The organism is Bacillus sp. FSL R9-9492 (assembly GCF_038007365.1).
Taxonomy (GTDB): Bacteria; Bacillota; Bacilli; order Bacillales; family Bacillaceae_G; genus Bacillus_A; species Bacillus_A mycoides.
This window is the reverse complement of record NZ_JBBOXC010000001.1, coordinates 1059044-1174386: the sequence shown is the minus strand read 5'-3', so window position 1 is coordinate 1174386 and position 115343 is coordinate 1059044. Positions and strand designations below refer to the sequence as shown.

Annotated in this window: 107 protein-coding genes and 9 pseudogenes (1 of these 116 cut by a window edge); 28 read left to right on the top strand and 88 right to left on the bottom strand. The window is 35.6% G+C overall.

Annotation, left to right across the window (positions count from 1 at the left end; translation table 11 throughout):
- Positions 1-288: 288 nt before the first annotated feature.
- The 4 genes and pseudogenes from MKY70_RS05905 to MKY70_RS30775 form a co-directional block, all read right to left on the bottom strand.
- Positions 289-771 carry a hypothetical protein gene (locus MKY70_RS05905; RefSeq protein ID WP_341023659.1) on the bottom strand — a complete coding sequence of 161 codons (483 nt, stop codon included), beginning with the start codon at positions 769-771 and terminating at the stop codon, positions 289-291.
- A 5-nt stretch (positions 772-776) separates the two neighbouring features.
- Positions 777-2398: pseudogene (locus MKY70_RS05900) on the bottom strand (RHS repeat domain-containing protein); the annotation flags it as partial.
- A gap of 125 nt (positions 2399-2523) precedes the next feature.
- On the bottom strand, positions 2524-3159 hold the full coding sequence (locus MKY70_RS05895; RefSeq protein ID WP_341023658.1) for a hypothetical protein: 636 nt from the start codon (positions 3157-3159) through the stop codon (positions 2524-2526).
- A gap of 462 nt (positions 3160-3621) precedes the next feature.
- A pseudogene (locus tag MKY70_RS30775) lies at positions 3622-3834 on the bottom strand (RHS repeat-associated core domain-containing protein); the annotation flags it as partial.
- A 105-nt stretch (positions 3835-3939) separates the two neighbouring features.
- Here MKY70_RS30775 and MKY70_RS05885 point away from each other — a divergent pair.
- Positions 3940-4071 (top strand): annotated as a pseudogene (locus MKY70_RS05885) (IS6 family transposase); the annotation flags it as partial.
- Positions 4072-4088: 17 nt separating this feature from the next.
- On the opposite strand, the gene MKY70_RS05880 reads toward MKY70_RS05885, so the two are convergent.
- The 11 genes from MKY70_RS05880 to MKY70_RS05830 all read right to left on the bottom strand — a co-directional run bounded on the left by MKY70_RS05880 (position 4089) and on the right by MKY70_RS05830 (position 20151).
- Positions 4089-4334 (bottom strand): hypothetical protein, encoded by a 246-nt coding sequence (locus MKY70_RS05880; RefSeq protein WP_098167239.1) that lies wholly within the window; start codon positions 4332-4334, stop codon positions 4089-4091.
- A gap of 23 nt (positions 4335-4357) precedes the next feature.
- Entirely contained in the window at positions 4358-10972 is a 6615-nt protein-coding gene (locus tag MKY70_RS05875; RefSeq protein WP_341023654.1) for a DNRLRE domain-containing protein, read from the bottom strand.
- 547 nt (positions 10973-11519) lie between these two features.
- Positions 11520-12593, bottom strand: a complete 1074-nt coding sequence (locus MKY70_RS05870) for a sulfate/molybdate ABC transporter ATP-binding protein (RefSeq protein ID WP_341023652.1) — start codon at positions 12591-12593, stop codon at positions 11520-11522.
- 12 nt (positions 12594-12605) lie between these two features.
- Positions 12606-13463, bottom strand: coding sequence for a sulfate ABC transporter permease subunit CysW (cysW, locus tag MKY70_RS05865; protein ID WP_341023650.1), 858 nt, complete (start codon positions 13461-13463; stop codon positions 12606-12608).
- Positions 13464-13474: 11 nt separating this feature from the next.
- Positions 13475-14302 carry a sulfate ABC transporter permease subunit CysT gene (cysT, locus tag MKY70_RS05860; RefSeq protein ID WP_002168928.1) on the bottom strand — a complete coding sequence of 276 codons (828 nt, stop codon included), beginning with the start codon at positions 14300-14302 and terminating at the stop codon, positions 13475-13477.
- A 21-nt stretch (positions 14303-14323) separates the two neighbouring features.
- Positions 14324-15379 (bottom strand): sulfate ABC transporter substrate-binding protein, encoded by a 1056-nt coding sequence (locus tag MKY70_RS05855; RefSeq protein WP_002011197.1) that lies wholly within the window; start codon positions 15377-15379, stop codon positions 14324-14326.
- Positions 15380-15699: 320 nt separating this feature from the next.
- The gene (locus MKY70_RS05850) at positions 15700-15951 is read right to left on the bottom strand and encodes a hypothetical protein (RefSeq protein WP_341023649.1); all 252 of its coding nucleotides are present in this window, start codon (positions 15949-15951) and stop codon (positions 15700-15702) included.
- Positions 15952-16135: 184 nt separating this feature from the next.
- Positions 16136-17668 (bottom strand): fatty acid--CoA ligase family protein, encoded by a 1533-nt coding sequence (locus MKY70_RS05845; protein ID WP_341023648.1) that lies wholly within the window; start codon positions 17666-17668, stop codon positions 16136-16138.
- Between the two features lie 177 nt (positions 17669-17845).
- Positions 17846-18271 (bottom strand): hypothetical protein, encoded by a 426-nt coding sequence (locus tag MKY70_RS05840; RefSeq protein ID WP_341023646.1) that lies wholly within the window; start codon positions 18269-18271, stop codon positions 17846-17848.
- A gap of 146 nt (positions 18272-18417) precedes the next feature.
- Positions 18418-19407: a lipoate--protein ligase gene (locus tag MKY70_RS05835; RefSeq protein WP_002030357.1), complete on the bottom strand. Its 990-nt coding sequence runs from the start codon at positions 19405-19407 to the stop codon at positions 18418-18420.
- Positions 19408-19416: 9 nt separating this feature from the next.
- The gene (locus MKY70_RS05830) at positions 19417-20151 is read right to left on the bottom strand and encodes an MBL fold metallo-hydrolase (RefSeq protein WP_078176969.1); all 735 of its coding nucleotides are present in this window, start codon (positions 20149-20151) and stop codon (positions 19417-19419) included.
- A gap of 203 nt (positions 20152-20354) precedes the next feature.
- Here MKY70_RS05830 and yhfH point away from each other — a divergent pair, with 203 nt between their 5' ends.
- A complete protein-coding gene (yhfH, locus tag MKY70_RS05825; protein ID WP_000567010.1) occupies positions 20355-20483 on the top strand; it encodes a protein YhfH in 129 nt (42 codons plus the stop codon).
- Positions 20484-20522: 39 nt separating this feature from the next.
- Here yhfH and MKY70_RS05820 read toward each other — a convergent pair whose 3' ends face one another.
- Both MKY70_RS05820 and MKY70_RS05815 read right to left on the bottom strand, forming a co-directional pair.
- Complete coding sequence (locus MKY70_RS05820) at positions 20523-21536, bottom strand: LacI family DNA-binding transcriptional regulator (protein WP_002087115.1); 1014 nt, start codon at positions 21534-21536, stop codon at positions 20523-20525.
- A 224-nt stretch (positions 21537-21760) separates the two neighbouring features.
- Positions 21761-22270, bottom strand: a complete 510-nt coding sequence (locus MKY70_RS05815; protein ID WP_341023643.1) for a GNAT family N-acetyltransferase — start codon at positions 22268-22270, stop codon at positions 21761-21763.
- Positions 22271-22410: 140 nt separating this feature from the next.
- On the opposite strand from MKY70_RS05815, the gene MKY70_RS05810 reads away from it, so the two are divergent.
- On the top strand, positions 22411-22761 hold the full coding sequence (locus MKY70_RS05810) for a PH domain-containing protein (protein ID WP_445662075.1): 351 nt from the start codon (positions 22411-22413) through the stop codon (positions 22759-22761).
- A gap of 175 nt (positions 22762-22936) precedes the next feature.
- On the opposite strand, the gene MKY70_RS05805 is transcribed toward MKY70_RS05810, so the two are convergent.
- From MKY70_RS05805 to MKY70_RS05795, 3 genes and pseudogenes are all read right to left on the bottom strand, one after another.
- Complete coding sequence (locus MKY70_RS05805) at positions 22937-23614, bottom strand: Yip1 family protein (RefSeq protein ID WP_341023640.1); 678 nt, start codon at positions 23612-23614, stop codon at positions 22937-22939.
- Between the two features lie 24 nt (positions 23615-23638).
- A complete protein-coding gene (locus tag MKY70_RS05800; protein ID WP_140152299.1) occupies positions 23639-23941 on the bottom strand; it encodes a DUF2087 domain-containing protein in 303 nt (100 codons plus the stop codon).
- A 36-nt stretch (positions 23942-23977) separates the two neighbouring features.
- Positions 23978-24190: pseudogene (locus tag MKY70_RS05795) on the bottom strand (hypothetical protein).
- A 185-nt stretch (positions 24191-24375) separates the two neighbouring features.
- Between MKY70_RS05795 and MKY70_RS05790 the strand changes: the two are divergent.
- Positions 24376-25098 (top strand): hypothetical protein, encoded by a 723-nt coding sequence (locus MKY70_RS05790; protein ID WP_341023638.1) that lies wholly within the window; start codon positions 24376-24378, stop codon positions 25096-25098.
- 38 nt (positions 25099-25136) lie between these two features.
- On the opposite strand, the gene MKY70_RS05785 is transcribed toward MKY70_RS05790, so the two are convergent.
- On the bottom strand, positions 25137-27761 hold the full coding sequence (locus MKY70_RS05785) for a YhgE/Pip domain-containing protein (protein WP_341074477.1): 2625 nt from the start codon (positions 27759-27761) through the stop codon (positions 25137-25139).
- Between the two features lie 206 nt (positions 27762-27967).
- The gene (locus MKY70_RS05780; protein WP_000963368.1) at positions 27968-28540 is read right to left on the bottom strand and encodes a TetR/AcrR family transcriptional regulator; all 573 of its coding nucleotides are present in this window, start codon (positions 28538-28540) and stop codon (positions 27968-27970) included.
- Between the two features lie 326 nt (positions 28541-28866).
- Between MKY70_RS05780 and MKY70_RS05775 the strand changes: the two genes are divergently transcribed.
- A complete protein-coding gene (locus tag MKY70_RS05775; protein ID WP_016119777.1) occupies positions 28867-29721 on the top strand; it encodes a hypothetical protein in 855 nt (284 codons plus the stop codon).
- A 113-nt stretch (positions 29722-29834) separates the two neighbouring features.
- On the opposite strand, the gene MKY70_RS05770 is transcribed toward MKY70_RS05775, so the two are convergent.
- Both MKY70_RS05770 and MKY70_RS05765 read right to left on the bottom strand, forming a co-directional pair.
- On the bottom strand, positions 29835-30134 hold the full coding sequence (locus tag MKY70_RS05770; protein ID WP_002140745.1) for a hypothetical protein: 300 nt from the start codon (positions 30132-30134) through the stop codon (positions 29835-29837).
- A 112-nt stretch (positions 30135-30246) separates the two neighbouring features.
- Positions 30247-32613, bottom strand: coding sequence for a DUF6359 domain-containing protein (locus MKY70_RS05765; protein WP_341023634.1), 2367 nt, complete (start codon positions 32611-32613; stop codon positions 30247-30249).
- Between the two features lie 241 nt (positions 32614-32854).
- On the opposite strand from MKY70_RS05765, the gene MKY70_RS05760 reads away from it, so the two are divergent.
- Complete coding sequence (locus tag MKY70_RS05760) at positions 32855-34207, top strand: DUF4026 domain-containing protein (protein WP_341023632.1); 1353 nt, start codon at positions 32855-32857, stop codon at positions 34205-34207.
- 56 nt (positions 34208-34263) lie between these two features.
- Here MKY70_RS05760 and hemY read toward each other — a convergent pair whose 3' ends face one another.
- The 4 genes from hemY to MKY70_RS05740 all read right to left on the bottom strand — a co-directional run bounded on the left by hemY (position 34264) and on the right by MKY70_RS05740 (position 40008).
- On the bottom strand, positions 34264-35685 hold the full coding sequence (gene hemY, locus MKY70_RS05755) for a protoporphyrinogen oxidase (RefSeq protein ID WP_341023630.1): 1422 nt from the start codon (positions 35683-35685) through the stop codon (positions 34264-34266).
- A 19-nt stretch (positions 35686-35704) separates the two neighbouring features.
- Positions 35705-36640, bottom strand: coding sequence for a ferrochelatase (hemH, locus tag MKY70_RS05750; RefSeq protein WP_002011157.1), 936 nt, complete (start codon positions 36638-36640; stop codon positions 35705-35707).
- Positions 36641-36654: 14 nt separating this feature from the next.
- Positions 36655-37701, bottom strand: coding sequence for a uroporphyrinogen decarboxylase (gene hemE, locus MKY70_RS05745; RefSeq protein WP_002011155.1), 1047 nt, complete (start codon positions 37699-37701; stop codon positions 36655-36657).
- Between the two features lie 189 nt (positions 37702-37890).
- The gene (locus MKY70_RS05740; protein WP_341023628.1) at positions 37891-40008 is read right to left on the bottom strand and encodes a transglycosylase domain-containing protein; all 2118 of its coding nucleotides are present in this window, start codon (positions 40006-40008) and stop codon (positions 37891-37893) included.
- A 127-nt stretch (positions 40009-40135) separates the two neighbouring features.
- Here MKY70_RS05740 and hmoB point away from each other — a divergent pair, with 127 nt between their 5' ends.
- On the top strand, positions 40136-40645 hold the full coding sequence (gene hmoB, locus MKY70_RS05735; protein ID WP_341023627.1) for a heme-degrading monooxygenase HmoB: 510 nt from the start codon (positions 40136-40138) through the stop codon (positions 40643-40645).
- Between the two features lie 120 nt (positions 40646-40765).
- On the opposite strand, the gene MKY70_RS05730 is transcribed toward hmoB, so the two are convergent.
- The 14 genes from MKY70_RS05730 to MKY70_RS05665 form a co-directional block, all read right to left on the bottom strand.
- The gene (locus tag MKY70_RS05730; RefSeq protein WP_088031240.1) at positions 40766-42184 is read right to left on the bottom strand and encodes a PH domain-containing protein; all 1419 of its coding nucleotides are present in this window, start codon (positions 42182-42184) and stop codon (positions 40766-40768) included.
- Positions 42177-42653, bottom strand: coding sequence for a PH domain-containing protein (locus MKY70_RS05725; RefSeq protein WP_088031239.1), 477 nt, complete (start codon positions 42651-42653; stop codon positions 42177-42179). Before MKY70_RS05725 ends, MKY70_RS05730 begins: the two co-directional genes overlap by 8 nt.
- 192 nt (positions 42654-42845) lie before the next feature.
- A complete protein-coding gene (locus MKY70_RS05720; protein WP_002188660.1) occupies positions 42846-43520 on the bottom strand; it encodes a hypothetical protein in 675 nt (224 codons plus the stop codon).
- Between the two features lie 672 nt (positions 43521-44192).
- Entirely contained in the window at positions 44193-50276 is a 6084-nt protein-coding gene (locus tag MKY70_RS05715; protein ID WP_341074476.1) for a Cna B-type domain-containing protein, read from the bottom strand.
- Positions 50277-50650: 374 nt separating this feature from the next.
- Positions 50651-51187, bottom strand: a complete 537-nt coding sequence (locus tag MKY70_RS05710; protein ID WP_341023624.1) for a TetR/AcrR family transcriptional regulator — start codon at positions 51185-51187, stop codon at positions 50651-50653.
- A gap of 401 nt (positions 51188-51588) precedes the next feature.
- Positions 51589-51855 (bottom strand): CPCC family cysteine-rich protein, encoded by a 267-nt coding sequence (locus MKY70_RS05705; protein ID WP_088030919.1) that lies wholly within the window; start codon positions 51853-51855, stop codon positions 51589-51591.
- A 20-nt stretch (positions 51856-51875) separates the two neighbouring features.
- Positions 51876-52316 (bottom strand): hypothetical protein, encoded by a 441-nt coding sequence (locus MKY70_RS05700; RefSeq protein ID WP_176280892.1) that lies wholly within the window; start codon positions 52314-52316, stop codon positions 51876-51878.
- A 174-nt stretch (positions 52317-52490) separates the two neighbouring features.
- Complete coding sequence (locus tag MKY70_RS05695) at positions 52491-53144, bottom strand: DUF975 family protein (RefSeq protein ID WP_088030921.1); 654 nt, start codon at positions 53142-53144, stop codon at positions 52491-52493.
- Between the two features lie 202 nt (positions 53145-53346).
- Positions 53347-54777 (bottom strand): PH domain-containing protein, encoded by a 1431-nt coding sequence (locus MKY70_RS05690; RefSeq protein WP_341023622.1) that lies wholly within the window; start codon positions 54775-54777, stop codon positions 53347-53349.
- Positions 54770-55246 carry a PH domain-containing protein gene (locus MKY70_RS05685; protein ID WP_002064124.1) on the bottom strand — a complete coding sequence of 159 codons (477 nt, stop codon included), beginning with the start codon at positions 55244-55246 and terminating at the stop codon, positions 54770-54772. The genes MKY70_RS05690 and MKY70_RS05685 overlap by 8 nt, the downstream gene beginning before the upstream one ends.
- A gap of 83 nt (positions 55247-55329) precedes the next feature.
- Positions 55330-55500 (bottom strand): hypothetical protein, encoded by a 171-nt coding sequence (locus MKY70_RS05680; protein WP_000783821.1) that lies wholly within the window; start codon positions 55498-55500, stop codon positions 55330-55332.
- Between the two features lie 2 nt (positions 55501-55502).
- Positions 55503-56087 (bottom strand): TetR/AcrR family transcriptional regulator, encoded by a 585-nt coding sequence (locus MKY70_RS05675; protein ID WP_341023618.1) that lies wholly within the window; start codon positions 56085-56087, stop codon positions 55503-55505.
- 206 nt (positions 56088-56293) lie between these two features.
- The gene (locus tag MKY70_RS05670) at positions 56294-56590 is read right to left on the bottom strand and encodes a hypothetical protein (RefSeq protein ID WP_002030222.1); all 297 of its coding nucleotides are present in this window, start codon (positions 56588-56590) and stop codon (positions 56294-56296) included.
- 14 nt (positions 56591-56604) lie between these two features.
- Positions 56605-57852, bottom strand: coding sequence for a lipase family protein (locus MKY70_RS05665; RefSeq protein ID WP_341023617.1), 1248 nt, complete (start codon positions 57850-57852; stop codon positions 56605-56607).
- Positions 57853-57918: 66 nt separating this feature from the next.
- Between MKY70_RS05665 and MKY70_RS05660 the strand changes: the two genes are divergently transcribed.
- The 3 genes from MKY70_RS05660 (at position 57919) to MKY70_RS05650 (ending at position 59210) form a co-directional block, all read left to right on the top strand.
- Positions 57919-58257 (top strand): hypothetical protein, encoded by a 339-nt coding sequence (locus MKY70_RS05660; protein WP_017561285.1) that lies wholly within the window; start codon positions 57919-57921, stop codon positions 58255-58257.
- Between the two features lie 181 nt (positions 58258-58438).
- Positions 58439-58768: a hypothetical protein gene (locus tag MKY70_RS05655; RefSeq protein ID WP_044741096.1), complete on the top strand. Its 330-nt coding sequence runs from the start codon at positions 58439-58441 to the stop codon at positions 58766-58768.
- 178 nt (positions 58769-58946) lie between these two features.
- Positions 58947-59210 carry a hypothetical protein gene (locus MKY70_RS05650; protein ID WP_044741144.1) on the top strand — a complete coding sequence of 88 codons (264 nt, stop codon included), beginning with the start codon at positions 58947-58949 and terminating at the stop codon, positions 59208-59210.
- 55 nt (positions 59211-59265) lie between these two features.
- Here MKY70_RS05650 and MKY70_RS05645 read toward each other — a convergent pair.
- Positions 59266-59561: pseudogene (locus MKY70_RS05645) on the bottom strand (lipase family protein); the annotation flags it as partial.
- A 113-nt stretch (positions 59562-59674) separates the two neighbouring features.
- Here MKY70_RS05645 and MKY70_RS05640 point away from each other — a divergent pair.
- The 4 genes from MKY70_RS05640 to MKY70_RS05625 all read left to right on the top strand — a co-directional run bounded on the left by MKY70_RS05640 (position 59675) and on the right by MKY70_RS05625 (position 61896).
- Complete coding sequence (locus MKY70_RS05640; RefSeq protein WP_341023614.1) at positions 59675-59998, top strand: DUF1433 domain-containing protein; 324 nt, start codon at positions 59675-59677, stop codon at positions 59996-59998.
- Between the two features lie 538 nt (positions 59999-60536).
- Positions 60537-60857: a DUF1433 domain-containing protein gene (locus MKY70_RS05635; RefSeq protein ID WP_113769078.1), complete on the top strand. Its 321-nt coding sequence runs from the start codon at positions 60537-60539 to the stop codon at positions 60855-60857.
- Between the two features lie 173 nt (positions 60858-61030).
- Positions 61031-61288 carry a hypothetical protein gene (locus MKY70_RS05630; RefSeq protein WP_044741092.1) on the top strand — a complete coding sequence of 86 codons (258 nt, stop codon included), beginning with the start codon at positions 61031-61033 and terminating at the stop codon, positions 61286-61288.
- A 293-nt stretch (positions 61289-61581) separates the two neighbouring features.
- A complete protein-coding gene (locus tag MKY70_RS05625; RefSeq protein WP_341023611.1) occupies positions 61582-61896 on the top strand; it encodes a DUF1433 domain-containing protein in 315 nt (104 codons plus the stop codon).
- A 178-nt stretch (positions 61897-62074) separates the two neighbouring features.
- Here the strand turns inward: MKY70_RS05625 and MKY70_RS05620 are convergent, their stop codons facing one another.
- The 8 genes and pseudogenes from MKY70_RS05620 to ecsA form a co-directional block, all read right to left on the bottom strand.
- Positions 62075-62776: a LutC/YkgG family protein gene (locus MKY70_RS05620; RefSeq protein WP_088292333.1), complete on the bottom strand. Its 702-nt coding sequence runs from the start codon at positions 62774-62776 to the stop codon at positions 62075-62077.
- Positions 62757-64187: a LutB/LldF family L-lactate oxidation iron-sulfur protein gene (locus MKY70_RS05615; RefSeq protein WP_016119766.1), complete on the bottom strand. Its 1431-nt coding sequence runs from the start codon at positions 64185-64187 to the stop codon at positions 62757-62759. The genes MKY70_RS05620 and MKY70_RS05615 overlap by 20 nt, the downstream gene beginning before the upstream one ends.
- Positions 64188-64189: 2 nt before the next feature.
- The gene (locus MKY70_RS05610; RefSeq protein ID WP_341023609.1) at positions 64190-64927 is read right to left on the bottom strand and encodes a (Fe-S)-binding protein; all 738 of its coding nucleotides are present in this window, start codon (positions 64925-64927) and stop codon (positions 64190-64192) included.
- Between the two features lie 438 nt (positions 64928-65365).
- Positions 65366-67036 (bottom strand): ribonuclease J, encoded by a 1671-nt coding sequence (locus MKY70_RS05605; protein WP_341023608.1) that lies wholly within the window; start codon positions 67034-67036, stop codon positions 65366-65368.
- Between the two features lie 140 nt (positions 67037-67176).
- Positions 67177-68180, bottom strand: a pseudogene (locus tag MKY70_RS05600) (IS3 family transposase); the annotation flags it as partial.
- A gap of 342 nt (positions 68181-68522) precedes the next feature.
- Positions 68523-69230: an ecs operon protein EcsC gene (gene ecsC, locus MKY70_RS05595; RefSeq protein WP_002011122.1), complete on the bottom strand. Its 708-nt coding sequence runs from the start codon at positions 69228-69230 to the stop codon at positions 68523-68525.
- Between the two features lie 13 nt (positions 69231-69243).
- Positions 69244-70455 carry an ABC transporter permease gene (locus tag MKY70_RS05590; protein WP_341023606.1) on the bottom strand — a complete coding sequence of 404 codons (1212 nt, stop codon included), beginning with the start codon at positions 70453-70455 and terminating at the stop codon, positions 69244-69246.
- On the bottom strand, positions 70448-71191 hold the full coding sequence (gene ecsA / locus MKY70_RS05585) for an ABC transporter ATP-binding protein EcsA (protein ID WP_001292616.1): 744 nt from the start codon (positions 71189-71191) through the stop codon (positions 70448-70450). Before ecsA ends, MKY70_RS05590 begins: the two co-directional genes overlap by 8 nt.
- 562 nt (positions 71192-71753) lie before the next feature.
- Between ecsA and MKY70_RS05580 the strand changes: the two genes are divergently transcribed.
- From MKY70_RS05580 to MKY70_RS05570, 3 genes are all read left to right on the top strand, one after another.
- A complete protein-coding gene (locus MKY70_RS05580; RefSeq protein WP_001016832.1) occupies positions 71754-72188 on the top strand; it encodes an HIT family protein in 435 nt (144 codons plus the stop codon).
- Between the two features lie 208 nt (positions 72189-72396).
- Positions 72397-72759 (top strand): YtxH domain-containing protein, encoded by a 363-nt coding sequence (locus MKY70_RS05575; RefSeq protein WP_002011120.1) that lies wholly within the window; start codon positions 72397-72399, stop codon positions 72757-72759.
- Positions 72760-73058: 299 nt separating this feature from the next.
- On the top strand, positions 73059-73616 hold the full coding sequence (locus MKY70_RS05570) for an HTH-type transcriptional regulator Hpr (RefSeq protein ID WP_002134805.1): 558 nt from the start codon (positions 73059-73061) through the stop codon (positions 73614-73616).
- 5 nt (positions 73617-73621) lie between these two features.
- Here the strand turns inward: MKY70_RS05570 and MKY70_RS05565 are convergent, their stop codons facing one another.
- Positions 73622-73957, bottom strand: a complete 336-nt coding sequence (locus MKY70_RS05565) for a YhaI family protein (protein ID WP_002030209.1) — start codon at positions 73955-73957, stop codon at positions 73622-73624.
- 118 nt (positions 73958-74075) lie between these two features.
- On the opposite strand from MKY70_RS05565, the gene MKY70_RS05560 reads away from it, so the two are divergent.
- The 3 genes from MKY70_RS05560 (at position 74076) to helD (ending at position 78207) form a co-directional block, all read left to right on the top strand.
- Complete coding sequence (locus MKY70_RS05560) at positions 74076-74270, top strand: hypothetical protein (RefSeq protein ID WP_000172693.1); 195 nt, start codon at positions 74076-74078, stop codon at positions 74268-74270.
- 447 nt (positions 74271-74717) lie between these two features.
- On the top strand, positions 74718-75578 hold the full coding sequence (prsA, locus tag MKY70_RS05555) for a peptidylprolyl isomerase PrsA (protein ID WP_341023602.1): 861 nt from the start codon (positions 74718-74720) through the stop codon (positions 75576-75578).
- 292 nt (positions 75579-75870) lie between these two features.
- On the top strand, positions 75871-78207 hold the full coding sequence (helD, locus tag MKY70_RS05550; RefSeq protein WP_341023601.1) for an RNA polymerase recycling motor HelD: 2337 nt from the start codon (positions 75871-75873) through the stop codon (positions 78205-78207).
- A gap of 6 nt (positions 78208-78213) precedes the next feature.
- Here helD and MKY70_RS05545 read toward each other — a convergent pair whose 3' ends face one another.
- The 21 genes and pseudogenes from MKY70_RS05545 to MKY70_RS05445 form a co-directional block, all read right to left on the bottom strand.
- Positions 78214-79467 (bottom strand): FtsW/RodA/SpoVE family cell cycle protein, encoded by a 1254-nt coding sequence (locus MKY70_RS05545; RefSeq protein ID WP_341023598.1) that lies wholly within the window; start codon positions 79465-79467, stop codon positions 78214-78216.
- A 7-nt stretch (positions 79468-79474) separates the two neighbouring features.
- Positions 79475-79882: a PadR family transcriptional regulator gene (locus MKY70_RS05540; RefSeq protein WP_328068927.1), complete on the bottom strand. Its 408-nt coding sequence runs from the start codon at positions 79880-79882 to the stop codon at positions 79475-79477.
- Between the two features lie 4 nt (positions 79883-79886).
- Positions 79887-80420: a sigma-70 family RNA polymerase sigma factor gene (locus tag MKY70_RS05535; RefSeq protein WP_341023595.1), complete on the bottom strand. Its 534-nt coding sequence runs from the start codon at positions 80418-80420 to the stop codon at positions 79887-79889.
- A 506-nt stretch (positions 80421-80926) separates the two neighbouring features.
- Positions 80927-81700, bottom strand: coding sequence for a VanZ family protein (locus MKY70_RS05530; protein WP_341023593.1), 774 nt, complete (start codon positions 81698-81700; stop codon positions 80927-80929).
- On the bottom strand, positions 81693-82025 hold the full coding sequence (locus MKY70_RS05525; protein ID WP_061674045.1) for a PadR family transcriptional regulator: 333 nt from the start codon (positions 82023-82025) through the stop codon (positions 81693-81695). Before MKY70_RS05525 ends, MKY70_RS05530 begins: the two co-directional genes overlap by 8 nt.
- A 115-nt stretch (positions 82026-82140) precedes the next feature.
- Positions 82141-83823, bottom strand: a complete 1683-nt coding sequence (gene glpD, locus MKY70_RS05520) for an aerobic glycerol-3-phosphate dehydrogenase (protein ID WP_088030940.1) — start codon at positions 83821-83823, stop codon at positions 82141-82143.
- A gap of 133 nt (positions 83824-83956) precedes the next feature.
- Positions 83957-85447, bottom strand: a complete 1491-nt coding sequence (gene glpK, locus MKY70_RS05515) for a glycerol kinase GlpK (RefSeq protein WP_002011107.1) — start codon at positions 85445-85447, stop codon at positions 83957-83959.
- Positions 85448-85459: 12 nt separating this feature from the next.
- Complete coding sequence (gene glpF, locus MKY70_RS05510) at positions 85460-86281, bottom strand: glycerol uptake facilitator protein GlpF (RefSeq protein ID WP_002134791.1); 822 nt, start codon at positions 86279-86281, stop codon at positions 85460-85462.
- Between the two features lie 228 nt (positions 86282-86509).
- Positions 86510-87070 carry a glycerol uptake operon antiterminator GlpP gene (glpP, locus tag MKY70_RS05505; protein WP_000394293.1) on the bottom strand — a complete coding sequence of 187 codons (561 nt, stop codon included), beginning with the start codon at positions 87068-87070 and terminating at the stop codon, positions 86510-86512.
- 90 nt (positions 87071-87160) lie between these two features.
- Positions 87161-87610, bottom strand: coding sequence for a helix-turn-helix domain-containing protein (locus MKY70_RS05500; protein WP_002087188.1), 450 nt, complete (start codon positions 87608-87610; stop codon positions 87161-87163).
- Between the two features lie 341 nt (positions 87611-87951).
- Entirely contained in the window at positions 87952-88803 is an 852-nt protein-coding gene (locus MKY70_RS05495; protein WP_000554485.1) for a DUF2935 domain-containing protein, read from the bottom strand.
- Between the two features lie 193 nt (positions 88804-88996).
- Positions 88997-89197: a sporulation YhaL family protein gene (locus MKY70_RS05490; protein ID WP_002087191.1), complete on the bottom strand. Its 201-nt coding sequence runs from the start codon at positions 89195-89197 to the stop codon at positions 88997-88999.
- 77 nt (positions 89198-89274) lie between these two features.
- A complete protein-coding gene (locus tag MKY70_RS05485) occupies positions 89275-90147 on the bottom strand; it encodes an alpha/beta fold hydrolase (RefSeq protein ID WP_113769064.1) in 873 nt (290 codons plus the stop codon).
- Positions 90148-90386: 239 nt separating this feature from the next.
- Entirely contained in the window at positions 90387-90635 is a 249-nt protein-coding gene (locus MKY70_RS05480) for a Phr family secreted Rap phosphatase inhibitor (RefSeq protein ID WP_098636568.1), read from the bottom strand.
- On the bottom strand, positions 90635-91729 hold the full coding sequence (locus MKY70_RS05475) for a response regulator aspartate phosphatase (RefSeq protein ID WP_002087201.1): 1095 nt from the start codon (positions 91727-91729) through the stop codon (positions 90635-90637). The genes MKY70_RS05480 and MKY70_RS05475 overlap by 1 nt, the downstream gene beginning before the upstream one ends.
- A gap of 256 nt (positions 91730-91985) precedes the next feature.
- Positions 91986-92963, bottom strand: a complete 978-nt coding sequence (locus tag MKY70_RS05470) for a ring-cleaving dioxygenase (RefSeq protein WP_341023587.1) — start codon at positions 92961-92963, stop codon at positions 91986-91988.
- A gap of 43 nt (positions 92964-93006) precedes the next feature.
- The gene (locus MKY70_RS05465) at positions 93007-93951 is read right to left on the bottom strand and encodes a ring-cleaving dioxygenase (protein ID WP_088030945.1); all 945 of its coding nucleotides are present in this window, start codon (positions 93949-93951) and stop codon (positions 93007-93009) included.
- 544 nt (positions 93952-94495) lie between these two features.
- On the bottom strand, positions 94496-94750 hold the full coding sequence (locus MKY70_RS05460; protein WP_088030969.1) for a hypothetical protein: 255 nt from the start codon (positions 94748-94750) through the stop codon (positions 94496-94498).
- A 34-nt stretch (positions 94751-94784) separates the two neighbouring features.
- Positions 94785-95042: a hypothetical protein gene (locus MKY70_RS05455; protein WP_071737263.1), complete on the bottom strand. Its 258-nt coding sequence runs from the start codon at positions 95040-95042 to the stop codon at positions 94785-94787.
- An 18-nt stretch (positions 95043-95060) separates the two neighbouring features.
- A complete protein-coding gene (locus MKY70_RS05450; RefSeq protein ID WP_236805537.1) occupies positions 95061-95204 on the bottom strand; it encodes a hypothetical protein in 144 nt (47 codons plus the stop codon).
- A gap of 14 nt (positions 95205-95218) precedes the next feature.
- A pseudogene (locus MKY70_RS05445) lies at positions 95219-95314 on the bottom strand (restriction endonuclease); the annotation flags it as partial.
- Positions 95315-95428: 114 nt separating this feature from the next.
- Here MKY70_RS05445 and MKY70_RS05440 point away from each other — a divergent pair.
- Positions 95429-95542, top strand: a pseudogene (locus tag MKY70_RS05440) (N-acetylmuramoyl-L-alanine amidase); the annotation flags it as partial.
- Between the two features lie 36 nt (positions 95543-95578).
- On the opposite strand, the gene MKY70_RS05435 reads toward MKY70_RS05440, so the two are convergent.
- The 6 genes and pseudogenes from MKY70_RS05435 to MKY70_RS05405 form a co-directional block, all read right to left on the bottom strand.
- Positions 95579-95836 carry a hypothetical protein gene (locus MKY70_RS05435; protein WP_078417632.1) on the bottom strand — a complete coding sequence of 86 codons (258 nt, stop codon included), beginning with the start codon at positions 95834-95836 and terminating at the stop codon, positions 95579-95581.
- Positions 95837-95869: 33 nt separating this feature from the next.
- Positions 95870-96877 (bottom strand): annotated as a pseudogene (locus MKY70_RS30770) (WXG100 family type VII secretion target).
- A gap of 412 nt (positions 96878-97289) precedes the next feature.
- The gene (locus MKY70_RS05420; RefSeq protein ID WP_088030947.1) at positions 97290-97622 is read right to left on the bottom strand and encodes a DUF2185 domain-containing protein; all 333 of its coding nucleotides are present in this window, start codon (positions 97620-97622) and stop codon (positions 97290-97292) included.
- Positions 97623-97786: 164 nt separating this feature from the next.
- Positions 97787-98731 (bottom strand): 3'-5' exoribonuclease YhaM, encoded by a 945-nt coding sequence (gene yhaM / locus MKY70_RS05415; RefSeq protein ID WP_002150118.1) that lies wholly within the window; start codon positions 98729-98731, stop codon positions 97787-97789.
- A gap of 41 nt (positions 98732-98772) precedes the next feature.
- On the bottom strand, positions 98773-101697 hold the full coding sequence (locus MKY70_RS05410; protein WP_341023584.1) for an ATP-binding protein: 2925 nt from the start codon (positions 101695-101697) through the stop codon (positions 98773-98775).
- On the bottom strand, positions 101694-102935 hold the full coding sequence (locus MKY70_RS05405; RefSeq protein WP_341026358.1) for a metallophosphoesterase family protein: 1242 nt from the start codon (positions 102933-102935) through the stop codon (positions 101694-101696). Before MKY70_RS05405 ends, MKY70_RS05410 begins: the two co-directional genes overlap by 4 nt.
- Before the next feature lie 168 nt (positions 102936-103103).
- On the opposite strand from MKY70_RS05405, the gene MKY70_RS05400 reads away from it, so the two are divergent.
- The gene (locus MKY70_RS05400; protein ID WP_000539551.1) at positions 103104-103289 is read left to right on the top strand and encodes a YhzD family protein; all 186 of its coding nucleotides are present in this window, start codon (positions 103104-103106) and stop codon (positions 103287-103289) included.
- A gap of 26 nt (positions 103290-103315) precedes the next feature.
- On the opposite strand, the gene MKY70_RS05395 is transcribed toward MKY70_RS05400, so the two are convergent.
- A complete protein-coding gene (locus MKY70_RS05395) occupies positions 103316-103678 on the bottom strand; it encodes a hypothetical protein (protein ID WP_002064091.1) in 363 nt (120 codons plus the stop codon).
- A 152-nt stretch (positions 103679-103830) separates the two neighbouring features.
- Between MKY70_RS05395 and MKY70_RS05390 the strand changes: the two genes are divergently transcribed.
- The gene (locus MKY70_RS05390; protein WP_000273535.1) at positions 103831-103971 is read left to right on the top strand and encodes a YflJ family protein; all 141 of its coding nucleotides are present in this window, start codon (positions 103831-103833) and stop codon (positions 103969-103971) included.
- Between the two features lie 40 nt (positions 103972-104011).
- On the opposite strand, the gene MKY70_RS05385 is transcribed toward MKY70_RS05390, so the two are convergent.
- The 4 genes from MKY70_RS05385 to MKY70_RS05370 all read right to left on the bottom strand — a co-directional run bounded on the left by MKY70_RS05385 (position 104012) and on the right by MKY70_RS05370 (position 107000).
- Complete coding sequence (locus tag MKY70_RS05385; protein WP_002140696.1) at positions 104012-104428, bottom strand: hypothetical protein; 417 nt, start codon at positions 104426-104428, stop codon at positions 104012-104014.
- 122 nt (positions 104429-104550) lie between these two features.
- Positions 104551-104985: a hypothetical protein gene (locus MKY70_RS05380; protein WP_016101665.1), complete on the bottom strand. Its 435-nt coding sequence runs from the start codon at positions 104983-104985 to the stop codon at positions 104551-104553.
- A 163-nt stretch (positions 104986-105148) separates the two neighbouring features.
- The gene (locus MKY70_RS05375; RefSeq protein WP_341023583.1) at positions 105149-105793 is read right to left on the bottom strand and encodes a response regulator transcription factor; all 645 of its coding nucleotides are present in this window, start codon (positions 105791-105793) and stop codon (positions 105149-105151) included.
- Positions 105783-107000, bottom strand: a complete 1218-nt coding sequence (locus MKY70_RS05370) for a sensor histidine kinase (protein ID WP_002087213.1) — start codon at positions 106998-107000, stop codon at positions 105783-105785. Before MKY70_RS05370 ends, MKY70_RS05375 begins: the two co-directional genes overlap by 11 nt.
- A 361-nt stretch (positions 107001-107361) precedes the next feature.
- Between MKY70_RS05370 and MKY70_RS05365 the strand changes: the two genes are divergently transcribed.
- The 3 genes from MKY70_RS05365 to MKY70_RS05355 all read left to right on the top strand — a co-directional run bounded on the left by MKY70_RS05365 (position 107362) and on the right by MKY70_RS05355 (position 110454).
- On the top strand, positions 107362-108351 hold the full coding sequence (locus tag MKY70_RS05365) for a zinc-dependent alcohol dehydrogenase family protein (RefSeq protein WP_341023582.1): 990 nt from the start codon (positions 107362-107364) through the stop codon (positions 108349-108351).
- A 164-nt stretch (positions 108352-108515) separates the two neighbouring features.
- Positions 108516-109196, top strand: coding sequence for a FadR/GntR family transcriptional regulator (locus MKY70_RS05360; RefSeq protein ID WP_016093163.1), 681 nt, complete (start codon positions 108516-108518; stop codon positions 109194-109196).
- 70 nt (positions 109197-109266) lie between these two features.
- Positions 109267-110454 carry an MFS transporter gene (locus MKY70_RS05355; protein ID WP_341026357.1) on the top strand — a complete coding sequence of 396 codons (1188 nt, stop codon included), beginning with the start codon at positions 109267-109269 and terminating at the stop codon, positions 110452-110454.
- A 119-nt stretch (positions 110455-110573) separates the two neighbouring features.
- Here MKY70_RS05355 and MKY70_RS05350 read toward each other — a convergent pair whose 3' ends face one another.
- From MKY70_RS05350 to MKY70_RS05335, 4 genes are all read right to left on the bottom strand, one after another.
- Positions 110574-110885, bottom strand: coding sequence for a YbjQ family protein (locus tag MKY70_RS05350; RefSeq protein ID WP_000637510.1), 312 nt, complete (start codon positions 110883-110885; stop codon positions 110574-110576).
- Positions 110886-110978: 93 nt separating this feature from the next.
- A complete protein-coding gene (locus MKY70_RS05345; protein WP_241875472.1) occupies positions 110979-111206 on the bottom strand; it encodes a DUF4028 family protein in 228 nt (75 codons plus the stop codon).
- 320 nt (positions 111207-111526) lie between these two features.
- Positions 111527-112057, bottom strand: a complete 531-nt coding sequence (locus MKY70_RS05340; protein ID WP_341023581.1) for a general stress protein — start codon at positions 112055-112057, stop codon at positions 111527-111529.
- Between the two features lie 36 nt (positions 112058-112093).
- Complete coding sequence (locus MKY70_RS05335; protein WP_201025615.1) at positions 112094-112234, bottom strand: hypothetical protein; 141 nt, start codon at positions 112232-112234, stop codon at positions 112094-112096.
- 222 nt (positions 112235-112456) lie between these two features.
- On the opposite strand from MKY70_RS05335, the gene MKY70_RS05330 reads away from it, so the two are divergent.
- Both MKY70_RS05330 and MKY70_RS05325 read left to right on the top strand, forming a co-directional pair.
- Positions 112457-112708 (top strand): hypothetical protein, encoded by a 252-nt coding sequence (locus MKY70_RS05330; RefSeq protein WP_002168986.1) that lies wholly within the window; start codon positions 112457-112459, stop codon positions 112706-112708.
- 206 nt (positions 112709-112914) lie between these two features.
- Positions 112915-115343: the 5' portion of a response regulator gene (locus tag MKY70_RS05325; RefSeq protein ID WP_341023579.1), read on the top strand. It continues 262 nt past the right edge of the window; the window shows 2429 of its 2691 coding nt (coding positions 1-2429); the start codon lies at positions 112915-112917; its stop codon lies off the right edge, out of view.

The window sequence follows — 115343 nt, the reverse complement described above, 5'->3', positions numbered from 1 at the left end:
AGCTAAATCATTTATATACTATTATGGGGGTTGTTATTAGGTATTATGGAGTGCTCTGGTCAAGCACTCCTCATATCTAATTAGTTACACGTATACTGTAAATAACCTGTTATATTTTGATTTCATTTTAATTAGGACAACAGACTCCTTCGTTTGTTGTCTTTTTACTCTGCATCAATTCACTAACAAATATTCAGTCGTTGATAAGAAACGAGCTCGCTCTCATCAAATAATAATAAACTCAAACTCTAACTAAGAAAAATTTTATAATAATGGAGTCCTACAGTTTTAGCCTTCTTTCCATAGTACTATTTCAAGATTATATTCATTCTTTAGAAAAGTAAAAGCACTTCTCATAGACTCATCTACTACAATAAGGCTAGAGTAAATTAATCCTCTTTGAGCATCATCATACCCAATGAAATCTAATACTTCTTTTGTATATAACATGAAATCTTCTAATTCTATATGCACACCAAAGTCCCAGTTTTCATGTGCATACCATAGAATAATCTTCTTAGACAATAAATTAGTTAATTCACATTCAAATTCTTTTATTTCATTGATAACATGTTCAGTGTCTGATACATTAGTAATTTTGACAGGAGTAGGTGTCTCATGAATTAAGAACTCTACTACTGAAGATATTTTGTCTCCACTAACAACTTCAAAATTTTTTATGGACGGACATAACATTAAAAACTTTTGTCTAGTAGCCTTTCCTTCTACCTTTTCTCTTAATATTTTAATTCTCTCTAAACGCTCATTCAACTTTATCACCTTCTTCTTTTTTTCTTATAGCCTTTTTTATCTTCTGGGTAATGACCACTTAATTGATTATACTTTCCTTTTGTACTTAATGGATTACCTGATCTTCCTTTTGTTTTAGGTCCTGTAGCATGGAAATGAGGTCCTCTTCCACTCTTATCATGCTTATGTTGCACAACAAATTTCTTATGGCCGCCTCTCCCAACTGCTCCAAAAGAATAAACAGTCCTATGCTCAGTTTTTCCATCATAAACAAATTTATGATTTTTAAATTGTGCAGAAGTAGGTATACCAGCCGCACGTTTAGCAGCCCTAAACGCTTGTCTTTGAGTCATAACTCCAAGAGCTTTTTTCGCAATCTTTAAAGGCTTAACATAATTAGATGCAACTGCCCATCCAACTTCTTTCCAGTTTCCACCTGCTTTATATGCTTTATATCCATCATACGCTGCAAATCCAGCGTTAATTGCAATCCATACCCAATGTCCATCCGGATCCACATTCATCACCGGATTATTATCACCATACGTATATCCATTCATTGTAACCGGATCATCTTCATCACCCGGATCAGGATCCACCGATAAGAACACACCATGATCTGGATTATAATAACGCGCAATCAAGTAATACATGCCAATTTCTTTATCATACATATAACCCGCATATCCAAATGGATTGTCTACTGCGATACCTTTTGCGTCACTCTTTAATACGTTACACCACGGGGATTATAGTGATAGTATAACGTTTGTCCTTTTGATTTCATTGCTAGGCGCACGCCACTTGTAGAGTATACATATTGACGAAGTACAGTTCCACTTCCATCTGTCTCGTACAACGGATTAATACTATCTCCATCATAGAAGTAACGTGTTACTTGACCATTTACATTCTTTTCAATACGGCGATTATCCTCATCATACTTATAAGTTGCGAATGCATTGCTCTCACCTTGTTTTGTGATAGCTACAATCTGATCGTCTTCATTCCATGTATACTTGTACTTTCCATCCGATGTACGATTTCCATTCGCATCATACGTTAACGATTCGTTTCCGAATTTTACAAGTTGATTTCCTTCATTAAATGTTGCCGCTATAGACTTTGTTTCTTTTCCATTCTCTACAACTTTCACACTTGTACGGTTTCCAAATCCATCGTATGTGTAAGATTTACTTGTTCCGTTTGGTAATGCCTCGTTTAATAGTTGATTAATCGGGTCATATACAAAGTTTGTTTCTGTTACTTTCCCGCCCGCACCTTCATGTTTAATCTTCGTACGGTTACCCGCTTGATCATATTCATATCGTTCAGAAAGTAGAATACTGTTTGATGTACCTACTACTAAATCTTTAATTTTGTTCGCATGGTCATAGTTGAAGGTAGAACCCGAACCATTTCCAGCTGTATACGTACGAACATTTCCTTGATCATCATAATCAAATCGATACGTTTGAGAACCGTCTGTCATACGTATATTTTGGTCTAACGTATTGTAGTCATACGATACTTTATTTGTGTATCCACCTTGCGTTACTGTTTGTTCTTTTAATTTTTCTGTCTTACTGTTTGCTTTGTCATGATATGCCCAGTCAATTTTTCCGCCTCGGCTATCTGCACTCGTACTGTCATTAAATATACAAAGAAAGAAGAGCTTATGTCAGCCCTTCTTCCTTCAAAGCATTCTTCCACTTCTTTTAAATCTATAATACATTTCTGTTCACAAACAAATACCCTATTAATTCCTTATATCTATCCAATCTCTCTAAGCATATTCTTGATTTTATTTTTCACATAAATACCTTGTAATAAACTTTTAAATTTCAAATCTTTCTTATTAGAATAACTATTCTTTATGTCTAATAGAAGTTTTTTATATTTATTTATAGGCAGAATCCGTCCTAATGCTTCGATTGCCAATCCTTTTATTTGATTTGAATACCCATCTTTCACAATTATTTCTACCAATCTTTCCTCAATTAGCACATCTCCCTTAACAGCTTTAGCAACAGATTTTGTATACATTATAGCTGTTAAGGCATGTTCCAGCCCTGTTCCCTTTAAGAATAAATCAGCAATTATACATTCAATTGCTTCTTTTTGATTTATAGAACAGTGTATGGCTTGATTTAAAGCTTCTATACTATATAAAGTATTAGGATTATGATATTCTCTAACAACATCCTTGATTCCTGAAGAGGATTGTAAAATAGCTACGTGAATTTGTTCGATCAACTTCTTATCTTGTACTTCTATACTCTTAAGGAAACTTATATTGTCAAGATTCTCCATAGCTCCTAGCATAGATATATACGTGATTGCTTCAGGATAATATTTTTCAGCTATACACTCCACTAATGCTTTCTTCATCCTTTTTTCTCTATCCATCGGTCACCTCACTACTTAATAACGCACAACCCAAACCCACTTCGCTCCGGCATTTTTATACTTTTGAACTTGTTTATTAACTCTACTTCTATTATTCTTATACTCTCGTGAAGTCTTCAACTCTACTACGAATCTACCCTTAAAAAATTGCAAGTCTGCTTTTGTACTTCTATCCCCTCTAATTTGCTTTTCGTATTTTCCGCCCGGAACTACATTCTTCATTGCTTTCCACCATGCCTTATGAGCAGCCTGTCCCTTTTTAAAAGGTAGAAGACCTGGCATTTTGTTATATGCTTTTCTTGCTACATTAAGGGCTCTATAAGAACCACCGCCTACACCACCGATAGCACCAAGTGCTGCTCCACCAGCTACTGCCCCAGCCAGTTTCCAACCTCTAGCTCCGCTTTTTTTAGCAGAATAATAACTTGATACACCACCAAAAGCAGCACCAGCTGCCATCCATGCCCAATGTCCGTCCGGATCCACCATCATCACTGGATTATTATCCGCATAAGTATACCCATTCATCGTAATCGGATCATCTTCATCACCCGGATCAGGATCCACCGATAAGAACACACCATGCTCTGGATTATAGTATCTCGCAATCAAGTAATACATCCCAATTTCTTTATCGTACATGTATCCCGCATATCCAAATGGATTGTCTGCTGCTTGATTCGTTTCAGATACTTCTGTGTTAGCTGCTTTATACGCAATAGTCGATTCACGACCTTCATTATCTATTTCTTTAATAATCCCATTATCCTTATTATATACAAACCCACGGGATTTCAAAGTATTCGTCATGCTTCACGTACCTTGAAAGGCATTGAAACGATTCATGCTATATACAAACAAAAGAGAAGTCACATTCCAGACTTCTCTTTTTCAACGTACAAGGAATTATAAGATTTATTCAGAACCAATTATTCTCTATCTTCCTTTGCTAACTCATACGTATATGCTAATACAAATCCCAAACCTAAACTAATAGCTACTATTAATTGAAAGAAAAATGAAATATCATTTAGAATACTTGTAGTTATTGCCAAAATCCCGCTAACAAATAACATGCCAGCAATCAAAGCTGAAAGGTAATGCCTTTCTCTCAGCAATGTATACATTAAATATATGGAAATTCCTATTCCCAAAACCATCTTAAAAATATACATACATTCGACCCCATACTTATATTTTACCTTCTTTTTTTATTACTTTTTTTATTGTGTTTCTTATCATATTCTTTATATCCCGATTTGAACCCTTGATAAAATGTGTAACCGTCAGGAATAAAGCCTATAAACCCTAAAGTTTTTAATCCTAATTTCGTTCCAGCTTTTCGCATTCCCTGTTTTAACTGTTTTTTATTGAATGAAGGTGTATTTGCAAGCTTATAGTTTCTTGCCCCTAAACGATACCCAGCGCCAAATGAAGTAACATGTGGGATAAATGTAGCTGGATTTCCAACATAAGATTTCCAAACAGCCTTCCCCCCAGATTTTGTTGCATACCAAATCTGTTTCCCTTTACTTTTCCATGCTTTATGCCCATCCGGATCCACATTCATCACCGGATTATTATCACCATACGTATACCCATTCATTGTAACCGGATCATCTTCATCACCCGGATCAGGATCCACCGATAAAAACACACCATGATCTGGATTATAGTATCTCGCAATCAAGTAATACATGCCAATTTCTTTATCATACATGTATCCCGCATATCCAAATGGATTATCCGCTGCAATACCTTTCGTATCACTCTTTAATACGTTACCCCATGAATCATATTCATACGTTGCTACAACTTCTTTATCCTGGTTTGTCATCGCAACGACATCACCACGAGGGTTGTAGTGGTAGTATAACGTTTGTCCTTGTGATTTCATAGCCAAGCGTAAACCATTTACGGAATACACATATTGACGAAGTACCTTTCCACTACCATCTGTCTCATATAACGGATTAATACTATCTCCATCATAGAAATAACGTGTTACTGTTCCACCAACATTCTTTTCAATACGTCGATTATTTTCATCGTATTTATAGTTTGCAAATGCATTGCTTTCACCTTGTTTCGTAATAGATACAAGCTGGTCATTCTCGTTCCATGTATACTTGTACTTTCCATCCGATGTACGATTGCCATTCGCATCATATGTTAACGATTCGTTTCCGAATTTTACAAGTTGATTTCCTTCATTAAACGTTGCCGCTATAGATTTTGTTTCTTTTCCATTCTCTACAACTTTAACACTCGTACGGTTTCCAAATCCATCATATGTGTAAGATTTACTTGTTCCGTTTGGTAATGCTTCGTTTAGTAGCTGGTTAATCGGGTCATATACAAAGTTTGTTTCTGTTACTTTTCCGCCCGCACCTTCATGTTTAATTTTCGTACGGTTACCCGCTTGATCATATTCATATCGTTCAGAAAGTAGAATACTGTTTGATGTACCTACTACTAAATCTTTAATTTTGTTCGCATGGTCATAGTTAAAGGTAGAGCCTGAACCATTTCCAGCTGTATACGTACGAACATTTCCTTGATCGTCATAGTCAAATCGATACGTTTGAGAGCCATCTGTCACACGTATATTTTGATCTAACGTGTTGTAATCATACGATACTTTATTTGTGTATCCACCTTGCGTTACTGTTTGTTCTTTTAGTTTTTCTGTCTTACTGTTTGCTTTGTCATGATACGCCCAATCAATTTTTCCGCCTCGGCTATCCGTTGCACTTGTGACGCGGTCTGCCTTATCATATGTTTTTGTACGTTCTACACCATTAACAAGGTCTTTTGCTTTCGTAACTTGTCCATTCTGATCACGTTCGAATGTGAACGAATCTTTTCCGTTTCGTTTTTCACCAATCACGCGATCTGCCGAATCATAAACTGATTCTAAAATCGAGCCATTTGGCATTTTTGTCTTAATCTTGTTCGCATTTTCATCATATGTGTGTTCAATACGACGGTTTAACGCATCGACATAGACTGTATTTTTATTATCTGCATCATATTCATATTTGTGTGTTTGTGTTTTTCCACCAAACATGACAGATTTCTCTGTTGTATTTCCATTATGATCAAAACGATAATTTACAGAGGTACCATTTTTTAATGTAACCTTTGTTAATAGATTATCTTTGTTGTAATCATATAATTTTGTATTTCCTTTTTCATCTGTCTCGCTTTTTTTATTTCCTGATGCATCGTATGCGAAGGTATTTTTTTGCCCCTCTTCATCATACGCTGTGATGACATTTCCATCGTTGTCGTACTCATTTTTTATAAGAGCATTTCCTTCTAGTAAACGAATATCATCAAACCATACTTTTCCTTTATTATTGTTTCTAAATAACAGATATACTTGAATCTGCTTAATTGGTTTCTTAGCTGGAATGACAACCGCACTACGGTTCCAATCATTTGTCCCACTTGGAAATTTCGCTTGATAATTCTCTCCACTACCATCTTGATAGTAAACATCTGCCCAAATTGAATAATCTCGTGATAGTTTATCTGGCGCATCATTTTCTACATTTTCAGATTTAGACATTCCTGTTAACGTGATTGGTTCTGCTTTTTTCTGATTTAAGTTTATATGATGACCATACCCTACATTTGAACCGCCATATTGGCTACGCTCTAATACAATAGACGAATGTCCTGTAAAACTTTCCTGATGAGAAACATCTTTCGGATCACAACTTGTTCCGTCTCCTCGAATCCATCCAGGAATACATCCTTGTTCGGTTACATTCTCTACACTACTATTTGTAATAGAATTGAAACTAGAAGAAACTTCTCCTTTTTCAAGCTGTAATTTATCAAACCATACGGAACCACTTGTAGAAGAACCACCGTTTTCTACTTGTAAATAGATTTTCACCTTTTTTGTTTGTTCTGTCGTTTTAAAAGTAACTTGACGATTGACCCAGTCACGCGTCCCTTGCACTTTATTATGACGAGTATCGTGCCAACCACCATCTATACCGGCACCATTTTCATTTAATGACTGTACATTGAAGAAGGCTGCACCATTGGATAAATCCGTTTTCACCATACCACTTAATGTATACGTTGTATTTGGTTCTAATGTCACTTCTTGCGTTGCTGCAATGAAACCCCAATCATTATTCGTTGCTTTTGTTGTAATCTTTAATGACGAATCTCCACCAAGACCACCTGGTGCTGGATTTGTATCTTTTACAATCTCTCCAGTATTATTGTCTGTTGCTGTTTTCGTCCATTGTTTCGTTATGTCAGTCTCAAAGCTTGGATTTTGAATCAAATTTTCGCCTGTACCCAGCTCTTTACTTGTTTCAATTGGATTTCCATATTTATCATAATGTGTAACAGAAGAAGTATGTGCGGATTGATCTGTTTCAGATACTTCTGTATTTGCTGCTTTATAAGCAACAGTCGTTTCACGATTTTCGTTATCTGTCGCCTTTATAATCCCATTGTCTTTATTGTACTCAAACTTTTCTGTCCCCATTTCATCGGTAACAGACGTAACATTCCCATTACCGTCATAGGTCGCAGTTTCTGTTTGATTTTTAGGAGTCGTAGTTTTCACTAAATTATTTGCATTATATTCATACGCCGTTGTTAAATTCAGACGCCCAGAATCTTCGACTGTTTTCACTGGATTTCCAGCATCGTTATACGTATAAACAGTCTTACGCCCTTTTGGATTCGTTAACGTAACTTCTTTCGCATCCGTATTATATGCTAATGTTGTAGCTTTTCCTAATGGATCCGTCACTTTTACTAATCTATTATTTTCGTATGCATACGATGTTTTATATGGTTTTGCATCTGTATGTTGCGGATCATAAATAGATGTTAGTAATCCATTATCATATCCGTATTTATATACTTTTCCTTCTGGTGTTGTAGAAGAAACTAGTAAATCACCATCATACTTAAATGTAATCGTCTTGTTATCTGGACCGATTACTCTTGCGGCTTTTTTATTATTTCCATCATATTGTACTAATAACTCTTTACCAGAAGCGTTCTTTACTTTTGATAAACGGAATTCGCCATCATACTCATATGTCGTCGTATTTCCGTATTTATCTTTTGTATACTCAATACGCCCCTGTGCATCGCCAGATTTATAGAAAGTAACAGTTTGATCTTTATCTTTTATTTCATATCCACCTGATACTTGCTTAATTTCTAAATATATACCAGTAGGAGCTTGATACGTATTATCTCCTGTTCTAGTAAAGGTAATATTTGCACCGTCGGCAGAAATTAAAAGTAAGTTTCCATTTCCATCGGCCCAAATTCTTTCCTCTAATCCACTAGACCAACCTGTCCCAAATAAACCTATCTTTTTACTTTGGCTATTATAAGTTCTTTCTACTGATACATCCGGCCCGCGCCCTGATAATGTAATATCTTTCTCACTCATGATAAAGTTACCATTTGTAGCATTTACTTTACCATTTAACACCGGAACTGATGCCCAGTAATCAAACATCCCTATAAATCCAAAATCTTGGGAGAATCTAGGTACGAACTCATGCGAAATTTCACTTTCAGCATGCCCAGCTTTACTATACGCTGTTACACGGAACCAGTAGTTTTTCGAACCTGCATAGATTCCACCAGAATTCTTATACACAGGTGATGGATCAACTGCTAATTCTGCACCTTTTTTATCGTGATGAAGTAAATATTGGCCTTTCGTTATTTCATCTTTTGTTGGCCAAATCTTCTCATTTTGCGTTGTCCAATTTGTTTTATTTCCTACATCGAACGCTTCGTAATCTTTTCCGTTATAAACCCAAACTTTATACCCTGCTGCTTCTGGAACTGAGTCCCACTTCAGCGTTACATAACCAGTTTGCTGATCTGTCGCATTGATATATGCTGAGCCATCTGGCTTTTTCACTTGTTCTAATGGAATATAAACAATTGCTTCATCAGAAAGTGGACTATCCTCACCAGTTGGGTAAGTAGCTATAACACGAACCCAATATCCACGTGCACTACTATAATCTCCATACGGACTCTTATCTAGAAATGCGTTTTTATAAATTGGGCCAGGACTGACTGGTACCTCTCCGCCTTGCCCTTCTTCAAGCAATTCATATTGCCCATGTGCAATTTGCTCTGGCGTTGGGAATATCTTTTTATCCTTTGTTGTCCAGTTCGTTACATTCCCAACTTCAATTTCATTATATCCATGTCCATTAAATATTGCTATTTTATAACCATCCGCTCCTGGAACTGCGTCCCATTGTACGTTTAAGTGACCTGTACCACTACCACTACCGTTTGAATAAGTTTGTACTCTTGGTTTATTCGGTTTCGCGTATGAATATTTCACTTCCAAGTACGGTGCATTTGTTCCGTTTTCAGCTGCAATAAACTTCTTCCAATGGTTTTGACCATTACCATTTGCATGTAGCTTAAAGCCGTTGTTTGTTCTTGCACCTTCTACCCATGCTTTTACTGTGTTAGTTACATTAAACTTCGCCAATTGTCCTCTTGTTACATCAGCATGTGCAATATTATTTGAACCAGGTTTATTATTCCAATTTAAACTGCCTTCATTCCAGGCACCCGTTACTTCATCTAACCAAACACCATTTGGTTGATTCGCATAATAATGCCAAATGGTATGTACATTGAATGTTGCACTTTCAATATTTGCACCTTTAAAACTCGAAACGTCTGGTTTAATAAATGAAAAGTTTGTCCCAGATGCCCCATCATAATATCCTACTTTTAACGTATAAGCATTTTGACCGGCATCCCAAAGTTTTCCTCCTGAATAATTTACAGTTGGATATGCACTTGAAGCATATGCATTATCAAAATCCTTCAACTGAACCGAAGGATCCACATATACCGGATATTTTCGCTCTGGTGCTTGTAACCACTTTGGATCCGCTGTAACAGTTAACGTATATGTTTTTTCATCTGTCTTCTCAATATTGTAACGAACCGCATCTGACGTTACAGCCTCACCTGATTGTTGATCCACATTGGAATCATTCATATAAGGTTTCGGCAATGTGAATACTTTTTCTTTTTTCTCATCTTGGAAGTCGATTGAACCGTCTTCCTGTATATTTGGTGTTAAATCTGTTTGTAATGCAAATGTAAAAATATGATGTCCTGTATATTCACGTAATACAAAATCTTCTTTTACATTTTCGTTAAACGTCGTGCTCTTTAAATCAATATTTGGGAAGATCCCTTTATACCACACTGTATTATTTTCATGTGTTGCAGTGACTGGCGATGGCTTCACTTCACCTTTTTCACCATTTGCACTCATTAATTTGTACTGAATATTATGATCTTTTACTTTAAATTGAACGTACTTTCCATCTTGTGCTGTTTTCTCGAACACTGGTTCTAACTTTGTATTTTCCGTTACAATTTTTTCATTTGGTGCTGCTACTAATTTGGGTGAAACTTCTTCTAACTTTCCATCTTTCTCAACATGAATTGGTTCCGTATATACCTTTTTCGTATATGTACCATCATTATTATCGAAGACTTTTTCTGTTTCCGTTCTTTCTTCTACAATCTCAGTTGGATTTGCTTGTGCTTTAGCCTTATCCTTCTTTAACTGATCTGGATGTGGAGCTGGTAACTCCTTTTCCTCTTTCTTTTCCACTTCTGGACTTTGTTCTGAATTTGGAGATGGGGTAAACGGTGGTGCTGTTTCCGCCAATCCATTCAGTGGTATAGAGGTAACAATTAATGCAACTACCATAAGTTGGATTAAGTACCTATACCAATTCTTTTGTTTCTTTTCTTTCATAAACTCACCTCGCTGAAATATTTTTAACATATATAATGTTACATATCACAATGTAAACAAAGGAAAGAGTAAAGTAAATATAGTTTTAAAGTTTTGAAGATTTCGTGCACAAAATCCGACAATTTAACAACAATTTTATAAATTTCATTACAGATAACTGTTTTTGTTATATATTTAAATATTTACGATAATTGTATCTATTATTGTTTGCTAGCGACATGATATGAACATCATTCAACTAACCTTTTTATTTTCACTTTCCATTTTGTTCTAGCATTCAATGAATCTAGTACACTGAGCTTCATATTCCTGGGGTAAATATGGTTCCCTAACTGTAATACCTTTATTTATAGAAGGTATTCAGAATATATTCCTTAATAACTGTTTGAACACGGCCCCTCTCCTTGTTATATCTATAGCTTTTCCTACTACATTTCATATGAGAAAAGGTTATCACGATAAACAAAGAGAAGGCCTCCCAAAAGATATTTTAGGCGACCTCCTCTTATTAATAGATTGCTGTTAATTCAAGTGAATTTTAGCTCTCTTAAATAACAAAATCCTCCGGAATAAACACTTTCACTTCTCTCGGATGTACGTATACAAACTCACCTGTTTGAATGCCTAGCTGTCTAAACTGTTCTTTACTAATTTCTGCTTCTAGATACTCATCTGTTCCGTCGCGCTTCAATTCTACATATACGACAGGTCCAACTGCATGAGAATATGTTACTTTCGCCGGAATGGCGTCTATACTTTGTTTCGTACGATCAATTGAAAGATGATGTGGTCTTACATATCCCACTCCGTCTACATTTGAAACGTGCTTATGCTCTGGTGCTTCTAGTTCCACCGACCCTACATTTAGTTTACCTTTATGAACGCGGCCGTGAAATAAATTCACGTTTCCTAAAAAGTCATATACGAACGGACTTGCTGGTTTTTCATATACTTCTTCCGGCGTTCCCATTTGTTCAATGCGTCCTTCATTCATTACAACGATGCGGTCCGCAACGTCTAGCGCTTCTTCTTGGTCATGCGTTACGAATACACTTGTAATTTGAAATTCGTCATGTAGTTTCCGGAGCCATCTTCGTAATTCTTTCCGCACTTTCGCATCAAGTGCACCAAATGGTTCGTCTAGCAATAAAATTTTCGGTTCTACCGCAAGTGCCCGGGCTAGTGCGATACGCTGTCGTTGTCCGCCAGATAATTGCGCTGGATATCGTTTTGCAAAACCATCCATTTTTACTAGTTTCAATAGTTCTGTTACTTTTTCTTTTATTACTTCAGCTGACGGTCTTACATTTTTCTTTCTTACTTTTAAACCGAAAGCGACATTTTCAAATACATTCATATGTTTAAAAAGTGCATAGTGCTGAAAGACGAAACCAACTTGCCGGTTTTTCACGTGAATATTAGTTAAATCTTCTCCATCAAATGAAACGGAGCCTCTATCCGCTTCTTCTAGTCCTGCAATAATTCGTAATAACGTTGTTTTTCCAGAGCCTGATGGACCTAATAAAGCGACCAGTTCACCTTTTGGAATATCCAAATGAATGTCTGTCAGCGCTTGAAATGTACCATATTGTTTTGATACATTTTGAATTTGAATACTCACCGCACTTCCCCCTTATTGCCTTTTTTCCATTCTCCATTCAATCCAGTTTTTTATAACGAGCGTAACAACTGCGATGAGTGACATTAAAGTCGCCACAGCGAACGCTGCTGAAAATTGATATTCATTGTACAAAATTTCAATATGAAGCGGCATCGTATTTGTCACGCCGCGTACGTGACCAGACACAACGGAAACGGCGCCGAACTCACCAATGGCGCGGGCGTTACATAAAATCATGCCGTATAAAAGGCCCCATTTTATATTTGGAAGCGTAACGCGCCAAAACATTTTCCATCCGCTTGCGCCAAGTGATAGAGCTGCTTCTTCTTCACTTTTCCCTTGCGCCTGCATAACCGGGATTAATTCACGGGCAACGAACGGAAACGTTACGAATATCGTTGCAATGATAATACCAGGAACAGAGAAGATGAGTTTTATCCCATGTTCCATTAACCATCCGCCAAGATTCGCACGAGGTGTGAAAAGTAAAACGAATACTAATCCTGCGATAACTGGTGATACAGCAAACGGCAGTTCAATAAGAGATAATAATACTTGCTTTCCTTTAAACTGAAACTTCGTAATAAGCCAAGCTGCTGCTATTCCGAATATCGTATTCAGCGGCACAACAATTACTGCAACGAAAAGCGTTAACCTGATTGCTGAAAATGCTTCTTGATCTGTTACGGCGGCAATATATACATCAATTCCTCGTTCGAATGCTTTCATAAAAATTGTCACGAGCGGCAGTAATAGAAAGAGAGATAAAAATAAAATTGTTATCGTAATGAATAAAATTGGTACAAACTTAGATTCTTTTTTAACTGATACGCTTTTTACTATTTTCTTTTCTAATAATGTTGGTTCCATTTTCTCCCCTCCTATTCGCTTTTCAATTCATGCCTTCTGCTCCAAGTTTGAATCATATTAATAAATAGTAGGAAAAGGAGAGAAATAATAAGCATCACAGCCGCTACAGCTGTTGCTCCTGCATAATCATATTGTTCGAGTTTTGTCATAATCATAAGCGGTGCAATTTCTGTTTTCATTGGCATATTACCTGCAATGAACACGACAGATCCATATTCCCCTAACGCCCGAGCAAAGGCGAGTGAAAAACCAGCAAGTAGAGCCGGGAATATTTCTGGCAAAATGATTTTCACAAATATTTGAAAGCGTGATGCCCCTAAACTAGAAGCTGCTTCTTCTACTTCTTTATCAATACTTTGCAGCACTGGTTGCACCATTCGAACGACAAATGGTAAGCCAATAAACGTAAGTGCAACAATAATGCCGAGCTGGGTAAAAGCTACTTTTATATGAAACACACTAAATATTTTTCCAATAAAGCCATTTTCCGCATAAAGCGTCGTAAGTGTAATACCAGCTACAGCAGTCGGAAGAGCGAATGGTAAATCGATTAGTCCGTCTAATAACCGCTTCCCTGGAAATGTGTAGCGAACGAGTACCCAAGCAATTAATAAACCGAAAATGGCATTTACGATTGCCGCTGCAAGTGAAGTTGTGAAACTTACTTGATAGGAATGCAACACGCGCTCACTCGTTATAACTTGTGCGAATTTCTTCCAGCCTAGCTGCGAAGTTTGAATAAATACGATAGAAAGTGGTATAAGTACGAATAAGCTCATATATAGCATTGTAAATCCAAGAGATAATCCAAACCCTGGTAAGACACGCTTCTTCCTCATATAACGTCACCTCATCCCCCCTTATTTTTTATACATTTGATCGAATACGCCGCCATCATTAAAATGCTTTTCTTGTGCTTTTTTCCAGCCTCCAAATAGTTCATCTACTGTAAATAATTGAACTTTCGGAAATTGTGATGCATACTTCTCTGCTACTTTTTCATTACGAGGGCGGTAAAAGTTTTTCGCCGCAATTTCTTGCCCCTTTTCTGAATACAAATATTCAAGATATCCTTCTGCTACTTTTTTCGTTCCTTTTTTATCAACGACTTTGTCTACAACTGCTACTGGCGGCTCGGCAAGTATACTAATCGAAGGTGTTACAATTTCGAATTTATCTTTTCCAAGTTCTTTTTGTGATAATAACGCTTCATTTTCCCAAGCGATTAACACGTCACCAATTCCTTTTTCAACGAAAGTCGTCGTTGCCCCGCGTGCTCCTGAATCTAGTACTTCTACGTTTTTATAAATTTGGCCAACAAATTCTTTCGCCTTATCTTCACTATTGTTATATTTCTTTAGTGCGTATCCCCACGCCCCTAAATAGTTCCACCGTGCTCCCCCAGATGTTTTCGGGTTTGGTGTAATGACAGACACACCTTTTTTCGTTAAATCATCCCAATCTTTAATTCCTTTCGGGTTTCCTTTTCTAACAAGAAATACAATCGTTGATGTATACGGAGTAGAATTATCCGCAAGTCGCTTCTGCCAATCTTCTGCTAGTTGTTTCTTCTTACTAATCGCGTCAATATCATAAGCGAGCGCTAGTGTTACAACGTCTGCTTCTAAACCGTCAATAACGGAGCGTGCCTGACTTCCAGATCCCCCGTGTGATTGCTTTACATTTACTGTTTGACCATGCTTCTCTTTCCAATACTTCGCAAAGTCTTTATTGAAATCTTGATATAACTCACGCGTTGGATCATATGAAACATTTAAAAGTTCGACTGTCTTCTTATCTGCACTTCCTTCAGAATTGTTAGTGGATGTTGCCGAACCACAACCTGACAAAAGAACAAATGCTGATAATAAAACACCTGTACTTTTCATTAATGCTGTCTTACTCCACTGTTTCATATATATAGCCCCCTTAGTTTGTACAATAGAAAAAGGCACACAATCTATTCACAAAAGTGAACGTTGTGCGCCTTCAGTTTCTCTGATGAGCTTCTATTGTATTCTGTTTGATTTCTTTTCATTTTAATTCCGTAATTCATATGTGTCAACTTGGAATTTCTAATTATCACTTCGGGGGCTTATACAAATATACGAATAAATCTTTTTTAATCATTATCAATATGACATTTCCTTTTATATTCATTTATCCATCATAATTATCATATTGATAATGATTATCAATATGATAATTATGATGGATAAATAAAAGCCAATCTTTTTTATTTTCTACATAAATACGCTTTCCGGTCATTTTTAAACAATAAATAATGAGCCGTATGCACTTTTCTCTCTAAATAGTCCAACGAATACGTACTCGATGGATCTACTAAATCCCCAATCGCCCCTGAAAGGTGATCAATTACCTTTTGCAATGTTTCTAAGTTCTTCTTTTCCCTCTCCATATTCATTTCATCCATAATGTCACAAATAAGATATTGCACTTTCCGTAAGCGTAATTCCTTCCGCTCCACGTATATCTCCTCCTTATTGTTCATATTACGGTTTAAATATATGGGCTTATAGCTTAACCAATTCTAAAAAATAACGTGAAACTTTAATGAGTAAGAATTTTGTCCATCCAAACTAATCCAGCTTTTTGGGACAAAAAGATATCCATCTCTAAACATGTAGTCATAGAGATGGATATCTTTATTTTTATACTTGCAATGCCTTCTCTCTCAAAGCTCTTCGTAACAACTTACCAGTTGTATTCTTCGGCAATTCTGTTAAAAACTCAATGCTCATTGGCACTTTATATTTCGCTAAATGTAACGTGCAGTAATGCATAAGCTCTTCTTCTGTTACGCTCGTTTGTTTCAGAACGACGTAAGCTCGCACTGCTTCTCCTAAGTTTTCATCAGGAACACCGATTACGACAACTTCAGCTACCGAATCATGAGTATATAATACTTCCTCTACTTCACGAGGATATACGTTATAACCGCCAACTAAAACAATATCTTTTTTGCGATCGACGATATAGAAGTAACCTTCTTCATCCATTTTCGCTAAGTCTCCTGTATATAGCCAGCCATCTTTAATTGTCGCCGTAGTATCTTCTGGTGCATTATAGTAACCCTTCATAACGTTAGGTCCGCGAACAATTAATTCCCCAACTGCACCAACAGGTACTTCTTCCCCAAGTTCGTTCACAATTTTATTTTCTACGTGCCAAATATTTGTACCAATCGAACCTGGTTTACGAGGACGATCTAATGGATTAAAACAAGTAACTGGTGATGCTTCTGATAAACCGTATCCTTCTGAAACGATAACGTCAAAACGGTTTTCAAAGTTTTGGAGAAGGGCAACAGGCATTGACGCACCACCTGAAATACAAAGGCGAAGCGTCTTCACATCTTCTGCGCTTGCTTCTTCGAATAAATATAAATAATTGTACATTGTCGGTACACCCGCAAAAATCGTTGGTTCGTACGTGCGACAAATACGGAATACTTCTTTCGGACTAAACTTCGGTAACATTAAAATTGTCGCACCATTAACAATCGGCGCATTTACTGCGACTGTTAAACAGAACACATGGAACATCGGCAGTGCCGCAACGACGCGATCGTCCGCAGTATATTGTAAATACGATGCCACATCGCTAGCATTACTATATAAATTTTTATGTGTTAACATAGCGCCTTTTGGCTTTCCAGTTGTACCTGAAGTGTATAAAATAACAGCTACATCTTCTTCATCTAGTTCAGGACCTTCGTAAGTTACATCTCCAGTTCCTATACAACTAGTAAACGTTTTCATTTTTTCAGTTTCTGTATGAGTAAAATCTGATGAGGTTTCGCATATGATGATATTTTCAAGTGAAGGAAGTCTTGTTGTAAGAGATTGTATAACAGGTAGAAGGACGTCGAGTACGATAATTGTTTTTACATCTCCATTTTGTAATATGTAATGTATTTCGTCTGCTGTATAAATTGGATTAATCGGAATGACAGTTGCTCCGGCTTTCATCGTTCCGTATAAACCTACTAAAAAATGTGGTGAATTGCCTACAGCTAATGCGACATTGTCCCCTTTTCCAATGCCCATTTTTGCTAAATTACTAGAAAACCTAGTGACCACTTTGTTTAATTGGTCATAAGAGACCGACTGATCCATAAATATGTACGCCGGTTTATCCCCCTTCTTTTTTGCCGTTTCAGCCAAAGATTGAACGAGATTCACACAAACCCCACCTTTATAAAATTTAGAATATTTAAAAATTCTAAATTAATTATATTAAAAGAAAATTAAAGTAGCAAGTGATATTCTATTAATCGAATATACATAAACCACTTTCTTCCAGAATACTTTAGTAAGATACGAGAATTATATGTAAAAAAAACAGGTACAAACATATAGTTAAACTGTAGCTAAAATCATTTTAGGATAATATGCACTCATCTTCTCTCTAAGTTTTTCAACTTCCTCTTTATTTAAAGCCGTATACTCTCCATACAAATTGAGAGCGTCCGCTCCATTTTCATGCAAGTAGACTGTAACATATAGTGTCGGTAATCCTTTATTGTCTTCATCTATCGAAAAGACAACATCTGGCGTTTTATTAACGCTACTAAACGTTTCATTTCTTTTCCATTTCTTATTTTGAAACATAGTTTGTATATCATTTATTTTTTGTTTGTTATTTGTATGCGTATAATATATGACATTATCCTTCGCTGGCTTTCCAATAGACAAAGTCGTACGGTTTGAAGAAGTTTCATCGTTACAAGCTGTCATTCCAATAACGAAGCTGATCAATAATATAAAGTGTATTATCCTTTTCATTTCGATCATCCTCCTTTAATTATATATACTTCCTTTATAATAAAAGAATGTCCTGCTAGTAGATGTTTTTACCGACGCTTTTAACGGTAAATGAATTCATAATAAAAAAAGCCATCCCAAAAGATATTTCGGGATGGCTTCTTCTTTTAGAAGAATAAATGCAAGAAATCTTCTGTTGTAATATTACCGAAATAGCGTACGATATCTACGCCTTCTAAAGCTACAGTGAATGCATCTTTATCAAATTGTACACCTGTTAGACGCTCTTCAATGTCATGCACATCTAGTGAGCCGAAGAAGTCACCGTAAATTTTACATTCTGTTACTGTTCCTTTTTTCACTTCAAGACGAACGTCAACTTGTCCAACTGGGAAGCGGTGTGAATGTTGTAAGTTGAACTTCGGAGATTTTCCGTAGTTCCAGTCCCAATTTTGGTAGCGCTCTTCAGAAAGTTTATGGATCTCTTTCCAATCATTTTCTGTTAATTCGTACGTTGGAATTTCTGTTTCCCCTTCGAAAATTGTTTCTAGAAGAAGTTGTCTAAACTCTTCTGTCGTCATTTTTTCGTTTAAGAACTCTGTAATATTCGCAACGCGGCTACGGATTGATTTAATGCCTTTTGATTGAATCTTATCCATTTTCACTTTAAGTGCCGACACAACGTGATCGATTTCAGAGTCAAATAGTAACGTACCGTGACTGAACATACGACCTTTCGTTGAGAACTGCGCGTTACCTGAAATTTTTCTACCTTCAGCTAAAATATCATTACGACCACTTAGTTCTGCATTTACGCCTAATTTACCAAGCGCTTTCGTTACAGGCTCTGTGAACTTTTTGAAGTTGCTGAAACTATCTCCATCATCTTTCGTAATAAAGCTGAAGTTTAAGTTTCCTAAATCATGATATACTGCGCCTCCGCCTGATAGACGACGAACGACATGAATACCTTGTTCTTTTACGTAATCTGCATTAATTTCTTCTACTGTGTTTTGGTTTTTACCAATGATAATGGAAGGTTTGTTAATGTAGAACAGTAAATATGTTTCGTTAATATCTAAATTCTTCACACAATATTCTTCAATTGCTAAGTTTATTCTAGGATCTGTAATCCCTTTATTATCAATAAATAACATCGTATCACCTCATGAATTCCATACGTAGCCACTATGCGCTAGCGTAATATGGCCACTGAAAATTTGTTTTGCTTCTGTTACTAAATCAGATGGGTTGCCTGTATGCGGTAAGTGCGTTAATAAAAGTTCTTTTACATTTGCATCTTTCGCAATACTTGCTACTTCTGTACTATTCATATGCCCTGCTTTTGCAGCCTCTTGATGTGCATACATATTACACTCACAAATGAAAAGATCAGCATCTTTTGTGAATGGAATAAATTCAGGAATATAACTGGAATCTGCGCTATATACTACAGCGTCACTACCAGCTGTAATGCGCATCGCAAAACATGTAACAGGATGAACAGTTTTTAAGAATGAAATCGAAAACGGTCCAATTTGAAGTGTTTCTTCTGGATTGTAGGCGATTCCTTTCGTATGCGGTTCATGCGTTAAAGAACGGAATCCATTCTCGTCAAACGTATGACCGTATATTGGTAATTCCGGTAGTTGTCCCTTCGCCCCGCTCATAATTAATCTCGCATATTGCAATACCCCAATGTCTGCAACATGATCGTGATGATAGTGCGACAGTACAACTGCATCTATATGAGATGGTGTTATATATTTTTGAAGCTGTGCTAGTACACCACTGCCACAGTCTACAAGTAAACGAAAACCATCGTGTTCAAACAAATACCCCGACGTTGCTTCTCCCGCTTCTGGAAAGCCGCCCCAAAAGCCGACAACAGTCATCTTCATATGTATCCATCCTTTCTAAAACCGCGTAGGAATGCCGTTTTTTTCCGTACTTGAGAAAGTTTTTTACTTACATCCTACATTGTTAACTATAATCCATTTCCTAAACTTTTTCATTAATTTTCACTTTTGTTATAAAACAGTTGTTGACTTTTGTCTTTTGTACTAATACAATGATAGTAAGAAATGGAAATGGAGGGATTGACATGATCGATCAACCAATGGAGTTTTTCCGAAATTTACCGACGAAAACTTGTGCTCATTGCGGGAAGGAAATTGATGAGCAGCACGAAGCATACCATAACAAATGTGACGATTGCGTTCACGAAGAATAGTAGTTTGTAAACATAAAAAAACCTAGCAGACATAGTCTACTAGGCTAATAACATCGTATCCTTCATCGTTGAACCTTTCACCAAGAGCTCCAGTTCAAACTCATACAATTCTTTTTGTCGATAATTTTTCGTATGGATTTTATCCATCATTAAGTCGACAACTTTTCGGGCCATCTCGTCGATTGGTTGTTCAATTGTCGTAATACCTGGCTCTGTAATCTGCGCCAAAATTTGATTATCAAAACCGATCACAGCGAGATCTTCTGGAATACTCCAACCATGGCGTTTCGCCTCTGAGATAATTCCAGCTGCAACCTCGTCGCCTCCTGCCAAAATCGCGGTAGGATTTTTTTTGTCCTTTAATACTTCATTGAATATTCGTTTTCCATCATCCCAAGAGAAAGCGTTTTCAAGAAAATCGATCGCTTCCACTTCTCTACTCTTTTCAGTAATAGCGCGTAAAAAGCCCATTTTTCGCTGTTGGCTCACTACTTTCGTTTCGTTGCCACGGCAAAAAATCAGATTACGATATCCTTGTTCTAATACATGATTGGCAGCTATGTATGCACCCTGTGCATGATCGAACTTCACTGTTGGAACATTTGCTTCCTCAATATATTCATTACATAACACGATTGGACCGTGTTGCAAGTATGGCTCCACATTCTCCCATGGATTTTCTAGTGAACATAGAATAATCCCATCTACTTGTTTCGTAGATAATAATTGTAAATACTCCATCTCTTTTTCCGGTAAATATCTTGTTTGACAAATAATCAGTTTATATTTATGTTCAGAAGCAGCAATCTCGATTGCTTCAATAAATCTACTAAAAAAAGGATTTGTAATCCTTGGAACAAGCACCGCAATTGTTTCTGTTTTTTGTTTACGAAGCCTTCTCGCCGCAGAATTAGGAACGAAGCCTAAATGCTTCATTGCTAATTGAACCCTTTTCTTCTTCTCATCTGAAACATATGGATGATTATTGATCACCCTAGAAACCGTTGTCCTTGATAACCCCGCTAATTTCGCCACGTCCTCGATAGTCGACACGAAATTTCCCCCTTTGCATGAAAACGTTTTCTTATCCTGATTATATAGTATATTATTGGAAACTGCAATATAGGTTCTTATGATTTTACTATATTAATATTATACATAGGGAAAAGTCTGTTAATGGCAGGGAATTACACACTACTTTTAGAATTTCACAATATGTATATGAAAAAAGATGTACATACCATAACGCATATACACCTTCTTAATTAATAAGGATTCTATTCAATATAAAAACCCATCAATACGTCGTCTCCATATGATCCATCTTCATATTTAATTTGCTTTCTTTGCCTTCCTTCTTCTACAAAGCCAGTTCGTTTATACACTTTAATTGCCCTATCATTAATAGAAACTACACCTAAGCAAATTTTCTCGAAACCTTTCTGCCCTTTAGCCCAGCTAATAAGAAATTCAATTAGCTTCGTACCAATGCCTTGATTACAATACGCCTCTCTAATCCCCATTCCCATTGTACCTGCATGTCGTAAGCGTTCTAGTTCATATCGTTTGAAAACCAGAAAGCCAACCACCTTACTATCTACCTCGTAAACTATATAAAGGTTGCCTTTTTCACTACTTGTCTGTATCTTTTCTCTTTCTAAATCAATATCATTTGGTACTTTATTTGGAGATACTATAAAAAACTTTGTAGTAGTTTCCGATAATATAATTTCTTTTCTAATAGCCATAATTGATTCCGCATCAACCTCTTTTGCTAATCGTATCACTGAATCACCTCGTACCTTTTTCTTAAAAGACTCATACTGAATCTATCAAACTAAGAACATCTAAAACGCTCAATATGCAACATTACATATTGAGAATCTTTTCACTTTTGATACAATATCCTTACATCTATATAAAAGGAATGTATGCAATGAATCCAATTTTAACAGCTGCAAAACAACTACTACATAAAGAAGAAAAGATTTTATCTACTTTAAAATGTTCACTTACTGACTATGTAAATACGCATAAAGTCCCATATCCAGGCATGCTACTTGCTACTAATAGAAGAATTCTCTTTTTTAGCCAATATAAAAATACATTAATTTCCGAATTTGAGTATGAAAAAATTGTATCTATAGAAACGAAGAGAAGAATTTTTGACAAAAAAATAATATTTTATTATGAAGATGAATATATAACGGTGGGATACATTACAAGTTCAAATATTGAAGAATTCATAGACTTACTACAAAGAAAAATGCAAGACTAGCGCGGGCTACTAATCGGGCATTTACGGGCTGTTGATCTCCCACCTAGCTTCTTTGCTCCAGCCGCATTTTGAGGCGGAAGTTTTGCTGCCCGGCAAATAGCGGGATAAAAGGTGGTTTGTCCATATCCAAACCACCTTTTTCATACAAGCTTATAATTATACTTCCCACCTATCCTTACGCTTTAGATATTTCCTGCATAAACCCAGCCATGCTCGCTAATAAACTAGTGAAAACGAAAAGTACAATAATAAGAGGGATAAGTTTGTCTTTATTTAAATTCGTTATCGTTTTTAAACCTATTCCTAATAAAACGTAATACCAAATGTTAAATATATCTATTCTTTGAGCGATTGTATGCAAGATCATATTATCTGTCGCTATTGCACCTAAACCTGTATAAGATATCTCATACCCACTTAGAGAAAATGCAATTAATCCGTTTAAAATCATCCCTATCCTTAATACAAACGAAGCATAAATGATTATCGGGAATGTTTCTTTATAGTTAATATCAACTCCAAAGAAAATCATAATGTTCTTATAGAATATAGGTGCAAAAAGTATAGCTACGATTCCACTGACTGCTGAAAATCCAAATGTAGTAAAGAAAGTTATGTATTTCGGAACAGTAAATCCCGTTTTATCATGAAACATACTGAGTGCAGGATTATTTAAAGAATTCCAAGACATTAAGGCACTTGAAATTATAATAAGCACAATTAAAAAGGCTAGTGGAAAGAATATATTTCTTTGATTTTTCATCCTTTTGAATTGTAATGTTGGCGAAGTGAATATCCCAAAAATCGATGGTTTTCCAGAAATCTCTTCATGCATAAGACTACTAGCTTGCAAGAAAATCCCCCTTCCTCATTACATTTATAACTCTTCCCACTTCCTCCATACTTCTCTCTCATTTATACGGTACACATTATCCTCCCGATCCATAAATCCGTGCACAATAAACTCTCTTCTAATCGTACAAAAATCATCATGATATTGTTTTATGAATGCATTAATTTCTTTTTCTGTATATTGATTTTCAGCGTTTAACTTGCTAATTAAATGCTCTAACAATACTAGTTTTTTCTTCTTTTGACCTGGAATCGATTTTAAACGGTCCTCTTTATCAAAAAAGTTATGAATGGTCGTATCCCTGAATTTCATTTCACTTTCGGTCATTTTGTTGTCCTCCATCGGTTTTTATATAATAAAACTTTATTGTTTGTCCTTACCATTTTTCTTCATGCTTTCACTTACAACATCCATAAGGTAATACCCGCTAATTAGCACATAGTAAACTAAAAGTATTCCTAGTGCATCTTTCATATTTATATATTTTTCTTTATGAAACAAGATAGGTGAAAGGGCTTAAACAAGAAAGATGATTAGCGGATTTAAGATAAAATAATAAGTAAGATTTCCTTTCATCGTATCAACTCCTCTATTCTATGTTTCTCTGCAAATTGTTGTAATTCCTTTTCACTTTTACTCCTCTCATCCACACTTTTTTAATTTATTTATCACCCTTATATTTGCAACTTATTATTCAAATTAACAATTACATATGGTAAATTATGTTATAATTCATTTATACATACTTTGGAGGGTACATAGTGAAAAAAGCTATTATATTATTAAGCATCCTATATCTTATTTTAACTGTACATACAGGAGCTGTTCTTTTAGGAAAAGAAGATTATAGAGGTGCTATCAATACATTAAAAGAAACGAAGGAAGTCTCTTCATTTCAATCTGCAAAAGACGGTGTGATTTTATTAAAAGGAACATTAACTACTACACAACCTATTACAGAGGAAAAACTTCAAAATAAAGAATTTGCACTTCTTGAAATTAATACATATAAACGACGAAAGGCAAATTGGAAAAACATTGATACCGAGCAGCATATTGCAAAGCAGCTCTTACTAAACAATGAGGCTCTTCCTACATTAAAAGAAATCCGCTTCTCAATGGAACCAATTACACTGTCAGGAAAAGATATTTCCGCCGAAGACTACACACTAAAAAAAGATGATACTCAATTAACAATTAAAGGTAAAGGATACCGATACACAGGAATAGAAAACAAATCAGACACTCTTATTTTTGGTATAAAAAACGGAGATACACTTGAAGGTTATAGTGGCTCTGAAATTCTAATAGGGAAAACAAAAGAGGACATTTCCAGCAACATGAAACTATATACTTTTGCTGAAAGATATGGTCCATTTGTTTGGATTGTAGCAACAATTATTCTTATAAGTATTGTTATATACTTGTTCCGTAAAAATAGAAAAACAAATGAACTTTCTCAACCAATAAAACAAGACCAATAAAAAAGGCACCATTTCGGTGCCTTTTTTATTGGTCTTGTTTAAGCTTCAACCGATTGATTCTCAGCAATATTTTTAAACTGTCGCTTATGCATCCAAGTTAATGAAGCAATTGTTCCAAGTGATAATAAAACGATAAAGATCATGAGTATCCCAATATTTTGCCACATGAAGTTAAAGTCTCCGCTTGATACGACTGCTTTCAATCCTGATACAGAATATGTCATCGGTAACCAAGCATTAAATGGTTGTAAATACTTCGGAATCAACTCTAGCGGGAATGTTCCAGCACTTGTTGTAAGCTGAATAATTAATGTGATGATGGCGATGAAACGCCCTGCATCACCGAATGCTGTTACTAAACATTGAATTAATGAAATAAACGCTAAGCTCGTAACAATACTAAAGAGTATAAAGTATGGAATACTTTGTACTTCTACACCTAACCAGAACAGTAATATGACATCTGCTACTATTGCTTGAATAATACCGACTGATAGTAAAACACCAAACTTACTAATAAACCAGCTGAATCCTGATTTCGGAACGCCGACTGTATCGCGTAATGGGTATACGATAGATAATAGTAATGCCCCAACGAATAAACCGAGTGATAAGAAATACGGTGTGAATCCTGTTCCGTAGTTTGGAACTTCCGCCATTTTCTCCGTCTTCACTTTTACAGGGCTTGCAAACATATCATACGTTTTATCCGTTCCTTTTACTTCTCCTGTTTTTTCTGCACCTTCACCAAGTTTCTCAGCCAGTGTACCTGATCCATCATTTACCTTTACGAGCCCATCTGTCACTTTTCCAGAGCCGTCTGCTAGTTTATTTACTCCGTCGATTAGCTGGGTTGAGCCAGTTGACAATGTACTTAATCCTGTTGTTACTTGGCCAGAGCCATTTGCTAATTGCGTTATTCCGCCTGACATTTGGCCCGCTCCTGCAGATAATGTACCTAAGCCTCCTGTTACTTGGTTTGACCCGTCTGCTAATTGATTTACTCCTACAGATAATGTACCTAAACCGCCTGTTACTTGGTTTGAGCCATCTGCTAATTGATTTACTCCTACAGATAATTGACCTAATCCTGCTGTCAATTTTCCAGATCCGCTTTGTAATTGCGTTACTCCATCAATTAATTGAACTGATCCATCTTTTAATTTATCGGCACCTATTTTTGCATTATCTAATCCCTCACCAAATCCATGAAATTTACTAACAAATTCATTTTGTGCATTCGTTAGTTTCTCAATACCACCTGCTAGCGTTTTCACTCCTTCTGAATTTGGTAATTTGTTTTGCAGTCCATTTGTTGTTTGATGTATTTCGCCTTTTAATTGTTTTACTTCTTCATTTAATTTATTCGTTCCACCTGCTACTCCGACAGCTTTTTGCTGAACTGTCGCTGTACTTTTTACAGCACTTGTTATGAATGGTTGTAATTGCTCTTGATATTCTTTCGGTAAACTTTCAATTTGCTTTTGTAAATTCGTTACCTCTTGCGCTGCATTTTTTGCATCTCCTGCTGTTGATTGCGTAAGTTCATTTAACCGATTTACATTCGCCCCAGCTCCATCTATTTTCTCATCTACTGTATTCAATATAGAAGGAACTTTCGACTGCATTTCCTCTAAGCCTGCAGCAGAATTTTGTACGTTACTATTTAAATCTTGCAATCCCTTTTGAATCGCTTGAGAACCTTTCTCTAATTGACTTTGCCCTTCAACAAGTTTCCCCATACCATTTGATAGGTCAGTTGTTCCTGTTTGTAATCCACCGGATTTACTTACTAGTTTGTTCAAGCCACCGGTCACTTTCTCAGATCCATCACGCAATTCACCCGTTTTGCTATTTAACGTATTTAAACCGTTCGTTACTTTTCCGGATCCATCTACTAATTTTCCGATACCTATTTGCATCTCACCTGTTTTACTATTTAACGTATTTAAACCTGCTGTTACTTTCCCAGATCCATCAAATAGTTTCCCTACACCTGTCTGTATCTCCCCAGACTTCCCTTGAAGTGTATGAAGGCCATCCGTCACTTTACTTGAACCATCATGCAACTCACTTGATCCATCGTGTAGTTTATTTGCTCCTTCCGCTCCATCTGCTAATCCTTTTGAGACGTCTTTAATGGAATCAAACATTTTCTCTGCATATGTTTTCGTTAACGTGCTTGATACTTCACCTTTAATTTTTTCAATTGCTGTTCCGCCAATTTGTGAAGATAAGAAGTTTAAACTTTCATTTGGAATGTATTCTAAGTTTAATGGTTTCGGATCGTCTTTTAATAACGTTGTAGCGTTACTTGAGAAGTCATCTGGAATACGTACTAACATGTAATACTTTCTGCCTTCCATTCCCTCTTTCGCTTCTTTTTCACTTACAAATTCCCATTTAAAACTTTTATTATCTTTTAAGTTATCAACGAGCCCTTTCCCGACCTCAATTGGTTTCCCATCAAGTTCTGCACCTTTATCTAAATTGACTACCGCAACTGGCAAGTCATCTAGCTGTTCATACGGATCCCAAAAGGCCCATAAAAACATACCCGCATATAAAATCGGTACAAATAAAACCGCAATGATTGGGATTAATATTTTTTTACTTTTTATGATCTCTGCAAATTCTTTACTAAGCAACTTATGCCATTTCATAATTTATCCCCCTTTTTAAAAATGACCAAAATTCATTTATGGTCATTTTTACCCAAATAAAAAGGCTATATCTGTTCATACATATGCCTTATCCCCGAATTTATACTATGCACATTTTCATCTACATGATTATATTTAACCATCCTCCTTATACGATTGACCAATTTGTTCAATTAGTCATTTTTTATAATATTAAAAGGATTATCTTAATTTGACAATCCTTTTAGTAAATAAAGTTCGAATAATTCCGATATTTTTTCTTTTTCTAACGGTTCATGATTTTTTTCCCAATCAAAAATAAGTGATACGTATAGGCGAAGCATAATAAACGCTGTAATTTCTGGATCACATTTGCTAATTTCACCCTTTTCAATCGCAATTTCTAAATACGATTGAATGACAGAAACGATTTCCACATCTACTTGTTGCATCACTTCTTGTACTTCTTTCGTTCCCATATCGCGCTCTTCTTGAATTAATTTAATCATGAGCTGATGTTCTTTTCTAAATTCTAATATGCTATATAATGCTCTATGTACATTTTCAAAAAATGAAATATCTGAACGAATTGCATTTTCTGCAACTTGCTTCATTTCTGTAATTAAATTAGAAATAATTTCACCAAATAGCTCTTCTTTATTTTTGAAAAAAGTATAAATTGTTCCTTTTCCTACATTCGCTAACTTCGCTACTTGATCCATCGTTGTTGCTTTATAACCGAACGCTGAAAAAGACTTTGTTGCAGCTTCAATAATAGAACGTTTTCGATCTATCGCCACATCGTCACCTCCAAAAATGACCAATTGGATAATATAGTCAATCAGTACATCTTTGATATTACCACACGCTTACATTCTAGACAAGTTCTCTTTTTTATTATTTCCAGTATTAAAAAATTCCAGTCAAGTTATATAATACTGTCATAGTGTATCAGAAGAAAAGAGAAAAAGAAAAGGTGTTCTTAAGATATATGATTAAACCTTACTTAACGACAACGAAATTCCCTTTTTTCAAATAATCAAATAAAAAAACAAGAAAATCTTTACATTTAATAGTAATATAGAAAATAGACAAGTTTATCAAAATAGTGGAGGCTTTTTCAGTCATGATGCGTGCGCTTCGTTTAAATATAAAGCAAGCTTTTTGTAGTCGTATTTCTTTAATTATTATGTTTAGTGGATTCGTTCTTATTTGTATTTATCACTATTACTATGTAATTCGTTATTTAGGAGACGCAGCGAGTGGACCTATTTCAACAGATTTAAAATGGATTGGATTTCGCGACAATGAAATGGATGTTTATTTATTATTAATGCCAGTTATTGCGAGTTTCCCCTTTAGTACAAGTTACAATTCGGATAAGTCAGATGGTTTTAAACCGTTTGTGAGTAAGGGAATTTCTATATTTCCTTATTCAGTAACGAAATATATCGTTACGTTTTTTTGCGGAGGATTTCTTTATACGCTTCCATTCATCTTATCGTTATTATTTTGCAAATTAACCATTCCAGACGGAACACCTACGATTGGTTCAGGCATCATAAATGCTGATGGAATGTTCGCAAACCTATATTTCGATGCGCCTCTCACTTACATTACTGTATATATCGGAATTAATTTTTTATTTGCAGGTTTAATGGCTCTTTTAGGACTTGCTGCATCTGTATGGTCACAAAAGGACTATATGGCAATTCTCTTTCCATTTGCAGTTGCCTCCATTCCTTACGTCCTGCTAAATACAATATTTCCTTCAATAGGCGGAGCACCTATTCATTTATATGATCCGAAACAACCATTGCAAGGCATGTCACCGTACATTTTAACGATGCAATGTGCTTTCTTCCTTCTCGTTAGCTTATTTATGTATATACAAGGAGTAAAGCGGGATAGAAAAAAATATAGAAGAAGACTGCAAAAAAGAGATCGGTGTAGAAAAGCGTTTCAAGCAATTTCGGACTAAATAATTGAACGAATAAGAGCGTAATTCCCTAAGTTAGCTTAGAGAATTACGCTCTTATTATCATTTACATTTATCAATCTTATATTTTCAATACTCATATAATCCTCTCCCCTTTACGGCGTACCAGCCAATCCCCATAAAATAACAACAGTCGCAAAATAAATTGCTTTAATACCTACAACTGAACATAATAAAATAATTGCATATTTACTTAATTCTCTTCTTGCACCGATTAAAGTAAAAATAACCGCCAAACTAAACGTTATATAGGAAGTTGCGGTATTTATTAAGTAATACATACTATCTAGATTCTGTGTAAGCCCTGTTATATCGGCTACAAACTGAAGCATGACGATCATGCTAAAAAAAATTGCAAGCTGATTCATTAATTTCCCGTTTATTCGGGCTACCATATGTCTACACCTCCCTGTATTAAAGAATGAATATTCAATCTATTTTATCGTGAGAATTCCTAATAATGTAAAAGAACGCTTAGTATATTTCTAAGCGTTCTTTCTCGACTATTTAAGAAGCCTTCTTCAAATCAATTTGAACAAGTACTGGATCGTGGTCACTTACACGTCCATGTTCTTTCATAATGTTTGAGTTTAAGTGTACAGGGTCTACAATTGTGTGCGGTGCGATGTTGTTTGTTACTAAAATATGATCTAGCACTTGTGCGTTACCTTCATGAATGTACGTGTAGCGGTTCTCTTTCGGCACTGTGTTTAACATATCTTTTAATATCGTTCCCTCTAGTGCTTCTAAAGGTTTAGAGAATTCAAAGTCATTCATATCACCTAATACAACAACTGGTGCATTTGTATTCTTTTCTTGAATACCTTGTACGAAATGATTCACTTCTTGTGCTAATTGAACTCGTTTTTCTTCACTCTTTAATACGAGCGGCTGCACTTTTCCAAATGGCGTTGCATCTCCTAGTTTTGAGTTTAAGTGATTTGAAATGACAACAACGTTTTGTCCTTGGAATGTAAATTCTGCCGCTAACGGTTTACGTGTACTTTCAAATAAAGGATTTTCGTCTCCAATACGAACTACATTTTTATCTAGTAACTTCGGTACTGTCGCTAATTTCACACGAGATGGGTTATAGAAGAAACCGACGCGAATATTCGCTCCAGGTGCCCCGCCGTCTTGATTGTTGTTCGGCGCAATTTCTACATACTCATACTTCGGTCCACGAATTTCTAATACAGCATCAATGATACGTTTTGCGCTTAAAGATGCATCAGTCGTACCGTCATTGATTGCTCCATTATTATCTTGCATCTCTTGTACACCGATAATATCAGGCATTTTTAAATTATATTTAATAGAATAAGCTAACGCTTTCACTTTTTCATCTGTTGTTTCTTTTTTGTTCGCTGAGAAGTTTTCAATGTTATATGTAGCAACTGTTAACTTATCAAGACGCGGCTGAATATTTGCCCCTACTTGCTTAAATCCGCCGTCCACTACAGATGGTAATTCCGTTACTGGCGAAATGCGGAACGAACCGTAGTCATATCCTACTACGCCTGTTATATCTCCAGTGAACGTATCGCCTACTTTCGCGACATAATCACGAGGTACTTTTACAGAAAGGCGCTCTGGATTTAATTGCTCTTTATCTAATAAAGGTGTACCATACTTCGTTACTACTTTATCTCCGCCATTTTTTACTGTTACATATAAATTACCGTTTTTCTGCGGAGCGATAATTTTTGGTGTTGGCATCGTAACGCGCATACCTTCTACACTTTCATAAAAGTCGATTGCATCTTCATTTGGATCAAATAGACCGAATGCATCATTATCAATAATTTGATCAGGGATTTTTACACCGTTTTCTCCTAATACAATCGGCGCTGGTAAAGGTTGCTCTTTTGCGATTACAGCAATGCGACTCGCCTTAATTTCCGTCGTCGTTAAGTCTGTTTCAAATCGCTCTGCATATCCAGGTCCAACATATTCTTCTACTTCTCCATCAACTTGGACAAGATCTCCTACTGCTACATTCGCATCTTTTTTGTATACGTAAATACCTTCAGAAGTAGCTGGATCATTATCCGGCTGATTATCTTCTACATAAAAACCATTTTTATCAAGTGCTGTGACAACGCCTTCCACATTGTTTAATTTCTTCCCATTGTAAGGAGAAATATGTGATTTCCCTTGAATATCATGAATACGAACTGGTTCATTTGTTACGATTATAAATGAAAATGTCGAAACTGCTGAAGAAGTAAGCCCTTCTTTTTCAGCGATTGCTTTCACTACACTATTTTCATTCACTACAATTTGTCCGTTATAACGAACACTTTTATTTGTAGGATTAGAGCCATCTAACGTATAGTAGATTGTTGCTCCTTCTGTATTCGTTGTTAATGTTACTGCTGTTCCTTTTGCAACTTCCCCACCATTTGGTGATGCCACTACATCGCTAACGCGGTTTTGTTCTTCTCCTTGAAACTTATGAGCTGTTACTGATTTTAAACCTGGGCTACCGAAATATAACTCAAGCGTCCCTGTCAACCTAACTTTCTTCCCGATATTTTCAGGATGATCTTTCACGTTTACAGCCGTCCTCACATCACCTTTTGGTAATTGAACAGGCATGATCTTGTCTGGATTTGTTTCGTTTGGCGAATCGGCAATTGCCACGTTTGTGTCGTCAAACTTAGCCGGATCTTTCGTGTATTTAGAAGGACTTTGCGTATACCCAACGATATATCCTTCCACTATCCCCTTCGTTTTCCCTTGCTGCTTAAATACTTGAATTGCTTTTTCTACTGACATAGAAGTAGTTTCTTCCGCCTGCGCTAAAGTTCCAGTAAATGAAAGCAATAACATTAATGATAAAAAGACACTTAACAATTTCTTCACAGCCATCTCCCTCTCCCTATTTCATATTTTCTCAACATTTCTATCATATCAAATGATTCGTTATATAGAACTATATTTCGACAAGTTTTACACAAAATTTATTTAATTTACAAGTTTTCAAACTATAATACAAAATAATAATTTTACACCTTCTACGAATGCGCTCTATAATGTTAGAGAGAGAAAACAGAAAATATAGAAATTTAATTGGCATGTAAAATAGATTCATTTGAATAGGAGTGATTGGATGGAAGTGCAAATAGAAACATACCGCGCAGCTATGAATGGAACATTAGAACGTCATTTTTCAGATATGATTGCTGTTATACCAACTAAAATTACAATTGAACAGTTAAAACAGCGGCTAGAAACTATCTCTACTAAAGTTGATGAGTTGAAAATTGTTTATAGTGATGAGATAAGCCTTATTGTCGAGTTACATATGGATGAAAAAATCATACCGTATGAACTGCATATTGATGAGGCGAATGACCCAGAAGAATATAAAATGTACAATAGACAAGATTCTACAATCGTAGATCGTAATTTTGAAGATGCTGCTTATGGCACTGAAATTTTCACTCGTACGCTATTTGTAGGCGATGTGCTGGGCTGCTTTTTCCAGCAGTTACAGTTTCTATGGAACCTCGCCCCAGACTTGTTATTTGTAATCGATTCAAGTGCCGCAATGAAAGTGATATCTAGAAGCTATATTGAATATCACGTTGAAAATGAATTATTACCTGACATTCCTGACTTGTATGTTATTCATTCCGTTTATGAAGACGATAAAGAAGGTGAGCCTACGCAATATTGGTTTCATACACACGGCCTTTTAAGAGCAGGCGTAACAGAAATAGAATTAATTATTCCAAATCGTATTTCTTCCTATTACGGCATTGGTGATCTCTTTCAAACATTTGCTAATAATGCCGTTGAGAATGGACAAGTCCCTATGAATGAGCCTATCGTTATCGCGCATAGTCAGCAAGGTTCTATACATACAGTAGCTGTTCCATGGGAAAAAGGATTATCTTATATTGGGCATAAAACGAGTATGGATCAATTATCTTCAATCGAGGATGAAGAAGTGAAACTACAACCAATAGATGCACAAAACGTATTTCTTGGCGGGATGGATGACCGAGATGAATACCATCAATCTCCATCCGTTCTCTTATTCAAGTTTAATACTTCAGAAGAATATATTGAAAGTTTTTTCAAAGAACACGATGAAGCTACAGGGCTCATGTTCTATAAAACAAATAGTGAAACTGATCGTATGGCTTACAATGCGAAGAATACTTTCGGGTATTTCAGCAACATTTTTCACATTGAACAATCAAATGAAGATTTTCGTTTCCTCGCTAAGTTTGGTGTCTCCTACGAAGAAGGAAAAAGTGAACATATGTGGTTTGAAATGCAAAACATTACCGAAGATTTCATTCAAGGAATACTCATTAATGAACCATATTTTATAGAAGATATGAGTGAAGGAAATAGTTATCATTTAGATTTTGATAACTTAACAGAGTGGGTTATTTATGCAGGAGATGCCGTTATAAAGCCAAATAACTTATATATGTTTATTGGCGAATAAGTATTTTATATAACAAACGAAACGCCTTCAATATGATTGAAGGCGTTTCTTATATTTTATTGTGCGACTAATTCAGTCTCCATTACTTTCTCTAAATGAGTTAGCACACACTTTGCAGCTCTCTCACCTTGTTCAATACAGTCCGGAAGACCAGCACCAGCATAGGAGCTACCTGCCAAATACACACCTGGCAACTCACTTTCCATAAATGTTGTGAGCTTCTTCATTCGCTCTTTATGGCCTACTGTATATTGAGGCATCGCTTCTTTCCAGCGGCTTACAATTGTAAACTCTGGATCCTCTGTAATATCCATTGTCTTTTGTAAGTCTTCGAGTACGAGCTGCACAATTTCTTCGTCAGTTTGTTCGACAATCGCTTCATCACCTGGGCGTCCGACGTAACAGCGAAGAAGCGTTTTTCCTTCTGGCGTTGTATGTGGCCATTTTTTGTGTGTCCACGTACACGCTGTAATTGTATAATCACTATTTCTTGATACGACAAATCCGGTACCATCAATATCACGCTGAATTGCAGACTTTGGGAAAGCAAGTGCCACGTTTGCAACTGATGTAGACGGAATGTTACGGAAGAAACGAAACTGCTTATACTGCGCAAACATAGATGGCAATACTTTATGCGGCGTCGCAACTACAATCGCGTCTGCTTCCATTTCTTTTCCGTTACTAAGCGTAATCGTATAACTATCACCAAGTTTTGCAACCTTTTCGATACGAGCTCCCTTCATTACCATATCATTAGGAATCTTCGTTTCAAGAGATTCTACTATAGATTCTAAACCGGTTTTCACAGTTTTAAATATTCCTTTTTTCAATTCAGCCTTCTCTTGCTTTGGAGCGAGCGTACGCATACCGAGTGAAATACTACGGTGCTCCTGTTCAATTTGATAAATTTGAGGGAATGTTGACATTAAACTCATTTCATCAATATCCCCTGCATAAATACCAGATAATAATGGCTCAATTAAATTTTCAACGACTTCATTTCCAAGACGATGCCTGAAAAACTGCCCGAGTGATTGATCAGAAACTGGTTTTGATCTAGGCATTAATAAGTCAAAACCAGCTCTTAGTTTACCAATTGGGGAGAACAATCCGGAAAATAGAAACGGCGTAATTTGCGTTGGAATTCCCATCATTGAACCGCTCGGCATTTTATGTAACCGATTGTTTACGAGAACGAACGATTGACCGGCCTTATTATTTACAAGTTCATCGCCAAGTCCTAATTCTTTCACTAATTTAGCTGCACTCTCTTTTCTTGCTAAGAAAGAATCAGGACCGCGTTCAATTGTAAATCCATCTTTTTGAACGGTTTGAATTTTCCCGCCAAGTTTACCAGACGCTTCTATAAGCAATGCATCTATCGGCAAGTTTTTTTCACGAATTTCTTTTTGTAAGTTATACATTGTTGTTAATCCTGTGATGCCACCGCCGATGATCACAACTTTTTTCCTCAAGTAAGCTCCCCCTTTCTACTTACATTATAGATTCTTTTTTCTTTAATACTACATCTGCTAAACAGTCGATAAATGCGTCCGACGCATTAGGCATTTCGGGACGATAATATTTCGCGCCAATTTCATCCGTTACAACTTTACACTCAAAGTCATTGTCATATAAAACTTCTAAATGTTCCGCAACAAATCCAACTGGTGCATATACGAATGAACTGTAGCCGTATTTTTCATTTAGTTCTCTCGTTAAATCTTGTACATCTGGACCAATCCAAGGGTCTGGTGTATTTCCGGCACTTTGCCAACCTACTGCATAGTTTGCTACTTCAGCACCACGTGCAATATAGTCAGCTGTTTCGTTTAATTGATCCGGGTATGGATCGCCGAGTGCGATAATTTTTTCTGGTAAGCTATGTGCAGATACGATTAACACTGCTTTTTCACGTTCTGCTTCTGACATACCGTTATATATACCTTTCACTGCATCGACCCAATACTGAATAAATTTTGGTTCTTTATACCAGCTATCGATGCCGTGAATTGTTAAGTTTCCAAGTTTTCCTGCTTCTTCTTGCGCTCGTCCTACATACGACTTCACGCTAAAAGTAGAATAGTGAGGGGCAAGAACGAGTGCAATTGCATCTTCTATTCCATCTTTATGCATAGCTTGTACTGCATCTTCAATGAACGGTTCAATATGTTTTAAACCAAGATACATGTGGTACTCTACTTCATCTTGTATTTCATTTAAACGTGTCTCTAACTTTTTAGCTTGCTCTAATGTAATAGTAGCTAAAGGAGAAATACCACCAATTGCACGGTAACGCTCTGTTAAATCTTCTAGCATTTCAGGACTTGGCTTTCTTCCTCTGCGAATATGTGTATAGTAACGTTCAATATCTTCTTCTTTATATGGCGTTCCGTATGCCATTACAAGCAAACCAATTTTCTTTTTCATACAGACAATCTCCTTTACTTCGCTAACTGTTCTTTAGAGTACTCATGAATAAATGTAGTTAAGCGTTTTAATGTATCTGGATTTACTTCTGGGAATACGCCGTGACCTAAGTTAAAGATATAACCTGGCTGCTTCATCCCTTGATCTAAAATACCTTTTACATGTTCTTCAATAACAGGCCAAGGTGCTAATAAGAATGAAGGATCCATATTTCCTTGTACCGCCTTGTGAACACCACGTGCGCGTGCTTCTTCAATCGGTAAGCGCCAATCTAAACCTACTACATCAAGCGGTAAGTCGTGCCATTCATTCACTAAATGTGCAGCACCTACGCCGTGCATAATCATTGGAACACCCATCGGGCGAACTTCTGCAAAAATACGCTCCATCGCTGGTTTAATAAATATACGGTAATCCGCTACATTTACTGCTCCAACCCAAGAATCGAAAATTTGAACCGCTTTTACTCCTGCGTTAATTTGCGCTTTTAAATATGTAATAACCATATCTGCAAGCTTATCCATTAAAGCGAACCAAGCTTTCGGCTCTGCATACATAAACGCTTTCGTATTATGATAGTTACGAGAAGGACCGCCTTCAATCATATAGCTCGCTAACGTAAATGGAGCTCCTGAAAAACCGATTAACGGTACATCTAACATTTCTGTCGTTAATAAACGAATTGTATCTAGTATGTAAGGTACGTCATCTTCTGGATTGATTTCCCCTAATTTTTCTACGTCTTGTAAAGAACGGATTGGACTATCGATAACTGGACCAATGCCAGATTTAATTTCCACATCAACACCAATTGCAGGTAGTGGTGACATAATATCTTTATAAAGAATTGCTGCGTCTACGTTATATTGATCAACTGGCAACTTTGTAACGTAAGCGCACAACTCTGGATTATGTGTAATTTCAAATAAAGAATATTTCTCTTTTATCTTTCTATATTCCGGCTGTGAACGACCTGCTTGACGCATATACCATGCTGGTACATACTCTGTACGTTCCCCCCTACATGCTTTTAAAAATGTCTCATTTATAGTTCTTACCAAGACCCTAGCTCCCTTCCTTACCAATGCTTTTTCTTTAAATATGCTCTATTCCGATATTTATCTTTTTTTACTATACAGCTTGTAAAAACAAAATGCATAACATTATGTACGTTGTTCATTAAATTGACACAAACGTTCGTAAAAACGTTTGCTATTTTCACAACATTCTTATTATAGCACAGAGAAAAACTACGGTTTAGCTACTTTTGACTTTTCTCCTTCACGGTTCGTTTGTGTGTTATATGGCACAACGTAAAAACTTGGTTTTGAGAATATATTAATAAACTTCTCCTCATATTTCCCTGTTCCTTTTGCCGTTCCAACGTGAGTATGAATTCCTTTTTCAACTTTATAAATCCGATACATAATTCGCTCATCAGGAAGCGGCGTCCAGCTTAGTTTCATTGCAAATAAACCGAAAGGACTAAATGCTAGTTTTGCTTCCACGTTTTGAATCTTATCTAAACGAATTGGCAGTCCAATTGTTTCAACACCTTTTGGCCTATGAAAACTCGCTTTATCTTGTATATTTGCTTTCGTTAAAATCTTTTTAAATAACATCGTTGCAGATGCATTTCCATCTTGTAATTGATGCTCCTTATCAGTCCGGTCATAGCCAATCCAAACTGCACCTACTAAATTCGGTGTATATCCAACGAACCACATATCACGCGCACCATTTTCATCATTCGGCAGTGAAGTTGTGCCTGTTTTTCCAGCTAAAGCTCCATTATATACGCCAGCTTTCGCCGTACCTTCTTTCACAACTCCTTCAAGCATCTTTGTCATATACCATGCCGTTTGCTTCGAAAAGACTTTCGTTTCAGCTTTTGATGATTCTCCAATGACTGCTCCGTGTCTATTTAATACTTTATCAATAACGTGCGGTTCGATAATATTTCCGTTTGCTAAAAAAGATCGGTACATTTTGACAAGATCAAATGGAGACACACCATTTTTTAGCCCGCCAAGTGCGGTGCTTAAACCTGATTCTGCAATATGAACATTCCCTTTCTCTAAATATTGCTTTCCCTCATCTACCCCTAATTCATTTAATAAAGATACAGCTGGCACATTTGCTGATTCTAATACCGCATCGTACATCGTCATCTCTTTCGTATACTCATGATTATAATTTCGAGGTTCATAACCTTCAAACGAACTTTTTTCATTCGTTAATAAAGAATATGGATTATATTTCTTCGTCTCAAGTGCAGGTCCATATACGATAAGCGGCTTTAAAACAGAACCAGGCTGCCGCTTTGCAAAAACGCGATTAAGCCCTCTCGGAACATACTCTCTTCCGCCAATCGCGGCTTTAATTCCGCCAGTCTGATTATCCATTAATAAAAATGCACCTTGCGCCCCGTTTTCTTTACCAGGGAAATTTCTCGCATCTTGAAACTGGTTATATGCTACCTTTTGAACTTTTTCATCCATCGGTACGACAAACGTATATCCTCCGCGCAGTACTTCTTGATGCGATAAACCATATAAACGTGCCGCTTCATCTATAACCATATCGATATACGGCATATATGCGAGTTCACGTTCATCTGAATTTTTATAAAGAGCTATTGTTTTCCCTTGGTAACGAACACTATCTTCCGCTGTTAAATAGCCTTGTTTATGCATAAGTGACAAAACAAGATCACGGCGCCCTTTACTCTTTTCTAGGGATAAGTACGGTGAATAGCCATTTGGCGCTTTCGGAAGCCCTGCAAGCATAGCTCCCTCTTCCACTGTTAAATCTTCTACATTTTTATTAAAATACAACTTTGCTGCCGCTTGAATACCATATGCCCCATGACCGAAATAAATATGGTTCATATACATTTCAAGAATTTGCTGCTTCGTATATTTTTGCTCTAATTGAAGAGAAATTGCGACCTCTTTCAATTTACGCGTAAATGTTTTTTCGCGAGTTAAAAAGACATTTTTAGCTAGTTGCTGCGTAATCGTACTACCGCCTTCTACCTTCTCTCCAGCTAACGCGTCTTTATAAAGCGCCCGAAATATAGAGGGGTAATCAATTCCTTGATGCTCATAAAAACGAGAATCTTCCACAGCAATAAATGCTTGCTGCACGTACTTTGGAATTTCTTCAATCGGCACGAGCTCTCTATTTTCTACATATAACTTCGTAATTTCTTTTCCTTTCTGGTCAACGATACGTGATGAAGAGTGGAAAACAAGCTGCTTTTCATCCATCATATAGCCACCAGTTAACACAATAAGTTTATAGAGTACAATCGCTACTACGAACGTTGCTACCCCGCCTAATAAAGTCCACTTTGCTTTCTTCATACATCGGCCTTCTTTCCAAATGATGGTACATTTATTATTTGAAAAAGAAGTATCTTTATGTATATAATCTTCGAAGTTTTTTAAGAGAATTGATATAATAGAGACAAACCATAAAGGGGGCATTAAAATGAAGGCTATTATTTCATACGAAACACCTCTAGAACAAGCACATTTCACTGCAAAAAATAACGAAAAAGATATGTTTTATAAAGAAAATACTGAAGAATCTGTGGAATCCACACTTCAGTATGACGTATTAGACGCTGTTGGAGAATTTAAAGGACAACCTGGCTACATCGTTTGTAACAACATTTCTGTAACAGACGAAGGTCGCCCTGTATTTGAAAACCGTTTTAAAAACCGTGCTGGTCTAATCGAAAATGAGCCTGGCTTCCAAGCAATCCGTGTTCTTCGCCCATTAAGTAATGATACATATGTCATCTTAACGATGTGGGAAACTGAGCAAAACTTTAAAGACTGGACAGAATCACGTTCATTCGAAAATGCTCACAAAAAACGTCCTGCACAAGCAGAAGGACATGCACAGGCACAGGCTCAGGCGCATCCACATGCAGAACAGCAAAAAAGTATTTTCTCTCGCCCATCGTTCGTGACTACTTTTGATGTGTTAGTTTAATTTTCGGAGTTCGGAGTCGGCGGTATGTGAAATTATATCGGCGATTTTTTGAATATATCGGCGCAACTCGAAATATATCGACTTATCGACAAATGACGACACACAAAAAAGGAAACACCATTACACACCGGTGTTTCCTTTTTCTTTATACCAATTATATATGCGAAGTGCGTCTTGTTTACGCATATGCTTCACTTTATACCTCTGCCCCGCTACTGATACGGCAGCTGTACATAACTCGTCTTTCTTTTGAAAATACGATTGATTGTATCCTACCGCTTGAACATGCCTTCTTCGCATGATCCCCGTATATTTCGCAAGGCCTCGGTATACCATGACTAATTGATTGTCTCGTATCATATAACCACCACTTTTATATCTAGCGTATGCAAGTATTGTAAATACAATAAATAGCGGTATAAGAACGAACAACGCAGTATGTTGTTTAAAATATATACTCGCACCAGCGATTGGCACAGCGAGCACAGCACTTGTAATCCAGCCCATTACGACGTAACGACGTAATGCAGCCTTCGGTAAATGAACGATTTCCTCTTCTATTTCATATGGCAACTGTAAATAGGCAAGTAGCTGCTGTACATCTTTTTTCTTCATAAAAGGATGTAACATCACTTCATTCCCTGCCGCTTCTATACTTTGAATGACTTCCACTTCGACAGAGCAATAACCGAAAGGCTGGCGGAGAATTCCTTCTTTCACAGTAATTGCTTGAATGCGGTGGAGCTTTAAGACAAACTCTTTCTTATCAAATAACCCTTGCACAATACGAATTTCATTTCCGTTTCGCTCTATTTTAAAGTTCGCATATTTTAGCGCATAACCAGCTGTCGAAACGACCCACGAAACCGCCATTAAAATCGCGGCCATAACGATTAATTCATATACACCGTTATCCATCACATACGCTTCCACTTTATTTATGAGCCATTCTGGAAGAAATTGATTAAACTCTGTGTAAATAAGAAGTAATCCAGAAAACACTAATCCGAATCTACCAGACGTAATGGAAGCTACTAAAATCTCTTTCATCGTTAACTGATAAATCGTCTTACTTTCTTCTGCCATGGGTACTTCTTCACTCGCAGCGCTTCTTTTTTTATTTAATAAGGCAATCAGTTCCTTCGCTTCATCTTCTTTAATACCAGCTAACATCACTTCCGGCTCACTACCGCCGCCCGCTACTTCTATATTTAATTTCGTAAGCCCAAGCATTTGATAAATGACATTAGAAGATGTACTAATGTTTTGCACACGGTCTTTATTTAAATAACTTTCCTTCTTCACAAAAACACCGTGTTTAATATGTACAATATTATTTTCAACCCAGTACACTTTGAAATACCATTTTATAGCTGAGAAAATTGCCATAATGAATAAAACAAACAGAAGGAAAAGATAAAATAAATACCAAGGCTTCACTTGTTCTTCAGGTTTAAACATAACAAGAATAATAAGTGGTAACAAACTCGCAATTCGAATACCTAACAAAATCGTGATCGGATGTTGCCTCTTATACACCCTCATCACTCACTTTCGCAAGCTCTCCAATTTGTCTTTTCAGCTGCTCTGCTTCTTCTTTCGTTAAGCCTGGAATACTATGAGAAGTTGCCGCTGTTGAAATATGTAATTCTGCTAAATTATACTTTCTCATAATCGGTCCTTGCTCAATCGTTACGTGCTGCACGCGGATCATCGGAATAAGTACGCGTTTTACAACGAACATTCCCTTTTGAATCTCAATCTCTTCTTCATTTAATCTGTAACTATAATAACGTTGACGTAAATTTGGAAATACAAAATAGTCGAGTGGTATGTATATAACTGCTCCTGTCACTAACAATCCAAACAACCAGCCCCACCAATTAAAATTAATCATAAAAAAGAAATACGCTATTACGACTGCTAGTATAACTGCCGCCCCAATTAAAGCATGAATTCTCCACACTTTTAGCATATTAGAATGAATCTCCTTTTCTAACGGCTGCATCTCATCACTCCAATTATATGAATTTATTAATTATATATTAGTTGTTATATACAGTTTTGTAAAATTATAGTTTCTTACATTGTGTCGAGCATTTCTTTAAAATTCCCTTCATTAATCGAATACACATAAAGAAAGAAGAAGCAATAGCATCTCTTCTTTCTACAAATCATTTCTTCTATAATAGCTTTATTATTAAATATAAATTTCTTCTTTCCAACTACTAGATTTTGATTTGACCACAATTAAATTTTCACTTTCCCATTTTAATGTGCCTAAAAATCTTGAATACACCATTTCGTTACCTACCTCTTCCACCAATAATTGATCGCGAATCTTTAAACCCTTTTCATCGTACACCTCACATCGTAGTTGGAAACCTTTAACACGATGAATTCCTTTTAATATCGCTATCTTCTTACGGCTTGGGCTTTTTTTAGGTGTCTTCCCTACTAAAAATATCCCTTCATAGTTTTGTTTCACAATTTCTCCCAAAGACTCTTCGACATACTCTCTAACAATAGATGGTGAGAGAGTAGAGTTTTCTTCAAGTCCGGGGATAACATATTGATGTACTAATTTACAAAACTCATTGTATTTCTCTTCAACTGAATCACGTGTTAAAAATTCCATAAAATCGTAAGGAACATATACACAAATTTCACCTAAAGCTCTATTCACTTTATATGAAATATCAGTATTTTCATTAGCTAAACAATAGACAGTAACTTGCTCAATCTCTCCTAATCCCATTTCAAACTCGTTAATTTTCTTTGAGAAAATTAACTCAAAAATCCTAATTTCATGCACACGCAAATAATGTTTTTTAGGACGTTGTTTTTTCCAATCATAAAATTTTACTTTGAGCACTATAATTCACTCCTTTTAATAAAAAACACTATGAAAACAATGTAATTCTACAACATCATAGCCTCACACATTCATTATATTAAAAATAAAGCTAGTTTTTTATAATTTTTTTGATATAATTACTTACGGGAAACGGGAAGAATTTTGTCTTCCCTTGTGTTTTTATTTGCATCTAGTACTTTTGTTAGATGCTTTTTTTTATGCCAAACAAACTTAAAAAGGTATCCTCAAATACTTTGAGGATACCTTTTTATCGATTTAGTGTATTTCAACAATTGTACCATCTTCGAATACTTTGAATACGCCAGTAAATCCTGGTCCATTTGCACCAGAATCAAAATGAGACCAAATTTAAATCCGCCATACAAATGACCATGCAGTCATCCAAAACTTAACGGAACAATGAATAATAGGCTTCTTAAAAACAGTTTTATTATCGCTTTAGAGCCGCTTATCTCTCTATGAAAGCTGACCATATTATTGGGTTGCAGATTGATTCCACCTTGAAACTGTTCTCTTTTTTCTATAAAAAGACCCTTCAGGTTGCATTCTTCCCTTCACTTTATCGTGAAGTGTTTTTGAATACTTACCTAAAGGGCGTAATATCAATAGTAAATTTTTAATTTGTCTGCTACTCAGATTGCAGTGTAATCAATAATCTAAATCTTTTTATTATTTTATGCGCTGACGAGCGAGTAGAATTCCGCCTAAAAGGAATAATACAATACCTCCAAGAATTGAACTCATTTCTGCTGATGTTCCTCCTGTGTTAGGAAGTAATGTTGGCTTATCATTTTCTGTAGTAGGTGGAGCTTTTGAATCGCTATTTTTGTCTGGATCTGTACTTGGATCTTTCGGATTTGTGCTTGGATCTTTTGGATCTGTGCTTGGATCTTTCGGATTTGTACTTGGATCTTTTGGATCTGTGCTTGGATCTTTTGGATCTGTACTTGGATCTTTTGGATCTACATTTGGTTCGTCCTTGATTTTTGTATTTGTGATGTCATAACCATTTACTTCGGATTTGTATCCAGCTACTGGCTGTTCTTTCACTTCATACTTGTACGCTACTCCGTTTGCATCGTATACTTGCAGGTTTTCAAACGTGTACTTCCAGTTTGTTGCCACACTTACTTCTTTCGTGTCAATTACTTGACCGTTTTGTAGTAAGTCTACTTTGATTGTGCTTGGACGATCTATTGAGTTGTTATCATCCCAGACTTTCTTACCACTGATTTCTGTTGTTTCCGTATTCTTGTAAATGTTTGTAATCGTTGTTCCTTCTACTTTTGTTTCATAGCCATCAACTTTTACTTCATTTACTGTGTACGTGTACGCATTTCCTTGTTCATCGTACTTTGGTAGATCTTTAAAGCTGAAAGTCCAGTTGCCTTCTTTATCAGCTGTATCAACTTTCACTTCTTTTGTTTGGAACTCTGTTCCATTTTGAAGCAATTGAACCGTAATACTTTCTGGGCGTGTGTTGAACTTGTTGTTGTAGTCTTCCCAAACTTTCTTACCACTCAGTTCTGTTGTTTCCGTATTCTTGTAAATGTTTGTAATCGTTGTTCCTTCTACTTTTGTTTCGTAGCCATCAACTTTTACTTCATTTACTGTGTACGTGTACACATTTCCTTGTTCATCGTACTTTGGTAGATCTTTGAAGTCGAAACTCCAGTTACCATCCTTATCAGTCTTCACTTCTTTTGTTTGGAACTCTGTTCCATTTTGAAGCAATTGAACTGTGATGCTTTCTGGGCGTGTGTTGAACTTGTTGTTGTAGTCTTCCCAGACTTTCTTACCACTTACTTCTGTTGTTTCTGTATTTTTGTAAGTGTTCGTGATTGTTGTTCCATCCACTTTTGTTTCATAGTCTTTCACTTTTACTTCACTTACTGTGTACTTGAACTCATTTCCTTGTCCATCGTACTTTGGTAGATCTTTAAAGCTGAAGTTCCAGTTGCCTTCTTTATCAACTTTCACTATTTCTGTTTTAAATTCTGTTCCATTTTGAAGCAATTGAACCGTAATGCTTTCTGGGCGTGTGTTGAACTTGTTGTTGTAGTCTTCCCAGACTTTCTTACCACTTACTTCTGTTGTTTCTGTATTTTTGTAAGTGTTCGTAATCGTTGTTCCTTCTACTTTTGTTTCGTAGCCATCAACTTTTACTTCATTTACTGTGTACGTGTACGCATTTCCTTGTCCATCGTACTTTGGTAGATCTTTGAAGCTGAAGTTCCAGTTACCTTCTTTATCAGCTTTCACTATTTCTGTTTTAAATTCTGTTCCATTTTGAAGCAATTGAACCGTGATGCTTTCTGGGCGTGTGTTGAACTTGTTGTTGTAGTCTTCCCAGACTTTCTTACCACTTACTTCTGTTGTTTCTGTATTTTTGTAAGTGTTCGTAATCGTTGTTCCTTCTACTTTTGTTTCGTAGCCATCAACTTTTACTTCATTTACTGTGTACGTGTACGCATTTCCTTGTCCATCGTACTTTGGTAGATCTTTGAAGCTGAAGTTCCAGTTACCTTCTTTATCAGCTTTCACTATTTCTGTTTTAAATTCTGTTCCATTTTGAAGCAATTGAACCGTGATGCTTTCTGGGCGTGTGTTGAACTTGTTGTTGTAGTCTTCCCAGACTTTCTTACCACTTACTTCTGTTGTTTCTGTATTTTTGTAAGTGTTCGTGATTGTTGTTCCTTCTACTTTTGTTTCATAGTCTTTCACTTTCACTTCACTTACTGTGTACTTGAACTCAGTTCCTTGTCCATCGTACTTTGGTAAATCTTTAAAGCTGAAAGTCCAGTTACCATCTTTATCAGTCTTCACTTCTTTTGTTTGGAACTCTGTTCCATTTTGAAGCAATTGTACTGTGATGCTTTCCGGACGTGTCTTGAATTGGTTGTTATAGTCTTCCCAAACTTTCTTACCACTTAATTCTGTTTTGTCCGTATTCTTGTAAGTGTTCGTAATCGTTGTTCCTTCTACTTTTGTTTCATAGTCTTTCACTTTTACTTCACTTACTGTGTACTGGAACTCAGTTCCTTGTCCATCGTACTTTGGTAGATCTTTGAAGCTGAAGTTCCAGTTGCCTTCTTTATCAACTTTCACTATTTCTGTTTTAAATTCTGTTCCATTTTGAAGCAATTGTACTGTGATGCTTTCTGGGCGTGTGTTGAACTTGTTGTTGTAGTCTTCCCAGACTTTCTTACCACTTACTTCTGTTGTTTCTGTATTTTTGTAAGTGTTCGTGATTGTTGTTCCTTCTACTTTTGTTTCATAGTCTTTCACTTTTACTTCACTTACTGTGTACTTGAACTCTTTTCCTTGTTCATCGTACTTTGGTAAATCTGTGAAACTGAAAGTCCAGTTTCCTTTTTCATCAGCTTTCACTTCTTTTGTTTGGAACTCTGTTGTTCCATTTTGAAGTAGTTGAACCGTGATGCTTTCCGGACGTGTCTTGAATTGGTTGTTATAGTCTTCCCAGACTTTCTTACCACTCAGTTCTGTTGTTTCTGTATTTTTGTAAGTGTTCGTAATCGTTGTTCCTTCTACTTTTGTTTCATAGTCTTTCACTTTTACTTCACTTACTGTGTACTTGAACTCTTTTCCTTGTTCATCGTACTTTGGTAAATCTGTGAAACTGAAAGTCCAGTTTCCTTTTTCATCAGCTTTCACTTCTTTTGTTTGGAACTCTGTTGTTCCATTTTGAAGTAGTTGAACCGTGATGCTTTCCGGACGTGTCTTGAATTGGTTGTTATAGTCTTCCCAGACTTTCTTACCACTTACTTCTGTTGTTTCTGTATTTTTGTAAGTGTTCGTGATTGTTGTTCCTTCTACTTTTGTTTCATAGTCTTTCACTTTCACTTCACTTACTGTGTACTTGAACTCAGTTCCTTGTCCATCGTACTTTGGTAAATCTTTAAAGCTGAAAGTCCAGTTACCATCTTTATCAGTCTTCACTTCTTTTGTTTGGAACTCTGTTCCATTTTGAAGCAATTGTACTGTGATGCTTTCTGGGCGTGTGTTGAACTTGTTGTTGTAGTCTTCCCAGACTTTCTTACCACTTACTTCTGTTGTTTCTGTATTTTTGTAAGTGTTCGTGATTGTTGTTCCTTCTACTTTTGTTTCATAGTCTTTCACTTTTACTTCACTTACTGTGTACTTGAACTCTTTTCCTTGTTCATCGTACTTTGGTAAATCTGTGAAACTGAAAGTCCAGTTTCCTTTTTCATCAGCTTTCACTTCTTTTGTTTGGAACTCTGTTGTTCCATTTTGAAGTAGTTGAACCGTGATGCTTTCCGGACGTGTCTTGAATTGGTTGTTATAGTCTTCCCAGACTTTCTTACCACTCAGTTCTGTTGTTTCTGTATTTTTGTAAGTGTTCGTAATCGTTGTTCCTTCTACTTTTGTTTCGTAGCCATCAACTTTCACTTCACTTACTGTGTACTGGAACTCAGTTCCTTGTCCATCGTACTTTGGTAGATCTTTGAAGCTGAAGTTCCAGTTGCCTTCTTTATCAGCTTTCACTATTTCTGTTTTAAATTCTGTTCCATTTTGAAGCAATTGAACCGTAATACTTTCTGGGCGTTTACCAAACTTGTTGTTGTAGTCTTCCCAGACTTTCTTACCACTCAGTTCTGTTGTTTCTGTATTTTTGTAAGTGTTCGTGATTGTTGTTCCTTCTACTTTTGTTTCATAGTCTTTCACTTTTACTTCACTTACTGTGTACTTGAACTCTTTTCCTTGTTCATCGTACTTTGGTAAATCTGTGAAACTGAAAGTCCAGTTTCCTTTTTCATCAGCTTTCACTTCTTTTGTTTGGAACTCTGTTGTTCCATTTTGAAGTAGTTGAACCGTGATGCTTTCCGGACGTGTCTTGAATTGGTTGTTATAGTCTTCCCAGACTTTCTTACCACTCAGTTCTGTTGTTTCTGTATTTTTGTAAGTGTTCGTAATCGTTGTTCCTTCTACTTTTGTTTCGTAGCCATCAACTTTCACTTCACTTACTGTGTACTGGAACTCAGTTCCTTGTCCATCGTACTTTGGTAGATCTTTGAAGCTGAAGTTCCAGTTGCCTTCTTTATCAGCTTTCACTATTTCTGTTTTAAATTCTGTTCCATTTTGAAGCAATTGAACCGTAATACTTTCTGGGCGTTTACCAAACTTGTTGTTGTAATCTTCCCAGACTTTCTTACCACTCAGTTCTGTTGTTTCTGTATTTTTGTAAGTGTTCGTAATCGTTGTTCCGTCTACTTTTGTTTCGTATCCATCAACTTTCACTTCACTTACTGTGTACTGGAACTCAGTTCCTTGTCCATCGTACTTTGGTAGATCTTTGAAGCTGAAGTTCCAGTTGCCTTCTTTATCAGCTTTCACTATTTCTGTTTTAAATTCTGTTCCATTTTGAAGCAATTGAACCGTAATACTTTCTGGGCGTTTACCAAACTTGTTGTTGTTGTCATTCCACATCTTCGTTCCTGACACAGATGTAGTTTTCACGTTGTTGGAAATTGGCAACTCGATTCCATTTCCAGCATCTGATTTTATTTCAAACTCTACTTTTTTCTTAGAATCGAAATCAATATAGTCTGGGGCTGAAACCTCTTGCACATAATATTTACCTGGTGGTAATTGCTCAGTTTGAACTAACCCTTTTTCATTTGTTTTATATTCGCCCCCAACTTGTTCCCCCGACTCTTTATACAACTTAAACGAAACATTTGGGATTGCTTTTTCTTTATTTCCTTCAATATATTTAAAAATTCTTAGCTTTCCTTTTGGAACTTGGACGCCATTAATACCACCGTTAGCTGACATATTTTGGGTTTTAGCAGTGCCCGATTCAGAAACTTGGTCTTTGTGTAGAATTTGATAATCAATTGTATAATCATTCTTAAAGTCTTCTTGAACCATTCCAGCTTCCGTTATAGTAGATGTATATTCAACCGTAAAAGCGGCAAGACGTGCTCGACTCTGATTAAGCACAATGTTAAATGAGTTATCATCATTAAAGATAACCTTTCCATAACCCTTACTTTCCAATTGTTGCGGCGTTAATCTTTGCTTACCTAGATAATCGTCAACATTTATATAGAAACTATTTTTATTAAGTGTTTGACCTTCTTGTAATTTATCAGTCACAACAATATCACGACTTAACTCTTTTTTATCGTTATTTATATTCAAGAACCAGCGTACTTCACCCTCATTACCGCGCATGTCACCAGCTTTATAAAAAAATGGTTTCTCTCCAGGGTCTGTACCACCGCCACCTTTTGGGCCAGTGATTGTTACATGTTGCTTATCTAAATTTGTACCAAGATTTGTTTCAATCTCTTTCTTTTGATCAGTTCCTACACCAGTAGCTGTCACGTTAAAGTTTAAATAACCTTGAATATCTTTATATTCAGTTACCTTATCATTAAATGTACATACCACAGTACCTGCATTTACTTTACAAATACCGTAATCCTGTAACTTAATCGTTCCCTTAAATCCTTCTAATTCTGGAGGCAGTGTTAATGTGAGCGTGTCTCCAGGCTTCAACTTAACTCCATTTTTTTCACTGAAGTTTACAGATACATTTGTTGATTCTCCGGTCTGTAGATTTGTTTTACCTATTGTAAAATTATCCACAAGTCCTACTGTATTTAACTCTTGTGCATTTGCTACTATAGGTAAAAGACTTTGACCTATAGTAAACATGAAAATCATTATAATCGAAAAAATCGAAGTTATTCTTTTTAAATACATACGTTACCCTCCCTATAAAATTCAATGTTTCTAGGTTCTGGTACAAACATACTATGAAAAAAATTCTACTATTCAATGCCATTAAACTATTTTACTTACATATGCTTGATAGCTATTACCATCTTTTTCTATTTTTTCAACCTTTCTATTGCACAAAATAAGCTTTGCGACCTATCATTTCGAATAGTGTGCTAAAAATATTTTCTAGTCTTTTTTGTTGTTCTTTTTCCATTTGCACCAAACGTTACTATACCGTCTGGACGGTTATAATTCAACACTCCATACTATTGTTCTATTATTCTGTTAAAAAATAATTCATCACTGGATTAAATAGACCAATGGTGAATTATTTTTCATTCTATAGTTTGTATATTCTATTTATAAGAAGCAGTAATAAGAGCTTGAATCACTTTTTCCCTTAATTCAGGATTTAGTCTTCCGATCCCTAAATATTCCGAATACCATAATCCATCAGCTGCTAATCTAATAATTGTGGCACAAACAGAATCTATTTCATCATTTTCTATTTTAGTTTGCAATTGCTGAAATGATTGTTGTAATGGCTCAAGTAGTCGAGGGTTTAACATTAATGCCGCTATCAGACTACTACACAATTCTTCTGTTCTTCTCTCGTTACTTAATCTTTCCTCTACAAAAGAACGAACCCACCTTCCTTTCTTCTCTTTGTCTTCCGTTACCTTATTGTTAATAGCAACTTCATACTCCTTTGTCTCTTTGAGTATCATGCCTTCTATTAAAGCTTCTTTATTTGAAAAGTGATACAATAATCCACCTTTACTTACACCTGCCTCTTTTGCTACTGCTTCTAAAGTTAACTTAGCTACTCCTTTAAATTGAACAATTTGAGAAGCGGCGGCTAAAATTTTTTGCCGTGTTATGCTCGTGTTCATTCCTTTTTAAACCCTCATTTCTACTAATTCTATCTAAATGCGTATTTTATTTTTAATATTGTTGAGTACTACTAGGTATTTTTTTATTCAATATACGCTTCATTACCTTTGAATTATTAGTTGCTTCTTCTATTAAAAATTTCCATATCATCCAATATGATAACATTAAATACACTCCGTAGACTATACATCTAGACATTTATATTGATTCCTAATATAAATGTGAAATGCAATTTTAACGAGTTGATTTCCTATCCTTTAGTTTTCAAGCATTTTTCGAAGCTGGTCTTCCTACCACCCTATCAGCTTTATATTTTATAAGACGGTGCCAATTCTTTAATCACTAAATAAAAAATGTTATTACTTCTCTTTATTTGAGTAATAACATTTTTATAAAATGATTAATAAATTTGTCTCCAACTAGCATCCTTCACATCTTCGCTAGTCGGCTTTCTAACATTGTCAACAAAACATTCCTCACAAGCACCAAACGCAATAAAATTTTCCTGCGCTTGCCTTAACGAAACTTCATTCGCTCCGCCTTCAAAGTCAGGATCGTTAAACTGAACAGGATCATCTTCCCAATAACATATGTTACAAATTTCATATGTGCCGGGTGGTTCTTCTTCTAATGTTTGATATCCGCAGCATGGACACGTGTATTTCATTTGGTCACTCCATTATTAACTTATTTTTTCTCCCATATATTCCGGTTCACAAAGAATGTAACAGCGCAAATCATAGTTATCCCTATGAAATACATCATTTGAAGAGTACGGACTTCTTCATATGCAGCTGGAACTCCTACCATTACAGACAAAAAGATAAAAAAAATACTAAAAGCTAAAAGTAGATATAATAATAAAGATATAATATAGCTTAATTTAAATCGTAAAATGATACCTCTAAATAATAACTCTCCAAGACATCCGCCTAAAATAATAAGTACTCCAAAATACGATGTAAGGACTCCCATTTGCGTAGTAGATTGAATTATCTTTCCAAGTATGGTCAGCGAAGTCACCTCATTAATTTTTCTCATCCTATCATATAAATCAAGTACCATTACTGAAATAAAGAAACTTAATATAGAAAATGAATACGAAATTAAAAATTTACTCAATCTCATTCACCTATCATTTTTACATAAAAAAATAACCCTCTATGATAAAACATAGAGGGAAGAGTTTCTATATAAAAACCTATACCTTATCCTGAAGTGAACCCCAAAACAGAACACATATCAAAACATCTAAACTATCAGCTCCCTATATTCTTTAGGGTAGGTGGTCTAGATGTTTTATTAGAAAGTAGTACCTTCTTTTTTATAATATTCTTTTGAAATCTCTTCATAAAATGCTGCCGATGTCGCGTAGAAATAAGGTGCAGACCATAAGAAACCGATTCCTAAAGTAAGAATACTTAAAAGGAACCAGCCAAGGAAGCTTAAGCATAGTAAAAAGTAATCCATTTTATGTCCATTCATCATACGGCGACTTTCGGTAATTGCTTGATTCGCTGTGTATTCTGGACGATCATTCAAAATAAAATACGTCATAGAATAAGAAAATGATTTAATAATACCCGGAATAATAAGAAGTAATGTCCATAGCATCAAGTATACATACATTAGTAAATATGTTAAAAACGACTTCATAAGCTTACTTCCATCGCTAAACCATCTAAATAAATCACCAATGCGAGCACTAGTCTCACGGATTACATTTAAAACAAGATAGTAGGCGCCTATTGTTAACGGACCAATAACAAGCATTGCAATAATACTTACTGTAAGCGAATCACTTGCTTCTTCCCAACCCCAAAACATCGAGAAAACACCTGTAATTAGAAGTTCAACAGCTCCAATAAGGATTCCAAGTAATAAGGTTGCCCCTACCGCTAATCCCCATTTTCCTTTTAATGCATCAAGTGCTTCTCTTTTCAACTGACTTATCATATATAACCTCCTAATATTATTTCTATATTAGTATACCATTTATATCAAAAATTTCACGAATTTCCCTGAAATAGAAAGGTACTACTTTTTTTCTGATACGTATTGAGAAATGTGAGCTGTATTTGCACCCATATATGAATCAAACTATTCATTTCTCCATAACAAAAAAGCCTGCCTTTCATAATAGGCAAGCTTTTTTAAATTAATCCTCACTTATTCTCTTCTTATACCAATCCTGCATTCTCTCAGCATCTTCTACTCTCGTATGCTCTAGTTTATAATTCGATGATGCACTAGAAAACGTATACGTACATAAATCTGCGCGGCGCTGGAAATATGATTGTGTCTTTTCAATTGATTGGACGTGTCTTCTTCTTACAAGTCCTGTATGTTTCCCAATACTACGATGTACCATTGTAATTTGCTCTCCGTTTACACTGTAACCATTTGTTTTAAATGTTGCGTATCCAAGTGTAAAGATGAGGATCGCGAGCGGTAGTAACGCCCACATGATGTAATACTTTTCAAAGTATATGCTTATTCCCGTCAGCGGGATTGCTAGCATTGCGAAGAAGATGAAACTATCAATGAGATAGCGCCGTAATGCTGCTTTTGGTAATGAAATAATGTTTGTATTCAGTTCATATGGTAATTGTAAATGTGCGAGCAACTGTTGCACGCGATCTTTTCGAATAATTGGATGTAGCGTAACTTTTTCTTCTTTTCCTTCACTTTGAATGACTTCTACTTGCACAGCACAATAACCGAACGGTTGGCGTAATATACCTTCCTTTATCGTAATACCTTGAATGCGGTGTAACTTTAGTACGAGTTCTTTTTTCTCAAGTAATCCTTGCGAAATGCGGACTTCATCATTTCTTCGATTCACCGTGAAATTCCCATGTTTTAACGCGTAACCAATTGTGGATATAATCCAAGAAACGATGAGCAAAATAGCTACCATGTAAATCCAGCCGTATATATCATGATCCATTACATATGACTCTACGCTATTTTTTATCCATTTCGGAATGTACTCATCCACTTGGTTATAAACGAAAAATATTAAAGAGAATAGTAACCCAAATTGACCAGATGTAACAGATGCTAATAAAATTTCTTTCAAAGTTAATTTGTACTCTGTCGCTTGCTTTTCCTCTGTAATGACTTCTTTTTCTACTACTTCGTCTAACGTTTCTTCTGCTTTCACTTCTGGAGTTGGCTCATTTAGTAAGGAAATAAGCTCCTTCGCCTCATCTTCCGTAATACCAGCTAGGCTTACTTCTGCATCATCGCCTCCGCCAGCTGTTTCGATTTGAATTTTCTTTAAACCGAGCATTTGATATAACACGTTTGAACTTGTATTAATCGTTTGAACACGTTCTTTATTTAAGTAGCTCTCCTTCTTTACAAAGAGCCCTTGTTTCACATGTAATACGTTATTTTCAACCCAGTATGTTGTGTAATACCATTTTTCAAACGCTGAAAAGACGGTGAGTAAACCGAATCCAGCGGGAATTAAATACCAAAATGGAAACTTTCCATTTAAACTAAACATGAAAATAAGTAATGGTATAAAGTCTGTTATTTTTAATTCTAATAACATCGTAATGGGATGCTGCCTCTTATACATCCTCATCACTCACTTTCGCTAATTCTGCGATTCTCGTTTTCAGCATTTCTGCTTCATACATCGTTAAGCCTGGAATACTATGAGAAGTTGCTGCTGTTGAAATATGTAATTCTGCTAATCCATGTTTTCTCATAATTGGCCCTTGTTCAATTGTCACGTGCTGTACACGAATCATCGGTACTAATACGCGCTTTACAACGAAAAGACCGTGCTGAATTTCAAGTTCTTCTTCATTTAGTTGGTAGCTATAATAACGCTGACGCAGTTTCGGGAATACAAAGTACGAAAATGGTGCTAGCGCAACTGTTAGCCCAACCATCACATACAAAATCCACGCCCACCAATCAAACTTTATCATGAGGAAAAGGTATACTAAGATGACGAGAATACCTATCCCTTCTTCAATTACAGCACGAACTTTCCACACCTTGACCATGTCAGGATGAATTTCATTTTTCAATGGATCCATGTAACCACTCCAAATCTATTAATCTAATATATGAATTGTCTCAATCTATATTTTACATAACTTTACATAAAATTGAAAATTTATTATTTATCCGTTTTTTTCTCAGGAATAAAATATCCGAACCAAAGGAGCCAAACTAAACTAATTAATGCGAGCCAACCTTTATCCGCTTGGAAAGCTTCAATCATACCTGGAATTTTATAAATTCCAATTAACCCCAGAAAACCGAGCCACCAGTTTTTCTGCATTTTCATTTTTATTCCCCCTCCTTCATTACGTTTTTCACATTTCGAATCCAAATTTCTTTATACTTTAAATCGAATCCTATTAATATGTAATTACTCATATTATCAATAACGAGCGCTAACGTATGCGCGTTTTCTTCAGTTGCATGTTGTGACACAACACCAAGTCTCGCACCTTTCTTTAATAAATCGTGGAATCCATTTAAAAACTCTTCTTGTATTTCAAATAAGCGTTTCTGATACTTTTCATTTCGCGTCGCAGTTACGATGAATTCATTTATAATGCGTAATATACCTTCTTGACCTCTATACTCCGACAACATATGTAAACCATCTGCAATTAATTTTTCTTCAAAATTTTCTTTCGTATATTGTTCTTTAACGAAGTAACCCTCGAATTGATATTCAGAAAAAATCTCTTCAAATAAAAAATCAACTAGCGCTTCTTTAGACGGAAAATGATAATAAATAGCTGGCTTTGATATGCCAACTTCTTTTGCAATCATTGAAAGACTCATCTTCTCAATACCGTGCTCTGCCATTAGTTTAAATGATGCCTCTACAATGTTCTTCGATGTTTGTAAATTCTTTGTCATACTGTACCTCACTTATTTTTACTTACCGGTCGGTAAGTAAATTGTAAAATGAAAATGAATGATTTGCAAGTTTTCTTTATTAAAACTACTATATGGTACTTTCTTGATCAACATTATGGATCCGAGCCATATTCCTCAATAATTACTACAGTAATCTTTAATCCATTTAAACCACAAAAAGCACCTTTATGAGTGCTTCTTGTAATCTAATATTTAGGACCCATGTAATCATAACTTTGGTCCAGCGCTTTTAGTAAATCAATCGCACCCTTTAACTCTCGTTTATCAGACTCTAATTCTTCCATTCTTCTTTCAATATCTTTTTTAAAAGATTCTAAATCGCTAATGGCTTTTTTCCCTACTCCAAGTTGAGACCAGCTTGATAAGAGTAAATCATGTACAGTACTTACAACTCTTTTATTATGGTTTAAGTCTTGAATCATATGGTCAAATTGTTGTAAAGCTTGGCTCAATGCTTCTTCATTTAAGTAAATTCTCGGCATCCTAATCTTCTCCCTTAATATTGTTGATCCGTCTTCTTATAATCATCGGCTTTCTTCTCAATAAAATCTGAAATTTCCGTTGCTGTTCGTATGTACCAAAAACTTAAATGCTCTACATGTCCACGTATATTATTTACTTTAGCTTCTACCCGTCTACTTTCAGCCGTTTCTAATAATGTCATCATATTAGAAATTAACCTCGGTACTCTATCTTGAAATTCTTGCGCGTTTCGCTTCATATCTCTTACGGCCTTTTCCAAATTCTCTACAACCACACGAATCTCTCCCCCGCCTAATAACGCGCCCGGTGAATCATAAACTCTTTCATTCGTGTCTACATTTAACAAGTATTCATTTGATAAAGATCCATTCTCTCCAAAACGGAAGTTCCGATCTGTTTGATAATGATAACCAGGGCCACTTATCGAATTCAAAAATCGAACAACATCCATCCCGAGCTTTTGCTGTAATGGTAACTTTGACATTGCTTCTTTCGAAATTGGTGGTGTTACCGCATAAGTAGATCCTATATGACTTTCATATGAGCCAAACGGCCCATAACCAATCGAATCATTTCCGTGAACAACACTTACAATTCTATTATTAAACTCACCATCATTTGCTTTCTCTTGTAAATCAGGCGGTAACAAATGTTTTGCACTCGGCGCATTCCACGACAAACATCTTACACTATCATTAAATGCTGCAACATATTCAGCCAAAGCGCCACCTAACGAATGGCCTGTCGTATATATCTCCACATCATCCCTATCCTTGTATGTATCCGTTACTTGTTTCATGACTCTTTCAGCTTGTTCGAATTGATTGTGTGTTTCCCAACGTTGGTGCTCTTCATTCCAATATTTCTTTGAATCTGCATTCTCAGTTCCTGCTACAGGAGGTGCTGCTGGTTCATGAACACCTTCTCGTAATACAAAATGATTAGTATCCGTTTTTAAATCCTTCATGCCTTCCCCTGGCTTCATCGGAATGCCTAAAGAGTTTTTCTCTATAATTTTGTCCCCTTCTGTACCTCGGAAAGCTACCATAACTTGCTTTTTCCCATCGACATCTCGTTCAAAGACTACTGCGTCCATTCCGGTTTGTTTGTCGTGGAATGTTTTTTCTACCTTCCATTCTTGAATCAGATTTTTATCACTATCTTTAAGCACAACTTTACCTTGAAGTGTTTCATCATCATCATATGCCCTCTGGGCTAATTCATAATACGTAACATCTAATACTTGATTATTATTGTTCAAACCATTCCCCTCCCGTAAAATTTAGGTTATTCTAAAAATTAGAATAACATTTTTCGGAGGAGAATCATGGAAATAAAAAGAAAAAAAGTTTTATTTTCTTTGATATTAATTATTTTAATTACCATTTTTGGAGGATGTACTATGGAAAATAAACAAGAAAAACAACAAGAGCAACAAGTAATTGATAAAGCAAAAGAAGAAACTATTAAATATTTCAAAGAAACAGAGGGATTAGATGTAACAATTACCAAACATAAATTTGGACCAAAAGATTTTCAAACTATCCTTATCTCAGGTTATGTAACAAATGACAAAAGTAAAAAGTTTACCGCTTCAGTCCAATACGCTAATGATTATCATATTGGTTCTATCTCAGCGTCTAATAATTTTGATTTTAAACATTAAATCTAATAGTTTCACGTCAACATAATTATTTAAGTTTGCTTCTTTCATTCAGGAGTATTCCTTATAAGAAAGAAAACTAAAAAGCACCCGCTACCAGAAAAAGTGAGTGCTTTTTTCCCTAAAAACATTCCTTCTATCACGATATTTTATATAATCAAGATGTCATTATTGGAGCATAAATATGGATATTAAAATCAAAAAGATTAGTTTTTTTCTATTCTTTACATTTATTTTAAGTATTTTAGGGGGATGTACTATAGATCAAAAAAATACTGAACAACAAATCGTTGAAAAGGCACAAGAAAGAACAATCCAATACTTCAAAGAAAAACAAGACTTAGATGTAGTAATCACTGATTATAGATTTGGTCCAAGTGATTTACAAGGTATCTTTATCTCCGGCTATATAAAAAATGATGAAAGCAAAACATTTAATATTACAATAGAATACGGTGGAGATGAATATACAATAGGTTCTATCTCTACAAGTGAAAATTTACACTTAAAATAATAAAGAAAAGGCACTCTTTTAAAGTGCCTTTTCTTTATACCCCACCACACAATGTTCTGTGGATATAAAATTTAGTAAAGAGAAATATAACGCAACATTAATGGAGAAATGATAATTGAAAAAATATTATTTAGGAATAATCATAATTTTTACACTAATATTTCCAGAGGGATGTAGTATGAATACTGATAAAAAAAATGAAGAACAAAAAATAGTAGCAAAGGCAGAAGAGGTAACCATTAAATATTTTAAAGAAAGAGAGGAGCTAGATGTAGTAATTACAGGACATGAGTTCTCCCCCAATGATTTTCAAACTGTTTTTATAGATGGACATGTTAAAGAAGATAAAAGCAAAACGTTTGGAGTAGGTGTAGAATATGGGGGTGGAGAGTATAATATAAGTTCTAGATCATACTCTAAAAATCTAAAATTAAAAGAATAATCATTAGACACTCACTAGAGTGTCTTTTTTACGTAAAATATTTTAGCATATAAATTTTTTTCTTAACAAAATGATTTGTATCTGTTTTTAAATCCTTCATACCTTCCCTAGCTTCATCGGAATGCCTAAAGAGTTTTTCTCTATAATTTTATCCCCTTCTGTACCTCGGAAAGCTACCATAACTTGCTTTTCCCCATCGACATCTCGTTCAAAGACTACTGCGTCCATTCCGGTTTGTTTGTCGTGGAATGTTTCACGGACCTTCCATGTTTGTAAAGTATCATCATTCGCATTATTCACTGTAATTTCATTTCTTAACTCTTTATCTGATTTATACGCATCTTTAGCCATTCGATAAAAGCTTAAATCTAACACTTCTTGTGTATTTTTGCTATCCAAAGTATTACCTCCTCGGGATATTTAGTATATTCTAAATTATAGAACAACATTAACGGAGGATAAACATGAGAATTAAAATCCGGAAATTTACCTTTTTTGTCTTTTTTATCTTTGTAAGTACAATAATTGGGGGATGTAATATGCAGGAAAATAATAAAGAAAAACAAATAGTAGATAAAGCAACAGAAAAAACAATTAATTACTTTAAAGAGAAACAAAATTTAGATGTAACTATTACTGATTACAGGTTCCCTTCTAATGATCTAGAATCAGTCTTCATAACTGGTCATACCAAAGATGATGAAAGCAAGGAATTCACTGCTACAATAGATTACAATAATAATTATAATGTTGGTTCTGTTTCAACGAATTTTTCTCTAAAAAAATAATACAATATGGATAAAAAAATGAGGAAATAGCATTAAAAGAAAAAGCAGAAAAGATCGCAATCCAACATTTTAAAGAAGATAAAAAGCTAGGTGTCACAGTGACAAGAGTGGAATTCGCCCCCTCAGATTTTTGGGTGATTTTTGTATCAGGTCATGTAACAAATAATCCAAACCGTAAAATAACTGCAGATATAAATTATAAAAATAAGGTTGAAAGTATTAGTTATGATGACTGAAATTAATATGAAAATAAAGTATATTTTTGTTGGCCCTTTATATTAATTCCAATTATTTCATATGTATATAAAGGATGAGATCAATATTCAATAAGCTCAACTTCTAACATTAAAAATTTAGAAGCAATGTATCAAACTTTTGGGCACCTAACAATAAGGTGTCTATTTTTATTTTCAAAAGGAGCCCCTCAAATAATTCTTAAAAACCTAGATTGATTTGAACCTATTAAAACATTTTAAAGTTTCTCTTCTACAACATTTGATATATCCCTAATTTAGGAACCAATGATTGGAGGAGAATTATGTTGCATAAAAGATTGTTTTTTTATTTAGTTTTCATTTTCATTATTACTACCTTAGGAGGCTGTAATAATGAAAATAATACCGAGGAAGAAATCATTAATAAAGCAAAAGAAGAAACCATTCAATATTTCAAAAAAACAGAGGGCTTAGATGTAACAATTACTGATCATGAATTTGGACCAAAAGACTTTCAAACTATCTCTATATCAGGCTATGTGACTAATGATAAAACTAAAGAATTTACTGCTTCAGTTGAATACGCAAATAATTATCATATCGGCGCTATTTCAACCACCAAAAATTTAGAGCTTAAAAACTAATAATCCTGGCACTTTAGAGTGCCTTTTCTTTATACTTCACCACACAATATTCAGTGAATATAAAATTTATTGAAGAGGAATATAACGCAACATTCATGGAGTGATTATTCGTGAAAAAATATGCTATAAGATTATTCTTTATTTTTACACTTATCCTTTTAGGAGGATGTACTATGGATCAAAAAAACAATGAAGAAAAAGTAGTAAAAGAAGCAAAAACGACAACCATTAAATACTTTAAGGAAAAGCAAGATTTGGACGTAGTAATTACTGGGCATGAGTTTGGTCCTAAAGACCTACAATCCATTTATATCTCTGGGCATGTCAAAGATGATAGAGACAAAACATTTAATATAACTATTCAATATAGCGGAGATAAATACACGATAGGTTCAATTTCTAAAAGTAAAAGTTTAAAATTAAAATACTAACACTTCCCATAATTTCCATCTAAATCATTCCTATATGCTCCCAATGATTTTCAAATAGTTTTTATAAACGGACATGTGAAAGATAACAAAAATAAGATTTTTTCTATGGACGCAGAATATGATGGAGGAGAATATCATATAAGATCTATGTCTCACTCCAAAAATTTAGAGCTTAAAAACTAATAACCTTTTTACTTTGGAGTCCCGTTTCTTTATACCCAGCCACACCATATTCTGTGGATATACAATTTAGTTAAGAGGAATATAACGCAAAATTCATGGAGTGATTATTCGTGAAAAAATATGCTATAAGATTATTCTTTACTTTCACACTTATCCTTTTAGGAGGATGTACGATAGATCAAAAAAATACTGAACAACAAATCGTTAATAAAGTAACAGAAGAAACCATTCAGTATTTCAAAGAAAAAGAGAATTTAGAAGTGACTATTACAAATCATAGATTTCCTTCTAATGATATCGAAACTATTTTTATAACGGGTCATATCAAAGATGATACAAATAAGAAATTTACTACTTCAATTGATTATAAAGATGATTATAATATCGGTTCTATCTCTACCACTAATTTCAGCCTAAAACGCTGAAAAGACAATCTGAAATTTTCCTTTTAAACATTAATCATTAGAACAAAAAGACATCCTAAATGTGTGATTAGGATGTCTTTTTTATAAAACAAATCAATTCCTATTTAGATAAACGGGAAAAAGTTTCATCTATATTTCCAACTCGTATGCGCGGGCGCTCTGTCGCACACGTAAATCATTATTGATCATCCACAATAATATACGCTGTTCTAATTGGCCCGTGTACACCTACGACAAGGTTCATTTCAATATCCGCGCTATTTGATGGACCAGAAACGAAGTTCACACAAGCCGGCAAGTTTTCTCCCGCTTTACTTTGATCATGAATCAGTTTTGTAGCTTGGGTTAACCTTGGTACGATCGTACTTTTAGGAACGATTGCAATATATGACTCTGGAAGCAAACTAACATGCCTTCCTTTTAACCCATCATTAAATAGTACAACGGTTCCTGATTCCGCCAGAGTCATATCACTGAACGTAATGCCAAGGTCAGCAGCTTTCGCAAATTTTATGTCCTCTTCTTTATCACCTAATCCCCATGCACGAAAATGTGTTGTGCCTTCATTGTTGAAACATGAAGTAAGACCGTACTCATTAAAGCGCTCATCGTTCGAATACATAGCAGATTTGATATTCCATTCTTTTATTAAATATTGAAATGTTTCAACAAGATTTTCCTTTGTTGTTCGCTTTACTTCTGTATGAATCACTTCGCAGTGCTCTATTAACTTTAATACAAGTTCATCTTGCGCCAGTCCGTCAAAAACATCCCACTGCGGGGAAAAAGACCAGTTCGGTTTTTTCACTGCTTCTGGACGTTTCCTACCAAGCTTTTCTGATAACTGGAGTAAAAATTCCTCACGATTTTGGATGGCCATCATTGTTCTCCTTTTCGTGTTTTTCAAACCACTCTCGAAACGGTTGTTTTTTCGGAACTGGAAAATCTCTCGCATCCGTCCAAGCTTTTAACGGTCCAATTCCACGCTCGATCTTATCCCCTTTTGCAAGAGGTTTTAATGCATACGGAGCGCTCTTCGCTGCAAAAGAAAATAGTCTAGGACTCTTAACCGCTTTTTCAAAACCTTTCATAGCCACGTTCCAAGCTACGGGTGATTGTTTTTCTTCTACAATGCGGCTGCGGTGTTTAATTAATAAGTCGTGTAACGGGATTTTCACTGGACACGCTTCTGTACAAGCACCACAAAGGCTAGATGCGTAAGGTAAATCCTTATATTCATCATATCCCCCTAAAAGCGGTGTCAACACAGCTCCAATTGGTCCTGGATAAATAGAGCCATATGCATGCCCACCAATATGCCTGTATACAGGACACACATTAATACATGCCGCGCAACGAATGCACTGGAGGACACTTTGGAATTCTGTTCCTACAATATCGGAACGGCCATTATCAACAATGACTAAATGAAATTCCTCAGGTCCATCTGTTCCGCCAGGCTCAGTTAACCCTGTAATATAACTTGTTAACTTTTGTCCTACAGAACTTCGGCATAGAAGTGTTACTAATACATCAAGCTCTTCCCATGTTGGAACAATACGTTCCATCCCCATAACTGTAATCAACGTTTTTGGAAGTGTCGTAGTAAGTCTTGCATTTCCTTCGTTTGCTACGATAGAAATTGATCCCGACTCTGCAACAGCAAAGTTACATCCAGTCACCCCTATATCCGCTGCAAAAAAATCATCACGTAAATACGATCTTACAAACCTCGCCATTTCCGTAGGATCAGATGTTCCAGTGTAATTTAACTTTGTTTTAAATATTTCACAAATGTGCTCTTTATCTTTGTGAAGACACGGAACAACAATATGTGATGGAGGATCGTGGTCGTTCACTTGTAGAATAAATTCAGCAAGATCTGTTTCTAACACTTCCGCTCCAGCTTCTTCAATCGCTTCATTTAAACTAATCTCTTCCGTTACCATCGATTTTGATTTCACAATTTTTTTCGCGTTTTTCTTTTTTACAATCTCTTTTACATATTCCCTTGCGTCTTCTGCAGTCTTTGCGAAATAAACGAAACCACCGTTTTTCTCAATATTTTCACTCAGCTCATATAAATAATAATCAAGGTTTTCTAATGTATGCTTTCGAATTTCTTCTCCTAAAGCTCGCCATTCTTCCCAGTTCCCAAGACTCTCAGTAGCTTTTAATTTCTTGACTCTCAGACCATCTTGCGCTTTCCTGACAGCCTGTCGCATAAATTGATCCCCAATACCTGTTGCAGTACGCTTATGAAAGGGATCGTTCCCAATTTTCATTCCCATCTCTATATCCCCCCTTGTTTTCGATCTTCATTTAATACTTGAGCGATATGTTTTACATCAATTGGATAACCATTACGTGTTAAACGTCCTTTTATATTCATTAAGCAGCTACAATCCATCCCAATTAACAATTCCGCACCGGTTTCCATAATATGCTTTACTTTCTCTTCAACCATTTGCTCAGAGATTTCTGGCATTTTTACCGAGAATGTCCCTCCAAATCCGCAACAATCATAATTATGCGGCAATGAAACAACTTCCAGTCCCTTTACACACTTTAATAGTTTTTGCGGTGGTTCCTTAATCCCCATTAATCGGCTCATATGACAAGATGTATGAACCGTTGCTTTTTTATGAAGCTCCGCACCTAAATCTTCTTTCCCTAATACTTCAACAAGAAATTGTGTGAATTCATATGTTTTATTTCCAAGTTCAGTAGCTTTTTTCTTCCACTCCGCTTCACTTTCAGAAAATAAGCTAGAAAACTCGTGAACCATCATAGCGCAAGACCCCGATGGTGCCACAACATATTCTGAACTAGCAAAGGCTTCAATCATATGTTTTGCAGCTGTTTTTGTTTCTTTCACATACCCGCTATTATAAGCAGGTTGTCCGCAGCAAGTTTGATTTTTAGGAAAATCAACTTCACACCCTAAATCTTCAAGAATTTCCACAACATCTTTCCCTACTTCTGGATAAAAAACATCTGCAACACAAGTAATAAATATTGATACTTTCATATTTTGCACCCCTAAATACAGTAAAGTAAGCTCAAGTAACTTTATAACCAAATTTACCTCATCTGTATATTATTGGTAAAAGACTTAAAAATATGAATAGAAATAACAAAAAAGTGATTAAGAACTATCTCAATCACTTTTTCTTACTAAAATACGATGCAATCACCAATCTTAAAACAAATGTAATAATGGAACTTACCATCAACACGCCAGCTGTAAAAAGATAATAAAGTTATTTAATTTTAAAACCTAAAACAAGCATAACCCCGTTCTAAATTTAGGACGGGGTTAAAATATAGTCGTTTAATTTTCGACATAAGATACTTCACTGTACTTAAAAATATAACAATAAAGTCGTTTGAAAATCTAAGTTTTATTCAACAATAGCGCCCAATTGTTGAAGATCAATTCATTTATTTTTTTAAAAACTGCCCTCTATTAAATTTCAATAAGTATAGGAACAATCATTGGCTTTTTCTTAGTATGTGTATATACATATTGTCGTATTGATTTTTTTATTTGTTTTTTCATTACAGTCCATGAGTTTCTATTTGCTTCTTGTAGCTCGTTAACAGTTTTTATAGTAAGTTGATTAACGTCTTTTCGGAGTTCCGAGAAATCTCTATCCATAAATCCACGAGAAATGATATCGGGGTCAGAAATCAGCGTTCCTTCCGCTTTGCTCATAGTTAAAATAATCATGAGCATCCCATCCTCTGAAAGTTGTTTGCGATCTCGTAACACAATTTCCCCAATATTATCGAAATCCCCACCGTCTATGTAGGTATTCCCCACCGGTATTTTCCGGGTCTGACGGGCAATGGTATGTTCAATATCGACGACATCACCATTATTGATAATAAACGTGTTTCCTTGTTCTACTCCAACAGATTCAGCTAACAAACGGTGATGGTGTAGCATTCTAAATTCACCGTGAATGGGAATAAAATATTTTGGTTTCATTAATGTAAGCATTAGTTTTAAATCTTCTTGATAACCATGGCCAGAAACATGCATTCCGGATGTACTTCCTGATCCATAAATCACTTTGGCTCCAAGTGTAAATAAGTTGTCTACGATACTCGTGATATTTCGTTCATTCCCGGGTATTGGACCTGCTGCAAAGATAACCGTATCTTCAGGTAAAATGTCGACACCGCGAAAGTTTCCAGTGGACAGGCGAGCAAGAGCAGCCATTGGTTCTCCTTGACTCCCCGTGCATAAAATGGCCACCCTTTCAGGAGCCATTTCATTGATTTCATGTGGGTCAATTAACATTCCATCTGGAACTGTTAAATAACCACGTTCCATAGCAACCGCTATGACATTAACCATACTTCGTCCCAGCAACGCAATTTTTCGATTTGTTTTTTGTGCTGCATTCACGACTTGCTGAACACGACTAATATTTGAAGCAAAGGTAGAAAGAATAATTTTGCGTTCGGCTTTCATGAAAGCTGCCTCCACATGTTCACCTACTATTTGTTCCGATGGGGTCAAACCAGGACGCTCTGCATTGGTACTCTCAGATAATAGAAGCAAGACCCCTTCTTTGCCGATTGCAGCCATTTTATGAATATCCGAATTCTCATTATTCGCAGGGGTTAAATCGAACTTGAAGTCCCCTGTATGTACAATATTACCCTCTGGTGTGTGAAAGACTATTCCCAAGCAATCAGGAATACTATGGGTCACTTTGAAAAAACTTACACTCATTTCTCCGATTGTCAAGTTAGAGTTTGAGTTGATTTCAATAAGTTCACTTTCTCTTAGAAGTTTATGTTCTTTTAATTTGATTTCAATTAATCCTAGTGTGAAGCGTGTGGCATAAACGGGTACATTCAATTTTTTTAAGAAGAACGGAATCCCCCCGATATGATCTTCATGTCCATGTGTGACAATTAAAGCTCTGACTCTATCTTTATTTTCTACTAAGTAAGCTATATCAGGGATAATCAAATCAATTCCTAATAAACTTTCATTTGGAAATTTATTGCCACAGTCGATAATCACGATATCGTTTGAATATTCGATTGCATACATATTTTTCCCGATTTCATTCAAGCCGCCTAAGGCAAAGATAGATAATGCATTTTCTATTGTACTCAAATTTATATCCTCCCATTTTAAATATAATCCTAGTATGCCCTTTGGGTTTCCTTTTATCAGTGGGTTTAATGCTCGAGCTTCCTATAATAAAGGGAACTCTAGACTTGTTTTTTATGCAAAAGAAAAGACACCCTTACCATTTTTAAATGACCAAAGAAGCTTTCCATGACGGCATCATCATGGCAATTTCCTCTCCGGGACATGCTGGTGATAATGCCTTTTTCTTTGGCATATGCTTGAAATTCCTTCACGGTATAAATACTTCCTTGATCCGAGTGAAGGATGATATCTTTTACTTTTCTCCCTCGCATTGCTTGTTTTAATGTTTTCATCGCTAATGTTAAAGTTTGTGATTCACTGATAACATAACTAATAATTTCACGATTAAAGGCATCCATAATCGTTGATAAATACAATGTGCGCTCTCCAAATAATAGGTAAGTCACATCGGTAAACCACTTTTCATTTGGGGCTGATGATTCGAATTGACGTTCCAATCGATGTGGGGCTACGACTGGTTCAGCACCATTGATATATTTCTTTTTCTTACGACGCACTTTTGAGAGTATATGATATTGTTTCATAATCCGTAATACTTTTTTATGATTGACACATAGCCCCATTTTTCGAAGAGTGGCGGTCACTCTTCGATATCCATACCGTAATTTATGCCTAAGGCAGATCTTCTTTACTTTCTCTTCTATCTCGCTTTTAGGGCGTTCGGCTTTCTGTAACCAGCGATAAAATGAGGAACGTGGTAATTCTAATACTTTACACAGTTCTTGTACGGTTACTTTTGATTTTAATTCATACCAAAGAGTAATAACGGTATGCGGTTTCAGCTCCTTTCGATTTCCAGATACTTTCCCCATACAAGTAATTTTGTTTTTAAATGTTTATTTTCTAATCATAGCTGTTCCAATTCACTTAGCTCTTTTGACCCTTTTCCATAAGAATATTGTTTTCCTACAGGTTGTTGAAAACGATATGTTTGATCTGTACGATACCATTTCATCCATGTCTTAATTTGGGAAACATTTTTAATTCCGAGTATCTCCATAATCGTACGATTTGAATAACCATCCTTTTTCATCTCAATTACTTTCCATTTTATTTCTTCTGGGTAATAAACTCTCGTTTTCAAACCAAAAAACACCTCCATTGAATTCGCATACTTAGTATGCGAATTCAGGAGGTGTTTTTTTCATGTATCACTATTCGGGTTCACTTCACTTCAATATCCTAGGTGTTATGTATGATTGTACGTTGTTAAAGAGTTTCAAAGTTGCATAATGTTTTTCAAAAAAACTATTTGATAGGTTTATTTGTTATGCGCATCTTTAGTGTAATCATAAAAATTTTAAAACACACACTCATATATACCCTCTTGGTACCCTTAGCTTGATGGTCATGGGGCGATACCCCTAAAGAGAAAAAAACATCCTAAATTACACATTTAGGATGCCTTCTTTTTTATAAAGCCAAATTAATTTCTATTAAGCAATCGCATACGATAACAATTCATCGTCACTTCCCCAAGCCTTTGCAACAATTGATAATTCGCATATGCGCCAACCGGGGCACCGATGATTGGAACGAGTTGAAGCATTTTTGCTAAATCGATATAGTCTCGGTATTCTGTTTGGAACTTTTCCCAGTCCATATGATTTTCTTCTTCTGTATCCCACGTTTCAATCGCTTTCCATACTTCTTTTCGGTAATCGTCACTTGAAAAAGCAAGCTGGAAAACGTGAAGAATAAAAAGGCGCTCTTCTTTTTTACTCGTATCAAATCCGTACAATGTTGCTGCATCAAATAAAAACTTTATTTTAATAGTAAGTAATAACGGGAAATCGGCAAGGCCAAGGAGAATACCACCTGCTCCTGTTCCTGCCCCTTCTGCCGCTGCAACTTTTTTGTACTCATCCATTTTTTTACGTACTTCATCATCTCTTCTTTGCAGTGACCAGTTCGTTTCTTTTAGCTTCGGTTTTATGAAGTTTGATCCAGCGCTAATTGTTTGCACCATCATCCGAATCGTTTCTGTTAGTACCTTTTGCACTTTCGCGGGCACTAGTTGTTGCACTTTCACCTGCACTTTTTTAGAGAACCGTGTCATCATAGAAGAATCTTTCATGAATGTAGCTTTCCACTGCTCCAATTCTTTTATAACCTTCTCTTCATATGTAATCATAGGTTCATTCCTTTCAGTTTAAACGCTCAATGCGCTTTGCACCGTATTGATAAACGAAACCAATACTAAATAATATGCTTACTACAAATAAAATGCCGGTCATTATGAAATCTTTCGTCGCAAGTGCAAATATAATTGTAAATACAACGCTACCAATGATAAGAATCGCATTTAATAAAGTAAGGAAATCTCTCTTCTTCTCGTCTCCCCCTACCGGATATAAATCAAGCCAAACTTTCATACGGTGATGTTTCCAAAGGGTTAAGAGCTGGTAGCCGATTAAGTATAAGAAAACAAGGCTTACGATAAAACGTCCATATAAAAATGGGATAAAGTAAAGAATAATTCCCCCAAGAACGAGTAAACGCATATATAATCCGAAATAGTTACCCGATCTTAAAAATGTTCTCGTATATAAGTATAAATATGTACGTTTCTCACCAATCATCGAAAGAATGAAATCAAGCCATTTCCTACGTGATACTCTCTCTTTTAACGCTGGTACATCAACGAACATATTCGCAATGCGGTACAGCAGCATCATTTTTTTACCTTCTTCAGAAATTAAATACTCCCAGTTTAGCGGCTTTCCCTTCACCTTTTGATGCATAACAGCAAGGTATAGCGCCATAAGAAAGACAATTACACCTGTAAAAATGACTGAAGTACGTTCTACAAGGACGTACACAAATAAGCCGTTTAAAATAAAACGAATAAACCAATCCGCTCTTTGTACATTTTGATCTGTTAAAAATGATTTTTCCCACGCTACGAATAAATTCCACGCTTTTACAATGACAAACGCAATTACAATCCATATGTAATTGGCACCTGTTTGTTTCATTTGCTGGAAATATAACGGGGCAAGCGCAGCTGCTACCATTGCGATTATGTATAACTGAATCATAAACGTAAAAAGAAATGCCTTCGTAAAATAAGGCTTTAACTTTTCTTCAACTGGCAGTAAATACACGAGGTCTGCTTCTTTTAATAACGTTTGGATTGAACCAGCTGTTAATACAAGACCAAGTAAGACTGCCATAACAATCGCTGTCGGAAACGAAGGTGTTAACGTTTGTAACCATTGCTGGTAATAATACGCTCCTGCGCCGATGATAAATACGAAAATAAATTTCAAATGATCATTAAATACGTATTTACTATATGTACGAACTTCTTTTAGAAAGTGCCGAAATCGTTCTTTCCATAACGCTGTGCTATTCATAATCTTCTTCCTTCGTTAATGCAATATAAATATCATCAAGCGTTGCACCAGGCATATTAAACCCGGATTGAAGTTCTGATAATGTTCCCATCGCTCTCACTTCACCTTGATGCAAAATAATGAATGAATCACAATAGCGCTCTGCTGTCGCTAAAATATGTGTACTCATTAAGATGCCCGCACCACTCTTTTTCATTTGATCCATCATTTGAAGAAGTGATTGAATCGCTAACGGATCAAGCCCAACGAAAGGTTCGTCCACAATGTAAAGTGATGGTTCAACTAAAAATGCACTCATAATCATCACTTTTTGTTTCATCCCTTTTGAGAAATGAGACGGAAACCATTTCAAACGATTTTTCATGCGAAACTCTTGTAATAGTTGTCCTACGCGTTCTTCATATTGTTTTTCATCTACACCGTACGCCATCGCTGTTAATTTCAAATGCTCTTCTAACGTTAACTCATCATATAATACTGGCGTTTCTGGAATGAAGGAGAAACTAGAACGGTACGCTGTCATATCATCACGAATTGTTTTCCCATTAATTGTGACAGTTCCTTTTTTCGGTTCCATTAAACCGATGATATGTTTAATTGTCGTACTTTTCCCAGCCCCATTTAAACCGATCAAGCCGACAAGTTCGCCTTTATTAACAGAGAACGAAACATTTTGCAGTACAGGTCGTTTCGTATATCCCCCTGTAACATTTTCTACACGCAATAACTCGCTCATACGACACCACTTTCTTCATTAGTATTCATTCTACATTCATCTTACCAAAAATGGCGCTGTACTACATAGTATCGATGTCTTAAAAAAAAATTTAAATTTCTTGGCATATATTTTTACAAAAGCGGACATCATAATTAGTGAAGAAGGAACACATTGAAAAAGCAACCACCAATTGATGAGTACAACAACATAGTGAAGTCATCATGAAATGGGGTGTCCAAGTTGGACAATGAAATTTACACATAACCAGATAATTTGTTTCATTTTCGAAACGGGGTGTCTCCGAAAGAGCATATACTGTTTTAAAAAATAAACAATTTCATTTTAAAAAAAGATTGCAATTCATTTCACTTGAAAATGGGGTGTCTACGGCAGAAACTTTAGCCGATTTACCGTGCATTTCTTAAATAAATGAGGTGTCTGCGAACCGTAAATTATAAAAAATGCTTTTTCAATCCATCTTCAGAAAACAGGAAGCTGAGTCAGCTTCCTGTTTTTCGTGTTTGTTCTCCTATGTAATTATGGTAAAATACGGCTAAGACTATTTGAAAGGATGAGATCGATGAATCATACAGCGGACAATTGTATTTTTTGTAAAATCATTGACGGGCAAATCCCTTGCTCAAAAGTATACGAAGATGAACATGTACTTGCATTTTTAGATATTAGTCAAGTAACAAAAGGACATACTCTTGTTATTCCGAAAGTTCACAAACAAGACATTTTTGCGTTAACGCCAGAAATCGCATCACATATTTTTGCTGTCGTTCCAAAAATCGCAAATGCAATGAAAGCAGAATTTAATCCAGTTGGTTTCAACCTACTTAACAATAACGGCGAGAAAGCTGGACAAACTGTATTCCACTTCCACCTTCATTTAATTCCACGCTACGGTGAAAACGATGGTTTCGGTGCTGTTTGGAAATCACACCAAAATGAATACACAATGGAAAATTTACAAAACATCGCAAGTACAATTGCAAATAGTGTGAAATAGTGCCACTATAATAAGAAGTAATACATAATAAGCCTATTCCTCTGGCATTTATTGTATGGCTTCTTTCTTCACAAAAAATGCCGGGGGTATGATTTTTTGTGCATAGCATGTACAAGAGAGAAAAGCTCACTTTTCTTCCCCTTGTCTTAAAGATATGCACACTTTTATACATCATGAATACGAACGAAAAATAAGGAGGTTTCCTTTTATGTCAAAAGCTAAATCCTTTATTACAGGTGTACTTTGCGGCGGAGCAGTTGCTGGACTAGCCGTTCTTTTCTCAACTCCTTCTTCTGGTAAAGCTATGCGCGGTAAGCTGAAAGAAAAAGGAACTGATATTAAAAAAACATTAGCTGATATTACAGCTGATACGAAGTTATTAAAGCGTCAAATCGTTGAAACTGCTTCAGAAGGTAAAGAAGTATTCCAAGAACTAAAAGACGATATGCATGACACGCTTTCTAACTGGAAACAAGATATTTCTCAAAACAAACGACATATTGAAAAAGAAATTTTAGACATTCAAAAGTCAATTGAGAAACTACAAGAAGCCGTTCCAGAAAAAGCGTAAACATATTCCTGCTTAGTTTTTTGCATATAACAAATATTTTTCATACGAATTGACCTTAACACGGCATATCACATAGATATGCCGTGTTTTTATGCATTTACAATATATGTTATCCCTTAACATGTAAAGACAACACATGTATTCTTGACTCATAAAACGCTTCCATAGTTATGCATGATTTGTATAGAATGTTATTTTTCCGAAAAATTTTCACAATTCTCACAAAAAGACTTTATTAATTTTTATTTTACTGGCATAATAGATAATAATGAAAAAAGAATGTTAAAGTGGGTGAGTAAATGAAAAGTGGAGAAAAAAATTACTCGGTAAAAGAAGCGATGATTTTCAGCCAACGTATTGCTCAATTATCGAAAGCGTTATGGAAATGCGTAGAGAAAGATTGGCAACAGTGGATTAAACCTTACGATTTAAACATTAATGAGCATCACATTTTAACCATCGCTTATCATTTAAAAGGGGCTTCTATTTCTGAGATTGCTAAGTTTGGAGTTATGCACGTATCAACGGCGTTTAACTTCTCTAAAAAGCTTGAAGAACGTGGCTATCTTATATTCTCAAAAAAAGAAGATGATAAACGAAATACGTACATTGAAATTACAGACAAAGGGGAAGAATTACTACTTCGCTTAATGGAGGAGTATGATCCTGAAAATAATTCTGTTTTTAATGGGGCACTTGAACTTCGTAATTTTTACGGTAAGTTCCCAGAAAATATCGAACTGATTGCCATCCTGCGTAATATTTACGGACAAGACTTCATCGATATTTTTGAGAAATCATTAGAAGATATCGAGGAGAACTTTACGGAATCCGATCAAAAGTTAGTTAAGAAATAATCTATTTATCCTTTCGCAATCATGCGTAAGAATTCATTCATAAGTGGCACAAATAAGCCCTGTTTTGCTAGCGCTTCCGCAGTTTCGTGTACTTCGAGCTGATGTGGAAGCGCTTTTTCAAATTGATCTAATAGCGCATCAAACAATAGAAGGCCCTCAGCTTTCTCTACTACATATTGTTCGTTCAGTTTTTCACAAAGTTTTAGTATACGTTCAATGTCTTTTTTACGAGCTTTTTTCTTTATGATTAAAGAATAAAATGGACACTTTTCTTCATCAATCATTTTAAATAGTAGGTCTACGTAATATTCAGCTTGTTCTAGTCTTCTTACAACGTCCATTTTCTCCCTCGCTTCCTAACACAAAGTCTTCTATTTCTGAATTTTGTAACACGAACAAAATATCGTATGATACAATATATAAAGTATATGTATTTTAGCCAAAAGGAGGTCTCGCCTCATGACTCTTATAACCGTTGTTTTTGTTGCATTCGCACTTCTTGTTATATTTTACACGAATTTCATGACACATACACTGTGTGAGCGAAAACAAATATCTGCGAGCCGCCAGCCCGGTGTCTTTCGAGTTATTAATGTATGTATTACCATTCTATTAATTTCTAGTTATGTAGAAATTATATTTCATGGAAAGTGAGGAAGGAAGCCCCTTCCTCATTTTTTTCCTCTATAAGCAAATTATACCTACTATAACTAATAAAATAAACAGTACAAGTAATAAAATAAGTTTTGAATTCATCCCCCATCCCCTCCTCTTTTCTGTATATGCGACATGCGCCCAATATGGTACCCTTTCAAAATCTGACACAAACTGGTTAAAATTTCTTTATCAATAGGAAAACTCGTCGAAATATGATATATTAAATTTTGTACATATTGCTTATACTATGAAATAAACGACACGCATCTAAACTTTATCCTAAAGCCTCGGTAAGCCCTGTTAAGCGTGCTTTTACATATAAAAAAAGCAAAGACATCAGTGAGACTTAATCAGGTTCTTATGAACGAAAATAACCTATCATAAGGCGTTTCTTCATTCGTATGGGATAAATTAAAAATACATAATAGTAGGAGTGTTTATTGAATGAAGAAAGCTATGCTTGCCTTAGCCGCAACAAGTGTAATCGCATTATCAGCATGTGGAACATCATCATCAGACAAAATTGTTACATCTAAAGCTGGTGACATCACTAAAGAAGAGTTCTACAATCAAATGAAGACACAAGCTGGTAAACAAGTACTAAATAACATGGTTATGGAAAAAGTACTTATTAAAAACTACAAAGTCGATGAAAAAGAAGTAGACAAAAAGTTCGATGAAATGAAAAAGCAAGTCGGTGACCAATTCGATACACTAATGAAACAACAAGGCCTTAAAGAAGAAACAGTTAAAAATGGCGTTCGCGCTTCATTAGCTCAAGAAAAAGCGATTGAAAAAACAATCACTGATAAAGAGCTAAAAGAAAACTACAAGCCTGAAATTAAAGCAAGCCACATTCTTGTAAAAGATGAAGCTACTGCGAAAAAAGTTAAAGAAGAGCTTGGACAAGGTAAATCTTTCGAAGATTTAGCGAAACAATACTCTGAAGATACTGGTTCAAAAGAAAAAGGCGGAGACCTTGGCTACTTTACTGCTGGTAAAATGGTTAAAGAATTCGAAGACGCAGCTTATAAAATGAAAAAAGATGAAGTAAGCGAACCTGTAAAATCACAATTCGGTTACCACATCATTAAAGTAACAGATATTAAAGAACAAAAACCATTTGATGAAGTAAAAGGCGACATCAAAAAAGACCTTGTTCAAAAGAAAACACAAGATGCTCAATTTATGAACGATCTTATGATGAAAGAAATCAAAAAAGCTGACGTAAAAGTTGACGATAAAGATTTGAAAGATCTTTTCGAAGAACCAAAAGCTGACGCTAAAAAAGACGCAAAGAAATAATGAAGTGAAAAAAGCTTGGGTAGCCCCAAGCTTTTTTATTTTGTAGTAGTTTTTTACCGATAAATCGATATACTCCCCCATCTTACTCCATTCAACACAAAAAACCTTGATTTCGTACAGCACGAAACCAAGGTTTATCTTATTATCATTGATTAAATTAAAAAACTATGTTAAATTAGTACAGAAACGCATTCAATAAAAATAAAAGAATGTATTTATCCGTATCTTAATTGTACACCAAAACACATCTTCAGTCAACCTCTATTTTTCACTTTTAAAGGAGTGCTTACGTATGAACAAAAAACTTGATCAAGAGCAAAAACGATTGGATAACGTAATAGAAACGATTACGGAGCAAATTGATAAACTGGAAAGCGAAACTGGCAGACGCCGGGCAGAAGTAATCAACATTCGTAAACACTTCTGGGATGATGTTAAAGTTAACACTGATACTTTTGACGATTATCTTGAAACAGTTATCAACTTAAGACAACAAGCTCAGTCACTAGCCGTAACACAAATCACCCATAAGCACACCTTTAATCGACTTGCCGCACTACGCCGCATGCATAAAGCACCTTACTTCGGACGAATTGATTTCAAAGAAGAAGGCGAATCTGGCGCAGAACAAATTTATATCGGGGTGGCTACACTTACCGATGCAAGTGGAGAAAACTTTCTTATATACGATTGGCGCGCACCAATTTCAAGTGTTTACTACGATTATCCACCAGGACCGGCTGAGTACAGCACACCAGGAGGCGTAATCTGCGGTAATGTGGAGAAGAAATTACAATATATTATTCAAAATGGCGAGATTGATTCCATGTTCGATACGAGCCTCACAATTGGCGATGAAATCCTGCAACAAGCGCTCGGAAAAGGTACGAACAAACATATGCAAAGTATTGTTGCTACTATCCAGCGCGAGCAAAATGAAATTATCCGTCACGATGAAGGCCGACTACTTATCGTGCAAGGAGCTGCTGGTAGTGGTAAAACGTCAGCTGCCCTGCAGCGAATCGCCTACTTACTATATAAATATCGTGAATGGCTAAAAGCAGATCAAATCATTCTCTTCTCCCCTAACTCCATGTTCAACAGCTACGTATCTAACGTACTGCCAGAACTCGGCGAAGAAAATATGCAGCAAGTTACATTCCAAGAATATTTAAACCATAGACTAAGTAAGTCATTTGATGTTGAGGATCCTTACGAGCAATTAGAATATATGCTAACTGAAACGAATAGCGCAAATTATAAAACTCGAAATGCGAGCATTCGATTTAAAGCATCTACTCAATTTTTCGAGATGATTAGAGCATACAGACAATCTCTTGAATCTTCAGGCATGCTATTTAGAGGAATGAAATTTAGAGGAAAACTGATTGCCTCTGCTAAAGAAATTACAGAGCAATTTTATAATACTGATTCCTCCCTCCGCTTCCATAATAGAATCGAGAAGTTAACGGATTGGCTAAATAAACAAATAGACGCAATCGAAAAAACAGAACTGAAAAAGCCGTGGGTAGAAGAAGAAATTGAACTACTTAGTAAAGATGAGTATCAAAAAGCTTATAAATACTTACAGAAAAAAGGCGAGTTTGATGACAACTCCTTTAATGATTATGAAAAAGAAACGAAAGTACTCGGTCGTATGATTGTCCGTAAAAAATTAAAACCGTTACGTAAAGGCGTTCAAACACTACGTTTTATCAATTTTACAGGCATATATAAACAACTCTTCACAGATGAATCATGGGTTACTGGAGAAAAGCCTAAAGAATGGGATGACATTTGTTCACTAACTTTGAACATGCTTGATGAAGGAAAGCTACATTACGAGGATGCGACTCCATTTTTACTTTTAAAAGAATTAATTGAAGGCTTCCAAACGAACAGATCGATTAAACACGTACTTGTAGACGAAGCACAAGATTATTCTCCGTTTCAGTTCGAGTTTTTAAAACGTCTCTTCCCTGCCGCAAAAATGACTGTACTCGGAGACTTTAACCAAGCGATATTTGCCCATGCGAGTGAAGCAGTGAATTTCAATACGCTTACTAGCTTATACGGACCAGATGAAACGAACGGCATCAACTTAACTCGTAGCTATCGCTCAACAAAACCGATTATTGAATTCACACGCTATCTCGTACCGGAAGGAAAGAACATTAACGCATTTGAACGCGACGGTGAGAAACCTACAGTGACTAAAGTTTCTGATTACAGCGAACTGCATGATCGTATCACTTCTAAAGTTGCTGAACTACAAAAACAACAGCACAATACGATCGCAATTATATGTAAATCCGCAGCTGAAAGTGCCGCTGCATACGAAGCACTCAGTCATATCGAGAATATTAAACTTGTGAAAAGTAACTCAGCCGAGTATGAGCAAGGCATCGTCGTTATCCCTGCTTATTTAGCGAAGGGTATCGAATTTGATGCTGTTATTATTTACAATGCTTCTAAAGATGTGTACAGCGATGAGAGCCTACGTAGATTGTTCTACACCGCTTGTACGCGCGCGATGCATGAATTGCAGCTTTATAGCGTTGGTGAGATTAGTCCTTTTGTAACGGGGGCTGCTTCGGAGAGTTTTGAATGTATAACGAAAACACCTTGATTTTTATCAAGGTGTTTTTTTCATTCTAAACGACATATCTTTACGTCGATATACACTTAGCACGATCCCCATTATAAATGCGTGAAATAGAGTTGGTATCAAGCCGTAACTAATAAAAGGTAATGATATAGAAACACGTGGTAATACCCCGAGGATCATGCCAACGTTATAAACGAAATGGAATACGAAAAGAGTTACTCCACCAACAAGTAGCAATTTACCGTATCGATCATTTATTTTATAAGATATGACCATTATTCTTACTACAAAAAGAGAAAGAATCAAAACAAGAATTAGCGTAAGCACATATCCATAATAATAAGTCAAACTTGCAAATACAAAATCAGTATGGGTAGCAGGGATAGACTTTATATTTCCATATGTACCAAACCACCCTGCCGATGACATTGCCTCTTTTAAACGTAAATGCCATTGATCATGCTCTGGGTTCAAAAATCCTAAAATTCTAGCTATCCGATATTCTTTTACGGCAGACCAGGAAAATAGATCCCTAATAATAAAGAGAAAAATTGGTAACATTGTAATGAGCCATGCCGTTTTCTTTCCTAATTTACTCCACCAAAGCATAACGAATACCATTGTGATGTAGATGAAAAGTGGTACAAGAGTTGATGTAGTTGAAAATAGATATAAAGAAAATACGTATAACATGAGAAGATGCATAAACTTTAACCTACTATTATTGAAAAAAGAAGCCCAAGCCAGAAAGAAGAATGGTATCGTCATTAGACAGTCAATTGTGATAGAACCAATTTTTATTAATGGCTCTCCAATCAAAAAAGCAGTAGGAAAATACTTTATCATTAACAAGATAAGTACGCCAATTGTATAAAACAGCCACCCGAGTTTCTCTAATCTCCGATAATCAAGTAGCATCATTCCGATAGCTGTTACAACACCGAGAATAACAAATATCACCTTATTCATGAATAAATCAGCATGTCCAAGAGCTATAATTGGCAAAAATCCTAGCCCCATCGCAGCTACTAATAAAATAAGTAAGAACCAATCAACCTTTGGCTTATGCAGTTTGTTAAGTTCCCTGCCAAGCTTGATCGGACTTCCCATTTGTTCCACAGCTTTATTTTCAGCAATTTCCTCACTTAATCCTTTTTCTATCCACGTGTTCTTCGCCTGTTTTAAGTGAAAATCTAGTTCGGTTGCTACAAAGCTCTTTGCTTCTTTTGATTTAATATGATACGTAACTTCGCTTACAAAACGATCCCCTTTTTTATTCAATTTCGCCTCACTCCTGTACTAAGCCTTTTAATATAAATTGTACCTTCGTAGTATTTTTTTCTGCCTTTCGCAACATCTTGTTTCCTTTATCATTTAATTGATAATATTTAGCTCCTGAATGATCCCAACTTGATTGGATAAAACGATTCTGTTCTAGACGATGTAATACAGTATATAAAAACCCTTCATTCCCTTCGAATTTTCGAATCCCTCTCCCTCGTAGTAGCTGTGACAATTCGTATCCTGTTTTTTCATTACTGAGGAGTTGTAAAATCGCTAACGAGATGTCCTCTTCCTTTTCGTGTGATGCATTGATTTTTTCGCGCACCCGCTTTCGGTGTTGATCAGAAAAACTCAAATGTTTAAACGTTGTATTCTCCATTGATTTTCGCAGGCCTTTTAATCGATCTTCCATTTGATTATTCCTCCAATCCTTTCTTCAAAAGCTCCTTCGCTTTTTTCAGTCTCGTTTTTATCGTGTTTTCTTTCACTTCTATTACAATAGCAATCTCTTTAATTGATAGTTCTTCATAATAAAATAAATAAATGACTTCTCGATATTTTATCGGTAAATTCATTACTGCAGAAGCCAGTTCACGGTCCTTCGCATTTTGAATAACAGTTTGTTCGACACTATCATTTTGACCCCCAATATAAGCAGCTTCATCCTCTGTCACGATCACCTTTTTGTTATACCAACTTTTTATGTAGTCCTTACATTGATTAATCGCAATTCTCCACAACCACGTTTTCACATTCGATTTCCCTTTGTATGTATGAAGAGATTTATAACATTTCACAAATATATCTTGCGTTAAATCCTCAGCGACTTCTTTATTATTCACATATGAATACACAAGCTGTAAGACTTCTTGTCCATACTTGTTCATTATTTCATCGATAAGGAGTTCCTTATCTTCTATTTCAAACGCTTCTACCGTTAATTCATCCACATCATTTCCTCCTTCCCATATATTAGACGACGCACGCCATGGAAAAGTTTTATACATTCATAAAAAAATACGGCTGGCAATGTCCATACCGTTTCGTTAAACCTTTATTTCAAACTTAATTCTCTTTACGAAGAGTAAATCTTTTATTATAATACAACACTTTAGTTGAGATTTTAGCGCATTCATAATAAAACAAAAAAACCACCTAAAGGCTCCCCTTCAGGTGGTTCTCTATTTTACGCTAACGCAGCTGCTTGTTCTTGTTGATCTACAGGAATTACAGCATCGCTTAACGCTTTTTCTAATTCAGCTGTGTATTTCATTTCGACGCTATCATCATTTATGGCGCCAATAAAGACAGATTACGCAACAGCTTCATAACAGTATGAATAAATAAACACCTATTACGAGTATAAAAAATCGGCTCACTACATAATACCTATGTTTTCAGTGATACTCTATTACCACCGAACTAATTTATATAATTTTAACTACATGATAGCAAGTTAATTTTCAAATATCTTCTTGCGCATAACCCTAAATTTATTATCCATTTGTATCAGGCTTATAAATAAAAGATATCCTATCGATGCACCGAGCATATTTATAGCAATCCGCCACACATCAAAAACATCAGATAAAGTTAGTAAATGTAATAACTCCCAAACAAGAAAGGTCATAACATACCACTTACAAGCTTTCTTATAGTTCGTCACTTTATTGATCAACACTGGAACGAAAAATCCAAATGGAACTACCAATATTATATGTTGCAAAACAGTTAACCAATACGTTGAGTTCCCCCACAGACCCGGATGCGCAATAAAATCTTTAATTTGCCAAAGTGTTATTCCAAAAAGTTGTAATAACGTTTCTAAATCAGATATATGTAAAAATTGCTGCCAAAATTCAAGAGGATGATAGACAGTTCCACCTGTCAAACTACGAATAGAGTCAAATGTAGAAGTTGAAATAAATGCTCCCAAAAAGACAATAAAACAAATCATTATATAAGGAATACATAAAATTTTTGATAATATCTTTAATGGTCTAGGAACTTCGTATACCGATTGATTAATCCCTAAACCAATAACTTTTGATTCGCCAAAAGTTTGAATCGCTTTATACACCGCTTCTTTTCCATTCATACCTTGTTCCATATATTCTTCTTTCAAGCTGTTCAAGTGATCATATATTTCTAGAAATAGCTCATCCTGTTCAATATTACTAAGTTCTGAATAAGCTAAAATGGACTTAATATACTCATCAAATTCACTCATAAATAACTCCTTTCTGACAAGTTTGAATTAATGATGTTACACGCTCCCAAGAGTTCACTTTCTTCTGCAATTCTTTTTTCCCTTTACTTGTAATAGTATAAAATTTCCTTTTCATCCCATTCTCAGATTGATTCCAATAAGATTCAAGAAATTCCTTTTTTTCTAATCGCTTTAAAGCTGGATACAAAGTTCCCTGCCCCATACTATACAAATCTTCACTTGCATCCTTTAAACTCTGGGCTATTTCATATCCATATGTATCACGTTTTGCAATGATAGAAAGTAATAAAATATCTATACTTCCCTTCAAGATTTCTTTGTCCAACAATACCACCTCCTTACATACATCGTATAACAACATATGTCGTTATGCAACATAGTTAGAAAAATAAACCATAAAGAAAACCACCTGAAGGCTCCCCTTCAGGTGGTTTTCTATTTTAAGCTAACGCAGCTGCCTGTTCTTGTTGATCTACAGGAATTACAGCATCGCTTAACGCTTTTTCTAATTCAGCTGTGTATTTCATTTGCTCTTCTTTGCTCCAGTCTAGTTTCGCAGCCATGTAGTTGATTACTGCTTCTTTCCACTCGTATACCCAGTGGATGTTGAAGAATACAGCGCCTCTGCGACGTACGAAGAAGTCAACTGGTTTCGCTGTCATTTCGTAATCCATTGCGTATACAAGCGGGATAAGAACATCAAGCGGCATGTTGTATTCTTTCGCTTCGTCTTTATGTTTTTTCGCTAAGTCAAACAGTACGTCAACGTTAGAGCCGTAGAATTTCGCGAATTTTTCCGCTTGTGCTGTCGTTAAACCATATTTCGTACCTTCGCCTGCTTTTTTCGCAACAAATGCCGGGAATCCGTGTGAACCACTTACATGACCACCAGAGATTGGCATATGTTTCGTATCACTCTTCTTATATGCGCTATGGCCTTCTTTTTGTAATAGATTCGTTACGTAGTCTACTACCATTTCAGCCATTTTGCGGTATCCTGTTAATTTACCGCCCGCGATTGTAATTAAACCAGATTCAGAAGTCCAAATTTCATCTTTACGAGAAATTTCAGATGCATTCTTACCTTCTTCATAAATTAGCGGACGTACACCAGCCCAGCTTGATTCCACATCTTTTTCTGTAATTTTCACGCTTGGGAACATGTAATTAATCGCATTAATGATATATGTGCGATCTTCTGTTGTCATGTGCGGTACAGCTGCGTCTTTATCATAGAACGTATCTGTTGTACCTACGTACGTTTTTCCTTCGCGAGGAATCGCGAACACCATACGTTTATCTGGTGTATCAAAGTAAATTGCTTGCCCTAATGGGAAACGTTTTTGGTCAATTACTAAATGCACACCTTTTGATAACTGAAGTACTTTCCCTTTTTTAGAGTTATCTTTTTCACGAAGTGTATCTACCCAAGGACCAGCTGCGTTTACAATTTTCTTACCGTAAACTTCATACACTTCTCCGTCTAGTAAATCGATTACACGTACACCGCATACTTTTCCATCTTTATATAAGAAACTATCTACTTTTGCGTAGTTAACAGCTTTCGCACCATGTTCAATCGCTTCTTTCATTACTTCAATTGTAAGACGCGCATCGTCTGTACGATATTCTACGTAGTAACCGCCGCCCTTTAATCCTTCTTGTTTTACAAGAGGCTCTTTATTTAGCGTTTCTTCACGGTTAAACATCTTTCTGCGCTCGCTTCGTTTTACACCTGCTAAGAAGTCGTATACACGAAGACCAATTGATGTACTGAATGACCCGAACGTGCCGCCTGTATGGAACGGAAGTAACATCCACTCCGGTGTTGTTACATGGGGACCGTTCTCATATACGATCGCACGCTCTTTCCCCACCTCTGCTACCATTTTCACTTCAAGTTGTTTTAAATAACGTAAACCGCCGTGTACAAGTTTCGTTGAACGACTTGATGTACCTGCTGCAAAGTCCTGCATTTCAAACACAATCGTTGATAAACCGCGTGTTGCCCCATCTAATGCAATACCAGAACCAGTAATACCTCCACCAATTACGATCACATCTAACTCTTGTTTATTTACTCCATTTAATACGTCTTTACGTTGTTTACTTGAAAATTTCATGGTAATTCCTCCCTTTGATAACGAAAAAAGAGACCACAAGCTCCGCTATAGATTTCGCCTCTATAGCGTGTTGTGGTCTCTCCAAATCTCCTACCGAATTATTAACTTGTCATCATTATAACACTGTTTATGATTATTTGAAAGCTTTAGTTGCTTCAATTGCTTTTTTCCATCCAGCATATAGCTCTTCGCTTGTTTCCGCTTCCATCGTTGGTTCAAAGCGTTTGTCCATATGCCACTGTGCTTTAATTTCATCTTGGTTTTTCCAGTATCCAACCGCAAGACCAGCTAAGTATGCTGCACCTAAAGCTGTCGTTTCATTGATCACTGGACGCTCTACAGGAACGTCTAAAATATCACTTTGGAACTTCATTAAGAAGTTATTTTTAACTGCTCCGCCATCAACGCGTAATGTATTTAGTTCAATACCTGAATCTGCTTCCATTGCGCATAGTACATCTTTCGTTTGGTATGCTAAAGATTCTAGCGTTGCACGAATGAAATGCTCTTTCGTCGTACCGCGTGTTACACCAAACATAGCGCCGCGTACTTCACTATCCCAATACGGTGTACCTAGTCCTACGAATGCCGGTACTATGTATACACCTTCAGTTGATTCAACACGGCTAGCGTACACTTCGCTCTCGCTCGCATCTTTAAACATACGCAGTCCGTCACGTAACCACTGAATTGCAGAACCAGCTACGAAAATACTTCCTTCTAATGCGTAATTCACTTTACCATCTAAACCCCATGCAATTGTTGTTAATAGGCCATGCTCAGAAGCTACTGCTTTTTCGCCTGTGTTCATTAACATAAAGCAACCAGTTCCGTAAGTGTTCTTCGCCATACCTTCACCGAAACAAGCTTGTCCAAATAATGCTGCTTGCTGGTCACCAGCTACACCTGCGATCGGTACATTTTGACCGAAGAAGTGATAATCAATTGTTTCTCCATATATTTCAGATGATTGACGTACTTCTGGAAGCATGCTCTTTGGTACTGTTAACATGTCTAGAAGTTCATCATCCCACTGTAAGTCGTGAATGTTAAACATTAATGTGCGTGATGCATTTGAGTAATCTGTTATGTGCGCTTTACCGCCAGACAATTTCCATACAAGCCATGTATCAATTGTTCCGAATAATAACTCGCCGTTTTCTGCTTTTTCTCTTGCACCTTCAACGTTATCTAAAATCCATTTTACTTTCGTACCAGAGAAGTATGCATCAATTAAAAGACCTGTTTTTTCGCGAACCATCTCGCTATAACCTTTTTCTTTTAACTCATCACAAATTTCAACTGTTTGACGAGATTGCCATACGATTGCGTTATAAATTGGTTTTCCAGTCGTTTTATCCCATACAACCGCTGTTTCACGTTGGTTCGTAATACCGATACCAGCGATTTGTTCTGGCTTCACATCTGCTTCACTTAAGCAAGTTGCGATAACTGCTAAAATAGATCCCCAAATTTCTTGTGCATTATGCTCAACCCAGCCTGGCTTTGGAAAATGTTGTGTAAACTCTTTTTGAGCTGAATGAACGATTTTTCCTTCTTTATTGAAAAGAATTGCGCGTGAGCTTGTTGTTCCTTGGTCTAATGAAAGAATATATTTTTTCATATCAGTTTCCCCCTATGCTACTTTTCTACTATTTGTAGTAGCTTCACTTTTTTTACTTGTCATATAAGAGATTGCTAGTACAATCACAGTTGTAATAATCACATAAATAAGTGCTGAATTTTGTTTTCCTTCAAATACAACTTGATGGAATAATCCTGCAAGTGATCCACCTAGAATTGGACCAACTACTGGGATCCATGCATACTTCCAGTTTGAACCGCCCTTTCCTGCAATCGGAAGGAAGAAGTGTGCAATACGCGGACCTAAATCACGAGCCGGGTTGATTGCGTATCCTGTTGTTCCACCTAATGATAAACCAATACTTACAATTAAGAAACCTACGATAAATGGATTTAAACCATCTGCAAATTTATTTGCTCCAATTGCTAATATACCAAATACTAAAACGAATGTTCCAATCATTTCACTTAAAAGGTTTGTAAATGTGTTCGGAATTGCTGGACCTGTTGCAAATACACCTAACTTTGTTCCTGGATCTTCTGTTTCTTTCCAGTGTGGTAAGTAATGTAAATATACAAGAACTGCCCCGATAATTGCCCCAATCATTTGTGCTGCGATATACATAGGTACATCACTCCATGGGAACGCTCCCTTAAAAGCAAGTCCTATCGTTAAAGCCGGATTCAAATGTGCCCCACTAATTGATCCAACTGCATACGCTGCCATAGCAACCGCTAGACCCCAACCCATTGTAATTACAATCCAACCAGAATCTTTCGCAAACGATTTCTTTAAACTTACACCAGCGCAAACGCCGCCACCAAGTAAGATTAACAATGCAGTCCCTATTAATTCCCCTAAAAATGCTGACATAAAATCCCTCCACAATCAATTTAAATGCTTTCGAAAAGTGATAGAGGTAAAATGAATGGCCATTCGTTTTTTTTCAAAAGAAAAAGATCCACAGCTTACATGCTTCTATATAATATATATAGAAACAATAAAATGTGGATCTCTTCTTTTCTCCGTCACGTTTATTAACTTGTCTATAATGTTAACCCTTAATGAAAGCGGTGTCAACAGAATTTTTTCACATTTTCGTCACTTTTTTTGGTAATGTTTCCATAATTCTTTTTTCGATGTCGTAATTGCTGTCGCACCAGCATTTAACGCTCTTTCAACGTCTTCTACCGTTCGAATAAAACCACCTGCTAAAATTGGTACACCTGTACGCTCTTTCACCTCAGCAATGACACCCGTTAACGCACCAGGAAGCACCTCTATATAATCCGGCTTCGTCTTTTCTAGCAAATTACAGCTCTTTTCCATTGCGCTAGAATCAATTAAAAAGATGCGTTGAATGGAGACGACACCTTTTTGCTTCGCCTTCATAATTACGCTCGCCTTTGTCGATAATAACCCGTACGGTTTATATTCTTGGCATAAAAACTCCGTCGCATGCCCATCACTTTGTAATCCATGGATCAAATCCACATGTAAAAATACTTTTTTATTATGCTGCTTCGCGAGCGACACAACACTCTTCAATTGACCGACATGAATATCTAAAATAACAATATACTCATACGAACTATGTAATAGCTTCTCCAAATCTTTAATTTGCCTCACTGCCGGCAAAATCTTTTGCTCATGAAATTCCATTCTAAACGTCCCCTTCCTATCTATCCTTTATAGTACACAATTTGGGTGAAAAGAACAGCTAGTGTAGGGGATTTCTTACAAATCTTTCTCTTATCTATATATTTTCTTCAACTTATCAGAAACCGTACCACCTATAATCATTAATAGGAGCGGTAAAAAATTCATTACATATGGTGCATCTGCGACAATTGTAATGCTTGCTCCTGCAAACTTATTTAACGCCCATACAACGATTTTTGTAATAAATAAAAATACGCCCATCATAAATAGACTATCGAAAAACACCTTCCATTTCGGATACGCTAATTGCTTACTATCCTCAATTACTTTTTGCGTCAATTCCTCATCACTCCTTAGCAACTCATCAATCGTAATACCGAACAGATCACTTAAATGAATAATAATTTCAATACTCGGGTAGTTCTTCCCCGTCTCCCATTTCGAAACAGACTGCCTACTTACATGAATTTTTTCAGCCAAATCATTTTGCGACCAATTTCGTTTTTCTCTTTCTTCTTTTAAACGTTCGCTAAAAATCATACTGTGTTTATCACCTCTCTATGTCTAGTATGGTCAAATAAATGATGAAGAGTAAAGCTAGTTATCGTTGCGTAACCTGTGCAACTTGTGCGTTACATCTAAAAATGACGCTATGTAATATGTCGATTTCATATATTTTTCTTCTATAATAATTTCCCGAACAATAATACAATGAACGGATGACTAGATTAAGCATAAAAAAATACGCCATCCCTTCTTATCATTCTCCAGAAAGAATAACGTAAAGTTTCATTTTTAAACATTTTCATCAAAAAGAAAAGAAGCTAACAATAAATTGTTAACTTCTCAGCTGAAAGTAAAATATTATCTTTCCTTATCTTCTAATATCTAGGTTGTGATTGAATATTTGTAAGATGAACATCAAACATATCAATGATTTCAAGAAATCTATCAGCTTCACGGAAAACATGGTCTGCTAATAACGGATGAATGATACTCTTTATTTTACATTGCTCAATTAAATCACGTGCTGTTTTCTTAAAATCCCGAAGAGATGTAACGGACACACGATTTTGATCTAAAAATTGATCTAAAAGAGGGACTGTTTGGGATTGTGGTTTCATAGATTCTAAGTCAATTGCTTGATACATCAATTCATCAAAATCATTGCTAAAATTCCGTGCTGTGTCTACAAGCTTTCTTTCCGATGGATCAAGAAGATGACCAATAAATTTAGCATGGTCTGCCATAATCCTTAAAAAGAAAACATTTTCTTTAATAATAGCATCAGGAAGGGCATCTAATTTCCCTTCATTTAATTGTATTAAACGTTTTCTAAAATAGTCAGCTTCCCTACTTGTATGGTCGACTAACAGTGGAAAGTTATTTTGTCCTGGCAATTTACATGTGAGAATTAATCCTAAAATTTTTCTTTTAAATCCCCAAATATTAGTTGCGGCTTGTTGTACTTCTGAATTAAATCTTTTTATTTGCTCAGGATCTGTTTCATTTGTATAGGAATGCGCTATTTGTTCGATATGTTCAAACAATCGATAAAATTGATTAGCCTCTTCAATTAGTTGAGTATCCTCGCATCTAAACCCTAAGCGAAGAAAAAAAGAATGCTCCTTCATGATTCTAGACCAAAAACGAATTTCATTTAATGAACGCTCAACAAACATTACAGATGTAACACCTGTATCAGGATGTAATGATGTTTCATCCCTATGCATTGTTAATCCCCCCTGTAGATACTGCGCTAGTTCCATTCTTATGAGGAAACATATATATAAATACCATTAATAAAAGTTCATGATGAATCTCGTATACATGTAAAGTTAAATTTATATAACCTGCTCCCCCAGAAGAAAAAGGCTACCACCTAGATATAAAGTTCTCCTAGTTGGTAGCCTTTCAAAATTTCTATTAAAGCAACACCGAATCTTTATCACTATCCTGATTCCGTTTCTCTCGTTCTTCTTCTAAGCGCTTCATATATACTTCGCCTTCTTTTTCGATAAAATCATTATCCATCTCTTGCTCTTTTTTCGAAGTATATAAAACCATGTAGCCACTCAATACGATCCCAATGATTACAAGATAAATCCACCATGGTAAAGTTTCCACTTTCGTTCATCCCTTTCCTTAGACAAGCCTTATTAGTTTCACTTTATGAGGAAAGAAGTGGATTTATGCTTAAAATTTTATTGTGGATTCTTCGCGAAGAACGCTTGTACATATTCCATAAACTCTATTGGTTCCTGGCGAAACGGTGCGTGGTATCCTTTTTCAATGATATGGAACGTACTATTTGCAAATAGCTCATGATACAGTTCACCATTTTTCCAAGAAACACTCTTATCGTGTCGTCCCCATATAATTAAAGTCGGTACCTTAATTTTATCTGCTTCCATCGCAATGCGGCGCTCTCTCATTTTCGTAAGCTGATCATAATGCTCTTTATCATCGCGACTATTTTTCACTTCATTTTTATTATAATCCGTAATCTCTGTTACAGTTTGTAAGTCTGTCGATAGTGGCGGCACTTCATAACTTTCTTTTTGCTGGAAAGACTCTATTCCTGTAGAATCCGCTAAAACGAGATGCGTTACTGCATCCGGATATAAATACGCTAAATTTAGAGACATCTCTCCGCCCATCGAATGACCAAGTACTGCGAATTGATCGTATCCGAGTTTCTTCATTAACTTATAATATAAATTCACTTGCGTGGGAAACGAATACTGAAAATCAATTGGCTTAGAAGAACGCCCAAACCCTAAAATATCAACCGCAATAATCGTATGATCCTTTACAAGTTCCGGATAAATATCATTAAACCCATCTGAAGAACCACCGAACCCGTGAAGCATAAGTAAAGGCGGTTTCCCCTCACCAATTTGCTTAAAATAAATCGTCTGCCCATCAATCTGCGCCATACTCTCTTTCGTATTCAGCCTCATCATCACAGTATCTTTCACTTCTTCAACCTTCGCAATCGGCTTATCAACGAAGTTACATACTATTAATAAAACAAGAACAATACCGCTAATAAAATAAAATTTAAACCGTTTCAAAATTCCCGTCTCCTTTCTCTTGTTGCTATTTAAATTTTTTACATTATTTGGTTGTTTTATGATTATTTTTAATTGTAACCATGACAGTTACAATTATACTAAAAAAATATTACTCACTGCCATTAGTGATGGTTACTTTGTAACTATTATAGTTACACATTTAAAGTAAGTCAATTCTTTTCTCTACATGGCCTAATAACAAAGAAAAGGACTTCATGTTGAAGTCCCTTTCTTTGTTATTATAGTTGGCTTACTCCGCCGCCATCGCCTCTATTATCTGCTGGTGCTCCACCTGTATCCCCTATATTAATGTAGTCTGGTCTTGCTGGTGCTCCTCCCGTGTCCCCTATATTAACGTAGTCTGGTCTTGCTGGTGCTCCTCCTGTTTCTCCTATATTTAATGCTTGATTTGTAAATGAACTATTAGCTCCAATTGATAACGCACCTACTAATGCAATCCCCAACATTCCAAAGTGAATCTTTTTCATTATTTTAGCGCCCCTTTTTTTAATAATTTTTTTTGAGCTTTATGACTCATGTAAAAATAATGACTTGCTTTATCGTGATTCTCTTCTTTATAAAACCTTAAGGCTAACATTTCAGCGTATTCCTGTATACACTCCCATAGCTCTTCTTTTTCAAAATAAGAAATACCTTCTAAAACTACTTGCTCTAAGCTTAATGTAGGTGATTTGTCATTTACACTTTTCAAAATCATAAAACGATATTGAAACTCTTCCTTATTTAACTCTTTACAAATATCCAAACCTTTTTCAATCAAATCTGCCACCAATTGATATTGTCCTAATTTATAACATTCACGAGCTTCAACAAATAGCGCTTTAAAGAATTTCGGCTGTTTTTTTGTAACTTCGGATGCATGACGAACTGCAAGTTCCGATAAATCTTGACTGGCATACAAAAAGGCTAAATTATGACGCACCATTAAAATATATTTTTCATAATTTACCTTTTGGAAAATATCCATAGCAGCATTAAAGCTTTCTTCCGCGAGTTCGTAATTTTTCAAATCAATACAACACAGACCAAAAGCATTTTCACATAGCGCTATATTTATTTCGCAACCTATATGTTTTTTGAACTCCTCTTTTGCTTTTCTCAAATAATCAATTGCATTAACTTGTTGATACGTCTGATAGTAAAAATTACCCATACGATAATCAAACTCAGCATTCTCTAAAGAGTGCGAAACGTATTTCAGTAGTATATTTGCCTTTTCATAACTTTCCTTCGCATCATTATATTTAGACATTGAAGTACAATATATCCCTTTAAAAAAATGATAATAATATGCTAAAAATCCTTCAGTTGGAACTTCAAAAGATTCTATTCTTTCAAAACTATTTTCTTTTATATTTAACCAATCCGTCAGCATTTTATATCTAAAATCTAATAACGTAAAATACAAAGATAATTCCTGATCCACTTCCAAACCACTAATCTTACTATCAATCTCCTCTTTCATTTCCGTTGCTTTCTCTATGTTTTGCTGCAACATTACACGATACCAATTATCTAAAGAATGTTTCATTTGCTCCTTCGTTACTACATCTGTTCCCATACCTTCGCATCCCCTTTTCTCCAAAATTACAAAATTAGGATATTTATACAATTATTCAAATTGTATATTATCACCCCTTTTCTATGTATTGAAAAATAATTGTCAGAAAATTTATAATTTAAATTAATTATACCAAATATTTCTATTTTAAAAACTTGAGAAACATTTGTCAGAAAATTTTATAGACCAAATAAAAAAGCAAGCAATTCCAGCGATTCGCTAAAACTACTTGCTCTTCTACTTATTATTTCTATTTTTACTCTTTAATAAATTCCTTCGTACTTCTCACTGTATCAATCGGACGAACTAATTTTTCGATTTCTTCACGCTTTGGCTCTAAGAACGGAGGTAAAGATAATTTCTCTCCAAGCGTTTCATAAGGCTCATCTCCCATAAAACCAGGGCCATCTGTTGCAAACTCGAATAAAATTTGCGGCGCAACTCTTGCGTATAATGACTCAAAGAAGTGACGATTTACATAACCAGATGACGGAAGTCCAACGCTACCTATTCTCTCAATCCACTCTTCTAATACCGCACGATCTTCTACGCGGAATGCAGCATGATGCACTGTACCAAAACCTTGTTGTGCTTCAGGAAGAACCGTATTATGTTCTACAATGACAGAGGCACCGTTTCCACCTTCACCCACTTCAAATAAATAGAATTCGCCTTCTTGAGCAATCTCTTTGAATAATAGAACTTTTTCTAGCACTTCTTTGAAATAGTTAAAGTTCGCGATACGAATAAATACAGGTCCTAAGCCAGTAATTGCATATTCTAATGGCACTGGGCCGTCTTGCCAAGGTGTACCTGATTCCACACCTTTATCCAATTCATCAGAGATTAATTGATAGTGTTGATCATCAAAATCAACGAAAGAAAGAGTTTTCTTACCAAATTGCTCTTTAATTCCTGTATGTTCTACTTCAAGACGGTCAAAACGTTTCACCCAATACTCTAGTGCTGCGTCAGTTGGAACGCGGAATGAAGTTTTTGAAATTTCATTTGTACCGTGTACTCCTTTTGGAACACCTGGGAAGTCAAAGAATGTCATATCTGTTCCTGCACTACCTTTATCATCTGCAAAGAATAAATGATACGTTTGAATATCATCTTGGTTTACTGTTTTTTTAACTAAACGCATTCCTAACATATAAGTGAAAAATTCATAGTTCTTTTCTGCACTACTTGTAATTGCTGTAACGTGGTGAATTCCTTTTAATTGGTTCATTTTATATTCCTCCAATAGTTTTAAAATTATATTTTCTCTTCTATTACTTCTCTTCAATAGGTGCTAAATTCGCTTCAATCTCTGCACGCTGATCTTCTAGGAACGGTGGTAAATCAAGTTTTTCTCCTAAATGTTCCACATCTCCATCAACTGTAAATCCTGGTCCATCTGTCGCAATTTCAAATAGGATTCCGTTTGATTCACGGAAGTATAAGCTTTTAAAGTAGAAACGGTCGATAATGCCTGAAGAATGGAAACCTTTTTGTATCACCTGTTCTTCCCAATAAGCTAGCTCTTCACTGTTTTTCACGCGAATCGCTAAATGGTGAATGCTACCGCGGCCTGGCTTTTCAGTAGGACCATCTAAATATTTCACAACGATTTCTCCGAAGGCTTCTCCGTTAATAGACTGGAAAATCGCTTCTTCGTCGCTTCGGCTAACTTCTTTATAACCAAATATATCTGCTAATGTATTCGCTAGTTTATCAAGTCTACGCACTGTCATTTCCACTGAACCCATTCCTTGAATTTGATGTTCAGCTGGAACTTCGGATTTCTCCCACGTTTCCCAGTGCTCCACTTTTTCTCCGTTTGAAACGAGTAGCACGAGACGAAGACCTTCCGCATCCTCAAATTGCAAAGCAGGACGATTTGCATATGTTGTCATTTCACTATGTTTCACATCAAATTTCTCAAATCGTTCTTTCCAGTAATGTAAGCTTTCCTCTGAAGGAACGAGTAATCCGATTCGCGTAATTGCATTCGTACCACGGTACGTTTTTCCTACTAAAGGCATTTCAAAAAATGATAGTTCAGTACCTGGACTTCCTGTTTTATCTCCGTAAAATAAATGATACATGGATGGATCATCTTGGTTTACCGTCATTTTCACACGGCGTAAACCAAGTACGCTTTTATAAAAATGGTTATTCTCACTTCCGTTTTTTGTAACCATTGAAATGTGATGATGCCCTTTAATTTCATACATTGATAATTCCTCCGTTTCATTTTACTAGTCAAGTGATACATAAAAAATAATATTTCCAACAAATAATATGGTTATTAACTTTTCAATTTATGCTCATTATGTTTTTATAGCTTAGTCGTATTTTTTTACTGAATAAGCTGCACTGAATCCATTTATAAATTACTTTGTTTTGTATACCGAAAGCAACTGAGTGTATGTTTTTCATATGACTCAATCGCTTTCGTTACTATCACTTTACACCTCAAGTGATTAGAAAGCAAGTGAAAAATCTCGAATTTGAGATATTTTTTAGTTGAATAACATTTTTGGCTAGAGAATGGTTTGGTAAATATAAAAAACATTAGTGGAGAAAAGAACCGTCAATCTTGATTAAAGTTGCAACGTCATCAGCAAAACATCATCAAACCAGGAGCTTTCTCACCTATGAAACATCAGATGGGCAAATTAATGAAATGAAAGGGTACCTTGATCGTAGTGGTTGGTGATATGAGGTTAAGTAAAATACGAGCTGTCATGTTGGACGACTTTTTTTATGTTCGTTTAATTATGCTTCATACGCCATGCTATCTGGAAATTCCTCGTTCTTTCTAAGACATCGTACAATCCTAGTACACGCACAATTAAAATAATGTTCTCTCATATTTAATGAATCCACTGGAGCTTGCTCTATGTCATAAAACATTCGTTCCTTTTTATTATAGTGCATCTTACCTATTTTAGCGGGTGATTCAGAAGGATAGTAATGAAGTCTATGTATTATTAGCCTAGTAACAGTATGAAAAAAAAACCGACTCTTTATTTGAGCCGGCTTTTTTATATCTTTGTTTGTTGTTCTATACTCCATATGTCATTTCGTCCAAAAATTCTCCGCCATTTCTCAGGCATATTACTATCCTAGAAATCGCACAATTAAAATAATGCTTTCTTGTTCCGATTGATTCTTCTGGAACAGGTTCTAAATCATAAAACATTTCCTCTTTTTTATGAAAATACATTTTCCCAACTTTTTCTGGTGATTCAGATGGATAATATTGATATACAACTATCTCTTCATCTTCAAATTCTTTATTCATTGTTATATGGATTGCCATAGTGTATCTCCTCCATTTTTATTCTGCATCTATATCAGGTATTTTCCAAGGGCGACCGGATCTTAAAGTTGCATCATGTGCTGTTTTATAATCCGTTTTAAAAATCCCTTCAAATCGAGATTCGAATATTTCATGACGAATTAAGTCCATATCTGATTTCAAAAATTCCCCACATACTAAATTCGTAACTTCATCATATGAATGAGCTCATCACCATCGATTAACTCAATGTTTTTGTTCGCGGCATATTGCCGTGTGTTTTTATTAAAATGAATTCAGAAACTTATATTGTGTGGGCTGAAAAAGGGAGTTACTTAAATCTTGATGCAGGATAAAGATGTTGCTAGCACTGTAGGTTTAGGTTTAGGTGTAGGTTTAGGTTTAGGTTTAGGATTGATGTAAAGGTAAATGTTAATGGAACACCACAATATAAAGTGTATAATAGTAAAGGCGAAACATTCTATATTACTGCAAGTCCGACATATGTAATAATAAAATAAAAACAAGCTCTCAATACTGAGAGCTTGTTCTTATTTTTACGATTGTGAAAATAAGAATTCAGGGAATTCAACTAAATCAGGTGAATTTCTTACATGTTTTTGTATAGCGCCAACTGCCTTAAGAAAATAATAATTTGCACCTTCGCCTTTAGCTGGTTCTAATTCTACAGATTTTTTTTCTAGTTTATTAAATTGAATTTTCCCTGCTTTTTCTTCATCTTCACAAGGAAAAAAACGATAAACGACTTCTTCTTTATTTTCATATTCTTTAAATAAGTCTACACAAACTCCCATATTTTCAATCTCCTTACTGGTTAAAATTATTAATTAAGGGATACGATACAGATCCTCGTCCGGAGGGTGCCAAGGTCTTCTTTGCATTGTTTTTTTGTGCGCAGTCATAGCATCAGTTTTGAAAATCCCTTCAAATCGAGATTCAAAAATTTCATGGCGTAATAAATCTATATCACTTGGAAGGTGCTTACCTGATTCTAATCGTTTCCACGCTAATGACATTGGGTAATCGGGATCAAAGTAACCTTTACTACCGTCCCTTAGTACATGTTCTTTAAAAAACACATGATCTTTTGCTCTTTGAATACGGTGCTCTTTAAAACCTGTATTCTCTGCTATTGCTCTTACATCAGAGGTATTTTTCTTGATATCTGCGTATGTTTCGATAGCCTTTTCTTCTTGTAAATAAAAAAGTTCGTCAGGAGAAATCTTACCATATCTTCCTCCGGATTGAATAGTTACCTCTGATGCATGTGCTGCATTTTTAGCTGTATCAGCGGCCTCAGCCGCCTTTGCAGTCATTTTAACTCCTTTTCCTACTTTGGCAATCTTTCCAACTGGTGTAAGACCAGCTACCGCCATTCCACCAGCAAAGATTCTATCCCAAGTGGAAAGTTTTTCGCCAGTAGATGGATCAATACCATCCCAAGCACGACGAACATCTTATTCACCACTGACTTCACCGGCAATATCTCTAGCTAATTTTCCACCATCAAATCCTTTTTCCTCCGAAGAAGGTTTACCACACATTGCGCCTTCTTCCAATGTAACATCTTGATTATCTGCATTACGGAATTTTTCAGCAATTCGTTTCGAATCTTCTTATACTTATATAATTGAATTGATAGATGTAAAAGCTTTTGGTCTCGCATCATTGAACATTTGAACGAATTGTTGATTAGAGGCACCAATCCATTGGGAACACAAATGATCAATTTCATTACATAAATTATTATGTATAGATTCTAATGCGATTCGGGTATTACTTGCACGATTAGCAACTTCTTCTAGCATTTCAGGTGTCACTTTGATTTGAACCATTTCTTTCCTCCCTTTCCTCAATTAAAATTATGAGATAAAAAGGGAAAAAATATAAATACAGAGACTTTAGATTAGTATAATAATGTCCATGTAAAATAAAATCTGCTTAATTGCAAATAGAACCTATGTGTATGTGCAATTAAGTTAATAAAATAAAAGGGCATCCCCAAACGGAAATGCCCTTTTATTTCAGGTTTAAATTACACCCATTCCTTTTAACATATCAATTAAACTAGTATAGAAGTATTCACATGCTTCTGTCTCAGAATTAAATGTCTTAAGATTACTCTTTGTTCCTCGCTCACTATAATATTTTACATTCTTTTCGAAGATATTTAATGAACTCACACTTGGTAAATTTACAGCTCCTCGAACCATTTTACCTTGTTGCCTTTAGATCTTCGTATTCTCATCAAACTTCTTTACCAGTTAAATTATCAACAAATCTTATTTTTCCCTTTTCAGAAACTAATTGTAAATCACTACCTATTGGTAGTTCGTATATTCCCAGAATGGCCGGTTCAATATTTGCTACAGTATTAAAGTCACATACCACTAAATTATCAGGATTATTAATGTAATCATCATCATCAATTTCTGAAAAAAATCTCCAACCATTATCTACCGCATCTATTGATTGCTCTCTCAATATCCATTTCAATTTTCCTGTTTCATTTATTATATTTTTTGAAACAATACAGGCCCCAGCTTTTTCAATAAATTCAATAGGCTTTTTTTGATTCATATTTTTCCATCCTTTCAATTAAACTTGATCTATATGGGAATTTTCTAGCGTATTCAATAGCTGAAAATCCTGTACTATCTTTTTAACTATTTCATTTAATTTTTCATAAAGAAAACAGCCCCACTAAGCTTTTAACACTTAATGAGGCCATTCTATTCACACTATTAATTATGGAACGTCGGTTTATAGAACGAACGGTTATCAAGCGCAAAGACACGCTCTGTGTATTCGCCTGGTTTTGTGCGTCCTAATGCACGGTCCATCATGTTCATTTTTGCATCTAAGTTATCGATGTAATGCAGAATTTCTGCTTCTTTTACTAATGGTGGTTTTGGACTACCCCATTCTGCTTTTCCATGGTGAGAAAGGACGATGTGCTGAAGGATTAATACTTCTTCTGCATCGATTTGTAGTTCATCTGCTGCTTTACCAATTTCGTTCACCATGATAGAAATGTGGCCTAGTAAATTTCCTTCTAACGTATACGTTGTAGAAATTGGGCCAGATAGTTCGAATACTTTACCAAGGTCGTGTAAAATAACGCCTGCATAAAGTAAATCTTTATCTAACGATGGATATAGAGCCGAGATAGCTTTCGCTAAATCTAGCATCGATACGACATGGTAAGCTAGTCCAGATACGAACTCGTGATGATTTTTCGTCGCTGCTGGATATTCTAAAAATTCATTTTGATGCTTATTTAACAAATGTCTTGTTAGACGCTGAATGTTCGGGTTTCTCATTTCAAATATGTATTGCGTAATTTTCTCAACCATATCTTCTTTTTTTATTGGAGCTTTTTCTACAAAGTCCGAGATGTCCGTTACTTCATTCTCATTCGCAACACGAATTTGTTTCACACGTAATTGAATACGTCCTTTGTAGTTTAGAATATCACCAGCTACTTTAACGATTGTTTCCGCTACATATTGTTTCTCAACTTCTGGTGATACATCCCATAGCTTCGCTTCAATATCTCCACTTGGGTCTTGTAAGATTACTGTTAAAAATGGCTTCCCATTACTTGCGAGACCTTTTGTCGCTGTTTTAATTAACAAGAAAACATCGACTTGTTCACCAACTTCATATTCTGCAATTTTCTTTTTCATTCGAATTCCTCCACCAAATCAGTTACTTTTAGTATAGCATACTACAACTCATTTTCTTTACGCTTACGTTTTAATTTTATAATCTCATTTTCTGTAAAATACGTGAGTAGATGCGCATGACATGTAAAGAAGATAACTTGTCTATCTTTCGCAATTTCCTTTATAAGTTCAATCGTTCGATTCGTCCTTACCGCGTCAAAATGTACGAAGCTATCATCAATAATAAATGGATAATCATGCTCAAACGTTTTCGCTAGTGCAAATCGTAACGATAAATATAACTGCTCCGCTGTCGCTTGGCTCAGTTCATGACTGTAAAAACGCACACCATCGTTACGTTCAACAATGAAAGGTTCCGCTTCTGACGGTGAGAATATTTTACTATATCTCCCGCCCGTTAAATAAACGAAATACTCTTCTGATTTTTGTAAAATACGAGGCAGATGCACTTCATGATAATATTGCTTCGTTTTCGTTAACACTGTCTTCGCAGCCGCATAGGCAGCCCATTTCTTCACTTGTTCACGCACTTGTGATTTTTTCATTTCCCACTCATGTAGTAAATCACCATACGTACTGCCTTCTTCTAAATTCGCAATTTCTATTCGATGCTTCGCAATACGCTCTGTCAATTCTTTCTCTTGTGCCAGACAGTTTTGCGCGGTTGTAATTTCTTGCTTTAATTTTTCTTCGTAACCGTCAGCCTCATAATGTTCAGCTAATGACAAACTCGTTAAGCGCTGTTCTAACAGATCAATTTGAGGTAATAAACGCCCCACTTGCTTATCCGCGTCTTCACGTTTCTCTGCCCGCTTACCTGCTTCTAAAAACATCTCTTCATCAGTAGAATCTGCAATATGCCATAAGTTATCTCGTTCTACTAAAAGTTGTTTTAATTGCTCTTGCATGAACTCATATTCTTCTTGCCATTCCACCAGCTTCTCTTTCAGCTGCTTACAAGTTTGGCGCTTCTCTTTTTCATTTTGCATACGACTTTGCGCCTCATGCAAATTCCTATACTCTTTACTACCGATAACAGTTTCTAGTTTATGCTCAAAGTGCGAAATCATTTCATACAATGAAGATTTCCGCTTACTTTGCTTCTCTAAATCACGATATAATTGCTGCATTTTTTCAATACGCTCAAACGCTGGCAACATGTGCGCATACGTATAAAATTCAGGGAACATATAGCGCGTTTTATACGCATCTACTTGTTCTCCCGTACGGAAAGTTTCTCTCTCCCATTCTTCATAAGATGAAACGACTTTATCATAAGCACGTTCCATTTGCTGTAATTTATACGACTCTCGCTCAAATAACTTTCGAATCTCTTCATCTTTTTCTAACTGATAGCGAACCGACATCGCTTCTTCACTTTGACGACCGCCAGCACTTTGCTGAAGAGTAAGAAGCTCTTCTTGTAATCCACCCGAAGGATCTTTATATAAAACGAGTGCAAGGACAATCCCTACAAAAACAATGACACTAATAAATAATAGCGCGCGGTTATCTATAAATAGACTCGTGAATAAAACAAGCGTGTTAATAAGCAGTAACAGAAGACAAATTCTTTGCCACTGTTTTTTCTTTTGCATAGCCGCTCCTGCTTTTTCCTCATACTTGCGCTTCATTCTCTCTGCACCCATACCTAAAAATGCCGCATCCTGAAATGATTTTTCTCTCTCAACTAACGTATTTCGTTCTTCATCAGCTAACATTTGCTGACTTATTTGTCTTATATTTTCTTCTTGCTCTTCTAATTGCTCCTGAGCCGTTTTGAAACGTTCATCAAGCTGCGTTTTTTGCGTTTCTAACTCTCTCGCTTTTTGCACCGTTTGTGTAATTAATTCTTTCGTCGCTAAACTTATATCAAATGAAAGAACAGTCTCTTGTTCAAAAGTAGCGCCAATTTGTTGCTCTAGTTCTGCGATTTCTTCTTTTATATTCGCAATACTTCCCGTCATATCACGCATTTCTTGGCGTGCATTTTCATAAGACATATGCTGCATACGAAGTTCTTCTACGTAACTTTCTTTTTGTAAAAATACTTCATCTATTTCTGTGGAATCAATTTCTGATTGCACTGTTTCTATCTTTTTTTGAAGCGAATCTACTTGTACTTGCAGCGGTTCTATCTTTGCCTTTACCGCCTCATAGCGCGCCATCCCATTTACAGGAAACTGCCCGTTCTCGCTTTTCAACACTTTCTCGTGCGCACTCTTTTCAATAACGAGAGGCTCAAGCGCCGCTAATATTTCATAGTCTTGCTTTCGTCTTTCGGCTGACTCTTTTTCCGCACGAACAGAAGCAAGTTTCTCTTCACTTTCTTTTAACTGCTCGACCTGTTTTTCATACGTGCCAATCTTCCCTTGCCACTCTTTCATCTTTTCCTCAATTTTCTTCATCTCTTGCAGTGACACGTTAATTTCAGGATTACGACCACTCGGCTTAAAGCGCTGATTCATTTCTTTTTCTAACTTTTTATCTAACTGCAATAACGCATCACTTCCGACTGCGCTGGCCGAAAATAAATAATTGCCGATATCCTCTTCGCCGAGCTGATGAATATTTTGCAAACCATGCATATCAAATGAAAAAACAGAATCAAATAAGCTTTCATTCACACCGCTTAATATATCGTTTAAAATATCTTCGCCGCCAGTTTTCCCGCCTTCAAAATAAACGGTCACTTCACCAGCTGCCGTCTTTGGCAATCGTTCAATTTTCAAACGGCCGTACTTTTCTGTTTGAACAGTGACCGCTCCGCCATACTTCCCGCCTTCTTTCGGTTCATAACGGCGCTGTCCTCTCGTCGGAAAACCGAATAAAATACTTTTCATAAACGAGCGAATTGTCGATTTTCCCGCTTCATTTTCACCGTACAACACCGTCAGCATTGACAGATCCATTTCCACATTTTCTAGTTTTCCATAGCCATAAATATGGAGTTTTTCAATTCTCATTTTTTATCCCTCTCTTGCTGGAATAATTGCTCTAAAATAATATTTTCCGCTTCCTTTTGAATCTCTTTCTTCTCTTCTTCCGTAAAAGCTTCAATGCTATTACGTGCTACAGGAGATGTCCAAATGGTGCGCAACACTCCGTCCATATTTGTGAAAGCTTCTAACTCTTTCAGCACATTACCGACGAAATGATTTTCTTCTTTCAAACGTTCAATTTCCGCAAAAGAAACCGTCTCGTTTTTCCACTTCATCGCATACACAAAGTCTTTTCGCTCTTCTCCCGCTGCTAAAATATGAAAAATCTCTTCCACGCGCTTGTCTTCACGTAAATAAGGAGAAAGTGGTCCCTGCCCTATAAATACAACAGTTAAAAGCGTTCCTTCCTCTTCTCTTCTGCATTCATTCATCGCACTTAACGCGCTCGTCATAAGATCATCAACAGTTTCAAGTCCATCGATACTAACTTCAATCTCATCCCACACAACATCCGCAGTATGGAAAAACGAACAATGCGATCCTTGTTTCGTTAACTCGATAAGGTATGCGCCCTTCTCGCCCATTTCCTTACGATGACGACCTTGTATATTACCTGGATAAATAATGTACGGCTCTTCTGATAAAATTTCACGTTTATGTATATGGCCAAGAGCCCAATAATCAAACTGCTTTTCTTTCAGCTCACGAATTTGAAACGGTGCATAGCGATTATGCTCTGCATCCCCTTCCACACTCCCGTGAAGCATTCCAATATGAAAAGGCGCATCACTCATTTTCGTATACTGCACTGTCATATTATCCGTTACCGCTTGCTGCAAATAACTAAACCCATAAATAGACGCTAACAGCTCACCATTTTTATAAAATGACTTCTCTTCTACATAAGGCTCCGTAAACACATGAACATTTTCCGGAAACTCAATTGCTGCCCAGCTTCCTCCTAAATGATCGTGGTTACCGTGAATAATAAAAACGGGAATATCGTACTGCGAAAGTCTCTTCATTTGCTCACGCACAAACACTTGCGCTCTCAAACTTCTCGTCTCCGCATCATACAAATCCCCAGCTAGTAATACGAAATCAACGCGCTCTTGAATCGCTTTATCAACAATACGCTCGAACGATTCAAACGTACTCTGCTTCATTCTCTCCCAAACAGACTGTGATACATTCATTTCCATCCCTTTAAACGGACTATCCAAATGCAAATCAGCCGCATGTATAAACTTCACTTGTTTCACAAATAACGATCCTTTCTTTTTCCGTACTTTACTACGAATAGTAAATCTAGTGCTCATAAAACTTTCCTTTTATTTTACCACGCAATGTCATATATTTCTTTGCATATTCTATTGATTTATGCCAAAATAGTTATAAGATTCTGATTTTAATTATTGGAGGGAATTTTCATGGGAGTATACGTTCTAACAGTCTTTGAAAAAGATGGTTCAAAAGCATTAGACGAATCATTCGAGGCAGCAACTGAAAAAGAAGCGAAAGCAAAAGGTGAATCTATTTTACAAGAAAAAGGATTGTACGAAAAAACACATCGCTGCACATCTTCTGCAGGTAAGCTCGTTTTATTCCAGCGCTAAAAAAAGAAGCGTCATCCGCTTCTTTTTCACTCTACTATATCTTCGTCACACCACGTAAACACCACATCTAGAATGCGATTACCGATACGTACGCGTTTATTCCATTTACCTGTTTGGATCTGATGTTGCAATTCCGCTTTCATCTTTTCCGTCCAGTCGTGAATCGTGTCACTACGGTCGTACGGATATACGCCTGGAAACTCTTCCTGCAGAAGATGCAAGCTCTCTGCATCAAAATGAAAATGGAAGAAGTAGTTTGCTGTAAGCGATGGTTCTTGTAATCGTAAAAAATGATCATCAACTTGCTTTCTATTTCTATAGAAAGTAAAGATATTCACTTTACCGCTCGTAATTTGGTCAATTTGAATTTCGTGCTTCTCTATAATCACGTCTTGCCCACCTCGTTGTATACTATCCTTAGTATATATGTCTTTTGCAACAAAGTTAACCATTTTCGCGCGAAATTCATTTCCTTCATTATATTACCCGTACCTCCAAGTACAATCAGGACAAATAAACAAAGTTGAAGGGGAGCGATCACATGTATTTCGGAAGCAAAGGTTGGTATGTAAAAGAACTTAAAAAATTAGGGATTCGTACTTACGAAGGTAAAAAACTAGAATCTTATCGTACACATATTTTATCTAGTTTACTTGAGAGAATGAAGAAAGCTTCGGCTTAATAGATGTAGGAAGCGACTACGGTTGCTTCCTTTTTATTTACTAAATAAAAAGGAAATCATCATACCTTAACTTTACCGTTATACTTCCTTGATAGAAACCGCCCATTATCAACTGAATCTCTATTACCGAATACTCTTCCAGATAATCATTTGTATATATTTTAAATTCTCCATACTTATTAACCGGTCCGCTTCCAACATACATATCGCCACTCGTTATGACAATTGTTGAATGAGGTTCTGCACGGCCCAATACACAATTATCACCATATTCCACAGAATCTATCGTTATTTTTTGATGCATATTATTAACTGAACCTATACAGTTCTTATTACACAAATTAACATCTCTTTCTTCAGCCCTCGATAGCGCTCGATTCCTACTAGTCTTTTCTGAAGAGAAAGCAACATTCCCCAGCCAACTAAACCTATCAAATGTAGTAATAGGTAGAAACATCTACGTTAACTCCCCCATTCTTCCAATACTTCCATCTCATTTTTTATCAACTACGGTCTTTTAATGAACTTACAGCAATACGTTTTATGTTGGGGTAAAAGAAAACAGCTTTGGTTTTCCATTCAATTTCGCACTGTTAATTTGTACAGAACACATAGAATACTGTTTTTCACCCCAGATGTAATGACAACACCACACAAAAGAAACCACGATCCATTAAATGTAAATCCACCTTCAAATATATTAATAATAATTATGTTGCCAATTATTAAGAGAATCCATGAAATGGAATACTGTTTTCCATTTGTAATATATAAAATTTCATCCTCATAACAGACTGTAATTCCCCCACCTTGCCAAACACCAATAGCAAAAGAAAAAAGCGTAACTGCCAGTAGCTCTGCTTGTAAATCCTTAGTTATTGGTTGCGGCGCCGTATAAGTAATAATCCCTATCATCATGAGAAAAGTTATAATATCTATCCAGTTTATTTTTCTTTGTTTGCTTTGCAGCCAAATAAAGAAAATTAATACAGGAATTAAAAGCAAAGTTTCCATTTAATTATTCTTCTTCCTTTCCTACATTAGAAACGTCTATAATTGTAATGCAATTAGATTGTTCTTAAATCTCTCATACTTTCTGAAGCATAACATGAGAAAGAAATAAAAAAATCGTACAAAAGGGCAAGCCTATAATGTACGATTGGGCATATATAATGTTTTAAAAATGAATTAACTTCCTTTCAATAGATACAGCTACTGCTTCTGACCGTGAATTAACACCTAATTTATTGTATATATTTGTTAAATATGCTTTTACCGTTCGCTCAGCTATTCCCATATCAAATGCAATTTCTTTATTCTTATATCCGCGCGCAATAGCTTTCAGCACAAACAATTCTTTAACCGTTAAGTTATTTTCTGCAACCTTATCAGCATGTACTTCTTTCCTTTTATACTTCACTATCTTTTCCATAATATTTGGTTGTAGTAAAATCTCACCTCGAATAGCCGCTTCCAATGTTCGAAACAAATTCTCACGATCCGTATCTTTTAGCAAATATCCTTTTGCCCCTAACTCAATTCCCTGTAACATTAATTCATCTTCGTTATAAGTAGTTAATATAATAATCGGCGTATGGTTTTGTTTTTCATTCAAAGCCTCAATTGTTTCTAAACCACTCATTTTAGGCATATTCAAATCCATTAAAATGACATCAGGTTTCTTCTTTTCTATGAAAGAAAGGGCTTCTTCTCCGTTTGCAGCCTCACCTATAATTTGAAATGAATCACTCGTTTCTATTATTAATTTCAGACCTTCTCTTACAACGAAATGATCATCTACAATTAATACGTTATGTTTCATGGCTATCTCCTTCTTTATTTATAGGCACTTGAATATACACTTTCGTACCTTTCATCTTTTCACTCAATATATGTATTTCTCCCTTAATCAATCGAACACGCTCATTTAGACCAATTAAACCATAATGTCCAGGATTCTTACCGATATATCTAGTGTCAAAACCAATTCCATTATCTTCAACTTCAATAGTAAGTTTTTCAAGATCATCGATATATTCAACATTTAAATTTACATCTGCTGCCTGTGAATGTTTTGCGATATTCGTTAAACATTCACTAATTACATATAAGCAGTGCTCTTTTACTACGCTTGAAATATACGGTGGACTTTGGATAGTAAATCTCACATGTATAGACGTAGCTTCAGAAAAACGTTGAATCTCTTCTTTTACTGCTCCATTAAATGAATTAGTAGTATGACGCAAATCATCAATAACCAACCTTGCATCATGTAAAGTTTGTCTCGCTCTTATCATAGTTTGTTTCATAATCTCTTGAGATCGTCCTGTATTCCCTTTTTGCATATGGGCATCTATCGCTTCCAATTGCATAATTAAGCTTGCTAAACCTTGCGCTAACGTATCATGTAAATCCCTTGCCATACGCTGCCTTTCATTAGCTAATGTCAATTCTTCCACTCTCATATATGCAGACTCTAACTCTTGAATATAGCTCTGTATACGATTACGTGCATCAAATTGCTGCTTATTAATATAAGAAAAAGGAATAATAATTGCTAACACTAAAAGAAACATAGAGATAAGAATAGCTAATTTATTCACACCATAATTGATACTAATTGCAGCACAAAATATTGCATACATAAGAGTAAAAACTGCCATTACTTTAAATATATTGTTATAAACATATAAACTTTGGGCGATTAAAATAGGAGTTAATCCAACAAAAATCGCTATCGAAGCATTTGTTGCAATAAATGCAGCCAAAAACACAATGAAAAGTTGTACAAAAAAGAAGTACAACAATTGCCTATTTTTTAATGAACTCGCATACCAATGAAAAATAGTATGAATAACAATGACTATTGTAAAGAAAAAACTATCCATAGAGAAAATATTATTACGAAATTCTAAAAGCATTGAAGCTATATATACGAGTGTAACCCATAAAATAATAAACCTTCTTGGAATAAATACCACTTCCAATACATTTGTATCCAAATCTATATTTAAACTTATTTTTTTCATATCTGACCTCCACTATTACATTATACAAGATGCAACTTACATTTTGATAAAGTGAAGGCTTTTACATACAGCCCGACTCCCACAAATAGCGGGATAAGTCACTGATTCCTCTTCATCCTCATTACCAAATACAAATATGAAATATTGTATATCGAAATGCATTGATGTTTATGTAAGATTATTATTCAGCAATCCATACAATGCTACATAATTAATGTATATTTTAAAAGTTTGCACAATCAAAATCTCCTCAAAGTATAAACGACGACTTTCTGTTCCCTTTTATTTAGTGCTAATGAAATAATCATTTAAACCAAAAATGCTATAATTAACCCAATCAAACTAAGGGGGAACGTTTATCTTGCACGGAAAATACATTCAATTTCATAAGTTTGGTAACCCAAAAGATGTATTACAAGTTGAATATAAAAATATAGAACCATTAAAAGATAATGAAGTTTTAGTTCGTATGTTAGTTAGACCGATTAATCCATCTGACTTAATTCCCGTAACCGGAGCGTATGCACATAGAATCCCTTTACCTAACATCCCTGGTTATGAAGGTGTTGGTATTGTAGAAGATGTAGGCGCGGGCGTTACTAGAGATCTTATCGGTAAACGTGTTTTACCTTTACGCGGAGAAGGTACTTGGCAAGAGTTCGTTACAACATCAGCTGATTTTGTAGTTCCTATTCCTGATTCCATCGATGATTTCACAGCGGCACAAATGTATATTAATCCCCTTACGGCGTGGGTCACATGCACAGAAACGCTAAACTTAAAACAAAATGATGTTTTATTAGTGAATGCTTGTGGATCCGCTATTGGGCATCTTTTTGCACAGTTATCACAAATTTTAAACTTCCGATTAATTGCTGTTACGAGAAATAATAAACATACAGAGGAATTACTTCAGCTCGGTGCTGAATATGTAATAGATACTTCCACTGCCCCGCTTTATGAAACAGTTATGGAATTAACAAACGGGATCGGTGCAGATGCTGCGATTGATTCTATTGGGGGACCAGATGGAAATGAATTAGCTTTCTCCTTACGTCCAAATGGGCGCTTTTTAACTATCGGCCTTCTATCAGGTATACAAGTAAACTGGTCAGAGATTGTCACGAAAGCAAAAGTGCACGCGAACATATTTCATTTACGACATTGGAATAAAGAAGTATCACCATATAAATGGCAAGAAACGTTTCGTCACTTAATTCGCTTAGTGGAAAACAAGCAATTACGTTTTATGACGGTACATTCTACATATGACTTAGCGGATGTGAAAACAGCGGTTGATGTCGTGCAGTCTGCTGAGAAAACGAAGGGGAAAGTTTTTTTGACGAGTTAGTAAATGCTATTGAAAGATCTATTTTGATTGATTTTTTCAAAATAGATTTTTTTATGTCTTATAAACCCTATTTTAGTATCCCGGCTTCAACTACCTAAAAAATAACATTGTCAACAGAACTTAAATTGGTTATCATAAAAGCGAATATAACAGGAGATGAGCAGATGAATATAAACGAAAAGAAATCTTTTTCAAAAGTTTCTCGGCGGAAATTAGTCGATGAAGTGTTGGAACGTCTACAAGAGAAAATCTTTTCTGGCGAGTATGAAGTTGGCGATCGCCTCCCTACAGAGCCGCAATTAATGGAAGAGTTAGGAGTAGGACGTTCAACACTGCGAGAAAGCATAAAGATATTAGTACATGCTGGCATATTAGAGGTTCGACAAGGACAAGGTACTCGTATTGTCTCACTCAATACAACGCAAGATTCATTTGAAAAACGACTGCAAGCAGCTAATATTAATCATGTGTATGAAGCAAGAAATATGTTAGATAAAGAAGTAGCGATGTTAGCGGCACAGCGCCGAAGTGAAGAAGATCTTTTATACTTAAAAGGACATTTGAATAAAAGAAAACATGCCCTTCAAGAAGGAAATTATGTAGCATACATAGATGCAGACATTCAGTTTCATCTAGCAATTGCAAAGGCGAGCAAAAACGAAGTTCTACTTGATTTGTATCAATCTTTCGTACCTGCCCTTCGCCACATTTTAAGCCAATTAATATTAAATACAGTGAACTATGAAGATAACTCTGAAATTCATGAAAAATTATTCCAAGCTATTTTAAAACAAAATGCCGAAGAGGCACGAACATACGCCGTTCAAAATTTGGAGCTGAAATAAGCTCCTTATATATTACACTTAAACATCAGATGATATACTCAATAACATCTGATGTTTATGAGAGGAGAAAATCAAATTGAAACATCAAGGACGAACTTATTTGTATATACTAGCACTATTTTTTGTTTCCATTAATTTACGTATCGGAATTACATCTATTTCACCTTTATTAGAAACCATCCGACAAGACTTAAATATAAGCAATTTTTCCGTTAGTTTTTTAACAGCTATTCCTGTTTTTTGTATGGGGACATTCGCCTTACTGACTGGGAAGGTAATTAAAAAATATGGGGCAGAAAAAGCAATTATGGCTTGTCTTATTTTAATTGGCTTTGCTACATGTATGAGGGCTTTTACCTCTTCCATTTCCACATTATTCGCGAGCTCTTTATTTATCGGCATTGGAATTGCACTTGCAGGTCCGTTACTATCAGGTTTTATTAAAGAAAAATTCCCTACGAAAATCGGCTTAATGATTGGAATATATTCAGTAGGTATGGGGACTGGCGCTTCTTTAAGTGCAGGGTTAACGATTCCTTTACAACATGTATTAAAAGACGATTGGAATATGGCACTCGCTTTTTGGGGTGTACTTACTATTATCGCTATTATATTTTGGTATCCGGTTATGAAACGAAAAAAGAATACGAGTACACAAGATAAAAAGAATAATAGTTTACCTTTAAGAAATAAAAAAGCATGGTTGTTTACAATCTTTTTCGGACTACAATCAGGAATCTTTTATTCTATTACTACTTGGCTTGCGCCAGCAAATCAAAGTATGGGTGTCAGTAGCGAACAAGCTGGTACTCTCATAACTGTTTTTACAGTTGTTCAAATGATATGCAGCTTTTTAATTCCAACATTAGCGGATATTTATAAAAACCGAGCACTTTGGTTATTAGGGAGTATATGCTTCGTACTCATAGGTTTATCGCTTATGATTTACCCACTAACTACACCATGGATCCCTTCTATTTTACTAGGTATCGGGCTCGGCGGCGTATTCCCACTCGCTCTCATGCTACCGCTATATGAAACAAAAACCTCAGAAGATGCGAGTGCATGGACTGCTATGATGCAGTCCGGAGGATACATTATCGGTGGATTTATTCCAGTCTTAGCAGGAATCGCTCGTGACTATTTTGATGGTTATACGCAAGTTTTTATTATAATGGCACTTTTAAGCTTAATTTTGTTCATTTTAACTTTAGTCATGAACAAAAAGAAAGTAGAAGCAAAAGATCTTATAGCTTAAATAAAAAGAATGAGCTTTTTCCTAAAGGATCAAGCTCATTCTTTTTACTTCTACTACTTGAAAACAAAAAAAACCCCTTAAAGCATAAGCTTCAAGGGGTGAGCCTGTTTTTTATTTAATTATATACGTACAGCTGTACCACTTACAGCAACCATTAACATTCCATCGCGAACAACTTCATAATCTACGTCAATACCAACGATAGCGTTCGCACCTTTTTGTTTTGCAAGTTCTTTCATTTCATCCATCGCGATATCGCGAGCTTCTTTTAGCTTGCTTTCATAAGAACCAGCACGGCCACCGACAACATCACGAACGGAAGCAAATAAATCACGAACAATATTTGCACCCATAATAGCTTCACCATTTACAATATCAATATACTCAATAATTTCTTTACCTTGGATTCCAGACGTTGTTGTTACAATCATGACTGACACTCTCCTAATAACTTATAGTTTTTTGATTAGCTTTCTTATGTCTTTATTATGACATGAAAAAAGTAACGAATCTATTCAATTACCTTACATGAATGTGACAGTTTTGTAAGAATGAAGCGCTTTAATATTGGGATACACAAATGATTCTCTATTTTCTTTCCAGTCCTTTTCTACTTCTTTAAAGGTTGGTCGCCCTAATTCTTCATTGTTTTCATGTTTACTAAACCATTTCTTCACATACTTCTCTCCATTTTTATTTTGAACCGTACAAAGGAAACTATTACTACTATCCTTTAATATTTTTACAATCACGAAAAGACACCTCTTCCCTTTTCAATAAAGTGAAACTTTAATCAGTGGGGGTTTTGTTCATCCCCCACTGATTATCAGCCCTCACCAATCGGGCTTTTACGGGCAGCCCGACCCCCACCTAACTTCTTTGCTTTCGCTGAATTTTGAGGTGGGGGTCTTACTGCCCACAAATAGCGGGATAACAGAATAGAACTTGATCTTTTACTATAAGCCCTTCCTCTCTTATAGTCATACGACTCCTCGGCCGCGCCAAAGTTGTAAGATCAAAAAACGATATTCACTATGTTTACATTTTGCATAATTGATATGTGAAGTAAATATTATTTAAAGAAATCAGAGTTATAGGCATTATGCTTATCAAATATTTTATAGATTTCTAACTTATCATCTAATTTTGCATCTACTAAAATTAATATATTTCCATCGTAAATGTATTCTTCATATTTCTTAGCATGTTCTTCGGGAATTCCTAATCCGATAAATGCTCCTATTAAACTTCCAGCTCCTCCGCCAATACCGGCTCCTCCAATAGCTGCTGCGATAGGTCCCGCTGCTACGATTGGACCCATTCCAGAAACGGCAAGTATACCAAGACCTGTTAATAAACCACCGATTCCGCCTGCTACTCCTCCTGCCACAAGCCCTGTCGCTGAAAAGATATCCGCTTTATGTGCCGTTTCACTATTCACTTTTTCACCCGATTTTTCTTCCAGATGTTCAATTTCCTTTTGATCCTTCGCAATAGCTGAAATGTTACCCGCCGAGTATCCTTTATCTTTTAATTCATTAATAACGAATGCCGCATCATCAATTGTTCTAAAAATACCTACTATTTTTCTATCTATATTCATAACTATTAACCTCCTAAAGTTTTATATAATGTATCTTTATCTTTCTTCATTTCTGTATACACTAATCTTCTTATTAACATAACCATTTACGAAAAAAGCGAATAGTAAGAGCATTACAAGCGAACTACTTAACAAGTAAATTAAATCAAATGTCATATCAATCATCATTTCATTCATGTATACCAGACTCCTTTTTATTTAAAGTAAAAGTATATTTTTATAGACTAGAAATCTTACAATTCATCTTCAGTCAATCTCTTTGTAGTATATGTATACCCTTCGTAACCCTTTCTAAACGTAAAAAACTATAATTATATTTTTTCTTATTTATATGTTTAACATTTTTTAAAACGGGTATGTTTATATTGTTATGCTTACTATACAGAAAGGAATATTTCGATGAATGCAATCCAATCTACTACTATTCTTTATAATGAAACACCTACAATAAAGCAGATTCATCATTTTTATGCTTTAATGACAACATTTCAAACTAATTTATTTATAAGTAAACACGGAACACTTACTTCTATTAAAAGCTTAAGCACATTAATATCCTTTTTCCTTACTGTAAAAAAGAGAGAGCTTGTATTATTTATCTTTGAAGGAATAGATGCAAAAAAAGCTTTAAGAACACTCTTTCCTTCTTAAAAGTTTTATTATCCCCCTATTCCCTCGATCGTTACTTTTCATATATGTTTTTATATTTCAAAATGATTTCCTCTATTCAAAACGAGACCCCCTAATACAATAGGGGGATTTCTAGTTTGGCCTTATGAAAACTGATATAATATATATTACGTTTTTCATTCTTTACAATAGAAAACTTTTAATAATCTTGAAGGTAGGAATTTTTAATGAAATCGAAAGCAAAATTTAGTATTCGCTACAAAATTATGGCTGGTTATTTAGTTATGATTTTGTTCTTACTTATTTCTTTCATTATGTTAAACAATGAGATTTCCAATTTACAAAAATCTCGTAATTTTATTATTGATCACGATTTTAAAGTTCTTAATTTAACGAATCAAGTGGAGAAAGAATTGCTAACAATTGAAAATAAAGCGAACGGATTTATTACTTCTAATGATGCAAATTACGTGCAATCCCTGAACACTGCGGAAAAGGATTACGAAAAACATTATCAAGATCTTTTGGCTCTATTAGAGGATAACCCCTCTCAGCAAGAAAAATTAAAACAGATTAACGAAAATATTAATAGTTGGATTAATAAAGAGATTCATCCATTCATTACAAATCATGATAGTAATAACATACAAGCAATCGACACGACTCAAATTCAGTCATTACAATCGCAGCTAACTAACTTCCGTGGTGTAGAAGAGCAACTAACGAAAAAAAGAGCTGCACAATTAGATACTGAAAATAATAAATTAGAGATTTGGTTATACAGTTTATTGTTCTTACTTTCTTGTATTTCTATTATCATTTCACTCTATATTTCGAATTCCATTACAAAAACGATTAAAAACGTAATTCAAGCTATTAAATCCATTTCTTCTAAAGAAAAAATTACTGAAAGAATTCATGTAAACACGCGGGATGAAATAAAAGAGCTTGCTCATACAACGAACCACCTACTAGACGAAATATCTAACAGAGAGTGGTTACAAACCGAGCTTGCAGAATTAATTTTAATGTATCAAGGTATACCTTCTATTGAGATGTTAGGTAAAAAAATTCTTAGTGGAGTTATACAAAAAACGCAAACCTCTTGCGGTGCATTCTATGTACGTGAAGAAATTGAAGAAACTGTCTACTATGTAAAGAAAGCTTCTTTCGCTGATCAAGGTGCTGATATTGGAAAACAATCCATTAAAATGGGTGAAGGTTTAATTGGGCAATGTGCTTTAGAAAAACAAAGCTTTATTCTTCGAGAAATACCAGAAGAATTTCGTTATGTCACTAGCGGCTTATTAGAAATACGCCCTCAAAACCTACTAGTCGTCCCAATCTTATTTGAAGATGAAGTGATTGCAGTAATGGAGTTAGTAAGTGTAACTGAGATTTCAGACTTACATCAAGATTTAATTCAACAAACCGTTGATAACCTAGGTCTAACCATCCATAGTATTATGGGACGTATGCGAATTCAAACTCTTTTACATGAATCACAAGCAATGACAGAAGAGTTGCAAGTTCAATCAGAAGAATTGCAAACGCAAGCTGAAGAACTACAAATGCAAGCCGAAGAATTAAGAACAACGAATGAACGACTAGAGTCTAGAACTGAAGAGGCCGAGCAAAAGACAGCTGACTTACAAATTACTAAATCAGAATTAGAAGAAAAAGCAAGTGAAATATTACGTAGCTCAAAATACAAATCAGAATTCCTAGCAAATATGTCACATGAATTACGCACACCATTAAATAGTATTTTACTATTATCTGAAATGTTAAGAGAAAATCATGATAACCATTTATCGGACGATGAAATTGAACTAGCAACCGTAATTCATTCATCGGGGAAAGATTTACTGGCTCTAATTAATGACATACTAGATTTATCTAAAGTAGAAGCTGGGAAACTAGATGTTATTTTTGAAGCAACGAACATAAGTGACATGGCAGCAAATATGCATCAAAACTTTTTACATATAGCTGCACAAAAAAATGTCGAATTTACTATTGAAGACAGTGATATTATTCCTGATTTATTTTATACAGATGCAAAGCGGATTGAGCAAATTATTAAAAATTTATTATCCAATGCATTTAAATTCACGGAAAAAGGATCCGTCTCTTTACATTTCAATCCGATAGAAACAACCAATTTGAGTAATGAAATGCAGTCTATAAGTAATGATTGGATGACAATTTCAGTAAAAGATACTGGTATTGGTATCGCTACAGAACAGCATCAACTTATTTTCGAAGCTTTTCAACAGGCAGATGGAGCAACGATTCGGAAATATGGTGGTACAGGCTTAGGATTATCTATTTGTAAAGAGTTTGCTAGATTATTAGGTGGTTGGATTACGTTAGAGAGTAATGTAGGAGAAGGCAGTACTTTCACCGTATATATCCCTAACCTTCCAAATGGGTTAACTGATATACAAGTATCCAATTTAGAAGTCGCAGCAACGATAGATGACATTATTCCTGCTCAAGTTATGGAGGAAACTATAGTTACTCCAGAAACAAATAACGTCTTCCAAGAGAAAACTATTTTAATTGTCGATGATGATCATCGAAATATATTTGCATTACAAAATGCATTAGAAAAACAACATGCCAACATTATTACTGCACAAAACGGCATAGA

Excerpts from the sequence above, each read along its gene's own strand:
- MKY70_RS05760 (WP_341023632.1), top strand. The coding sequence starts at position 32,855 with ATGGAAGTGCAAATAGAAACATACCGCGCAGCTATGAATGGAACATTA.
- MKY70_RS05740 (WP_341023628.1), bottom strand. The coding sequence starts at position 40,008 with ATGAAGAAAGCAAAGTGGACTTTATTAGGCGGGGTAGCAACGTTCGTA.
- MKY70_RS05380 (WP_016101665.1), bottom strand. The coding sequence starts at position 104,985 with ATGGAAACTTTGCTTTTAATTCCTGTATTAATTTTCTTTATTTGGCTG.
- MKY70_RS05635 (WP_113769078.1), top strand. The coding sequence starts at position 60,537 with ATGTTGCATAAAAGATTGTTTTTTTATTTAGTTTTCATTTTCATTATT.
- MKY70_RS05685 (WP_002064124.1), bottom strand. The coding sequence starts at position 55,246 with ATGGATCCATTGAAAAATGAAATTCATCCTGACATGGTCAAGGTGTGG.
- MKY70_RS05810 (WP_445662075.1), top strand. The coding sequence starts at position 22,411 with ATGTATGCAATGAATCCAATTTTAACAGCTGCAAAACAACTACTACAT.
- MKY70_RS05725 (WP_088031239.1), bottom strand. The coding sequence starts at position 42,653 with ATGCAGCCGTTAGAAAAGGAGATTCATTCTAATATGCTAAAAGTGTGG.
- MKY70_RS05330 (WP_002168986.1), top strand. The coding sequence starts at position 112,457 with ATGAATGCAATCCAATCTACTACTATTCTTTATAATGAAACACCTACA.
- MKY70_RS05785 (WP_341074477.1), bottom strand. The coding sequence starts at position 27,761 with ATGAAATGGCATAAGTTGCTTAGTAAAGAATTTGCAGAGATCATAAAA.
- MKY70_RS05560 (WP_000172693.1), top strand. The coding sequence starts at position 74,076 with ATGACTCTTATAACCGTTGTTTTTGTTGCATTCGCACTTCTTGTTATA.
- MKY70_RS05495 (WP_000554485.1), bottom strand. The coding sequence starts at position 88,803 with ATGCATAGGGATGAAACATCATTACATCCTGATACAGGTGTTACATCT.
- glpK (WP_002011107.1), bottom strand. The coding sequence starts at position 85,447 with ATGAAAAAATATATTCTTTCATTAGACCAAGGAACAACAAGCTCACGC.
- MKY70_RS05470 (WP_341023587.1), bottom strand. The coding sequence starts at position 92,963 with ATGAACCAATTAAAAGGAATTCACCACGTTACAGCAATTACAAGTAGT.
- MKY70_RS05455 (WP_071737263.1), bottom strand. The coding sequence starts at position 95,042 with ATGGCAATCCATATAACAATGAATAAAGAATTTGAAGATGAAGAGATA.
- MKY70_RS05540 (WP_328068927.1), bottom strand. The coding sequence starts at position 79,882 with ATGGAAGATCGATTAAAAGGCCTGCGAAAATCAATGGAGAATACAACG.
- MKY70_RS05680 (WP_000783821.1), bottom strand. The coding sequence starts at position 55,500 with ATGAAAATGCAGAAAAACTGGTGGCTCGGTTTTCTGGGGTTAATTGGA.
- MKY70_RS05715 (WP_341074476.1), bottom strand. The coding sequence starts at position 50,276 with ATGTATTTAAAAAGAATAACTTCGATTTTTTCGATTATAATGATTTTC.
- MKY70_RS05575 (WP_002011120.1), top strand. The coding sequence starts at position 72,397 with ATGTCAAAAGCTAAATCCTTTATTACAGGTGTACTTTGCGGCGGAGCA.
- MKY70_RS05670 (WP_002030222.1), bottom strand. The coding sequence starts at position 56,590 with ATGCCGAGAATTTACTTAAATGAAGAAGCATTGAGCCAAGCTTTACAA.
- MKY70_RS05655 (WP_044741096.1), top strand. The coding sequence starts at position 58,439 with ATGGATATTAAAATCAAAAAGATTAGTTTTTTTCTATTCTTTACATTT.
- MKY70_RS05765 (WP_341023634.1), bottom strand. The coding sequence starts at position 32,613 with ATGGCTGTGAAGAAATTGTTAAGTGTCTTTTTATCATTAATGTTATTG.
- MKY70_RS05640 (WP_341023614.1), top strand. The coding sequence starts at position 59,675 with ATGAGAATTAAAATCCGGAAATTTACCTTTTTTGTCTTTTTTATCTTT.
- MKY70_RS05875 (WP_341023654.1), bottom strand. The coding sequence starts at position 10,972 with ATGAAAGAAAAGAAACAAAAGAATTGGTATAGGTACTTAATCCAACTT.
- MKY70_RS05530 (WP_341023593.1), bottom strand. The coding sequence starts at position 81,700 with ATGAGTGAATTTGATGAGTATATTAAGTCCATTTTAGCTTATTCAGAA.
- MKY70_RS05700 (WP_176280892.1), bottom strand. The coding sequence starts at position 52,316 with ATGAGATTGAGTAAATTTTTAATTTCGTATTCATTTTCTATATTAAGT.
- MKY70_RS05360 (WP_016093163.1), top strand. The coding sequence starts at position 108,516 with ATGAATATAAACGAAAAGAAATCTTTTTCAAAAGTTTCTCGGCGGAAA.
- MKY70_RS05500 (WP_002087188.1), bottom strand. The coding sequence starts at position 87,610 with ATGATTTTTAGCGAACGTTTAAAAGAAGAAAGAGAAAAACGAAATTGG.
- MKY70_RS05370 (WP_002087213.1), bottom strand. The coding sequence starts at position 107,000 with ATGAAAAAAATAAGTTTAAATATAGATTTGGATACAAATGTATTGGAA.
- MKY70_RS05385 (WP_002140696.1), bottom strand. The coding sequence starts at position 104,428 with ATGTTTCTACCTATTACTACATTTGATAGGTTTAGTTGGCTGGGGAAT.
- MKY70_RS05465 (WP_088030945.1), bottom strand. The coding sequence starts at position 93,951 with ATGTATGAAATTAAAGGGCATCATCACATTTCAATGGTTACAAAAAAC.
- MKY70_RS05435 (WP_078417632.1), bottom strand. The coding sequence starts at position 95,836 with ATGGGAGTTTGTGTAGACTTATTTAAAGAATATGAAAATAAAGAAGAA.
- MKY70_RS05690 (WP_341023622.1), bottom strand. The coding sequence starts at position 54,777 with ATGTATAAGAGGCAGCATCCCATTACGATGTTATTAGAATTAAAAATA.
- MKY70_RS05610 (WP_341023609.1), bottom strand. The coding sequence starts at position 64,927 with ATGAAAGTATCAATATTTATTACTTGTGTTGCAGATGTTTTTTATCCA.
- MKY70_RS05620 (WP_088292333.1), bottom strand. The coding sequence starts at position 62,776 with ATGGCCATCCAAAATCGTGAGGAATTTTTACTCCAGTTATCAGAAAAG.
- MKY70_RS05710 (WP_341023624.1), bottom strand. The coding sequence starts at position 51,187 with ATGAACACGAGCATAACACGGCAAAAAATTTTAGCCGCCGCTTCTCAA.
- yhaM (WP_002150118.1), bottom strand. The coding sequence starts at position 98,731 with ATGAAAAAGAAAATTGCAGAATATGAAGTTGGTGAACAAGTCGATGTT.
- glpD (WP_088030940.1), bottom strand. The coding sequence starts at position 83,823 with ATGAAATTTTCAAGTAAACAACGTAAAGACGTATTAAATGGAGTAAAT.
- MKY70_RS05615 (WP_016119766.1), bottom strand. The coding sequence starts at position 64,187 with ATGGGAATGAAAATTGGGAACGATCCCTTTCATAAGCGTACTGCAACA.
- MKY70_RS05420 (WP_088030947.1), bottom strand. The coding sequence starts at position 97,622 with ATGAATCAAAAAAAGCCTATTGAATTTATTGAAAAAGCTGGGGCCTGT.
- yhfH (WP_000567010.1), top strand. The coding sequence starts at position 20,355 with ATGATCGATCAACCAATGGAGTTTTTCCGAAATTTACCGACGAAAACT.
- MKY70_RS05375 (WP_341023583.1), bottom strand. The coding sequence starts at position 105,793 with ATGAAACATAACGTATTAATTGTAGATGATCATTTCGTTGTAAGAGAA.
- MKY70_RS05475 (WP_002087201.1), bottom strand. The coding sequence starts at position 91,729 with ATGGGAACAGATGTAGTAACGAAGGAGCAAATGAAACATTCTTTAGAT.
- MKY70_RS05840 (WP_341023646.1), bottom strand. The coding sequence starts at position 18,271 with ATGAAAAGGATAATACACTTTATATTATTGATCAGCTTCGTTATTGGA.
- cysW (WP_341023650.1), bottom strand. The coding sequence starts at position 13,463 with ATGGAACCAACATTATTAGAAAAGAAAATAGTAAAAAGCGTATCAGTT.
- MKY70_RS05410 (WP_341023584.1), bottom strand. The coding sequence starts at position 101,697 with ATGAGAATTGAAAAACTCCATATTTATGGCTATGGAAAACTAGAAAAT.
- MKY70_RS05580 (WP_001016832.1), top strand. The coding sequence starts at position 71,754 with ATGAATCATACAGCGGACAATTGTATTTTTTGTAAAATCATTGACGGG.
- prsA (WP_341023602.1), top strand. The coding sequence starts at position 74,718 with ATGAAGAAAGCTATGCTTGCCTTAGCCGCAACAAGTGTAATCGCATTA.
- MKY70_RS05340 (WP_341023581.1), bottom strand. The coding sequence starts at position 112,057 with ATGAATATAGATAGAAAAATAGTAGGTATTTTTAGAACAATTGATGAT.
- MKY70_RS05895 (WP_341023658.1), bottom strand. The coding sequence starts at position 3,159 with ATGGATAGAGAAAAAAGGATGAAGAAAGCATTAGTGGAGTGTATAGCT.
- MKY70_RS05830 (WP_078176969.1), bottom strand. The coding sequence starts at position 20,151 with ATGAAGATGACTGTTGTCGGCTTTTGGGGCGGCTTTCCAGAAGCGGGA.
- helD (WP_341023601.1), top strand. The coding sequence starts at position 75,871 with ATGAACAAAAAACTTGATCAAGAGCAAAAACGATTGGATAACGTAATA.
- MKY70_RS05770 (WP_002140745.1), bottom strand. The coding sequence starts at position 30,134 with ATGGTAGCCCGAATAAACGGGAAATTAATGAATCAGCTTGCAATTTTT.
- MKY70_RS05480 (WP_098636568.1), bottom strand. The coding sequence starts at position 90,635 with ATGAAAAAGATTCACTTTGGAATGTTGGGGATTGCATTAGTAGGTGCG.
- MKY70_RS05775 (WP_016119777.1), top strand. The coding sequence starts at position 28,867 with ATGATGCGTGCGCTTCGTTTAAATATAAAGCAAGCTTTTTGTAGTCGT.
- ecsC (WP_002011122.1), bottom strand. The coding sequence starts at position 69,230 with ATGATTACATATGAAGAGAAGGTTATAAAAGAATTGGAGCAGTGGAAA.
- MKY70_RS05880 (WP_098167239.1), bottom strand. The coding sequence starts at position 4,334 with ATGTATATTTTTAAGATGGTTTTGGGAATAGGAATTTCCATATATTTA.
- MKY70_RS05660 (WP_017561285.1), top strand. The coding sequence starts at position 57,919 with ATGGAAATAAAAAGAAAAAAAGTTTTATTTTCTTTGATATTAATTATT.
- MKY70_RS05675 (WP_341023618.1), bottom strand. The coding sequence starts at position 56,087 with ATGACAAAGAATTTACAAACATCGAAGAACATTGTAGAGGCATCATTT.
- glpF (WP_002134791.1), bottom strand. The coding sequence starts at position 86,281 with ATGTCAGCATTTTTAGGGGAATTAATAGGGACTGCATTGTTAATCTTA.
- MKY70_RS05800 (WP_140152299.1), bottom strand. The coding sequence starts at position 23,941 with ATGACCGAAAGTGAAATGAAATTCAGGGATACGACCATTCATAACTTT.
- MKY70_RS05335 (WP_201025615.1), bottom strand. The coding sequence starts at position 112,234 with ATGAATGAAATGATGATTGATATGACATTTGATTTAATTTACTTGTTA.
- glpP (WP_000394293.1), bottom strand. The coding sequence starts at position 87,070 with ATGGAATTTCATGAGCAAAAGATTTTGCCGGCAGTGAGGCAAATTAAA.
- MKY70_RS05390 (WP_000273535.1), top strand. The coding sequence starts at position 103,831 with ATGTATTTCGGAAGCAAAGGTTGGTATGTAAAAGAACTTAAAAAATTA.
- hmoB (WP_341023627.1), top strand. The coding sequence starts at position 40,136 with ATGAAGGCTATTATTTCATACGAAACACCTCTAGAACAAGCACATTTC.
- MKY70_RS05570 (WP_002134805.1), top strand. The coding sequence starts at position 73,059 with ATGAAAAGTGGAGAAAAAAATTACTCGGTAAAAGAAGCGATGATTTTC.
- MKY70_RS05630 (WP_044741092.1), top strand. The coding sequence starts at position 61,031 with ATGGATCAAAAAAACAATGAAGAAAAAGTAGTAAAAGAAGCAAAAACG.
- MKY70_RS05350 (WP_000637510.1), bottom strand. The coding sequence starts at position 110,885 with ATGATTGTAACAACAACGTCTGGAATCCAAGGTAAAGAAATTATTGAG.
- MKY70_RS05705 (WP_088030919.1), bottom strand. The coding sequence starts at position 51,855 with ATGAAATACACGTGTCCATGCTGCGGATATCAAACATTAGAAGAAGAA.
- MKY70_RS05400 (WP_000539551.1), top strand. The coding sequence starts at position 103,104 with ATGGGAGTATACGTTCTAACAGTCTTTGAAAAAGATGGTTCAAAAGCA.
- MKY70_RS05590 (WP_341023606.1), bottom strand. The coding sequence starts at position 70,455 with ATGAATAGCACAGCGTTATGGAAAGAACGATTTCGGCACTTTCTAAAA.
- MKY70_RS05650 (WP_044741144.1), top strand. The coding sequence starts at position 58,947 with ATGAATACTGATAAAAAAAATGAAGAACAAAAAATAGTAGCAAAGGCA.
- MKY70_RS05835 (WP_002030357.1), bottom strand. The coding sequence starts at position 19,407 with ATGTTATTTATTGATAATAAAGGGATTACAGATCCTAGAATAAACTTA.
- ecsA (WP_001292616.1), bottom strand. The coding sequence starts at position 71,191 with ATGAGCGAGTTATTGCGTGTAGAAAATGTTACAGGGGGATATACGAAA.
- MKY70_RS05565 (WP_002030209.1), bottom strand. The coding sequence starts at position 73,957 with ATGGACGTTGTAAGAAGACTAGAACAAGCTGAATATTACGTAGACCTA.
- MKY70_RS05855 (WP_002011197.1), bottom strand. The coding sequence starts at position 15,379 with ATGAAACAGTGGAGTAAGACAGCATTAATGAAAAGTACAGGTGTTTTA.
- MKY70_RS05695 (WP_088030921.1), bottom strand. The coding sequence starts at position 53,144 with ATGATAAGTCAGTTGAAAAGAGAAGCACTTGATGCATTAAAAGGAAAA.
- hemH (WP_002011157.1), bottom strand. The coding sequence starts at position 36,640 with ATGAAAAAGAAAATTGGTTTGCTTGTAATGGCATACGGAACGCCATAT.
- cysT (WP_002168928.1), bottom strand. The coding sequence starts at position 14,302 with ATGAGGAAGAAGCGTGTCTTACCAGGGTTTGGATTATCTCTTGGATTT.